This window comes from Klebsiella sp. KTE92 (genome assembly GCF_000398905.1).
Lineage (GTDB): Bacteria > Pseudomonadota > Gammaproteobacteria > Enterobacterales > Enterobacteriaceae > Klebsiella > Klebsiella variicola.
On record NZ_KB976100.1, the window covers coordinates 317,346 to 427,457 of the forward strand.

Annotated in this window: 107 protein-coding genes, 1 tRNA gene and 2 pseudogenes; 67 read left to right on the forward strand and 43 right to left on the reverse strand. The window is 57.9% G+C overall.

Features of this window, described 5'->3' with window-relative positions; genetic code table 11:
• Positions 1 to 6: 6 nt before the first annotated feature.
• Positions 7 to 82, forward strand: a tRNA-Gly gene (locus A1WC_RS23385).
• A 270-nt stretch (positions 83 to 352) separates the two neighbouring features.
• Here A1WC_RS23385 and queG read toward each other — a convergent pair.
• The gene (gene queG / locus A1WC_RS23380; protein WP_016160146.1) at positions 353 to 1,492 is read right to left on the reverse strand and encodes a tRNA epoxyqueuosine(34) reductase QueG; all 1,140 of its coding nucleotides are present in this window, start codon (positions 1,490 to 1,492) and stop codon (positions 353 to 355) included.
• 13 nt (positions 1,493 to 1,505) lie between these two features.
• On the opposite strand from queG, the gene nnr reads away from it, so the two are divergent.
• From nnr to hflC, 9 genes are all read left to right on the forward strand, one after another.
• Complete coding sequence (gene nnr, locus A1WC_RS23375; RefSeq protein ID WP_016160147.1) at positions 1,506 to 3,017, forward strand: bifunctional ADP-dependent NAD(P)H-hydrate dehydratase/NAD(P)H-hydrate epimerase; 1,512 nt, start codon at positions 1,506 to 1,508, stop codon at positions 3,015 to 3,017.
• On the forward strand, positions 3,010 to 3,471 hold the full coding sequence (gene tsaE / locus A1WC_RS23370; RefSeq protein WP_012543113.1) for a tRNA (adenosine(37)-N6)-threonylcarbamoyltransferase complex ATPase subunit type 1 TsaE: 462 nt from the start codon (positions 3,010 to 3,012) through the stop codon (positions 3,469 to 3,471). Before nnr ends, tsaE begins: the two co-directional genes overlap by 8 nt.
• 16 nt (positions 3,472 to 3,487) lie before the next feature.
• Entirely contained in the window at positions 3,488 to 4,849 is a 1,362-nt protein-coding gene (amiB, locus tag A1WC_RS23365) for an N-acetylmuramoyl-L-alanine amidase AmiB (protein WP_016160148.1), read from the forward strand.
• A 10-nt stretch (positions 4,850 to 4,859) separates the two neighbouring features.
• Positions 4,860 to 6,719, forward strand: coding sequence for a DNA mismatch repair endonuclease MutL (gene mutL / locus A1WC_RS23360; protein ID WP_016160149.1), 1,860 nt, complete (start codon positions 4,860 to 4,862; stop codon positions 6,717 to 6,719).
• Positions 6,712 to 7,662, forward strand: a complete 951-nt coding sequence (miaA, locus tag A1WC_RS23355; protein ID WP_002885652.1) for a tRNA (adenosine(37)-N6)-dimethylallyltransferase MiaA — start codon at positions 6,712 to 6,714, stop codon at positions 7,660 to 7,662. The genes mutL and miaA overlap by 8 nt, the downstream gene beginning before the upstream one ends.
• Positions 7,663 to 7,754: 92 nt before the next feature.
• Positions 7,755 to 8,063, forward strand: a complete 309-nt coding sequence (gene hfq, locus A1WC_RS23350) for an RNA chaperone Hfq (RefSeq protein WP_002885659.1) — start codon at positions 7,755 to 7,757, stop codon at positions 8,061 to 8,063.
• A gap of 75 nt (positions 8,064 to 8,138) precedes the next feature.
• The gene (gene hflX, locus A1WC_RS23345) at positions 8,139 to 9,419 is read left to right on the forward strand and encodes a ribosome rescue GTPase HflX (protein WP_016160150.1); all 1,281 of its coding nucleotides are present in this window, start codon (positions 8,139 to 8,141) and stop codon (positions 9,417 to 9,419) included.
• Positions 9,420 to 9,484: 65 nt separating this feature from the next.
• The gene (gene hflK / locus A1WC_RS23340; RefSeq protein ID WP_012543112.1) at positions 9,485 to 10,747 is read left to right on the forward strand and encodes an FtsH protease activity modulator HflK; all 1,263 of its coding nucleotides are present in this window, start codon (positions 9,485 to 9,487) and stop codon (positions 10,745 to 10,747) included.
• Positions 10,748 to 10,749: 2 nt separating this feature from the next.
• The gene (gene hflC, locus A1WC_RS23335; protein WP_002885662.1) at positions 10,750 to 11,754 is read left to right on the forward strand and encodes a protease modulator HflC; all 1,005 of its coding nucleotides are present in this window, start codon (positions 10,750 to 10,752) and stop codon (positions 11,752 to 11,754) included.
• Between the two features lie 82 nt (positions 11,755 to 11,836).
• On the opposite strand, the gene A1WC_RS23330 is transcribed toward hflC, so the two are convergent.
• Positions 11,837 to 12,127, reverse strand: coding sequence for a hypothetical protein (locus tag A1WC_RS23330; RefSeq protein ID WP_008807192.1), 291 nt, complete (start codon positions 12,125 to 12,127; stop codon positions 11,837 to 11,839).
• 223 nt (positions 12,128 to 12,350) lie between these two features.
• Between A1WC_RS23330 and A1WC_RS0124870 the strand changes: the two genes are divergently transcribed.
• From A1WC_RS0124870 to A1WC_RS23305, 6 genes are all read left to right on the forward strand, one after another.
• Positions 12,351 to 12,548, forward strand: coding sequence for a DUF2065 domain-containing protein (locus A1WC_RS0124870; protein ID WP_002885664.1), 198 nt, complete (start codon positions 12,351 to 12,353; stop codon positions 12,546 to 12,548).
• 102 nt (positions 12,549 to 12,650) lie between these two features.
• Positions 12,651 to 13,949 (forward strand): adenylosuccinate synthase, encoded by a 1,299-nt coding sequence (locus A1WC_RS23325; protein WP_008807190.1) that lies wholly within the window; start codon positions 12,651 to 12,653, stop codon positions 13,947 to 13,949.
• Between the two features lie 150 nt (positions 13,950 to 14,099).
• The gene (gene nsrR, locus A1WC_RS23320; RefSeq protein WP_002885667.1) at positions 14,100 to 14,525 is read left to right on the forward strand and encodes a nitric oxide-sensing transcriptional repressor NsrR; all 426 of its coding nucleotides are present in this window, start codon (positions 14,100 to 14,102) and stop codon (positions 14,523 to 14,525) included.
• 36 nt (positions 14,526 to 14,561) lie between these two features.
• On the forward strand, positions 14,562 to 17,000 hold the full coding sequence (rnr, locus tag A1WC_RS23315; protein WP_008807189.1) for a ribonuclease R: 2,439 nt from the start codon (positions 14,562 to 14,564) through the stop codon (positions 16,998 to 17,000).
• 82 nt (positions 17,001 to 17,082) lie between these two features.
• Positions 17,083 to 17,814 (forward strand): 23S rRNA (guanosine(2251)-2'-O)-methyltransferase RlmB, encoded by a 732-nt coding sequence (gene rlmB / locus A1WC_RS23310; RefSeq protein WP_008807188.1) that lies wholly within the window; start codon positions 17,083 to 17,085, stop codon positions 17,812 to 17,814.
• A 125-nt stretch (positions 17,815 to 17,939) separates the two neighbouring features.
• Complete coding sequence (locus A1WC_RS23305) at positions 17,940 to 19,577, forward strand: isovaleryl-CoA dehydrogenase (RefSeq protein WP_016160152.1); 1,638 nt, start codon at positions 17,940 to 17,942, stop codon at positions 19,575 to 19,577.
• Here A1WC_RS23305 and yjfN read toward each other — a convergent pair.
• Positions 19,568 to 19,843: a DUF1471 family protease activator YjfN gene (gene yjfN, locus A1WC_RS23300; protein WP_008807186.1), complete on the reverse strand. Its 276-nt coding sequence runs from the start codon at positions 19,841 to 19,843 to the stop codon at positions 19,568 to 19,570. The genes A1WC_RS23305 and yjfN overlap by 10 nt on opposite strands.
• 137 nt (positions 19,844 to 19,980) lie before the next feature.
• Positions 19,981 to 20,289, reverse strand: a complete 309-nt coding sequence (gene bsmA / locus A1WC_RS23295; RefSeq protein WP_008807185.1) for a biofilm peroxide resistance protein BsmA — start codon at positions 20,287 to 20,289, stop codon at positions 19,981 to 19,983.
• A gap of 209 nt (positions 20,290 to 20,498) precedes the next feature.
• Between bsmA and yjfP the strand changes: the two genes are divergently transcribed.
• A complete protein-coding gene (gene yjfP, locus A1WC_RS23290) occupies positions 20,499 to 21,215 on the forward strand; it encodes an esterase (RefSeq protein WP_016160153.1) in 717 nt (238 codons plus the stop codon).
• On the opposite strand, the gene ulaR is transcribed toward yjfP, so the two are convergent.
• Together ulaR and ulaG are read right to left on the reverse strand one after the other, a co-directional pair.
• On the reverse strand, positions 21,212 to 21,967 hold the full coding sequence (ulaR, locus tag A1WC_RS23285) for an HTH-type transcriptional regulator UlaR (protein WP_008807183.1): 756 nt from the start codon (positions 21,965 to 21,967) through the stop codon (positions 21,212 to 21,214). The two genes, yjfP and ulaR, sit on opposite strands and share 4 nt — an antisense overlap.
• A 107-nt stretch (positions 21,968 to 22,074) precedes the next feature.
• Entirely contained in the window at positions 22,075 to 23,139 is a 1,065-nt protein-coding gene (gene ulaG / locus A1WC_RS23280; RefSeq protein ID WP_008807182.1) for an L-ascorbate 6-phosphate lactonase, read from the reverse strand.
• 366 nt (positions 23,140 to 23,505) lie between these two features.
• On the opposite strand from ulaG, the gene ulaA reads away from it, so the two are divergent.
• From ulaA to A1WC_RS23250, 6 genes are read left to right on the forward strand one after another with little or no spacing between them, the layout of a single operon-like run.
• Positions 23,506 to 24,906: a PTS ascorbate transporter subunit IIC gene (gene ulaA, locus A1WC_RS23275; RefSeq protein ID WP_012543107.1), complete on the forward strand. Its 1,401-nt coding sequence runs from the start codon at positions 23,506 to 23,508 to the stop codon at positions 24,904 to 24,906.
• Between the two features lie 12 nt (positions 24,907 to 24,918).
• Entirely contained in the window at positions 24,919 to 25,224 is a 306-nt protein-coding gene (gene ulaB, locus A1WC_RS23270) for a PTS ascorbate transporter subunit IIB (RefSeq protein WP_002885682.1), read from the forward strand.
• Positions 25,225 to 25,233: 9 nt separating this feature from the next.
• Positions 25,234 to 25,701 carry a PTS ascorbate transporter subunit IIA gene (gene ulaC / locus A1WC_RS23265; protein WP_008807180.1) on the forward strand — a complete coding sequence of 156 codons (468 nt, stop codon included), beginning with the start codon at positions 25,234 to 25,236 and terminating at the stop codon, positions 25,699 to 25,701.
• Positions 25,702 to 25,714: 13 nt separating this feature from the next.
• Positions 25,715 to 26,365, forward strand: a complete 651-nt coding sequence (gene ulaD / locus A1WC_RS23260) for a 3-keto-L-gulonate-6-phosphate decarboxylase UlaD (protein WP_008807179.1) — start codon at positions 25,715 to 25,717, stop codon at positions 26,363 to 26,365.
• Positions 26,366 to 26,374: 9 nt separating this feature from the next.
• Positions 26,375 to 27,229: an L-ribulose-5-phosphate 3-epimerase gene (locus A1WC_RS23255; RefSeq protein WP_008807178.1), complete on the forward strand. Its 855-nt coding sequence runs from the start codon at positions 26,375 to 26,377 to the stop codon at positions 27,227 to 27,229.
• Positions 27,229 to 27,915, forward strand: coding sequence for an L-ribulose-5-phosphate 4-epimerase (locus tag A1WC_RS23250; protein ID WP_012969108.1), 687 nt, complete (start codon positions 27,229 to 27,231; stop codon positions 27,913 to 27,915). Before A1WC_RS23255 ends, A1WC_RS23250 begins: the two co-directional genes overlap by 1 nt.
• A 65-nt stretch (positions 27,916 to 27,980) precedes the next feature.
• Here A1WC_RS23250 and A1WC_RS23245 read toward each other — a convergent pair whose 3' ends face one another.
• Together A1WC_RS23245 and A1WC_RS23240 are read right to left on the reverse strand one after the other, a co-directional pair.
• Entirely contained in the window at positions 27,981 to 29,174 is a 1,194-nt protein-coding gene (locus tag A1WC_RS23245; protein ID WP_008807176.1) for an MFS transporter, read from the reverse strand.
• Positions 29,175 to 29,323: 149 nt separating this feature from the next.
• Positions 29,324 to 29,599, reverse strand: coding sequence for a DUF1471 domain-containing protein (locus A1WC_RS23240; protein WP_002885689.1), 276 nt, complete (start codon positions 29,597 to 29,599; stop codon positions 29,324 to 29,326).
• A 342-nt stretch (positions 29,600 to 29,941) separates the two neighbouring features.
• Between A1WC_RS23240 and rpsF the strand changes: the two genes are divergently transcribed.
• The 4 genes from rpsF to rplI are packed head-to-tail and all read left to right on the forward strand — an operon-like array spanning position 29,942 to position 31,380.
• On the forward strand, positions 29,942 to 30,337 hold the full coding sequence (rpsF, locus tag A1WC_RS23235; RefSeq protein ID WP_008807174.1) for a 30S ribosomal protein S6: 396 nt from the start codon (positions 29,942 to 29,944) through the stop codon (positions 30,335 to 30,337).
• A 5-nt stretch (positions 30,338 to 30,342) separates the two neighbouring features.
• Positions 30,343 to 30,657 carry a primosomal replication protein N gene (gene priB / locus A1WC_RS23230; protein WP_002885722.1) on the forward strand — a complete coding sequence of 105 codons (315 nt, stop codon included), beginning with the start codon at positions 30,343 to 30,345 and terminating at the stop codon, positions 30,655 to 30,657.
• A 4-nt stretch (positions 30,658 to 30,661) separates the two neighbouring features.
• Entirely contained in the window at positions 30,662 to 30,889 is a 228-nt protein-coding gene (gene rpsR / locus A1WC_RS23225; RefSeq protein WP_000135199.1) for a 30S ribosomal protein S18, read from the forward strand.
• Positions 30,890 to 30,930: 41 nt separating this feature from the next.
• On the forward strand, positions 30,931 to 31,380 hold the full coding sequence (gene rplI, locus A1WC_RS23220) for a 50S ribosomal protein L9 (RefSeq protein WP_008807173.1): 450 nt from the start codon (positions 30,931 to 30,933) through the stop codon (positions 31,378 to 31,380).
• A 108-nt stretch (positions 31,381 to 31,488) separates the two neighbouring features.
• Here the strand turns inward: rplI and A1WC_RS23215 are convergent, their stop codons facing one another.
• Complete coding sequence (locus A1WC_RS23215) at positions 31,489 to 32,166, reverse strand: LysM-like peptidoglycan-binding domain-containing protein (protein ID WP_016160154.1); 678 nt, start codon at positions 32,164 to 32,166, stop codon at positions 31,489 to 31,491.
• Between the two features lie 218 nt (positions 32,167 to 32,384).
• Here A1WC_RS23215 and fklB point away from each other — a divergent pair, with 218 nt between their 5' ends.
• Together fklB and cycA are read left to right on the forward strand one after the other, a co-directional pair.
• Positions 32,385 to 33,005: an FKBP-type peptidyl-prolyl cis-trans isomerase gene (fklB, locus tag A1WC_RS23210; RefSeq protein WP_002886687.1), complete on the forward strand. Its 621-nt coding sequence runs from the start codon at positions 32,385 to 32,387 to the stop codon at positions 33,003 to 33,005.
• Positions 33,006 to 33,310: 305 nt separating this feature from the next.
• The gene (cycA, locus tag A1WC_RS23205) at positions 33,311 to 34,714 is read left to right on the forward strand and encodes a D-serine/D-alanine/glycine transporter (RefSeq protein WP_016160155.1); all 1,404 of its coding nucleotides are present in this window, start codon (positions 33,311 to 33,313) and stop codon (positions 34,712 to 34,714) included.
• A 66-nt stretch (positions 34,715 to 34,780) separates the two neighbouring features.
• Here cycA and ytfE read toward each other — a convergent pair whose 3' ends face one another.
• From ytfE to A1WC_RS23185, 4 genes are all read right to left on the reverse strand, one after another.
• A complete protein-coding gene (ytfE, locus tag A1WC_RS23200; protein ID WP_016160156.1) occupies positions 34,781 to 35,443 on the reverse strand; it encodes an iron-sulfur cluster repair protein YtfE in 663 nt (220 codons plus the stop codon).
• Positions 35,444 to 35,525: 82 nt separating this feature from the next.
• Positions 35,526 to 36,497: a DMT family transporter gene (locus A1WC_RS23195; protein ID WP_012969105.1), complete on the reverse strand. Its 972-nt coding sequence runs from the start codon at positions 36,495 to 36,497 to the stop codon at positions 35,526 to 35,528.
• Between the two features lie 75 nt (positions 36,498 to 36,572).
• A complete protein-coding gene (locus A1WC_RS23190) occupies positions 36,573 to 37,397 on the reverse strand; it encodes an AraC family transcriptional regulator (protein WP_016160157.1) in 825 nt (274 codons plus the stop codon).
• A 77-nt stretch (positions 37,398 to 37,474) separates the two neighbouring features.
• The gene (locus tag A1WC_RS23185) at positions 37,475 to 38,323 is read right to left on the reverse strand and encodes an SDR family oxidoreductase (RefSeq protein WP_008807166.1); all 849 of its coding nucleotides are present in this window, start codon (positions 38,321 to 38,323) and stop codon (positions 37,475 to 37,477) included.
• Positions 38,324 to 38,413: 90 nt separating this feature from the next.
• On the opposite strand from A1WC_RS23185, the gene A1WC_RS23180 reads away from it, so the two are divergent.
• Positions 38,414 to 38,785 carry a winged helix-turn-helix transcriptional regulator gene (locus tag A1WC_RS23180; RefSeq protein ID WP_012543100.1) on the forward strand — a complete coding sequence of 124 codons (372 nt, stop codon included), beginning with the start codon at positions 38,414 to 38,416 and terminating at the stop codon, positions 38,783 to 38,785.
• A gap of 128 nt (positions 38,786 to 38,913) precedes the next feature.
• Here the strand turns inward: A1WC_RS23180 and cpdB are convergent, their stop codons facing one another.
• Positions 38,914 to 40,857, reverse strand: a complete 1,944-nt coding sequence (cpdB, locus tag A1WC_RS23175; RefSeq protein ID WP_016160158.1) for a 2',3'-cyclic-nucleotide 2'-phosphodiesterase — start codon at positions 40,855 to 40,857, stop codon at positions 38,914 to 38,916.
• A gap of 192 nt (positions 40,858 to 41,049) precedes the next feature.
• Here cpdB and cysQ point away from each other — a divergent pair, with 192 nt between their 5' ends.
• Positions 41,050 to 41,793, forward strand: a complete 744-nt coding sequence (gene cysQ / locus A1WC_RS23170) for a 3'(2'),5'-bisphosphate nucleotidase CysQ (protein WP_012543098.1) — start codon at positions 41,050 to 41,052, stop codon at positions 41,791 to 41,793.
• On the opposite strand, the gene A1WC_RS23165 is transcribed toward cysQ, so the two are convergent.
• Positions 41,783 to 42,340: a YtfJ family protein gene (locus A1WC_RS23165; protein ID WP_016160159.1), complete on the reverse strand. Its 558-nt coding sequence runs from the start codon at positions 42,338 to 42,340 to the stop codon at positions 41,783 to 41,785. The two genes, cysQ and A1WC_RS23165, sit on opposite strands and share 11 nt — an antisense overlap.
• A gap of 323 nt (positions 42,341 to 42,663) precedes the next feature.
• On the opposite strand from A1WC_RS23165, the gene A1WC_RS23160 reads away from it, so the two are divergent.
• Positions 42,664 to 42,870 carry a DUF1107 domain-containing protein gene (locus A1WC_RS23160; protein ID WP_002886707.1) on the forward strand — a complete coding sequence of 69 codons (207 nt, stop codon included), beginning with the start codon at positions 42,664 to 42,666 and terminating at the stop codon, positions 42,868 to 42,870.
• 61 nt (positions 42,871 to 42,931) lie between these two features.
• Here A1WC_RS23160 and A1WC_RS25610 read toward each other — a convergent pair.
• Positions 42,932 to 43,069 (reverse strand): annotated as a pseudogene (locus A1WC_RS25610) (helix-turn-helix domain-containing protein); the annotation flags it as partial.
• A 62-nt stretch (positions 43,070 to 43,131) separates the two neighbouring features.
• The gene (locus tag A1WC_RS23155) at positions 43,132 to 44,469 is read right to left on the reverse strand and encodes a hemolysin family protein (protein ID WP_008807158.1); all 1,338 of its coding nucleotides are present in this window, start codon (positions 44,467 to 44,469) and stop codon (positions 43,132 to 43,134) included.
• A gap of 522 nt (positions 44,470 to 44,991) precedes the next feature.
• Between A1WC_RS23155 and A1WC_RS23150 the strand changes: the two genes are divergently transcribed.
• Positions 44,992 to 45,744: an oligogalacturonate-specific porin KdgM family protein gene (locus tag A1WC_RS23150; protein WP_016160160.1), complete on the forward strand. Its 753-nt coding sequence runs from the start codon at positions 44,992 to 44,994 to the stop codon at positions 45,742 to 45,744.
• Between the two features lie 104 nt (positions 45,745 to 45,848).
• Here A1WC_RS23150 and A1WC_RS23145 read toward each other — a convergent pair whose 3' ends face one another.
• Complete coding sequence (locus A1WC_RS23145; protein ID WP_012543095.1) at positions 45,849 to 46,871, reverse strand: LacI family DNA-binding transcriptional regulator; 1,023 nt, start codon at positions 46,869 to 46,871, stop codon at positions 45,849 to 45,851.
• Positions 46,872 to 47,162: 291 nt separating this feature from the next.
• Between A1WC_RS23145 and A1WC_RS23140 the strand changes: the two genes are divergently transcribed.
• From A1WC_RS23140 to A1WC_RS23130, 3 genes are all read left to right on the forward strand, one after another.
• Entirely contained in the window at positions 47,163 to 48,095 is a 933-nt protein-coding gene (locus A1WC_RS23140; RefSeq protein ID WP_008807155.1) for a dihydrodipicolinate synthase family protein, read from the forward strand.
• A 129-nt stretch (positions 48,096 to 48,224) separates the two neighbouring features.
• Positions 48,225 to 49,514, forward strand: coding sequence for an Nramp family divalent metal transporter (locus tag A1WC_RS23135; protein ID WP_016160161.1), 1,290 nt, complete (start codon positions 48,225 to 48,227; stop codon positions 49,512 to 49,514).
• Positions 49,515 to 49,613: 99 nt separating this feature from the next.
• On the forward strand, positions 49,614 to 50,285 hold the full coding sequence (locus tag A1WC_RS23130) for a hypothetical protein (protein WP_008807153.1): 672 nt from the start codon (positions 49,614 to 49,616) through the stop codon (positions 50,283 to 50,285).
• Positions 50,286 to 50,315: 30 nt separating this feature from the next.
• Here the strand turns inward: A1WC_RS23130 and msrA are convergent, their stop codons facing one another.
• The gene (msrA, locus tag A1WC_RS23125) at positions 50,316 to 50,951 is read right to left on the reverse strand and encodes a peptide-methionine (S)-S-oxide reductase MsrA (RefSeq protein WP_008807152.1); all 636 of its coding nucleotides are present in this window, start codon (positions 50,949 to 50,951) and stop codon (positions 50,316 to 50,318) included.
• A 208-nt stretch (positions 50,952 to 51,159) separates the two neighbouring features.
• Between msrA and tamA the strand changes: the two genes are divergently transcribed.
• The 3 genes from tamA to A1WC_RS23110 are packed head-to-tail and all read left to right on the forward strand — an operon-like array spanning position 51,160 to position 57,013.
• Complete coding sequence (gene tamA, locus A1WC_RS23120) at positions 51,160 to 52,893, forward strand: autotransporter assembly complex protein TamA (RefSeq protein ID WP_008807151.1); 1,734 nt, start codon at positions 51,160 to 51,162, stop codon at positions 52,891 to 52,893.
• Positions 52,890 to 56,666, forward strand: a complete 3,777-nt coding sequence (gene tamB, locus A1WC_RS23115) for an autotransporter assembly complex protein TamB (protein ID WP_008807150.1) — start codon at positions 52,890 to 52,892, stop codon at positions 56,664 to 56,666. The genes tamA and tamB overlap by 4 nt, the downstream gene beginning before the upstream one ends.
• 2 nt (positions 56,667 to 56,668) lie before the next feature.
• Positions 56,669 to 57,013 carry a gamma-glutamylcyclotransferase family protein gene (locus A1WC_RS23110; RefSeq protein ID WP_008807149.1) on the forward strand — a complete coding sequence of 115 codons (345 nt, stop codon included), beginning with the start codon at positions 56,669 to 56,671 and terminating at the stop codon, positions 57,011 to 57,013.
• A gap of 144 nt (positions 57,014 to 57,157) precedes the next feature.
• Here A1WC_RS23110 and A1WC_RS23105 read toward each other — a convergent pair whose 3' ends face one another.
• Both A1WC_RS23105 and ppa read right to left on the reverse strand, forming a co-directional pair.
• Positions 57,158 to 58,345 carry a hypothetical protein gene (locus A1WC_RS23105; protein WP_016160162.1) on the reverse strand — a complete coding sequence of 396 codons (1,188 nt, stop codon included), beginning with the start codon at positions 58,343 to 58,345 and terminating at the stop codon, positions 57,158 to 57,160.
• 74 nt (positions 58,346 to 58,419) lie between these two features.
• Entirely contained in the window at positions 58,420 to 58,950 is a 531-nt protein-coding gene (gene ppa / locus A1WC_RS23100; protein WP_002886766.1) for an inorganic diphosphatase, read from the reverse strand.
• Between the two features lie 403 nt (positions 58,951 to 59,353).
• On the opposite strand from ppa, the gene ytfQ reads away from it, so the two are divergent.
• From ytfQ to yjfF, 4 genes are all read left to right on the forward strand, one after another.
• Complete coding sequence (gene ytfQ, locus A1WC_RS23095) at positions 59,354 to 60,310, forward strand: galactofuranose ABC transporter, galactofuranose-binding protein YtfQ (protein WP_008807147.1); 957 nt, start codon at positions 59,354 to 59,356, stop codon at positions 60,308 to 60,310.
• A gap of 123 nt (positions 60,311 to 60,433) precedes the next feature.
• Positions 60,434 to 61,936, forward strand: a complete 1,503-nt coding sequence (ytfR, locus tag A1WC_RS23090; protein ID WP_008807146.1) for a galactofuranose ABC transporter, ATP-binding protein YtfR — start codon at positions 60,434 to 60,436, stop codon at positions 61,934 to 61,936.
• Positions 61,937 to 61,946: 10 nt separating this feature from the next.
• A complete protein-coding gene (ytfT, locus tag A1WC_RS23085) occupies positions 61,947 to 62,972 on the forward strand; it encodes a galactofuranose ABC transporter, ATP-binding protein YtfT (protein WP_008807145.1) in 1,026 nt (341 codons plus the stop codon).
• A complete protein-coding gene (gene yjfF / locus A1WC_RS23080) occupies positions 62,959 to 63,957 on the forward strand; it encodes a galactofuranose ABC transporter, permease protein YjfF (protein ID WP_002886825.1) in 999 nt (332 codons plus the stop codon). The genes ytfT and yjfF overlap by 14 nt, the downstream gene beginning before the upstream one ends.
• 42 nt (positions 63,958 to 63,999) lie before the next feature.
• Here the strand turns inward: yjfF and fbp are convergent, their stop codons facing one another.
• The gene (fbp, locus tag A1WC_RS23075; RefSeq protein WP_008807144.1) at positions 64,000 to 64,998 is read right to left on the reverse strand and encodes a class 1 fructose-bisphosphatase; all 999 of its coding nucleotides are present in this window, start codon (positions 64,996 to 64,998) and stop codon (positions 64,000 to 64,002) included.
• A 175-nt stretch (positions 64,999 to 65,173) separates the two neighbouring features.
• Between fbp and mpl the strand changes: the two genes are divergently transcribed.
• Positions 65,174 to 66,547 (forward strand): UDP-N-acetylmuramate:L-alanyl-gamma-D-glutamyl-meso-diaminopimelate ligase, encoded by a 1,374-nt coding sequence (mpl, locus tag A1WC_RS23070; protein WP_016160163.1) that lies wholly within the window; start codon positions 65,174 to 65,176, stop codon positions 66,545 to 66,547.
• 68 nt (positions 66,548 to 66,615) lie between these two features.
• Positions 66,616 to 67,143, forward strand: a complete 528-nt coding sequence (locus A1WC_RS23065; protein WP_008807143.1) for a GNAT family N-acetyltransferase — start codon at positions 66,616 to 66,618, stop codon at positions 67,141 to 67,143.
• Between the two features lie 47 nt (positions 67,144 to 67,190).
• Here A1WC_RS23065 and A1WC_RS23060 read toward each other — a convergent pair whose 3' ends face one another.
• On the reverse strand, positions 67,191 to 68,399 hold the full coding sequence (locus A1WC_RS23060) for an aldose 1-epimerase family protein (protein WP_016160164.1): 1,209 nt from the start codon (positions 68,397 to 68,399) through the stop codon (positions 67,191 to 67,193).
• Between the two features lie 184 nt (positions 68,400 to 68,583).
• Here A1WC_RS23060 and A1WC_RS27755 point away from each other — a divergent pair.
• Positions 68,584 to 68,699, forward strand: a pseudogene (locus tag A1WC_RS27755) (hypothetical protein).
• 333 nt (positions 68,700 to 69,032) lie between these two features.
• On the opposite strand, the gene yjgA reads toward A1WC_RS27755, so the two are convergent.
• Positions 69,033 to 69,584, reverse strand: a complete 552-nt coding sequence (gene yjgA, locus A1WC_RS23055; protein ID WP_004177664.1) for a ribosome biogenesis factor YjgA — start codon at positions 69,582 to 69,584, stop codon at positions 69,033 to 69,035.
• Positions 69,585 to 69,679: 95 nt separating this feature from the next.
• Between yjgA and pmbA the strand changes: the two genes are divergently transcribed.
• The gene (pmbA, locus tag A1WC_RS23050) at positions 69,680 to 71,032 is read left to right on the forward strand and encodes a metalloprotease PmbA (RefSeq protein WP_008807141.1); all 1,353 of its coding nucleotides are present in this window, start codon (positions 69,680 to 69,682) and stop codon (positions 71,030 to 71,032) included.
• A 36-nt stretch (positions 71,033 to 71,068) separates the two neighbouring features.
• Entirely contained in the window at positions 71,069 to 71,455 is a 387-nt protein-coding gene (cybC, locus tag A1WC_RS23045; RefSeq protein WP_002886893.1) for a cytochrome b562, read from the forward strand.
• A 54-nt stretch (positions 71,456 to 71,509) separates the two neighbouring features.
• On the opposite strand, the gene A1WC_RS27760 is transcribed toward cybC, so the two are convergent.
• The gene (locus tag A1WC_RS27760; RefSeq protein ID WP_012543089.1) at positions 71,510 to 71,641 is read right to left on the reverse strand and encodes a hypothetical protein; all 132 of its coding nucleotides are present in this window, start codon (positions 71,639 to 71,641) and stop codon (positions 71,510 to 71,512) included.
• Positions 71,642 to 71,744: 103 nt separating this feature from the next.
• Between A1WC_RS27760 and A1WC_RS23040 the strand changes: the two genes are divergently transcribed.
• The 10 genes from A1WC_RS23040 to A1WC_RS22995 all read left to right on the forward strand — a co-directional run bounded on the left by A1WC_RS23040 (position 71,745) and on the right by A1WC_RS22995 (position 80,513).
• A complete protein-coding gene (locus A1WC_RS23040; RefSeq protein WP_008807140.1) occupies positions 71,745 to 72,083 on the forward strand; it encodes a PRD domain-containing protein in 339 nt (112 codons plus the stop codon).
• 10 nt (positions 72,084 to 72,093) lie between these two features.
• Positions 72,094 to 72,456, forward strand: coding sequence for an SFCGS family glycine-rich protein (locus A1WC_RS23035; protein WP_004206501.1), 363 nt, complete (start codon positions 72,094 to 72,096; stop codon positions 72,454 to 72,456).
• 2 nt (positions 72,457 to 72,458) lie between these two features.
• Positions 72,459 to 72,758, forward strand: a complete 300-nt coding sequence (locus A1WC_RS23030) for a DUF4312 family protein (protein WP_004206503.1) — start codon at positions 72,459 to 72,461, stop codon at positions 72,756 to 72,758.
• Positions 72,759 to 72,779: 21 nt separating this feature from the next.
• Positions 72,780 to 73,556 (forward strand): DUF4311 domain-containing protein, encoded by a 777-nt coding sequence (locus A1WC_RS23025; protein ID WP_002886897.1) that lies wholly within the window; start codon positions 72,780 to 72,782, stop codon positions 73,554 to 73,556.
• Positions 73,557 to 73,569: 13 nt separating this feature from the next.
• Positions 73,570 to 74,214, forward strand: coding sequence for a DUF4310 family protein (locus tag A1WC_RS23020; RefSeq protein ID WP_004152267.1), 645 nt, complete (start codon positions 73,570 to 73,572; stop codon positions 74,212 to 74,214).
• Between the two features lie 113 nt (positions 74,215 to 74,327).
• Positions 74,328 to 75,461 carry an amidohydrolase/deacetylase family metallohydrolase gene (locus A1WC_RS23015; RefSeq protein WP_016160166.1) on the forward strand — a complete coding sequence of 378 codons (1,134 nt, stop codon included), beginning with the start codon at positions 74,328 to 74,330 and terminating at the stop codon, positions 75,459 to 75,461.
• Positions 75,445 to 76,563 (forward strand): DgaE family pyridoxal phosphate-dependent ammonia lyase, encoded by a 1,119-nt coding sequence (locus A1WC_RS23010; RefSeq protein WP_016160167.1) that lies wholly within the window; start codon positions 75,445 to 75,447, stop codon positions 76,561 to 76,563. The genes A1WC_RS23015 and A1WC_RS23010 overlap by 17 nt, the downstream gene beginning before the upstream one ends.
• Positions 76,560 to 77,300 carry a 2-dehydro-3-deoxy-phosphogluconate aldolase gene (gene dagF, locus A1WC_RS23005; protein ID WP_008807137.1) on the forward strand — a complete coding sequence of 247 codons (741 nt, stop codon included), beginning with the start codon at positions 76,560 to 76,562 and terminating at the stop codon, positions 77,298 to 77,300. Before A1WC_RS23010 ends, dagF begins: the two co-directional genes overlap by 4 nt.
• Before the next feature lie 125 nt (positions 77,301 to 77,425).
• Entirely contained in the window at positions 77,426 to 78,580 is a 1,155-nt protein-coding gene (locus A1WC_RS23000) for a lactonase family protein (RefSeq protein ID WP_012969087.1), read from the forward strand.
• Between the two features lie 22 nt (positions 78,581 to 78,602).
• Entirely contained in the window at positions 78,603 to 80,513 is a 1,911-nt protein-coding gene (locus A1WC_RS22995; protein WP_016160168.1) for a BglG family transcription antiterminator, read from the forward strand.
• A 17-nt stretch (positions 80,514 to 80,530) separates the two neighbouring features.
• Here the strand turns inward: A1WC_RS22995 and nrdG are convergent, their stop codons facing one another.
• The 5 genes from nrdG to treR all read right to left on the reverse strand — a co-directional run bounded on the left by nrdG (position 80,531) and on the right by treR (position 87,974).
• A complete protein-coding gene (gene nrdG, locus A1WC_RS22990; protein ID WP_012969085.1) occupies positions 80,531 to 80,995 on the reverse strand; it encodes an anaerobic ribonucleoside-triphosphate reductase-activating protein in 465 nt (154 codons plus the stop codon).
• A gap of 249 nt (positions 80,996 to 81,244) precedes the next feature.
• Positions 81,245 to 83,383, reverse strand: a complete 2,139-nt coding sequence (nrdD, locus tag A1WC_RS22985) for an anaerobic ribonucleoside-triphosphate reductase (protein WP_008807133.1) — start codon at positions 83,381 to 83,383, stop codon at positions 81,245 to 81,247.
• Between the two features lie 385 nt (positions 83,384 to 83,768).
• The gene (treC, locus tag A1WC_RS22980; protein ID WP_016160169.1) at positions 83,769 to 85,424 is read right to left on the reverse strand and encodes an alpha,alpha-phosphotrehalase; all 1,656 of its coding nucleotides are present in this window, start codon (positions 85,422 to 85,424) and stop codon (positions 83,769 to 83,771) included.
• A 51-nt stretch (positions 85,425 to 85,475) separates the two neighbouring features.
• A complete protein-coding gene (treB, locus tag A1WC_RS22975; RefSeq protein WP_008807131.1) occupies positions 85,476 to 86,894 on the reverse strand; it encodes a PTS trehalose transporter subunit IIBC in 1,419 nt (472 codons plus the stop codon).
• A gap of 132 nt (positions 86,895 to 87,026) precedes the next feature.
• The gene (treR, locus tag A1WC_RS22970; RefSeq protein ID WP_008807130.1) at positions 87,027 to 87,974 is read right to left on the reverse strand and encodes a trehalose operon repressor TreR; all 948 of its coding nucleotides are present in this window, start codon (positions 87,972 to 87,974) and stop codon (positions 87,027 to 87,029) included.
• A 179-nt stretch (positions 87,975 to 88,153) separates the two neighbouring features.
• Here treR and mgtL point away from each other — a divergent pair, with 179 nt between their 5' ends.
• Both mgtL and mgtA read left to right on the forward strand, forming a co-directional pair.
• The gene (mgtL, locus tag A1WC_RS28485; RefSeq protein WP_219340445.1) at positions 88,154 to 88,207 is read left to right on the forward strand and encodes a mgtA regulatory leader peptide MgtL; all 54 of its coding nucleotides are present in this window, start codon (positions 88,154 to 88,156) and stop codon (positions 88,205 to 88,207) included.
• A gap of 145 nt (positions 88,208 to 88,352) precedes the next feature.
• Complete coding sequence (gene mgtA / locus A1WC_RS22965) at positions 88,353 to 91,061, forward strand: magnesium-translocating P-type ATPase (protein ID WP_016160170.1); 2,709 nt, start codon at positions 88,353 to 88,355, stop codon at positions 91,059 to 91,061.
• 72 nt (positions 91,062 to 91,133) lie between these two features.
• Here mgtA and ridA read toward each other — a convergent pair whose 3' ends face one another.
• From ridA to A1WC_RS25620, 5 genes are all read right to left on the reverse strand, one after another.
• Complete coding sequence (gene ridA, locus A1WC_RS22960) at positions 91,134 to 91,520, reverse strand: 2-iminobutanoate/2-iminopropanoate deaminase (protein WP_002886926.1); 387 nt, start codon at positions 91,518 to 91,520, stop codon at positions 91,134 to 91,136.
• 152 nt (positions 91,521 to 91,672) lie between these two features.
• Positions 91,673 to 92,134: an aspartate carbamoyltransferase regulatory subunit gene (gene pyrI / locus A1WC_RS22955; protein ID WP_002886927.1), complete on the reverse strand. Its 462-nt coding sequence runs from the start codon at positions 92,132 to 92,134 to the stop codon at positions 91,673 to 91,675.
• Between the two features lie 13 nt (positions 92,135 to 92,147).
• Positions 92,148 to 93,083 (reverse strand): aspartate carbamoyltransferase, encoded by a 936-nt coding sequence (gene pyrB / locus A1WC_RS22950; protein WP_004206522.1) that lies wholly within the window; start codon positions 93,081 to 93,083, stop codon positions 92,148 to 92,150.
• 2 nt (positions 93,084 to 93,085) lie between these two features.
• The gene (locus A1WC_RS28490; protein ID WP_227650304.1) at positions 93,086 to 93,145 is read right to left on the reverse strand and encodes a pyrBI operon leader peptide; all 60 of its coding nucleotides are present in this window, start codon (positions 93,143 to 93,145) and stop codon (positions 93,086 to 93,088) included.
• On the reverse strand, positions 93,120 to 93,224 hold the full coding sequence (locus tag A1WC_RS25620) for a pyrBI operon leader peptide (RefSeq protein WP_012969080.1): 105 nt from the start codon (positions 93,222 to 93,224) through the stop codon (positions 93,120 to 93,122). The genes A1WC_RS28490 and A1WC_RS25620 overlap by 26 nt, the downstream gene beginning before the upstream one ends.
• Positions 93,225 to 93,418: 194 nt before the next feature.
• Between A1WC_RS25620 and A1WC_RS22945 the strand changes: the two genes are divergently transcribed.
• Positions 93,419 to 93,871, forward strand: a complete 453-nt coding sequence (locus tag A1WC_RS22945; RefSeq protein ID WP_008807128.1) for a YhcH/YjgK/YiaL family protein — start codon at positions 93,419 to 93,421, stop codon at positions 93,869 to 93,871.
• A gap of 61 nt (positions 93,872 to 93,932) precedes the next feature.
• On the opposite strand, the gene argF is transcribed toward A1WC_RS22945, so the two are convergent.
• Both argF and argL read right to left on the reverse strand, forming a co-directional pair.
• Positions 93,933 to 94,937, reverse strand: coding sequence for an ornithine carbamoyltransferase (gene argF, locus A1WC_RS22940; RefSeq protein WP_016160171.1), 1,005 nt, complete (start codon positions 94,935 to 94,937; stop codon positions 93,933 to 93,935).
• A complete protein-coding gene (argL, locus tag A1WC_RS28495) occupies positions 94,907 to 95,002 on the reverse strand; it encodes a putative translational regulatory protein ArgL (RefSeq protein ID WP_370736902.1) in 96 nt (31 codons plus the stop codon). Before argL ends, argF begins: the two co-directional genes overlap by 31 nt.
• Before the next feature lie 98 nt (positions 95,003 to 95,100).
• Between argL and rraB the strand changes: the two genes are divergently transcribed.
• Positions 95,101 to 95,523, forward strand: a complete 423-nt coding sequence (gene rraB / locus A1WC_RS22935) for a ribonuclease E inhibitor RraB (RefSeq protein ID WP_008807126.1) — start codon at positions 95,101 to 95,103, stop codon at positions 95,521 to 95,523.
• A gap of 49 nt (positions 95,524 to 95,572) precedes the next feature.
• Positions 95,573 to 96,337: a tRNA isopentenyl-2-thiomethyl-A-37 hydroxylase MiaE gene (gene miaE, locus A1WC_RS22930; protein ID WP_008807125.1), complete on the forward strand. Its 765-nt coding sequence runs from the start codon at positions 95,573 to 95,575 to the stop codon at positions 96,335 to 96,337.
• Between the two features lie 283 nt (positions 96,338 to 96,620).
• Here the strand turns inward: miaE and A1WC_RS22925 are convergent, their stop codons facing one another.
• The 4 genes from A1WC_RS22925 to pepA all read right to left on the reverse strand — a co-directional run bounded on the left by A1WC_RS22925 (position 96,621) and on the right by pepA (position 102,177).
• Entirely contained in the window at positions 96,621 to 97,124 is a 504-nt protein-coding gene (locus A1WC_RS22925) for a GNAT family N-acetyltransferase (protein ID WP_008807124.1), read from the reverse strand.
• Positions 97,125 to 97,245: 121 nt separating this feature from the next.
• Positions 97,246 to 100,101 carry a valine--tRNA ligase gene (locus A1WC_RS22920; RefSeq protein WP_016160172.1) on the reverse strand — a complete coding sequence of 952 codons (2,856 nt, stop codon included), beginning with the start codon at positions 100,099 to 100,101 and terminating at the stop codon, positions 97,246 to 97,248.
• Positions 100,101 to 100,544, reverse strand: a complete 444-nt coding sequence (holC, locus tag A1WC_RS22915) for a DNA polymerase III subunit chi (RefSeq protein WP_008807122.1) — start codon at positions 100,542 to 100,544, stop codon at positions 100,101 to 100,103. The genes A1WC_RS22920 and holC overlap by 1 nt, the downstream gene beginning before the upstream one ends.
• A 121-nt stretch (positions 100,545 to 100,665) precedes the next feature.
• The gene (gene pepA / locus A1WC_RS22910; protein ID WP_008807121.1) at positions 100,666 to 102,177 is read right to left on the reverse strand and encodes a leucyl aminopeptidase; all 1,512 of its coding nucleotides are present in this window, start codon (positions 102,175 to 102,177) and stop codon (positions 100,666 to 100,668) included.
• A 389-nt stretch (positions 102,178 to 102,566) separates the two neighbouring features.
• On the opposite strand from pepA, the gene lptF reads away from it, so the two are divergent.
• Both lptF and lptG read left to right on the forward strand, forming a co-directional pair.
• Complete coding sequence (gene lptF / locus A1WC_RS22905; protein WP_012969078.1) at positions 102,567 to 103,664, forward strand: LPS export ABC transporter permease LptF; 1,098 nt, start codon at positions 102,567 to 102,569, stop codon at positions 103,662 to 103,664.
• Positions 103,664 to 104,746, forward strand: a complete 1,083-nt coding sequence (gene lptG / locus A1WC_RS22900) for an LPS export ABC transporter permease LptG (protein ID WP_008807120.1) — start codon at positions 103,664 to 103,666, stop codon at positions 104,744 to 104,746. Before lptF ends, lptG begins: the two co-directional genes overlap by 1 nt.
• Positions 104,747 to 104,797: 51 nt before the next feature.
• On the opposite strand, the gene A1WC_RS22895 is transcribed toward lptG, so the two are convergent.
• Together A1WC_RS22895 and A1WC_RS22890 are read right to left on the reverse strand one after the other, a co-directional pair.
• Positions 104,798 to 106,300 (reverse strand): helicase HerA-like C-terminal domain-containing protein, encoded by a 1,503-nt coding sequence (locus tag A1WC_RS22895; protein WP_008807119.1) that lies wholly within the window; start codon positions 106,298 to 106,300, stop codon positions 104,798 to 104,800.
• A 98-nt stretch (positions 106,301 to 106,398) separates the two neighbouring features.
• Positions 106,399 to 107,220: a TIM barrel protein gene (locus A1WC_RS22890; RefSeq protein WP_008807118.1), complete on the reverse strand. Its 822-nt coding sequence runs from the start codon at positions 107,218 to 107,220 to the stop codon at positions 106,399 to 106,401.
• 352 nt (positions 107,221 to 107,572) lie between these two features.
• Here A1WC_RS22890 and A1WC_RS22885 point away from each other — a divergent pair, with 352 nt between their 5' ends.
• Together A1WC_RS22885 and iolB are read left to right on the forward strand one after the other, a co-directional pair.
• The gene (locus tag A1WC_RS22885; RefSeq protein WP_016160173.1) at positions 107,573 to 109,078 is read left to right on the forward strand and encodes a CoA-acylating methylmalonate-semialdehyde dehydrogenase; all 1,506 of its coding nucleotides are present in this window, start codon (positions 107,573 to 107,575) and stop codon (positions 109,076 to 109,078) included.
• 18 nt (positions 109,079 to 109,096) lie between these two features.
• Complete coding sequence (iolB, locus tag A1WC_RS22880; protein WP_016160174.1) at positions 109,097 to 109,906, forward strand: 5-deoxy-glucuronate isomerase; 810 nt, start codon at positions 109,097 to 109,099, stop codon at positions 109,904 to 109,906.
• Positions 109,907 to 110,112: the final 206 nt, after the last annotated feature.

The window sequence follows — 110,112 nt, forward strand, 5'->3', positions numbered from 1 at the left end:
GATTAAGCGGGAATAGCTCAGTTGGTAGAGCACGACCTTGCCAAGGTCGGGGTCGCGAGTTCGAGTCTCGTTTCCCGCTCCAAATTTTCTTCCATCTCTTATTTATCCACAGTGCAATCCAGCGCCGGGGATGATTTTCATTTGATATCCAGAAATACTGTGAACAGAGTTATCCACAGGTTGTCGTTCCGTCTTTGACGGCGTAAATGCTTCGCTTTGTAAATAGTATCTTTATATACCATTGAAATTTAACAATTAAATTTCATTTCGAAATGTTAATCCGATCACTTGACCTCGGTCTGCGCCTTGAAACGCAATGTGTTTTAGATTTTATTCACAGCCTGTGAATGAATCAGGCGTCGCGCGGCAAGCCTTTCTCTACTACCCTGACCAGACGTAATTTTTTCGGCAGTTGTACTTCGACGGCGTCGGCGTTCCGCTTGTTTATTTGCTCAGCGATAGCCCATTCGATGTGCTCGTCGAGAAGCGGGTGCTCACCCCGGCGACTCTCCAGCGCGCGAAGATGGGCTTCATCCCAGGGCGCATTGCCCAGCGCGACGGCGATATTGCGCAGCCAGCGCAGGTGGCCAATGCGACGAATCGCCGACCCTTCGGTTACCTTCAGAAACCACGCTTCGCTCCAGGCGAACAGCTCCACCAGCGGTGGCGCATGCAACGCTTTGCGTGGACTGAAATCCTCTTCATCGGTGAGCTGTGAGAAACGGTTCCACGGACAGATCAACTGACAATCATCACAACCGTAAATACGGTTGCCGATAAGCGGACGGAACTCCTCCGGGATAGAGCCTTCCAGTTCAATGGTGAGATAGGAGATGCAGCGCCGGGCGTCGACGGTGTAGGGCTCAACGATGGCGCCGGTGGGGCAGATGGTCATGCAGGCGACGCAGCGTCCGCACTCTTCCGCAACCGGGCTGTCGACCGGTAGAGGCAGATCGATCAGCAGTTCGCCGAGGAAAAAGAATGACCCCGCGTCGCGGCTTAAGATAAGTGAGTGCTTACCTGTCCAGCCAAGGCCCGCTTTTTCTGCGATTGGCCGCTCCAGGATAGGCGCGGAATCGACAAAAGGTCTAGAATTGAGCGAAGCACACTGTTCCTGAATCTTCTCCCCCAGTTTTTTCAGGCGATTACGTAGCAGCTTATGATAATCACGCCCGAGGGCATAACGGCTGACGTAACCCAGTGCGGGATCTTTCAGGGTGCGGGCAAAGGCGGCGTTGGCGGGCAGATAGTTCATCCGCACGCTGATAACGCGTAACGTACCGGGCAGCAGTTCGTGGGGACGGGCGCGCATCATACCGTGACGGGCCATCCACTCCATTTCGCCGTGGTATTGTTTATCCAGCCATGCCTGCAGTTTGGGTTCACTGGCGCTGAGGTCGGTATCGGCGATACCCACCTGCTGGAACCCGAGCTCTGTGCCCCACTGTTTGATTTGTTGCGCTAACTGAACGAGATCGAGGGGCTGTGACATGATGGACCATACAATGACGAAAAACCCTGACAGTATACCATACAACATTTGGCCTGCGGAGGCGCTGCGCCTGGCCGAACGAGAGGCGGCGGACAGCCTGGGGCTGACGCTGTTCGAACTGATGCAGCGCGCGGGCGAGGCGGCCTTTCAACTGGCCAGCCGCGCTTATCCCGCCAGCGCGCACTGGCTGATCCTCTGCGGACATGGTAACAACGGCGGCGACGGATATGTCGTCGCGCGTCTGGCACAGGCCGCGGGGCGGCGGGTGACGCTGCTGGCGGTGGAGAGTGACAGCCCGCTGCCGGAAGAGGCGCAGGCGGCGCGGGAGGCGTGGCTTAACGCCGGCGGTGTGATCCATGCGGCGACCATCCCATGGCCCGACGATATCTCACTGATTATTGACGGCCTGCTTGGCACCGGTCTGCGCAGTGCGCCGCGCGATCCCGTCGCGGCGCTCATCCACCAGGCTAACCACCACCCGGCGCCGGTGGTGGCGCTGGATATCCCTTCCGGCCTGAATGCGCAGACCGGCGCGACGCCAGGTGCAGTGGTTCAGGCTGACCACACCCTGACCTTTATCGCCCTCAAACCCGGGCTGCTGACCGGCAAGGCGCGGGATGTCGTCGGGCATCTCCATCATCATGCCCTTGGGCTCGAGCGCTGGCTCGCCGGGCAAAGTACTCTCCTGACGCGGTTTTGCGCCGCCCACCTCGCCGACTGGCTGCCGCCGCGGCGGGCCACCTCCCATAAGGGCGATCACGGCAAGCTGGTGATTGTCGGCGGCGATCGCGGCACGGCAGGCGCTATCCGTATGTGCGGTGAAGCGGCCCTACGCAGCGGTGCAGGGCTGGTGCGAGTGCTTACTCACCCGGAGAACGTGGCGCCCATTGTCACCGTGCGGCCGGAATTAATGGTGGATGAACTGACGCCCCAGACCCTGAAAGCCGCGCTGGAGTGGGCTGATGTGGTGGCGATTGGCCCGGGTCTGGGGCAGCGCGAATGGGGGCGCAGCGCCCTGCGCACGGTGGAAAGTTTTAACAAACCGATGGTCTGGGACGCCGACGCGCTGAACCTGCTGGCATTCAATCCCGATAAACGTCACAATCGCGTGTTAACGCCGCACCCCGGCGAAGCGGCCCGTCTGCTGAACGTCAGCGTGGCAGAAATTGAAAGCGATCGCTTACTTTCTGCGCAGCGTCTGGTAAAACGGTATGGTGGCGTGGTTGTGCTGAAAGGCGCGGGCACGGTGGTGGCCAGTGAAAGCGGGGCGATGGGCATTATCGATGCCGGCAATGCCGGGATGGCCAGCGGCGGGATGGGCGATGTGCTTACCGGCATTATTGCCGCATTGTTAGGACAGCACCTGACGCCGTATGATGCAGCCTGTGCCGGGTGCGTCGCTCATGGCGACGCCGCCGACCGGGTGGCCGCTCGCGAGGGCACCCGCGGTATGCTGGCGACCGATCTCTTTTCCACGCTCAGGCGTGTTGTTAACCCGGATGTGATTGACGTAGACCATGATTAACCGAGTGATTCCTTTACCCGATGAGCAGGCCACGCTGGCCCTTGGCGACCGCATCGCGCAGGCCTGTACCGGCGCCACCGTGATTTATCTGTATGGTGATTTAGGCGCGGGGAAAACGACCTTCAGCCGCGGATTTTTGCAGGCGCTCGGTCACCGCGGCAATGTCAAAAGCCCAACCTATACCCTGGTGGAGCCGTATACCCTCGAGAATCTGATGGTATATCACTTCGATCTCTACCGACTGGCGGATCCTGAGGAGCTCGAATTTATGGGGATCCGTGATTATTTTGCCGACGATGCCATCTGCCTGGTGGAATGGCCGCAGCAAGGCGCAGGTGTCCTGCCTGACCCGGATGTTGAAATTCACCTTGATTACCAGGCACAAGGGCGTGAGGCGCGTATTACCGCGATCTCCTCACGGGGTGAATCTTTACTGGCGCGTTTAGCCATTTAGCCTGAAGGATGACGGGATGAAGTATCGCATAACCACCTGGCTTGCCGCTGCGCTAATGCTCTCGAGTCTTCACGCCACTGCGGCGAGTTTATCCGATATCCAGGTCTCCAACGGAGACCAGCAGGCCCGTATTACCCTAAGTTTTGTCGGTGAGCCGGAGTACTCCTTTACCCCACAGGGTAAACGTCTGGTCGCGCTGGATATCAAGCAGACCGGCGTATTGCAGGGACTACCGCTGCAGTTTAGCGGCAGCAACCTGGTGAAGAGTATTCGCGCCGGTACGCCGCAGGATACGCAGACGCTGCGTCTGCTGGTGGATTTGACGGAAGATGGTAAAACGCGAGCGGTGAAGCAGCAGAACGGGACGAATTACACGGTGGTCTTTACCATCAACGCCGACGCACCGCCGCCACCGCCACCGCCACCGCCGCCTGTGGTGGTGAAACGGGCTGACCCGCCGCCAGTGATGCCTTCCCGGACGGCGACGTCAGGGCGTAACCCGTTCAGCTCGTCGGGTCATGAACGGCAGACGGCGATGACCTCCTCCCAGCCGGCGATGACCAACAATCAGACCGTGACTCGCCCGGCGGCCCGTACGGTGTCGGCGGATGATAAGGTGATTATCGCCATCGATGCCGGACACGGCGGTCAGGATCCTGGCGCAATTGGTCCGAATGGCACCAAAGAGAAGAACGTCACTATCGCTATCGCGCGCAAGCTGCGGGCGTTACTGAACGCCGATCCGCAGTTTAAGCCGGTGCTGACCCGCGACGGAGATTACTTTATTTCGGTGATGGGCCGCTCTGACGTGGCGCGTAAGCAAAACGCCAACTTCCTCGTCTCTATCCATGCTGATGCCGCGCCAAACCGCGATGCGACCGGCGCCTCGGTGTGGGTGCTCTCGAACCGTCGCGCCAACAGCGAAATGGCCGGTTGGCTCGAGCAGCATGAGAAGCAGTCTGAACTGCTCGGCGGGGCAGGCGACGTGCTGGCGAACAGCCAGGCCGACCCCTACCTGAGCCAGGCGGTGCTGGATCTGCAGTTCGGTCATTCCCAGCGCGTCGGCTACGATGTGGCGACCAACGTGCTGAGCCAGCTGCAGCGCATTGGCAACCTGCACAAACGCCGCCCGGAGCATGCCAGCCTCGGTGTATTGCGCTCGCCGGATATCCCGTCGATCCTTGTGGAAACGGGCTTTATCAGTAACAACGGTGAAGAGCGGCTGCTGGGGAGCGATGATTACCAGGAGCAGATTGCGGAGGCGATTTATAACGGCCTGCGCAACTACTTTATGCAGCATCCGCTGCAGTCGGCGCCTCGCGGCGAGGCGGCGCAGACCGCCAGCGCCGCAGCGCCAGGCGGGATGTTGATTAACTAAGGAGCAGGGGATGCCGATTCAGGTTCTGCCGCCGCAGCTCGCCAACCAGATTGCCGCCGGCGAAGTGGTGGAGCGGCCCGCGTCGGTGGTGAAAGAGCTGGTTGAGAACAGCCTTGATGCTGGCGCTACGCGGATTGACATTGATATCGAACGCGGCGGCGCGAAGCTCATTCGCATCCGCGATAACGGCAGTGGCATCAAAAAAGACGAGCTGGCGTTGGCCCTGGCCCGTCATGCGACCAGCAAGATCGCCTCGCTTGACGATCTGGAGGCGATTATCAGCCTCGGCTTTCGCGGCGAAGCGCTGGCCAGTATCAGTTCGGTGGCGCGCTTAACGCTGACTTCGCGCACGGCGGAGCAGCAGGAAGCCTGGCAGGCTTATGCCGAAGGCCGCGATCAGGCGGTAACGGTGAAGCCGGCGGCGCACCCGGTCGGCACCACCCTGGAAGTCCTCGATCTGTTCTACAACACGCCGGCGCGGCGCAAATTTATGCGCACCGAAAAAACCGAGTTCGGCCACATTGACGAGGTGGTGCGCCGCATTGCGCTGGCGCGCTTCGACGTCACCATTAACCTCAACCATAACGGTAAGGTGATACGACAGTATCGGGCAGTGGCGCAGGATGGCCAGCGGGAGCGGCGGCTGGGAACCATTTGCGGCGCCGCTTTTCTCGAACATGCGCTGGCGATCGAGTGGCAGCATGGCGATCTGACCCTGCGCGGCTGGGTTGCCGATCCGCTCCATACCACCCCGGCGCTGGCGGAAATTCAGTACTGTTACGTCAACGGCCGGATGATGCGCGACCGGCTGATCAATCATGCTATCCGCCAGGCCTGTGAAGACAAGCTGGGCGCCGATCAGCAGCCGGCGTTTGTGCTGTATCTGGAGATCGATCCCCATCAGGTGGATGTGAACGTCCATCCGGCCAAGCATGAGGTGCGTTTCCATCAGTCTCGCCTGGTGCATGACTTTATCTACCAGGGCGTACTGAGCGTGCTGCAGCAACAGCTTGATGCGCCGCTGGCGGAAAAAGACGACCCGCCGACGCCGCGCCAGATGCCGGAGAACCGCATCGCCGCAGGCGGCAACCAGTTTGCTCGGCCGTCGGAAGCGCGTGAACCGGCAACCCGATTCAGCATGACATCGTCGCGTGAGCCGGCTGTCTCCGGCGGCAGTTCTGGCGGCGCGAGCTGGCCGCATGCGCAGCCCGGTTACCAGAAGCAGCAGGGCGCGCTTTATCGTCAGTTGCTCGACACGCCCGCCGCTCCGCGACCCGCGCAGCCGTCCGCCGCCCCGGCGGAACTGGCTGGTCACAGTCAGAGTTTTGGCAGAGTGCTGACGATCGTCGGCGGCGATTGCGCGCTGCTGGAGCGCGAGGGCAGTCTGGCGCTGCTGTCGTTGACCGTTGCCGAGCGCTGGCTGCGCCAGGCGCAGTTGACGCCGGGTACGGAAGCGGTATGTGCCCAGCCGCTGCTGATCCCGTTGCGGTTAAAAGTCACGGAAGGGGAGAAGCGGGCGCTGGCCGCTGCGCAGTCGGCGCTGACGCAGTTGGGGATCGAGCTTCATACCGATGCCCTGCACGTGACGGTGCGCGCGGTCCCTTTACCCTTAAGACAACAAAATTTACAAATCTTGATTCCTGAACTGATAGGCTACCTGGCGCAGCAAAACGCATTCGACGTCGGCAACATCGCCCAATGGATGGCGCGTAATCTGACGAGCGAACAGGCGTCATGGAATATGGCGCAGGCGATTGCGCTGCTGGCGGACGTCGAACGTCTTTGCCCGCAGCTGGTGAAAACGCCGCCGGGTGGCCTGTTACAACCTGTAGATCTCCATTCGGCGATGAATGCCCTGAAAGATGAATGATGTAACCGAGGCGAGCCTGCCCAAGGCAATTTTTTTAATGGGCCCGACGGCCTCAGGTAAAACCGCGCTGGCGATAGCCTTACGTAAAGTTTTGCCAGTAGAGTTGATTAGTGTTGATTCCGCCCTCATTTATCGGGGAATGGATATTGGCACTGCCAAACCGGATGCCGCGGAGCTTAGCGCTGCGCCGCACCGGCTGCTGGATATTTTGGATCCCGCAGAAGCCTATTCCGCGGCTGATTTTCGCCGCGACGCGCTGGCGGCGATGGCCGATATTGTCGCCGCCGGGCGTATTCCGCTGTTAGTCGGCGGAACGATGTTGTATTTCAAAGCGTTGCTGGAAGGATTGTCGCCCTTACCGTCGGCTGACCCAGAGGTCAGAGCGCGGATTGAGCAGCAGGCCGCAGAGCAGGGGTGGAACGCGTTACATCAGCAATTACAGGAAATTGATCCCGTGGCTGCTGCGCGTATTCATCCAAATGATCCGCAAAGGCTTTCCCGGGCACTGGAAGTTTTTTTCATTTCGGGTAAAACTTTAACGGAACTGACGCAAACGTCAGGAGACGCTCTGCCATATCAGGTGCATCAGTTCGCCATCGCCCCGGCGAGCCGTGAACTGCTCCATCAACGCATAGAACAGCGTTTTCATCAGATGTTAGCTTCAGGTTTTGAAGCAGAAGTACGGGCGCTTTTTGCCCGCGGAGATTTGCATACGGATATGCCTTCCATCCGTTGTGTTGGATACCGCCAGATGTGGTCATACCTCAATGGCGAGATCCCTTATGATGAGATGGTTTATCGAGGTGTTTGCGCCACGAGACAGTTAGCCAAACGTCAGGTCACCTGGCTGCGCGGTTGGGAAGGTGTGCACTGGTTAGACAGTGAACAACCTGAACAAGCGCTCAACAAAGTATTACAGGTTGTTGGTGCGAGCCAGAACTGAACGTGTACAATTGAACGGTATCGTGCGTAATTTTTTTTAAGAATCGTAAGGTTCTGAGTACAAAACAAGCATACATATAAGGAAAAGAGAGAATGGCTAAGGGGCAATCTTTACAAGATCCGTTCCTGAACGCTTTGCGTCGGGAACGCGTTCCGGTTTCTATTTATTTGGTGAATGGTATCAAGCTGCAAGGGCAAATTGAGTCTTTCGATCAGTTCGTGATCCTGTTGAAGAACACGGTCAGCCAGATGGTCTATAAGCACGCAATTTCTACTGTTGTCCCGTCTCGCCCGGTGTCTCACCACAGCAATAATGCTGGCGGCGGTTCCAGTAACTATCACCACGGTGGTAGCGCGCAGGGCTCTTCTGCGCCGCAACAAGACAGCGACGACGCCGAATAAGGCCAGTGCTGTTTTTCCACGCCGGGGAGCCAGGTTTTCTGTGTTCCCCGCTGGTATTTTATAAGGGGTTTACGCTTGTTTGACCGTTATGACGCCGGTGAGCAGGCGGTACTGGTACACATCTATTTTTCGCAAGACAAAGATATGGAAGATCTCCAGGAGTTTGAAACTCTGGCCTCTTCCGCCGGTGTCGAAGCAATGCAGGTGATTACCGGTAGCCGTAAAGCACCGCACCCGAAGTATTTTGTTGGTGAAGGTAAGGCAGTCGAAATTGCGGAAGCCGTTAAAGCGACCGGCGCGTCGGTCGTGCTCTTCGATCATGCCCTGAGTCCGGCGCAAGAACGCAACCTGGAACGTCTGTGCGAATGCCGGGTTATCGATCGCACCGGTCTTATTTTAGATATTTTCGCCCAGCGCGCGCGCACCCATGAAGGGAAACTGCAGGTTGAGCTGGCGCAGTTGCGCCATATGGCAACCCGCCTCGTCCGCGGCTGGACCCACCTTGAAAGACAGAAAGGCGGGATTGGTTTGCGTGGCCCGGGTGAAACCCAGCTCGAAACCGACCGTCGTTTATTGCGTAACCGCATCATGCAGATCCTGTCGCGACTGGAAAAAGTTGAGAAACAGCGTGAGCAGGGGCGGCGGTCGCGCGCGAAAGCCGATATTCCAACCGTGTCGCTGGTGGGCTACACCAACGCCGGAAAATCAACGCTCTTTAACCAGATCACCGCTGCCGAGGTCTATGCCGCGAACCAGCTGTTTGCCACCCTGGACCCGACGCTGCGCCGCATTGACGTCCCTGACGTCGGCGAAACGGTACTGGCCGATACCGTCGGCTTTATTCGCCATCTGCCGCACGATCTGGTAGCCGCGTTTAAAGCGACGTTGCAGGAGACGCGTCAGGCGACGCTGCTGCTGCATGTGATTGACGCGGCGGATGTCCGTGTGCAGGAAAACATTGATGCGGTAAATAAGGTTCTCGCTGAGATTGAAGCCGATGAGATCCCCGCGCTGATGGTGATGAACAAAATCGACATGCTTGACGATTTTGAACCGCGCATCGATCGCGACGATGAAAATAAACCGATTCGGGTCTGGCTTTCAGCCCAGACCGGGGTTGGCGTACCACTGCTTTTTCAGGCATTAACGGAACGTCTTTCCGGTGAAGTGGCCCAGCATACGCTGCGCTTACCGCCGAAAGAAGGGCGACTGAGAAGCCGTTTCTATCAGCTTCAGGCGATAGAAAAAGAGTGGATGGAGGATGACGGCAGCGTGAGTCTGCAGGTGCGCATGCCGATCGTTGACTGGCGGCGCCTCTGTAAGCAAGAGCCAACGCTTGTTGACTATGTGGTTTAACCTTGCAGCTTGCCTGAAGATATTGACCCCTGTGGGGATATCAAAAACAAATATGGAGCATATACATGGCGTGGAATCAGCCCGGTAATAACGGACAGGACCGCGACCCGTGGGGGAGCAGCAAACCTGGCGGCAACTCTGAGGGAAATGGCAACAAAGGTGGTCGCGAGCAGGGGCCGCCGGATCTGGATGATATCTTCCGCAAGTTAAGTAAAAAACTTGGCGGGCTCGGCGGCGGCAAGGGCGGACTGGGCGGTGGTAATAACGCGCAGACCCCTCGCGGACCGATGGGCGGGCGTATTGTCGGCATCGTTGCCGCGGCGGCAGTGATTATCTGGGCGGCCAGCGGTTTTTATACCATTAAAGAAGCCGAACGCGGCGTCGTGACCCGTTTTGGTAAGTTCAGCCATCTGGTTGAGCCAGGCCTGAACTGGAAACCGACCTTTATCGATAACGTTCAGGCGGTGAACGTGGAGTCGGTACGTGAACTGGCCGCTTCCGGCGTCATGCTGACCTCTGACGAAAACGTCGTGCGCGTTGAGATGAACGTGCAGTACCGCGTCACCGATCCGGAACGCTATCTGTTTAGCGTTACCAGCGCGGATGACAGTCTGCGTCAGGCGACTGACAGCGCGCTGCGCGGCGTGATCGGCAAATACACTATGGATCGCATTCTGACCGAAGGTCGTACTGTGATCCGTAGCGATACCCAGCGCGAGCTGGAAGAGACTATCCGCCCGTACAACATGGGGATCACCCTGCTGGACGTCAACTTCCAGACGGCACGTCCGCCGGAAGAGGTGAAGGCGGCGTTTGACGATGCCATTGCCGCGCGTGAGAACGAGCAGCAGTATATCCGTGAAGCGGAAGCTTATACCAACGAAGTACAGCCGCGGGCGAATGGCCAGGCGCAGCGTATCCTTGAAGAGGCGCGTGCCTACAAGACCCAGACCGTCCTGGAAGCCCAGGGTGAAGTGGCTCGCTTTGCTAAGCTCCTGCCGGAATACAAAGCCGCGCCGGAAATTACCCGCGAGCGTCTGTATATCGAAACCATGGAAAAAGTGCTGAGCCACACCCGTAAAGTGCTGGTCAATGACAGCAAAAACGGCAATCTGATGGTTCTGCCGCTTGACCAGATGCTGAAAGGCGCCGCCGCGCCGGCAGCAAAGAGCGATAGCAGTGACGCCAGCGATCTGCTGCGTCTGCCACCTGCATCCAGCACAGGCAGCGCCAGCACCTCATCAACCTCGAGCTCAACCGGGGGTAGCATTATGGACCAACGCCGCGCTAACGCGCAGCGTAACGACTACCAGCGTCAGGGGGAATAACGATGCGTAAATCTGTTATCGCGATCATTGTCATCGTGCTGGTAGTGCTCTACATGTCAGTCTTTGTCGTAAAGGAAGGCGAGCGCGGGATTACGCTGCGTTTCGGTAAAGTTCTGCGCGACGACGAAAACAAGCCGCTGGTGTATGCGCCGGGCCTGCACTTCAAGATCCCGTTTATCGAATCGGTGAAGATGCTGGATGCGCGTATCCAGACCATGGACAACCAGGCTGACCGTTTTGTGACCAAAGAGAAAAAAGACCTGATCGTCGACTCCTATATCAAGTGGCGCATCAGTGACTTCAGCCGTTACTACCTGGCAACCGGCGGCGGCGACGTCTCCCAGGCCGAGGTGCTGCTGAAGCGTAAATTCTCTGACCGTCTGCGTTCTGAAATTGGTCGTCTGGATGTGAAAGACATCGTCACCGACTCCCGTGGCCGCCTGACGCTGGAAGTGCGCGATGCGCTGAACTCGGGTTCTGCTGGCACGGAAGACGAGGTCAGCACCCCGGCGGCTGATGACGCTATCGCCAAAGCCGCTGAGCGGGTGGAAGCGGAAACCAACGGCAAAGTGCAGGTGATCAACCCGAACAGTATGGCGGCGCTGGGTATCGAAGTTGTCGACGTGCGTATCAAACAGATCAACCTGCCGGCAGAAGTGTCGGAAGCGATTTATAACCGTATGCGCGCGGAGCGTGAAGCAGTTGCTCGTCGCCACCGTTCACAGGGTCAGGAAGAAGCTGAGAAACTGCGCGCGACCGCAGACTACGAAGTCACCAAGACGCTGGCGGAAGCCGAGCGCCAGGGTCGTATCCTGCGTGGTGAAGGCGATGCGGAATCGGCAAAACTGTTTGCCGACGCGTTCAGCCAGGATCCAGGCTTCTACTCCTTTATCCGTAGCCTGCGCGCCTATGAGAAGAGCTTCCAGAGCAACCAGGATGTGATGGTCCTGAGCCCGGACAGTGATTTCTTCCGCTATATGCGTTCACCGGATTCGGCGCGTAAATAAGCCGCAGAGGGTGTAAGCCTGAAGTGCTAACGCGAAAAGGCGCCTGTTTCAGGCGCCTTTTTTCATACTGCGGGGGCGTGAATTAGTTGCCGAGCAGTTTGTTCAGCAGGCCACCGATCACCGGCAGGCTCGCCAGCGCACTTTCGATGGTGCCACCGATAGTCGACCCAACGCTTTCGCCCAGGGTTTTGCCCAGGTCTGGCGCCAGGTCGGCCAGATTGAGGGTGCCAATCAGCGGCAGGTTGATGCTCAGGGCATCGGTACCCATCGTCCATGCGGCGGCGCCGACCTTGCTGCCTAAGGAAGCCAGGCCATCCTGTAACCAGCCTGCGCCGCTCACATTTTCGATTTCAAACGCAGTTAATTCTCTCATGATAATCTTCCTGATTATGTAGACGTACCGGGTTGTAGTACGCGACGGCATAGTTACAATTTAAAAAATATGCAGCAATACAATTAGTTGTGAATTTTGTTTCACCTTGCCAGTTCATAATGAAGATGAAATACGGGACAATATGAAATGAGTGAATGAATTCACCATGCTGGCCGATGACGCCCGCGAGGGCGACGATAATACTTTTCAATTAGGGTTGATAATGAACTCCACCATTTGGCTGGCGCTGGCGCTGGTTTTAGTACTCGAAGGGCTCGGCCCGCTGCTCTATCCTCGCGCCTGGCGCAAAATGGTCGCCAGCCTGAGCCAGTTACCGGATAATTTATTGCGCCGCTTTGGCGGCGGACTTGTGGTTGCAGGGATTGTGATCTACTACATGTTGAGGAAATCGATTGGCTGATCAAAAAGTGGTCGGATTTGCCTTATTTTGGATGCAAAAAGTGCTGTAACTCTGAAAAAGCGATGGTAGAATCCATTTTTAAGCAAACGGTGATTTTGAAAAATGGGTAACAACGTCGTCGTACTGGGCACCCAATGGGGTGACGAAGGTAAAGGGAAGATCGTCGATCTCCTGACAGAACGGGCTAAATATGTTGTGCGCTACCAGGGTGGCCATAACGCAGGCCATACTCTCGTAATCAACGGTGAAAAAACCGTCCTCCATCTTATTCCATCAGGTATTCTCCGTGAGAATGTAATCAGCATCATCGGTAACGGTGTTGTGCTGTCTCCGGCTGCGCTGATGAAAGAGATGAAAGGTCTGGAAGACCGTGGTATCCCTGTTCGTGAGCGTCTGCTGCTGTCCGAAGCCTGCCCGCTTATCCTCGACTATCACGTGGCGCTGGACGTCGCACGTGAGAAAGCACGCGGTGCGAAAGCTATCGGTACGACCGGTCGCGGTATCGGCCCGGCTTACGAAGATAAAGTTGCTCGTCGCGGTCTGCGCGTTGGCGACCTGTTTGATAAAGCCACCTTCGCTGACAAACTGAAAGAAGTGATGGAATATCACAACTTCCAGTTGGTGAACTTCTACAAAGCAGAAGCGGTTGACTACCAGAAAGTGCTGGACGATGTCATGGCGATTGCCGACATCCTCACCGGCATGGTCGTTGATGTTTCCGATCTGCTGGATCAGGCGCGTAAGCGCGGCGACTTCGTGATGTTCGAAGGCGCGCAGGGCACGCTGCTGGATATCGACCACGGTACCTATCCGTACGTAACTTCCTCTAACACCACCGCGGGTGGCGTGGCGACCGGTTCTGGCCTGGGTCCGCGTTATGTGGATTACGTACTGGGTATCATCAAAGCTTACTCGACTCGCGTAGGCGCGGGTCCGTTCCCGACCGAGCTGTTTGATGAAACTGGCGAGTTCCTCTGCAAGCAGGGTAACGAATTCGGCGCCACCACCGGTCGTCGTCGTCGTACCGGCTGGCTGGACGCGGTTGCAGTACGCCGCGCGGTGCAGATTAACTCCCTGTCCGGCTTCTGCCTGACTAAACTGGACGTCCTCGACGGCCTGAAAGAAGTGAAAATCTGCGTCGGCTACCGTATGCCGGACGGCCGTGAAGTGACCACCACTCCGCTGGCTGCCGACAACTGGGAAGGTATCGAGCCTATCTACGAAACCATGCCGGGCTGGTCCGAAACCACCTTTGGCGTGAAAGAGCGCAGCGGTCTGCCGCAGGCAGCGCTGAACTACATCGCTCGTATTGAAGAGCTGACCGGCGTGCCGGTGGATATCATCTCTACTGGTCCAGACCGTACCGAGACCATGATTCTGCGCGACCCGTTCGACGCGTAATCACTCTCAAGGGGCGCCGTTCGGGCGCCCTTGTTTTTGCTGTTCGCCCGCCCCATTTCAAATAAATTAGCGGCCTGAGCGCTGGCTGGTTTATCATCAATAATAATGATGTCGCTCGACATACCCTGTTTTCTTTTCCCTGAGGTTTATGTGCAGTTAACGAGTTTCACCGATTACGGATTACGCGCGCTGATTTATATGGCGTCGCTGCCGGAAGGACGCATGACCAGCATTTCGGAAGTGACCGAGGTCTATGGCGTCTCCCGTAATCATATGGTTAAAATAATCAATCAGTTAAGCCGCATGGGCTACGTGACTGCCGTGCGGGGGAAGAATGGGGGCATTCGCCTCGGTAAACCAGCAGGGCAGATCCGCGTGGGCGACGTGGTGCGCGACCTTGAACCCTTATCGCTGGTCAACTGCAGCAGCGAATTTTGCCACATTACACCAGCCTGTCGTCTGAAACAGGCGCTAGCTGAAGCCGCGCAGAGTTTTCTCAAGGAGCTGGATAACTATACGCTGGCTGATTTGGTTGAGAAGAATCAACCGCTTTATAAATTATTACTGGTGGAGTGACGCCACTCTGCCGGAGATGACAACGGAGGAACCGATATGTCACAAGATCCATTCCAGGAACGCGAAGCTGAGAAGTACGCGAATCCCATCCCGAGCCGGGAATTTATCCTCGAACATTTAACCAAACGGGAAAAGCCTGCCAGCCGCGATGAGCTGGCCATCGAGTTGAATATTGAGGGCGAAGAACAAATAGAAGCGCTGCGCCGCCGCCTGCGCGCGATGGAGCGCGACGGTCAGCTGGTCTTCACACGCCGCCAGTGCTATGCGCTGCCGGAGCGTCTTGATCTCCTCAAAGGTACCGTTATTGGCCACCGTGATGGCTATGGATTCCTGCGCGTTGAAGGGCGCAAGGACGATCTGTATCTGTCGTCAGAGCAGATGAAAACCTGTATTCACGGTGACCAGGTGCTGGCCCAGCCGCTGGGTGCGGACCGTAAGGGCCGCCGCGAGGCGCGCATCGTTCGTGTGCTGGTACCGAAAACCAGCCAGATTGTTGGCCGCTACTTCACCGACGCTGGTGTCGGCTTCGTCGTCCCGGACGACAGTCGCCTGAGCTTCGATATCCTGATCCCGCCTGAAGATATTATGGGCGCGCGGATGGGCTACGTGGTGGTGGTCGAACTGACCCAGCGCCCAACCCGCCGCACCAAAGCGGTCGGGAAAATCGTCGAAGTGCTGGGCGACAACATGGGCACCGGCATGGCCGTCGATATGGCGCTGCGTACCCATGAAATTCCTTACGTCTGGCCGCCGGCGGTGGAAAAACAAGTTTCCGGCCTCAAAGAGCAGGTGCCGGAAGAGGCGAAAGCCGGACGCGTCGATCTGCGCTCTCTGCCGCTGGTCACTATTGATGGCGAAGATGCCCGCGACTTCGATGACGCGGTGTACTGCGAGAAGAAACGCGGCGGCGGCTGGCGTCTGTGGGTGGCTATCGCCGACGTGAGCTACTATGTGCGCCCTGGTACGCCGCTGGACGGCGAAGCGCGTAGCCGCGGGACGTCGGTCTACTTCCCGTCGCAGGTGGTACCGATGCTGCCGGAAGTGCTGTCGAACGGCCTGTGCTCGCTGAACCCGCAGGTCGATCGCCTGTGTATGGTGTGCGAGATGACGATTTCGTCAAAAGGCCGCCTGACCGGCTTTAAGTTCTATGAAGCGGTGATGAGTTCACATGCTCGCCTGACCTACACCAAAGTGTGGCATATGCTGCAGGGCGATCAGGAGCTGCGCGAACACTACGCGCCGCTGGTGAAGCATATTGAAGAGCTGCATAACCTCTACAAAGTGCTGGAGAGCGCCCGCGAAGAGCGCGGCGGTATCTCATTTGAAAGTGAAGAAGCTAAATTCATCTTCAATGCCGAACGCCGTATTGAGCGTATCGAACAGACTCAGCGTAACGATGCGCATAAGCTGATTGAAGAGTGTATGATCCTGGCGAACATCTCCGCCGCGCGTTTCGTTGAGAAAGCGCAGGAGCCGGCACTGTTCCGTATCCACGATAAGCCAAGCACCGAAGCGATTACCTCGTTCCGTACCGTGCTGGCTGAGCTGGGACTGGAGCTGCCGGGCGGCAACAAGCCGGAGCCGCGCGATTACGCCGAACTGTTGACCTCCATTGCCGATCGTCCGGATGCCGAAATGCTGCAAACGATGCTCCTGCGCTCCATGAAGCAGGCGGTCTACGATCCGGAAAACCGTGGCCACTTTGGCCTGGCGCTGCAGTCATACGCCCACTTCACCTCGCCGATTCGCCGCTACCCGGATCTGTCGCTCCACCGCGCCATCAAGTATCTGCTGGCAAAAGAGCAGGGACATAAAGGGAATAGCACCGAGACCGGCGGCTGGCACTACAGCATGGAAGAGATGCTCCAGCTGGGCCAGCACTGTTCGATGACCGAGCGCCGCGCCGACGAAGCGACGCGTGAAGTGTCCGACTGGCTGAAGTGCGACTTCATGCAGGATCAGGTGGGCAACACCTTCTCCGGTGTCATCGCCAGCGTGACCGGCTTTGGCTTCTTTGTCCGCCTGAACGATCTGTTTATCGATGGTCTGGTGCATGTCTCCTCCCTGGATAACGACTATTACCGTTTTGACCAGGTTGGCCAGCGGCTGATCGGCGAGTCCGGCGGCCAGACTTATCGTCTGGGCGACCGCGTGGAAGTCCGCGTGGAAGCCGTCAACATGGATGAGCGTAAGATTGATTTCAGCCTGATTTCCAGCGAGCGTGCGCCGCGTAATGTTGGCAAAACCGCCCGTGAGAAAGCGAAAAAGAGTACCTCTGGCAAACCGGGTGGCCGTCGCCGCCAGGTGGGTAAACAGGTGAACTTCGAGCCGGATAGCGCGTTCCGCAAAGAAAAAGACCAGGCTAAAGCGAAGCCCAAAGGCGAGAAGAAAGCGAAAAAACCGTCGGCGAAAACACAGAAAATCGCCGCCGCGACCAAAGCCAAGCGCGCGGCAAAGAAGAAAATCGCCGAGTGATTGACGTCCCTTCACCCCAGCAGTCTGCTGGCGCAGAACGGGGTGAAGGGGACGGATAACAGAACCTAAAACGAGTACATCAATGAGTGAAATGATTTACGGCATCCATGCGGTGCAGGCACTGCTGGAACGCGCACCTGAGCGTTTTCAGGAAGTTTATATTCTGAAAGGCCGTGAGGATAAGCGCCTGCTGCCGCTGATCCATGCCCTGGAAGCGCAGGGCGTGGTGATTCAGGTGGCCAACCGCCAGTTCCTCGATGAGAAGAGCGAAGGCGCGGTGCATCAGGGGATCATTGCCCGCGTGAAGCCAGGACGTCAGTATCAGGAGAACGATCTGCCGGATCTGCTGGCGCAGCACGATCAGCCGTTCCTGCTGATCCTCGACGGCGTAACCGATCCGCACAACCTCGGCGCCTGCCTGCGTAGCGCTGATGCCGCTGGTGTGCATGCGGTGATCGTGCCAAAAGATCGTTCCGCTCAGCTGAATGCGACGGCGAAGAAAGTGGCCTGCGGCGCGGCGGAGAACGTCCCGCTGATCCGCGTGACCAACCTGGCGCGTACCATGCGTCTGCTGCAGGAAGCGAACGTCTGGATCGTCGGGACCGCTGGCGAAGCCGACCATACGCTGTTCCAGAGCAAAATGACCGGCCCGATGGCGCTGGTGATGGGCGCTGAAGGTGAAGGTATGCGTCGTCTGACCCGCGAGCACTGCGATGAGCTGATCAGCATCCCGATGGCGGGTAGCGTCTCCTCGCTGAACGTCTCGGTGGCCACCGGCATCTGCCTGTTTGAAGCGGTGCGCCAGCGCAGCTAAGCTGAACCGTCGACGAATCCAAAAAAGCCATCCTCCGGGATGGCTTTTTTGTGACCGCTTTCGCGGGCGAGAATCCCCCTGGAAAACCATACTTATGGCTATCGCCATTGATGGAGGGAGACACGATGCACTGGCAAACGCACACCGTTTTTAATCAACCGACTCCGCTGAATAACAGCAATCTTTTCCTGTCCGATACCGCCTTGCGTGAAGCGGTGGTCCGCGAAGGCGCCGGCTGGGATGGCGATCTGCTCGCCAGCATTGGCCAGCAGCTGGGGACCGCCGAATCGCTGGAGCTGGGACGCCTGGCCAACAGTAACCCTCCGGAGCTGCTGCGCTATGACGCCACTGGCGCCCGGCTGGACGACGTACGCTTCCATCCCGCCTGGCACCTGCTGATGCAGGGGCTGTGCGCGAACCGGGTGCATAACCTCGCCTGGCAGGAGGATGCCCGCGAAAGCGCGTTTGTGGCGCGTGCCGCCCGCTTTCTGCTTCATGCCCAGGTGGAGGCCGGGACGTTGTGCCCGATTACCATGACCTTCGCCGCGACGCCCCTGCTGCAGCACGCCCTGCCCGCGCCCTTTCGCGACTGGCTGTCGCCGCTGCTGAGCGACCGTTACGATCCCCACCTCGCGCCTGGCGGCCAGAAGCGCGGCCTGCTGATCGGCATGGGGATGACCGAGAAGCAAGGGGGCTCCGATGTGCTGAGCAATACCACCCGCGCGGAGAAAACGGCGGAAGGGTTTTACCGGCTGGTGGGACACAAGTGGTTCTTCTCAGTGCCGCAGAGCGATGCCCACCTGGTGCTGGCCCAGGCCCCCGCGGGACTGTCGTGCTTCTTTGTGCCGCGTCTGCTGCCCGACGGGCAGCGCAACGGCGTGCGTCTTGAACGCTTAAAAGAGAAGCTCGGCAACCGCTCCAACGCCAGCAGTGAAGTGGAGTTTTATGATGCCTGCGGCTGGCTGGTGGGCGAAGAGGGCGACGGCGTGCGGCAGATCCTCAGGATGGGCGGCCTGACCCGCTTTGACTGCGCGCTGGGCAGCCATGCCCTGATGCGTCGCGCCTTCTCGGTGGCACTGTATCACGCGCTACAGCGTCAGGCGTTTGGCAAAAACCTGGTCGATCAGCCGATGATGCGCCAGCTGCTGGGGCAAATGGCGCTGCGTCTGGAGGGGCAAACCGCGTTTCTGTTTCGCCTGGCTCGCGCCTGGGACCGTCGGGAGGATGCCCGGGAAAGCGCATGGGCGCGCCTGTTTACGCCGGCGGCCAAGTTTGCCATCTGTAAGGCCGGCATCCCGTTTGTCGCCGAGGCGATGGAAGTACTCGGCGGCATCGGCTATTGCGAGGAGAGCGAACTCCCGCGCCTCTACCGTGAGATGCCGGTCAACAGCATCTGGGAAGGTTCCGGCAACATTATGTGTCTCGATGTCATGCGGGTGCTCAGCAAGCAGCCGGCGGCGATGGAGCTGCTGGCGGCAGAGTGCGCGGAGGTGAAAGGACAGAATCGCCATCTCGACCGCGCGTGGCGTCAACTGCAGCAGCTGCTGAGACGGCCCGCCGAAGAGCAGGGGAGAGAGATTGCCCGGCTGGTCTATCGTCTTGGCGCGGGGGCGCAGATGCTGCGCCACGCTTCGCCGCCGCTGGCTGAAGCCTGGTGTCGGATGATGCTCGACACCCGCGGCGGCATGCGTCTTGATGCGCCGACCCTCGACGACCTGCTGCTGCGGGCCATGGGGCGCGGGCGCCAGGCGCCTCAGGCGTAGAGAATGGCCTGAACGCGCCAGCTGTCCGGCTGTTGTTCTTCGTACATCTGAATAATGCGATACCAGGAGGCGCCTTGCTCGTCCGCTTTGCGGGCAATGGCGTGCTCCACATCCTGTTGGCTGCCGGAAAGATTAGTGACGGAGATCAGACCGATTTCATTCAGGCCAGTGACGCAATCCGCGCTGGCGAATTCGGCTGACTGCGCGGACGTATTGGCCGTCGCAGCGGTAAACAGCAGGCTGGGTAGGGTAAAAGATCGTTTCATCGTCAGCTCCATTTCACGTAGTCCCAAGGGCAGTCCGTTGCTAACGTCCTGCCAGGTGGCTGGCCGAACGTTATTATGCACAGGAGAACGTGAATGGACGCAAAGCTGTGTAAAGCAGATTTAAAGACGCCGCCTCGTCATCGACGATAGAGGATCGCCTGCGAATACCACTGGCCGGGTACCATGGTGTCATCGATCATGATGATGACGTAGTAATCGGCTTTGGCCGCTTCTGCTTTGGCCTTCAGCGCCGCTTCGACATCCATCGGCGAACCGTACATCAGCACACTCACCGTGGCCATTTTCTGCAGGCCAGCCGTCTGGTTACGCTGGATCTCCTGCGGATGGTCGGTGGCGGGCGGCGGGGCTTCCGGCGTTCCCTGCAGGGCACTACACCCGCTGAGGACGATAGCCAGTAACCACGGTGAAAACCTGCGCATAACCATATCTCGTTTCCTGATAGTGATAGTGTAGTGGTAGCCTTAACAGGATTGCCGGGGAATGTTCCCGAACTGTTATCTCTGACGCGATTTTCGAATGAAAATGTTGTGAAAGCGTAACCGGGTTCTCAACATTATGAATCGTAGCAAACTGGGTTGCCCGGTGAATGAATTTTCCCATGACGCCTTACCACGATAGAGAAGGGAGACGATAAATGATTGCACTAGAAATGCGCAACCTCGGCGGCGGTGAAATTTTGCATGCCTGCCCGCAGGAGAGTCTGGATAAACCCTTGCCCTGTATCGTCTTTTATCATGGCTTTACCTCCTCGAAGCTGGTCTACAGCTACTTTGCGGTGGCGTTGGCCGAGGCGGGCTTCCGGGTGATCATGCCGGATGCGCCGGAGCATGGGGCGCGTTATCAGGGCGACGAGGCCGGGCGGATGCAGCGCTTCTGGCCGATCCTGCAGCAGAATTTCAGGGAGTTTCCCGCGCTGCGCGAGGCGATTATCGCCGAGGGATGGCTGGAGGGAGAGCGGCTGGCGGTGGCTGGCGCCTCGATGGGAGGGATGACGGCGCTGGGCATCATGACGCACCATCCCGAACTGAACAGCGTCGCTTGTCTGATGGGGTCGGGCTATTTTCGTTCGCTGTCGCAAACCCTGTTTCCCTCGCCTGGCTTTGATGCTGACAGTCTCCGCGAATGGGATGTCAGCCATCAGCTGGCGTCCCTTGCCCGGCGGCCGCTGTTGCTCTGGCATGGGGATGCTGACGATGTGGTGCCGCCGGAAGAGACCTTCCGTCTTGAGCAGGCGCTGCGGCAAGGCGATCTTACCGCCAGGCTGACCTGCGTCTGGCAAAAGGGCGTCCGCCATCGCATTACGCCAGAGGCGCTGGCCGCGACGGTCGCCTTTTTCCGCCAGCATCTTTAAACGCGGATCACGCTGACGCCCTGATCCTCAAGCTGTTTGAGGATTGCGGCATCAGCCTGTTTCCCGGTGATCACCACGTCAATTTGCCCGGCCTGGCTGAATAACATCCCGGCGCGCTCGCCGACCTTGCTGCTGTCGACCAGCACCGCCAGTTTGCCGACCACGTTGAGCATTTTCTGCTCGGCCATGGCGGTCAACATATCGGTTTTGTAGAGCCCTTCGGCGGTGAGTCCTTTGCCGCTGGTGAACATCCAGTGCCCGGCATACAGGCTGTTTTCGCTACCGTGGGGGCTGAGCGTGATGGCGTGGCTGCGGTTGTACTGTCCACCCATGATAATCACGCTGTCGTGCTCCTGGTCGATCAGGTAATTAGCCAGCGGCAGATAGTTGGTGATGATCTGCACCGGTTTACCGCACAATTCCCGCCCCAGCAGAAAGGCGGTGGAGCCGCAGTTAATGACGATACTTTCCCCCGGCGCGATCAGCTGCGAAGCGGCGCGTGCGATACGCACTTTTTCATCCAGGTTTTGCGCCTGATGGATATTCATCGGCGTCCAGCGGGGGCGCTGCTCACTAATGGCTTCCGCGCCATTGCGAACCTTTTTCAGTTTGCCGCTTTCATCCAGCTTGTTGATATCACGTCGGGCGGTTGCGGGTGAGATCCCGAGCCGCGACATCACCTGCTCTACGGTAACAAACCCCGTTTGGGCGAGCAGATCCAGCAGAATTTGGTGCCTTTGCGCTTCCGTCATGAGCGAATCCGATTAAAAGTGAACGGCAAAGATGATATTTGAAATCATGTGAAAATACTAACCCTGAGACGGGGTATTTCCGGCAGGCAGTGCCTGCCGGAGGCGGCTTACAGGAAGGATTTGAACGGCAGGTCCGGCTCAATGGTGAAGCAGTCATCGAAGCCGCGCGGGTAGTGATATTCGAAATTGTCTTTATCCAGCGGCCAGGTAAATTTGCCGCCGACCTGCCAGATAAACGGCTTGAAGCCGTACTTCAGACGATCCTTTTTCATCTCCCACAGGACGCGGATCTCCTGCGGATCGGCCTGAAAGTTTGACCAGATATCATGGTGGAACGGGATCACCACTTTGGCGTTGAGCGACTCCGCCATACGCAGGATATCGGCGCTGGTCATTTTGTCGGTGATGCCGCGCGGGTTCTCGCCATACGAGCCGAGGGCGACGTCAATTTGATGCTCGTTGCCGTGCTTCGCGTAGTAGTTGGAGTAGTGGGAATCGCCGCTGTGGTAGAGATTGCCGCCCGGCGTTTTAAACAGATAGTTGACTGCGCGCTGGTCCATGCCGTCCGGCAGCACGCCGGCGGCTTTTTGATCCGCCGGGAGGGTGATCAGCGCTGTGCGATCGAACGCGTCGAGCGCGTGGATCTCAATGTCTTTGATCTTCACCACATCACCGGGCTTCATGACGATACAGCGCGCTTTCGGTACGCCCCAGCCGATCCACAGGTCGACACAGGTTTTCGGCCCAATAAAGGGCACATCGGCCGGGCAGTTCTGCATCACGGCGGCGGCGACGTTGACGTCAATATGATCGTTATGATCATGGGTCGCCAGTACGGCGTCAATCTGGCGAATGGCGAACGGATCGAGCACGAACGGCGTGGTGCGCAGGTTCGGCTGCAGTTTCTTCACCCCCGCCATCCGCTGCATTTGATGGCCGGTTTTCATCAGCGGATTGCCGTGGCTCTGTTTACCGGTGCCGCACCAGAAATCGACGCAGACGTTAGCCCCTCCCTCGGATTTTAACCAGATGCCGGTACAGCCCAGCCACCACATGGCGAAGGTGCCTGGCGCAACCTGCTCTTGTTCAATCTCTTCATTCAGCCAGCTACCCCATTCCGGAAAGGTGTTCAGGATCCATGATTCTCGGGTGATGGTTTGGACTTTACTCATCGCGGTCTTCCTCATGCATTTTCAAAAGTAATTAGTATTTGATTGGTTTTGATTTATGTTGTCACTGTGTTTTCAAGATTGCAATCTTGTTTTCCTGCATTTTTGCGAGGCATCGCGCATAATTTCCGGGCTCTATCCGCTCAAATTGACGTTAGGTGTTGTTTTATCTATATGATTTAAAGATGTTTATTTGTGTGTCTACGTACATAATTGGTAATGACCAGAGTGAAAGTGAGGATTATTGCGGTGTGCGTCACATTTAATCAAATTCAATCTTGTTGTGATTATTTTTGATTATTAGAGTGAGGGCGACGACAACTGCTGAGCGACATGCGCGTTCAAAGCCTTCCTCTTCTGGAGTGTGTTATGGAGATCCTCTACAACATCTTTACCGTCTTCTTTAATCAGGTCATGACCAATGCCCCGCTGCTGCTGGGTATCGTGACCTGTCTTGGCTATATTCTATTGCGTAAAAGCGTCAGCGTGATTATCAAAGGTACGATCAAAACCATCATTGGTTTCATGCTGTTACAAGCTGGTTCCGGCATCCTCACCAGCACCTTTAAGCCGGTGGTGGCGAAAATGTCAGAGGTCTATGGCATCAATGGCGCGATCTCCGATACTTACGCCTCGATGATGGCGACCATCGACCGGATGGGCGAGGCCTACAGCTGGGTAGGGTATGCGGTGCTCCTGGCACTGGCGCTGAACATCTGTTACGTCCTGCTGCGCCGCATTACCGGTATCCGCACCATCATGCTGACTGGCCATATCATGTTTCAGCAGGCGGGGCTGATTGCGGTCTCGTTCTTCATCTTTGGTTACGGGATGTGGACGACCATTATCTGCACCGCGGTACTGGTCTCTCTGTACTGGGGGATCACCTCCAACATGATGTTCAAGCCGACTCAGCTGGTCACCGACGGCTGCGGCTTCTCCATCGGTCACCAGCAGCAGTTTGCCTCGTGGATTGCCTACAAAGTGGCGCCGTATCTGGGGAAAAAAGAGGAGAGCGTCGAAGATCTCAAGCTGCCTGGCTGGCTGAATATCTTCCACGACAACATCGTCTCTACCGCGATTGTGATGACCATTTTCTTTGGCGCGATCCTGCTTTCCTTCGGTATTGACGTGGTGCAGGCGATGGCGGGCAAAACCCACTGGACGGTCTATATCCTGCAGACCGGTTTCTCCTTCGCGGTGGCTATTTTCATCATTACCCAGGGCGTGCGGATGTTCGTCGCCGAACTGTCCGAAGCCTTCAACGGCATCTCGCAACGCCTGATCCCCGGCGCGGTGCTGGCGATTGACTGCGCCGCGATCTACAGCTTTGCGCCGAATGCGGTGGTGTGGGGCTTTATGTGGGGCACCATCGGCCAGCTGATTGCCGTGGGCATTCTGGTCGGCATCGGCTCTTCAATTCTGATTATTCCAGGCTTTATCCCGATGTTCTTCTCCAACGCGACGATTGGCGTTTTTGCCAACCATTTCGGCGGCTGGCGTGCGGCGCTCAAGATCTGCCTTGTGATGGGCATGGTTGAAATTTTCGGCTGCGTATGGGCGGTGAAGCTCACCGGTATGAGCGCCTGGATGGGGATGGCGGACTGGTCGATTCTGGCGCCGCCGATGATGCAGGGCTTCGCCTCCATCGGGCTGGCGTTTATGGCCGTCATCATCCTGATTGCACTGGCTTATATGTTCTTCGCCGGCCGCGCGCTGCGTGCCGAGGAAGACGCGGAAAAACAACTGGCAGAGGCCTCTGCCCAATAAGGAGTTCTGATTATGACCGTACGTATTCTGGCTGTGTGTGGCAACGGGCAAGGCAGTTCCATGATCATGAAAATGAAGGTGGATCAGTTCCTGACGCAATCCAACATCGACCACACGGTAAACAGCTGCGCGGTAGGTGAATACAAAAGCGAACTGAACGGCGCGGATATCATCATCGCTTCAACCCATATCGCGGGTGAGATTACCGTCTCCGGCAATAAACACGTGGTGGGCGTACGCAATATGCTGTCGCCGGCGGATTTCGGCCCAAAACTGCTGGAGGTGATCAAAGCTCACTTCCCGCAGGACGTGAAATAAGGAGCGGCCATGAAACTCCATGACTCACTGGCGCAGAACCACTCCATTCGCCTGCAGGCGGAAGCGGAAACCTGGCAGGAGGCGGTGAAAATCGGCGTCGATCTGCTGGTGGCCGCCGACGTCGTGGAACCGCGTTACTACCAGGCGATCCTCGACGGCGTCGCGCAACATGGCCCCTATTTTGTTATCGCGCCGGGGCTGGCGATGCCGCACGGGCGGCCGGAAGAGGGCGTTAAGAAAACCGGCTTTGCGCTGGTGACGCTAAAAAAACCGTTGATTTTCAATCACGAAGATAACGACCCGGTCGACATCCTGATCACCATGGCGGCGGTTGACGCCACCACCCACCAGGAAGTGGGCATCATGCAGATCGTTAACCTGTTTGACGATGAAGCCAATTTCGACCGTTTACGCGCCTGCCGTAGCGAGCAGGAAGTGCTGGATTTAATCAAAAACGCCACCGCGGCGGCTGTTTAAAAGGAACACCATCATGTCATTACCTATGTTACAGGTCGCTCTGGACAACCAAACGCTGGCCAGTGCCTATGAAACGACCCGCCTGATCGCCGAAGAGGTGGATATCATTGAAGTCGGTACTATTCTTTGCGTCGGCGAAGGGGTGCGTGCGGTGCGCGATCTGAAGGCGCTGTACCCGCATAAAATCGTGCTGGCGGACGCCAAAATTGCCGACGCCGGCAAGATCCTGTCGCGGATGTGCTTTGAAGCCAACGCCGACTGGGTCACGGTGATCTGCTGTGCCGATATCAATACCGCCAAAGGGGCGCTGGACGTCGCCAAAGAATTTAACGGCGATGTGCAAATTGAGCTGACCGGCTTCTGGACCTGGGAACAGGCGCAGGCATGGCGCGAGGCGGGTATTCAGCAGGTGGTCTATCACCGCAGCCGCGACGCACAGGCGGCAGGCGTGGCGTGGAGCGAGGCGGATATCAGCGCGATTAAACGTTTGTCCGATATGGGCTTCAAAGTGACTGTCACCGGCGGTCTGGCGCTGGAAGACCTGCCGCTGTTCGCGGGTATCCCTATTCACGTCTTTATTGCCGGGCGCAGCATCCGCGATGCCGCCTCGCCGGTGGAAGCGGCGCGCCAGTTTAAACGCTCTATCGCCCAGCTGTGGGGTTAAGGAGCGGTTATGTTGGCGAAATCCATTCCGCTCGGCATCTATGAAAAAGCGCTCCCCGCCGGGGAGTGCTGGCTGGAGCGGCTGCAGCTGGCGAAGGCGCTGGGCTTTGATTTTGTGGAAATGTCTCTCGATGAAACGGACGTGCGCCTTGCGCGACTGGACTGGAGCCCCGAGCAGCGTCTGGCGCTGGTCAAGGCGGTGGCTGACACCGGCGTCCGGGTACCATCGATGTGCCTTAGCGCCCATCGCCGTTTTCCGCTGGGTAGTGAAGACGACGCGGTGCGTCATCAGGGGCTGGAAATTATGCGTAAAGCCATCCAGCTGGCGCAGGATGTGGGGATCCGGGTGATCCAGCTGGCAGGCTACGACGTCTATTACCAGCAGGCGAACGATGAGACGCGCCGCCGCTTTCGCGACGGCCTGAAACAGAGCGTCGAAATGGCCAGCCGTGCCCAGGTCACGCTGGCGATGGAGATCATGGATTACCCGCTGATGAACTCGATCAGTAAGGCCTTAGGCTACGCCCATTACCTGAATAATCCGTGGTTCCAGCTTTACCCTGATATCGGCAATCTGTCAGCGTGGGATAACGACGTCCAGATGGAACTGAAGGCGGGGAGCGGGCATATCGTGGCGGTACACGTCAAAGACACGAAACCTGGCGTCTTTAAAAACGTGCCGTTTGGCGAAGGGGTGGTCGATTTTGAACGCTGCTTCGAAACGCTCAAGCAGACCGGCTACTGCGGACCGTATCTGATTGAGATGTGGAGCGAAACCAGCGCTGATCCGCTGGCGGAGGTGGCGAAGGCACGTGACTGGGTGAAGGCGCGGATGGCCCGCGCGGGCCTGATGGAGGCGGCGTAATGCAACAACTGAAACAGCAGGTGTTCGAGGCCAATATGGATCTGCCGCGCTACGGTCTGGTGACCTTCACCTGGGGCAATGTCAGCGCCATTGACCGGCAGCGCGGGCTGGTGGCGATCAAGCCCAGCGGCGTCGCCTATGAGACCATGAAGGCGGACGATATGGTTGTCGTGGATCTTGAGGGCAACGTGGTGGAAGGGCTGTATCGCCCCTCCTCTGATACCGCCACCCATCTGGCGCTCTATCGTCGTTATCCCGACCTTGGCGGAGTGGTGCATACCCACTCGACGCATGCCACCGCCTGGGCGCAGGCGGGGCTGGCGATCCCGGCGCTTGGCACCACCCATGCGGACTACTTCTTCGGTGATATCCCCTGTACCCGGGCGCTTAGCGCACAGGAGGTGGACGAGGCTTACGAGCTGAACACCGGGCAGGTGATTATCGAAACGCTGGGCGCGTCGAATCCGCTGCATACGCCTGGGATCGTCGTCTATCAGCACGGGCCGTTTGCCTGGGGCAAAGACGCCCACGAGGCGGTACACAACGCGGTGGTGATGGAAGAAGTGGCGCGCATGGCGTGGATTGCCCGCGGGATTAATCCGCAGTTGCAGCCCATCGATAGCTGGCTGATGAATAAGCATTTTCAGCGTAAGCATGGGCCAAACGCCTACTATGGGCAAAAGTAGATAGCGCGCTCCGGGGCTTTCATCCCTCACGGTGAAGCAACTGGTCTGGCCCCGGAGCCGTTTTTTTAGCCCTGACGATAGGCCGACGGCATCACGCGCATGCCGATGAGCGTGACCATACAAATTATCGCGCCGGCGTAAAACGTCGAGGCGGCGCCGAAGGTTTCCCACAGTACCCCTGCGCCGGTACTGGCCAGCAGCAGCGCCAGGCCGCTCATCAGGTTGAACATACCGAATGCCGTACCGCGTAGTTCCGGCGGCGCGGTATGCGCAACCATCGCTGCCAGCAGGCCCTGGGTCATTCCCATATGAATCCCCCACAGCGCGACGCCGAGCAGCAGCGTACTCCAGTGGCCGCTGAGCGCCAGCACGATATCGGCGAGGATCAGCACCAGCAGTCCCCACTGCAGCAGTTTGCTGTGGCTCATGCTGTCTGAGAGTTTACCGAACGGGTAAGCCGTGAGGCTGTAGACCAGGTTCATCGCCACCATCACCAGCGGGATGGTAAACAGCGGGATCTCCATCTGCTGGGCGCGCAGCACCAGAAAGGCTTCGCTGAAGCGGGCGAGGGTGAAGATGCTGCCGATGGCGACTACCCACCAGTAGGCGGCGGAGAGCTTTTTCAGGTTTTCGCGCTTCAGCGGATTGCTGCGTTTGTGTGCGATGGCGGATTTTGGCTCCTGCAGGCCAAACCCGAGCAGGAGAATGGAGAGCACGGCGGGAATGACCGCCACCCAGAAAATAGCGTGAAAATCGTTGGCCCAGATAAACATCAGCAGCACCGCCAGCAGCGGGCCGAGAAAGGCGCCAACGGTATCCAGCGCCTGGCGGAGCCCGTAGGCGGCGCCGCGGATCTCCGGCGGGGTGACGTCGGCAACCAGCGCATCGCGCGGCGCGCCGCGAATACCTTTCCCTACGCGGTCAATCATGCGGGCGCTAAACACCACTCCGGCGGTGGGGGCGATGGCAAACAGCGGCTTACTGAGCGCGCCCAGGCCGTATCCCAGCAGCGCCAGTCCTTTGCGCTTGCCGACATAGTCGCTGATCACGCCGGAGAAGACTTTCAGGATCAGGGCGGTGGCTTCCGCCAGTCCCTCGATAAGACCGATAATTATCACGCTGGCGCCGAGGGTGGTGGCCATAAACAACGGTAAGAGGCTGTGGATCATCTCGGAGGAGACATCCATCAGCAGGCTGACGCCGCCGAGTACCCAAACGCCTTTGGGGATACGGCCTAAGGTGGCGAAACGCGGAACCATCAATCACTCCTGATTATCAAATGGCGAGTGGCTGATTAAATCAGGTTGCGATGGCGCTGATAAGTCGGTTTGTAAAATAATTCTCAATTGCGTTTAGGTGAAAACCTCGCTTCGCCCCTCGCGAAGAGAGGCGAAGAGTCGGCCTGGCGCTAACGGTATATCACCGCGCTGGCGCGAAGCGGGCCGTTGGTTTCGGGTTCGTGCATCAGGATAGGCTGAAAGTATTTCGCCCCCTGCGCATCGCTCATCTGGCTAAGGGCCTGCTCGGCCTCGTGCTCAGTGGCCATGTTATGATTGATATAGATAACGCCGAGGCTCTGCACATCGTCCATGTTGCGGGCCTGACGTTCGGTGATTTGGATAGCTGCCAGCGCGTTGGCGCTGAAGAAAAGCGCAGCCATCATGGCGATGATTTTCAGTTTCATATACTACGCTCCTGACTGACAGTCCTGACGCTGACTCGGGGGCTCTCCTGTGGTCGTTTGGCTCTGATATAAGTGTAATCGCTGCGCGTTCGTCGCATGGCGACCTTTTCTGATGCAGTTGTTCAAAAAAATGCCGCTTCCTTTATTGGTTAATTTTAAATCACCCACTTAGCGCCACTTGGCGCTTAGTGCGAATTATTTGTGCAAATCCGCTTGTGTTCCTGGGGGGGGCGCCATTAGAATGACGCGTCAATTTTTCAGCCGCCCTTTAACACGTTCCTTGCCTCCATGGGCCGCGGCTGACCCAGACAGGAGGCTGAATAATCCGTAAGGAGCAATTCGATGCGTCATTACGAAATCGTTTTTATGGTCCATCCTGACCAGAGCGAACAGGTTCCGGGCATGATCGAACGTTACACTGGTGCAATCACTGCAGCAGCAGGTACGATCCACCGTCTGGAAGACTGGGGCCGCCGTCAGCTGGCTTATCCGATCAACAAACTGCACAAAGCTCACTACGTTCTGCTGAACGTTGAAGCGCCGCAGGAAGCGATCGATGAGCTGGAAACTAACTTCCGCTTCAACGACGCCGTTATCCGCAGCATGGTAATGCGTACTAAGCACGCTGTTACCGAAGCATCTCCGATGGTTAAAGCGAAAGACGAGCGCCGTGAGCGTCGCGAAGATTTCGCCAACGAAACCGCAGATGATTCTGAAGCTGGGGATTCTGAAGAGTAATCCTGATGACCAACCGTCTGGAGCTGTCCGGCATTATTTGCAGGACTCCACTTCGTAAGGTCAGCCCGTCAGGAATTCCTCACTGCCAGTTCGTGCTTGAGCATCGTTCAGTGCAGGAGGAAGCCGGTTTTCACCGGCAGGCATGGTGTCAAATGCCCGTTATTATTAGCGGTCACGAAAACCAGGCCATTACTCACAGTATAACGGTCGGTAGCGCAGTAACCGTTCGAGGGTTCATCTCTTGCCATAAGGCAAAGAACGGCTTGAGCAAAATGGTTCTGCATGCCGAGCAGATTGAATTGATAGATTCTGGAGACTAGCCATATGGCACGTTATTTCCGTCGTCGCAAGTTCTGCCGTTTCACCGCGGAAGGCGTTCAAGAGATCGACTATAAAGATATCGCTACGCTGAAAAACTACATCACCGAAAGCGGTAAGATTGTCCCGAGCCGTATCACCGGTACCCGTGCAAAATACCAGCGTCAGCTGGCTCGCGCTATCAAACGCGCTCGCTACCTGTCCCTGCTGCCGTACACTGATCGTCATCAGTAATCGGTCACGGTCCATTAATACGACTTTGAGAGGATAAGGTAATGCAAGTTATTCTGCTTGATAAAGTAGCAAACCTGGGTAGCCTGGGTGATCAGGTTAACGTTAAAGCGGGCTATGCTCGTAACTTCCTGGTCCCGCAGGGTAAAGCTGTTCCTGCTACCAAGAAAAACGTTGAATTCTTCGAAGCACGTCGCGCTGAACTGGAAGCCAAACTGGCTGACGTTCTGTCAGCTGCTGAAGCTCGTGCTGCGCAGATCAACGCCCTGGAATCCGTAACCATCGCGTCCAAAGCTGGCGACGAAGGTAAACTGTTCGGTTCCATCGGTACTCGCGACATCGCTGACGCTGTTACTGCAGCAGGCGTTAAAGTTGCTAAGAGCGAAGTTCGCCTGCCGAACGGCGTTCTGCGTAACGTTGGCGAGCACGAAGTGGACTTCCAGGTTCACAGCGAAGTATTCGCTAAAGTTATCATCAACGTGGTTGCTGAGTAATCGGCCTCTGACGTTCTGGTAACAACAAATCGCCGGCCTTGTGCCGGCGTTTTGCTTTTTAGCGCCTTTCATTTTGCGGCGGCGTAACGCTTGCTGTCGTCTTCTCCGCTATCGCGCACGCACAAAGCTGCCGTTCGACTGGCGGGTAAACAGCACCTGCTGGCCGTTGCCGGTATCGATAGTGAGGCCGGTGACTACACCGTTGGCGTTCTGCCGAATTTGCACCGTCTGTCCACTCTGCAACGTGCTTAATGGTTTGCCTGCGCCTTCAACCTGCGCCATCGCGTAAACGTCGGTGGCAGGCAGCCCATGATCGCGGAACAGCTGGGCCAGGGTTTTACCTGACTCGATGCGATAGGTCCGCCACTGCTGCTCAATGCCCGGTGCGGACTGCTGCTGCGAGGATTGATACGGTTGGGAAGCTGGCTGTTGCGTCTGCGTCTGCGCCTGATCTGGCTGCTCGTCCTGTATCGGCTCCGGGGCGACGGGCGCCATCTGATCGGCATCGCTCACGGTCGGCGTATTGGTGATCGGCGGGAGCGGAACGGCCTGATTGCCGCCAGCTTGCGGCTGGGACTGCGACTGAAGATTCAGGTTCGCTTCGCGGCTGTTTGTCGCCGGGCTTTGGCTATCGTCGGAAGGAAGAAGGATACCGATAATGACCAACAGGAAGCCTGCGATGATACCCCGGCGGTGCATCGGGGGCAGCGGGTCCAGGAGGCGAAAATGATCCGGGGCGTGCCAGATCTTCGCCAGGGTAGATGTCAGTTCAAAGCGCCCGGGCATGGCTTTCCTCCTGCTCCGCATATTTTTATCCTGCATATGAGTATAGATGGCTAACGTCCTGATGACCGGAACAAAGTAAAGTTAACCTGCTGCCGCCTATTGTTTCTGTTTCGCTGAGATTTGTCATCATCCGCCGACAAAGTTTTACCCATTTCGCTATGGCTGTTATGCTTTCGCACGCTTTTCTCTTGATGTTTATCACCCAAAAAGGAACAAAGATGGCAACCCCAACTTTTGACACTATCGAAGCGCAGGCAAGTTACGGTATCGGCTTGCAGGTTGGACAACAGCTGAGCGAATCCGGCCTGCAGGGGCTGCTGCCGGAAGCGCTGGTGGCGGGTATCGCTGATGCGCTGGAAGGTAACCAGCCGCAGGTGCCGGTAGAAGCCGTTCACCGTGCGCTGCGTGAAATCCACGAGCGTGCTGACGCCGTACGCCGCGAACGTTTCCAGGCTATGGCCGCCGACGGCCAGAAATACCTCGATGAAAACCGCGAGAAAGAGGGTGTGAATAGCACCGAATCTGGTCTGCAGTTCCGCGTACTGACCCAGGGCGAAGGCCCGATCCCGGCACGTACCGACCGCGTACGCGTGCACTACACCGGCAAACTGATCGACGGCACCGTCTTCGACAGCTCCGTCGCCCGTGGTGAGCCAGCTGAATTCCCGGTGACCGGCGTGATCGGCGGCTGGATTGAAGCGCTGACCCTGATGCCGGTCGGTTCTAAATGGGAACTGACGATCCCGCACAACCTGGCCTACGGCGAACGCGGCGCTGGCGCGTCGATTCCTCCGTTCAGCACCCTGATCTTCGAAGTTGAACTGCTGGATATTATCTAAACAGCAGAGGCTTCCTCTTCCCCTGAGGTGGGGGAAGCCGCAAAAATAGCGTAAAATCCTTAAGTTAAAAATTAATTAGAATTATGTTTTGCATTCATCGCGTATGGGTGTATTTTTGTGAGCTATTTCGCGGTGGATGAGTGATATAACACTCACTTTAAACATAAAATTAACATTATATCTAAATCATAGTATTCATCCCTCCGATTCTTACCTAATATCGACTAGCCCTTGCTGGGGTTAATGACAGACGACGGGCCATCAGAGCCTGAACAACACAGACAGGTACAACAGGAAGAAATCACATGGTAGATCAGGTTAAAGTCGCTGCTATTGAGCAGGAGCCGACTGAACAATCGCTACGGCGAAATCTCACAAACCGACATATTCAGCTGATTGCGATTGGCGGGGCGATCGGCACTGGGTTATTTATGGGTTCTGGCAAAACTATCAGCCTTGCCGGGCCATCTATTATTTTTGTTTATATGATTATCGGTTTTATGCTGTTTTTCGTTATGCGAGCCATGGGCGAATTACTGCTGTCGAACCTCGAATATAAATCCTTCAGCGATTTTGCGGCCGATCTGCTGGGGCCGTGGGCGGGTTACTTTACCGGCTGGACCTATTGGTTCTGTTGGGTCGTCACCGGAATGGCGGACGTAGTGGCGATCACCGCCTACGCGCAGTTCTGGTTTCCCGGACTCTCCGACTGGGTCGCCTCGCTGGCGGTGATCCTGCTGCTGCTGGGCCTGAACCTGGCCACCGTCAAAATGTTTGGCGAAATGGAGTTCTGGTTCGCGATGATCAAAATCGTCGCCATTGTGGCGCTAATCGTCGTCGGCCTGGTGATGGTCATGATGCATTTCAAATCGCCGACCGGCGTCGAAGCCTCTTTCGCCCATCTGTGGAATGACGGCGGCTGGTTCCCGAAAGGGCTGAGCGGCTTCTTTGCCGGCTTCCAGATTGCGGTGTTCGCCTTCGTGGGGATTGAGCTGGTGGGGACCACCGCCGCCGAAACCAAAGACCCGGAGAAATCCCTGCCACGGGCGATTAACTCCATCCCGCTGCGTATCATTATGTTCTACGTCTTCGCGCTGATTGTGATTATGTCGGTGACGCCGTGGAGCTCCGTGGTGCCGAGCAAGAGCCCGTTCGTCGAGCTGTTCGTGCTGGTCGGCCTGCCGGCGGCAGCGAGCCTGATCAACTTTGTGGTGCTGACTTCCGCAGCCTCCTCGGCCAACAGCGGCGTGTTCTCTACCAGCCGTATGTTGTTCGGTCTGGCGCAGGATGGCCAGGCGCCGAAGATGTTCGCCAAGCTGTCGAAGCGTGCGGTGCCGGCGAAGGGTTTAACCTTCTCCTGCATGTGCCTGCTGGGCGGTGTGGTCATGCTGATGGTCAACCCGAGCGTGATTGCCGCGTTCACCATGATCACCACGGTGTCGGCGATCCTGTTTATGTTCGTCTGGACGATTATCCTCTGCTCTTATCTGGTCTACCGTAAAAAGCGCCCGCAGCTGCATGAAAAGTCCAAATACAAGATGCCGCTGGGCAAATTCATGTGCTGGGTGTGCATGGCCTTCTTCGTCTTCGTACTGGTGCTGTTGACCCTGGAAGATGATACCCGTGAAGCGCTGATGGTCACCCCGCTGTGGTTTGTTCTGCTGGGCGCGGGCTGGCTGTTTGCCGGCAAAAAACGTCTGTCGAAATAAAAAAGGCCACCCGGAGTGGCCAAATAAGACGGACAATGTCGAGGGCGCCTGCGGGCGCCTTTTTCTTTATTTTCCGGCAAGGGCGCGCGGGAACAGTACGTTATTTTCCAGACTGATGTGCTCCATCAGATCGTCAATCATCTCGTTGATACCGTTATACATCGTCTTCCAGGTGGTGCAGGCTTCCGGCGGCGGCGTCACGTTATGGGTGATGTGCTTAATGACCTCCAGCAGTTCACCCGCTTCATCGTGCTCGCTTTCCATTACGCTGATCGGCCCCCCGGCCTGGGTGCCCATCCCCTGTTTGATCATCGGGAACAGGATCTGCTCCTCTTTCATCATGTGGCTGGAGAGTTCCTGATGCAGCATGGTCAGGTATTTGGTCAGCCCTTTCGGCACGTTCGGTTTATCGGCGTGGACACGTTCAACCTTTGTGGCCTGCAGGATCAGCTCCGGCAGCTGTTCGCGGTGCCGGTCGTGATAGCGGACGATGATATGGTCGATAATCTCCGGGAGGGGCGCCGCGCGCCAGTCGCGGGAGAGGGGCTGCTCGGCCAGTTTCGCCAGCTCGGCTTCAATCACCGCGACATCCAGCGCTTTCCGCGATGCGGCGCGCGCCAGGGTCTGTTTGCCGCCGCAGCAGTAATCCATATCGTATTGACGGAACAGGGCGGAGGCGCGCGGGATGGTCAGCGCCAGCTCGCCTAAAGGTTGGTCACGGAAAGCCATAGCAGTTACCTCGTCATCAGGAATATAAGATGTATTTTAAATGCATCTTTTTGGCGAGGGAATACCCCTTAAGGAGGCCTGGCTACTTTTTTTCGTCCGTCAGCGGCTGCAGCATCGGTTTTTCCGGTCTGGCGCGTACGGCGGAGACCACGCCGAGCACCAGCAACAGGATCCCGCTCAGGGTCAGCAGCGGCGGTAAACTTTGCCGCAGCAGGAAGGTATACAGCAGCCCGGCCAGAGTTTCGAAGACGATCAGCGGCCCGAGGATCACCGTCGGCAGCCGCTGGCTGGCGATATTCCAGCACAGCGCGCCGACCCATGAGCAGAGCACCGCGATGGCCAGCATCAGCGTAATGAACACCGCCGGGCGCGGGCCGAAGGGCAGGGGAAACCCGGCCTGCTGGCCGTGCAGCCAGGCGCAGGCGGCGAGATAGCCGGCCAGCGAAACCGGAAGCGTGACCAGTGCCTGAGCGGTAGCCCACATCATCGGCGGCTGATGCGGATTTTCCCGCAACCAGCGGGCGTTGCGCAGGGCATACCAGGCCCAGCAGGCCACCGATCCCAGCGCCAGCGCGATGCCGGAGCCGTAGCGCCACGGGCTAAAATCAGGCAGCCCCTGGCGCAGTTCTGCGACGTTAACGCAGATCAGGCCCACGGCGATGCAGACCAGCGCCGGAAACAGACGCCGCCACGGCAGCTTTCCGTCGCGCTGGCTGTAGAGCAGATTGGCGAACACCGGCAAGACCACCGGCAGCGTGCCGATAATCATGGTGGAGACCGGCGCCCCGGTGCGCTGAATGGCGCTGGCCAGGCAGGCGTAATAGATAAGATTTCCCATCATCGTCAGGCCCAGCGCAGTCCACCAGTCGTTGCGGCTCAGCTGGCGCAAACGCGCGCGCCCGAGCCACGCCAGCGGCAGGGCGATCAGGCCCAGCGCCAGATAGCGCCCCATCGACTGCAGCATCGCCGGGTACTCTGGCACCAGCAAAGGCCCGACAAAAATTAATCCCCACATCAGCCCCGCCAGCAGGGCGTACAGCACACCACTAATCATCATTGCATCCGTTGTCATCACAGTTGTCTGCAGTGTAGAAGGGGGCCGGGCAGGAATATTGTATGAGATTGCGCATTAGCGCCTGGCGACCTGCTTCTGATAGCGCACCGGCGTAATGCCGTAACGCAGGGTGAAGGCGCGGGTCAGGTGGGACTGGTCGGTGAGGCCGACGGCTATCGCCACTTCGGCGGCGGGCATACCGTGGGTGAGAAACGCTTTGGCGCGCCACAGACGGATGGCCATCAGCATCTGATGGGGCGTCACGTGATAGTGGGCTTTAAACTGGCGCTGAAAGTGGTATGGGCTAAGCGCCGCCACCTGCGCCAGCTCGTCGAGGGTGATGGGGCGCATATAGTTATCGTGCAGGTAGTCGCGCACCCGGTCGAAGCGATGCCCGGCCTCACCCTGCGCAGAGGCATGGTGGGCCAGAGGGCGGAAGGCGTCGATGAGGTCGAGCAGCAGTCCCTGCTGGGCCAGCGGATCGTCGCTATGCCACAGGCCATAAATCAGCTGGCCAATCTGTCGCGAACGTAGAGGATCCTCGCGAACCACCTCGCTGAACCACCAGTCGCGCACCCCGGTGATGGCTTCCAGACGGTCCGGCTCCAGATAAATCATCCGGTAGCGCCAGCCGTCGGCGGTTTCCGCTTCGCCAGTATGCAGCTCGTCGGGATTCATGGTGACAATGGCGTTCGCGGCGGCGATATGCTGGCTGCCGCGGTAGCGAAAGCGTTCAGTGCCTTGCTCAATCACGCCGATACCGAAGGCTTCGTGGGTATGGGGTTCAAAGGCGTAGCGAGAGATATGGGCGTGGTAAAGCTCCACCCCGGGCAGCTGTTCGAGATGGCGAAAGCGCGCGCGGTCTTTTTCATCACTAAATTGGGGTGGTACGCCCTGCATGCCTGCCTCCCGACGGTTATCCCTTCAATATGAGAGAGGAACCGCCGGGACGCAACCGCAAAAGCTGACAGGGGTGGTTACAGAATGCCTTTCACGCTTTCAGCAAGGGAGGTGGTCGGACGGCCGATCAGCGTACTCAGGGTGCGGCTGTCGTCAAACAGCCCGCCTTTCGACGCGCCGACATCGGAATCCGCCAGCATATCCGCCAGACCCGCCGGCAGACCGACGCTTTTCAGCGCGGCGGCGAAATCGGCTTCGCTGAGGTTCTGGTAGACCACGTTTTTTCCGCTTTGCGTGCTCAGCTCAGCAGCCAGGTCGCTCAGCGTCCAGGCGTTATCACCCGCCAGTTCGTAAATCTTCCCTTCATGGCCTTCACCGGCGATAACGCGGGCGGCAGCGGCGGCATAATCCGCGCGGGTGGCGGAGGCAATTTTACCCTCGCCGGCGGCGCCGATAAACACGCCATGCTCCAGCGCCGGCGGTGCGCTGGCCAGATAGTTTTCGGTATACCAGCCATTGCGCAGCAGGGCGTAAGCGATACCAGAGTCGGCCAGCATCTGCTCGGTTTCAATATGCTCTGCGGCCAGGCCCAGCGGCGAGGTGTCGGCGTGCAGCAGGCTGGTGTAGGCGATGAATGTCACCCCAGCGGCTTTGGCGGCGTTGATGACGTTGCGGTGCTGAACGGCGCGCTGACCGACTTCGCTGGAGGAGATTAACAGCAGTTTATCCACGCCCTGCAGCGCGGCGGTCAGTGCCGCTTCGTCGCTATAGTCGGCCTGACGGACAACGACGCCCTGCTGGCTGAGGGACTGGGCTTTGGCCGGGTTGCGGACAATCGCCACAATCTGGCTGGCAGGGACGGTTTTTAACAGGTCTTGCAGAACGTAGTGGCCAAGCTGGCCGGTGGCACCGGTAAGGGCGATCATGGGTCTTCTCCTTCGTGTTTAGTGGCAGTTGTGGTAAGCTAACACCTTAACTAACTTTTAGTAAGTACGTACAAAAAGGTAAGTGTGAAAATGGCCGAACCGACGCTGAGCGAGAAACTGCGCAACGGCAACCTGTTTGCGGAACAGTGCCCGTCGCGCGATGTGCTTAAACATGTCACCAGTCGCTGGGGCGTGTTGATTCTGGTGGCGCTGCGCGAGGGGACCCATCGCTTCAGCGATCTGCGCCGCAAAATGGGCGGGGTCAGCGAAAAGATGCTGGCGCAGTCGCTGCAGGCCCTGGAGCAGGATGGTTTTATCGACCGCGTCTCTTATCCGGTGGTACCGCCACACGTTGAATATAGCCTGACGCCGCTCGGCCTGCAGGTGAGCGAGAAAGTGGCGGCGCTGGCGGACTGGATCGAGAGCAATCTGCCTGCGGTGTTGGCTAACCACGGGGAGTGAAAATGTATCACTCCCTGTAGCCCCGCCACCGGGGAGATATTCCCGGATAGCGGCTGGCGTCTTATCCGGGCTACCAGCCAGCCCCGGTTTGTAGCCCCGGTAAGCGCAGCGCCGCCGGGGAACAGGCATTACTTGCTCAAATCCAGCTGATAAATGGCGAAGCCGATATCATCGGTGGCCACCTGGCGCATTGGATACTGTGCTTTCTCTTTGATAAACGCCGCGGCTTTGTCGCCTGGCGAGGTCTCAAAACGAATATCCAACGGCGTGTTGCTGTGGATCGGCGCCAGACGCCAGTTGTTATCCGCCGCCGGATGGATCGCGCCATCCTTCTTCGATTGCGCGCCTATCCACGCCGCCAGCACTGAACGGTTTTCATCCGGTGAGGCAAAGGCGATATGGCTCTCACCGGTGCCGGCGAATTTGCCGCCGTAAGCGCGATAGTTATTGGTCGCGACCAGGAAAGTGGCCTGCGGATCGACAGGTTTACCGTTAAAGGTCAGGTGCTTAATACGCTCTGCCTGCGGATGGATCATCTGACATTCGCCGTCGTAGCGGGCCGGCTGGGTGACGTCAATCTGGTAGTTCACCCCGTCAATGACGTCGAAGTTATAGGTGCGGAAGCCGTCCCAGTTGATCAGCGACTGCGGCTTGCTGCTGGCGGGATCGATCTGGTTAAACTGTCCGGCGGAGCACTCCAGCCACTCCTTGACCTCTTTCCCGCTGACCTTCATCACCACCAGGGTGTTGGGGTAGAGATAGAGGTCGGCGGCATTGCGGAAGGTGAGCTGACCTTTCTCCACTTCGACAAAGCTCGCCGGATCGTTTTTACGTCCGCCGACTTTAAACGGCGCGGCGGCGGAGAGCACCGGCAGCTTCGCCAGGTCCGGATCGCCCTGAATATAGTGTTCTACATAGGCTTTCTGCGCCATGTTGACCACCTGCACCGTCGGATCGTCCTGCACCAGCGCCAAATAGCTGTACATGTTGTCGGCCGACTTGCCGATCGGCTTACCGACGAATTCGCGGGTGGCGTCGTGGTCGGCTTTCAGCACCGCCACCAGCTTGCCGTCTTCGGCCGCCAGCGATTTCTTCGCCACCGCGTCATAGATTGGCCGCGCTTCCGCTCTACTCTGAGTGACCTGCCATTTGCCGCTGTCGTTGTTCAGCACCAGATCAACCACCCCGAGATGATCGCCCCACATTCCCGGCATCACCGCCGGTACGCCGTTCAGCGTCCCTTTGGCGATATCCGCGCCTTTGATGTTGGCGAAGTCTTTACCCGGGAACACCGCGTGGGCATGGCCGAACATAATGGCGTCCACGCCGGGCACCTGGCTTAAGTAGTAGACCGAGTTTTCGGCCATCGCCTGATACGGGTCGGCGGAGAGGCCGGAGTGCGCGACCACGACCACCACATCAGCGCCTTTCGACCGCATCTCCGGAATATATTTGCGCGCGGTTTCGGTAATGTCGTTGACCGTCACTTTACCGCTGAGATTGGCTTTATCCCAGGTCATGATCTGCGGCGGCACAAAGCCGATATAGCCGATGCGCAGAGTATGGGGTTGACCATCGCTATCCTGAACCTGGGTATCCTGAATCAGATAGGGCGTAAACATCGGTTTGCCAGTTTTGGCATCGATGATATTGGCGTTCACGTAGGGGAATTTCGCCCCGGCCAGCGCCTTATGCAGGAAGTCGAGGCCATAATTGAATTCATGGTTACCCAGGTTGCCGACGGCGTAATTCAGGGTATTCATCGCCTTATACACCGGATGCACATCGCCTTCTTTCAACCCTTTCGCGGCCATGTAGTCGCCTAACGGGCTACCCTGGATAACATCCCCGTTATCCACCAGCACGCTGTTTTTCGCTTCTGCCCGCGCCTGTTCGATCAGGCTGGCGGTACGCACCAGGCCGAATTTCTCCGTGGCGGCATCTTTGTAATAGTCAAAGTCCATCATATTGCTGTGCAGATCGGTGGTTTCCATGATCCGCAGGTCGACCGTTGCGGCGTTGACGCTGGCGGCGATCAGCGTGGCCAGGAGCGTTGCGCTAAACTTAATCATCAGAGGCGTCCTTTTTTTATGAGCGATAGCACAGTAGAAAATGTATTTATATTCTGTTGCTTACAGAAATGTGAATCTTGCCAGAAAAGCGGGCAGAGAAACCGCCATCGTTATCACAGATAGCGGAACTCGCGGTGATGCGATATAAATAAAACAACGAGTTAACGCCACTGTAACCAGACGAGGTGGAGAATGTTAGAACAAGTATGTCAGCTTGCACGGAACGCGGGCGATGCCATCATGGAAGTCTACGATGGAAACCAGCCGATCAACGTCGCCAGCAAGAAAGATGATTCTCCGGTCACGGCGGCGGATATCGCAGCGCACAACGTCATCATCAGCGGTCTGAAAGCGCTGGATCCTGACACCCCGGTTCTTTCCGAGGAGGACCCGCCGGCCTGGGAGGTACGTCAGCACTGGCAGCGCTACTGGCTGGTCGACCCGCTGGACGGCACCAAAGAGTTTATTAAGCGTAACGGCGAATTCACCGTCAATATCGCGCTGATCGAAAACGGCAAGCCGACGCTGGGCGTGGTCTATGCGCCGGTGATGAAGGTGATGTACAGCGCGGAAAAAGGCAAAGCGTGGAAAGAAGAGTGCGGGGTGCGCAAGCAGATCCAGGTCCGCGATGCCCGTCCGCCGCTGGTGGTGATCAGTCGCTCTCACGGTAACGATCCGGAGCTGCAGGAGTATCTTGAGCAACTGGGCGAGCATCAAACCACTTCTATCGGATCTTCGCTGAAGTTCTGCCTGGTGGCGGAGGGTCAGGCCCAGCTCTATCCGCGCTTCGGGCCGACCAGCACCTGGGACACTGCCGCCGGCCACGCGGTCGCGGTGGCCGCCGGGGCGCATGTTCACGACTGGCAGGGCAAAACCCTCGACTACACGCCGCGTGAATCCTTCCTCAACCCCGGCTTCCGGGTCTCTATTTATTAAGCAATTTATGCAGCAGGTCGATGACCTGCTGCACCTCCTGCTGGGTCAGCGCACCGTCTTTGGCCCACTTTACGCGCCCGTCCTTATCCAGCACCGCGATCGCCGAGCTCTTCTCGTCCAGTTGCCAGGCTTTACGCACCAGCCCGTTGCTGTCGACAATAAACTGCGACCATGGAAAAAGCTTTTTATTACTCTCAATGCTGCTGCGCACGAACATGCCGGTGCCCGGAATGGCATCGTCGGTGTTAACGATGGTGGTAGTCTGGTAACGATCGTGCGGGAAACCTGCCGCTTTAATCGCCTCGATCAGGTTGGCATTTTTCTCTTTGGCTGACGAGCGACCGGCAATGTGCTGGATAACTCGCACTTTTCCCACCAGCTGCGAGCTGTTCCAGTTTTTATAGCTAAACTTATCCTTATCCAGAATGAGTTCTCCCCGATCCGCGACGCCGACCGGCGCCACACGCTGGCCGTCGACGAAGTTATGCGCTGTGGCCAGCAGCGGGAGAAGCAGTAACGAGGCGGCCAGTATGCTACGTAGGGTCATGCGTAATCCTTAATCATTTTTATGCAGGTGATCCGACCACTTGGTCTCGTTTAATCATAAGTGCGATTGGCGGCGATTACCCGCAATGAGGATGCCAGTTTGCGTGTTGACGCACAAATTAGTAGAAAAACGGCGACTTATACTTACTTCATCGTATGTCCGAAACGAAAATTCTGAATTATTGTCATCAAACGGTAAATAAACTTATACACACTGGGTCCCTCTGAGATTCTGGACTATAGTTTTAGGGCATTAAAATTTGCGCTCCCGATACGTGGGCTAACTGTGGCACCACAGGAGCGTAACCCTGGCAGGAGAGAAGAATGAAAATTTTCCAACGCTACAATCCGCTGCAAGTGGCGAAGTACGTGAAGATCCTGTTTCGTGGACGGTTGTACATCAAGGACGTTGGCGCATTTGAATTTGATAAGGGCAAAATCCTTATCCCGAAGGTCAAGGACAAGCTGCATCTGTCAGTGATGTCCGAAGTCAATCGTCAGGTGTTGCGTCTGCAAACTGAGATGGCATAACCTGAAACGTAGCAGTACGTAGTAGGTAAAAGACGGCTCCCGATGGGAGCCGTTGATGTTTTTAGCCCTTCATTTCCGCATAGCGTTTGCGATATTCGCCCGGTGGGATGCCGTTATGTTTACGAAAAAGGCGGGTGAAATAGACCGGATCGCTGTAATCCACCGATAAAGCAATTTTGTTAAGTGGGAGCGAGGACGTTATATTCGGGCAATAAAAAGGGCGGATGGTTATCCGCCCTGAAAATAGAGGAAGGGTTACGCTCAGGCGTTCTGGCTTTCCGCCGCTTCGGCCTGCTTGGGCACCAGCACCGTTGGCTTGTTATCGATACGGGTCACCAGCAGCTGGTCGATCCGGTAGTTATCGATATCCACGACCTCAAACTTATACCCGGAGAACTTCACCGCGTCGGTGCGTTTGGGGATTTTACGCAGCATAAACATCATAAAGCCGCCGATGGTTTCGTAATTCCCGGACTGCGGGAACTCGTCGATATCCAGCACACGCATCACGTCATCAATCGGCGTACCGCCATCGATCAGCCACGAGTTTTCATCGCGGGCGACAATCTGCTCTTCCAGCCCCTGGCCGACGAGGTCGCCCATCAGGGTGGTCATGACGTCGTTGAGGGTGATGATCCCGACCACCAGCGCGTATTCATTCATGATCACCGCGAAATCTTCGCCGGCGGTTTTGAAGCTTTCCAGCGCTTCTGACAGGGTCAGGGTATCCGGCACGATCAGCGTGTTGCGGATCTGCACGCCGCCGGTCAGCACCAGGCTCTGGTTGGCCAGTACGCGGTTCAGCAGATCTTTTGAATCGACGTAACCGATAATGTGGTCGATATCTTCATTACAGACGAGGAATTTCGAGTGCGGATGTTCGGCCACTTTATTTTTCAGGCTCTGCTCGTCTTCGTGTAAATCAAACCAAATGACGTTTTCGCGCGAGGTCATGGAGGAAGGAACGGTACGGGACTCCAGCTCGAACACGTTCTCAATCAGCTCGTGCTCCTGCTTGCGCAGCACCCCGGCCAGCGCGCCGGCTTCAACGACGGCATAGATATCGTCGGAAGTAATATCGTCTTTACGCACCATCGGCAGTTTGAAGATGCGGAAGATCATGTTGGCCATGCCGTTAAACAACCACACCAGCGGGCGGAAGACTAACAGGCAGAAGCGCATCGGGTTGATGATGCGCAGAGCCACGGTTTCGGGCGCAATCATACCGATGCGTTTCGGAGTCAGGTCAGCAAACAGGATGAACAAGCTGGTGACCAGGGTAAAAGAGATGATGAAGCTCAGCTGCTCGGACAGCTCCGGCGACATATACCCGCTGAGCAGGCTATGAAACGCCGGGGAGAAGGCCGCGTCGCCCACGATACCGCCAAGAATGGCGACGGCATTGAGGCCGATTTGCACGACGGTAAAGAAGGTGCCCGGGTTCTCCTGCATCTTCAGCACGCGCTGTGCGTTGACGTTGCCTTCATCGGCCAGCAGTTTCAGTTTGATTTTACGTGAGGCGGCCAGTGAGATTTCCGATATCGAAAAAAAGGCACTGACGGCTATCAGACAGAGTATTACTAAAATACTGTTTAACATATCTTTTCTGACCGTTGAGGTCAGATCCTCGGAAGGGAAGTTGATCGAACTATAAGGAAGCTACTTGAACACCCGCCCACAGGCGTGGGCTGGCAATTTCAGAAGGTAGTATAGCGTAACAGTCAGCAAAATCGCCAGAGCATTGATTAATCATTGTTAATTACGCGGTTATCTCTCCGCCACGCGTCAGCGTAAACGCGTACTTATGATGACAGGTGCGTCGCAGGATAATTCCCGCAACAAGAGCGACTCATCTGCAGGTGAAAGGGAAGTCGATGATCCGCTAATAAAGGGAGCGGAGTCGATCACAGAAATTCATCTGCCATGATAATAGCGGATGAAAATTTGTGATGAGAATAGCATCGGTATTTTTACCGTCTTGACCATTCGTATTTAGTAATAGAAATATATCTGTAATTGAAAACGATACCGCAAACGATTTCACATTGGTTTATATAATATATAGATACCGTCATATTCTTTTCCGTTTCATTTCAAGATGATTAATTTTAGGGATAAAATATGCATACAAAAACCGCTTTTATTATGTGTTGCGTTCTTGGCATTCCTGCAGCCGGCCACGCGCTGACCTTTGATGTCAGGGGAGGATATCGGGCGGGAAGCCACTCTTACGAGTCCCGCTATAAGGTCAGCCAGGGATGGGAAACAGGCTGGTGGGCGAGTATGGAGATGGATAACAAAAACAACAAAAATAACCATCAGGGCAACCAGGGTACTGACAGAGCTGATGGTTCCCACTCCTTTGGCGACAGCACGGTCGATTATAATGAAATAGAGGTTAACTATAGCTGGCCATTCGCTGAAAAATGGGCCTTGCAGCCTGGCGGCATCTATCACTGGAGCAGCAAAGGCACTCAGCTACGGCCTTATCTGCGCGTTAATTATAAAGCCACGCCCGACCTTACCTTTGGGCTGCGTTATCGCTATGACTACAACACTTATGAAACGGTCAATAGTGCCGGTGAGTCGCATCGGGATAGCGTCAATCGTCTGGATTTATATGTTGCCTATAAATTTAATGCACAATGGAGCGCCTTATATCAAGGCACGGTCTATCGCCACGTCAATGACGACTATAAGTATAAAAATGATAAGTCTTCGGCGACAGAAAATGCGCTAACGCTACGCTATAAATGGAATGACTGGTTTAGTCCCTATATCGAATATGATTATCTCGGGAAACAGGGCTACCATGACGGCCAAAATAAAATCTCAGAATCACGGTATCGTATTGGCATGACGTTTACGCTATAACCTCCCCCTGAAGAGCAAGAATCAATATCTGATAACATTAGCTGGCATAATATTAAATACTGCCCCGGCCCTGTCACACCCTTTGGGCCGGGAACCTTCGCCGCTTAGCGATAAGGCCGCGTGGAAGCGCGCGGGATCAGCGTCGGCAGAGAATAGCGCTGGGGATTTTCCGCATGGTTGCTTAACAGTAATTCGACAGCATGGCTGGCAAGCTGATCAAGCGGCGTTTTTACCGAGGTTAAGGGGATCGGCAGGCGGCTGACCAAAGGAATATCGTTATAGCCCACCAGCGAAACGTCGCGGCCTATCTCCAGCCCGAGTCGATGTGCCGCCGCCATCACGCCGATCGCCAGGTCATCATTGACGGCGAAAATGGCGCTGGGGCGCGCAGGACTATTCAGTATTTCATAACCGGCGTTTTCACCGGCCACAATGGTAAAATCGGAATCTCGCCACCACTGGGGATTCACCTCGGCCTGCGCTTCCTGCATGGCACGCAGGAAACCCTTTTGCCGGTTTAAGGTGCTTGATGAAAAATTCGGCCCGGCAATGATGCCGATTTCCCGGTGCCCTAAATCCAGTAAATGGCGGGTCGCCAGATAACCCCCCAGTTCGTCATCACCAATGGCCGATGGACTAATGCCGTCGGTGCGTAGCGCCAGAACATGGTTGATCTGTTTTTCCCGTAGCTGCTGGGGCAGGCGATCGCCCAGGCGGCAGGTGGAAAGGATCAGGCCGTCCACCCGGCGGTCTAACAGAGATTGCGTGGCGCGCTCTTCCGTTTCTGGATCGTTGCCACAGGTGGCCACTACCGTGAAATACCCATGGCGCGCAGCGGCCTGAGAGACGGCTTCATAGAACATCGCCGTCACCGTGTCAGTCAATCTGGGGACCAGGACGCCTATCGTGCCGGTATCGCCCCGGCGCAGACTTGACGCCACATAGTCACGTCGATAACCCAGCTGCTTCGCCGCTTCGCGTATTTTTTCAGCGGAAGGGCTGCGGGACGGGGGGAGACGTTCATCCAGCACGCGTGAAACAGTTGAAACACTCACGCCTGCAGCGCGTGCCACATCCTGCATCGTGATCGTTCTTCCATTTTGCTCTGAAGATGACTGATTTCCCATGACCGATTCCCTGTTTAAATTCAGCTGAGATTGTATTCGTAGTTATTTCGCCCACGCAACTGAATTGGCGTGAGCGGTAACAGGCAATAATGTGGGAAATAGATCACGTAATGCAGATTGATAAACATTTAAGCCGCTCTTTTTTGTGATTCGAATTGCATTTATTCGCAGAGTACCCTTGATCTTGCGGAGTAAAGGGAAGACATTTCAACTCACTTGCAATCGTTCCTGCAATCGATTTCAAGAAGGGGATTTTATCATCTTTATTGTTGAAATGTGTAAGGAGTTAACATGAAAGCACTTGATTTGCGTGGTATTGTTCCAGCCCCCGTTACCCCTTTTACCCGCGATGGACGCATCGATCATCAAGCGATCAAACGCTTAGGTTCCTGGCTTGGCAGCGTGAAAGGCGTGAAAGGTCTGGTGGTGCTGGGACATGCCGGGGAAGGTACCTTCCTGACTCAGCAGGAGCAGGCCGATGTTATCCGTAGTTTTGTGGACTCGACCGAAGGCCGCGTGCCGGTTATCGCCGGTATTACCGGCGAAGGGACGGAAGTGGCGGCGCTGGAAGCACAGCGTGCCGTCGACGCTGGCGCCTCTGCTGGCCTGCTGTATCCCTCCCATGGCTGGCTGCGTTTTGGCTACCAAAAAGGGGCGCCGCAGGATCGTTATCGCGTGGTATACGAAGAGAGCGGCCTGCCGCTTATTCTGTTTCAGTATCCGGATGTCACGAAAGCCACCTATAACCTCGAAACGATGCTGGATATCTCCGCGCAACCGGGAGTCTTTGCGATGAAAAATGGCGTGCGGAATATGCGCCGCTGGGATACGGAAATTCCGGTGATTCGCCGCGAACGCCCTGATTTACAAATCCTCAGCTGTCATGATGAATATTTGCTGCATACCGCTTTTGATATTGATGGTTTCCTGGTGGGGTATGGCAATATTGCGCCGGAACTCCTGTTAGAGCTGCTGGAGGCCGGAAAAGCGCAGGATTATGTGAAGGCCAAAGCGGTTCACGATCGTCTGCTGCCGGTTACCAAGGCCGTTTATCACCGTGGCTCGCATATGGAAGGCACGGTCGCGCTGAAACATGCTCTGGTTGAACGTGGCATCCTGGAACACGCGACCGTTCGTTCACCGTTGTTACCGCTGGAACCCGGCGCGGAAGAAGAGATCAAAGCGGCTATCCGTGAAGCAGGTATTAAAAAAGCGGTTATTTAATTCATTATTTGTATGTTAAACCCGTATTCTTCATGAATACGGGTTGGTTTTACCAGGGACTATCCGGTTTTATTCAATATATAAGGTTGGCCATATAATATTCTGTAAAGATAATATAATGAGGCTGTCATGAATAATTTAGAAAAAACATCTTCCACTGTACCCGCACAAATAGAAAAACTTCCCTTCTCTCAATTAATTCGCCGTATTGGTCCGGGTATTGTTCTTACCGGGGTCGTTGTCGGTCCCGGCGCTATCACCACCGCGTCGATGTTAGGGGCGGACTATGGCTACTCTTTGTTATGGCTGCTGATCCCCATTGCCTTTATGGGGATCACGTTTATGTTGACGACCTATCGTATCTCGATGCTCACCGGAATGCCGTCAATCGAGGCGATACGTCACTATTACGGTAAAGTCGCCTCGGGGTTTGTGGGGGTGGCTACTTTTTTAGCCTGTCTTTTTTTTACCATGGGGAATATCTCGGGTACCGGGGCCGGCATGAACCTGGTTTTCGGCATTGACTGGAAACTCGGTGCGTTAATTATGATTGCGGTGATGATCTATTGCTATTTCTCTAAAGGCGTTTATTCCAAAGTCGAAAAAGGGATCACTATTTGTATTGTGGCAATGATTATCGCTTTTTATATTACCCTGGTAGGGACGGGGGGACCAGACTGGAAAGCCAGTGGCGAAGGGTTAACGCATTGGATGTTTCCTGCGGGGAGTTTAGTCACCGCCCTGGGCTTTATCAGTACCAATGCCTCCCTGACGACCGGGATCTACGGCACTTACCTTGGCAAAGAGAAAAAATGGAAAAAAGATGACCTCTTTAATGGCGTGATGGTGGCGGATACCGTCGCCCATATTATCGGTGTGCTGCTGATCAGCGGGGCGATTATTCTGGTGGGGGCCATCATCCTTTTTCCGCAAGGGATATCAATCAATACGCCGACGCAGCTGGCCGATTTGTTAACGCCCAGTATGGGACGGGCGGCAAAATACATTATGGGTGTCGCCCTATTGGGGGCGGGTTTCTCATCTCTACTGGGGAATACTCAGCGTGGGGTTGTGCTGCTCAATTCCGGCTTCAATAAATCTACCGCGCTGGAGAGTAAAGCGGTCCAGTGGGGATCCATGGTGGTGCTGGTGGTGGCGGGGTTAATCTGCTTTAGCTTTGGCGGTTCGCCGGTGCAGTTAATTTACTTAGCGAATGTGGCAACGGCGGTATCCACGCCGGTCGCCGGCTTGTTTATTTGCCTGCTGCTGTGGCGAAAGGATATTAATAAAGGATACAAGGCGCCACGGTTATTACAAATATGCATGGCGATCAGCTATCTCTTTTGTTTGTTGCTCACTCTCGTTGCGCTGATAAATACCTTACCTAAGTTTATGTCCTCTCTTTCACCCCTGTTTTGAGGTGGGGTATGACTGATGCTGCGCGATTAAGCGAAGGCTGGAATCAGATGCGTCCCGGCATGGGCGTTGTGCAAGTACGTATAACAGAGGGAAAATAAAATGGAAGAGACTGTTTTACTGGATGTGCAGAGAATACAGACCTCCGAACAGAGCAGCATTATTCTTCACTCTGTCCGGGCGGTGGATTTAGTGAATCACCTGGTACCTGAGTTACACCTCCTCGATAGCCACAGCGAGCCATACAACGTCCAAAAAACAGTGGTTAACTGCCTTTATGCCGGACAGCAGCTTGCCAGAGAACGGCGGGTTGTTTTGCCATTATTGCCAGAGTCGCTCTATTTGCTGGGTGGGATGGTGATTGCTGCCGGGAAGACCATCGAGAAAAAAGAGGTTATTACCCATAATCGTCTGTGCGAAGAGGCCGGGAGGCTGCTGAAAGACGAGGCGGTATGGGAGAGTATCGACATTATAAGAAGTGTTGCTCTGCCTGTTTACCGCCGGCTGGTGAAAGAGCAGCGCACCCACGTCGCCTCTTTATTACAGGCTCTGCTGCATATCCTTGCCTGGCGTAGCGAGAGTGGCTGGGCGCGGGACCAGGCGCAAAGAATACTATGGGCCGGGGGCGTGTTCGGAACGGCAGGCATCGATTCGCTAATCGCTTTCGATCGGGCATTGGCAGAGAAAGAGATGACGTTTCCGTCATTGCGTGAATGGTTAACCGTGACGGCATTTCTGGCCCACTTCCCTGCGGGCCCGGTCTTTTCTGATTAACCACCACTCCCCGATAGCGCAATCGGGTTGTTACTGAGGCGGCAGGCACACGCCGATGCCGCCGATGCCGCAATAGCCGTGCGGGTTTTTATACAGATACTGCTGATGATCGTCTTCGGCATAGTAGAAGGGTTTGGCGGTAGCGATCTCGGTAGTGATGTGACGAGTATCGTGCGCGTCGTTCATCGCCGCCTGGAAGCGGGCGAGGCTGGCCTTTGCCGCTGCCGTTTGTTCCGGCGTCAGCGGGTAAATCGCCGAACGGTACTGGGTACCGTGGTCGTTGCCCTGTCGCATGCCCTGCGCCGGATCGTGATTTTCCCAGAACACCTGTAATAACTGCTCATAGCTAATCACCTGCGGATCGTAAACCACGCGCACTGCTTCCGCGTGACCGGTCTGGCCGCTGCACACTTCGCGATAGGTCGGATTTGGCGTATAGCCGCCGGTATAGCCTGCGGCGGTGCTGTAAACCCCCGGCAATTGCCAGAACAGGCGCTCCACTCCCCAGAAGCAGCCCATGGCGAACAGCGCCACTTCCATCCCCGCCGGGACGTTGGTCATCGAGTGGCCGTTAACTGCGTGGAGCGTCGCCACTGGCATGGGGGTATTGCGTCCAGGCAGCGCATCCGCCTGGGCGACAAGATGCGTTTTATCAAATAGACTCACGGTTGGCCTCTCAATACAGAAATCGTCGTTAAGGTTGTAACGAAGCGTGTCTTTTAACACAATAAACACGCGTAATACGTCTAGATTAATACATAAGAATTATTTGGGTTATTGCCACTTTTTCAACCCTGGTTGTTAGGGTTTTGTTAAGCCGTGGAGCGGCGCCAGTGTTTCCTGTAGGGGGAAACAGGGAGATTCAGGAGAAAATGTGCTAAAAATCCGCCAGTTATGTATCACCAGCCTTTTGCTGGTCAGCGGGGTCGCCAGCGCAGCGAATGTGCGTTTGCAGGTTGAGGGATTATCCGGGGAGCTGGAGAGAAACGTTCGCGCCCAGCTTTCCACCATCCAGAGTGATGAGGTCACGCCGGATCGTCGCTTTCGCGCGCGCGTCGATGACGCCATTCGCGAAGGTCTGAAAGCGCTGGGTTATTACGAGCCGACGATTGAATTTGATTTACGTCCGCCGCCGAAAAGGGGGCGTCAGGTGCTGATCGCCAAAGTGACCCCGGGTGAACCGGTGCGCATTGGTGGAACCGAGGTCATTCTGCGCGGCGGCGCCCGTACCGATAGCGACTATCTGGCGCTGCTAAAAACGCGTCCGGCCATCGGGACGGTGCTGAACCATGGCGATTATGACGGTTTCAAGAGCTCGTTGACCCGCGTCGCCCTGCGCAAAGGCTACTTTGACAGCGAGTTCAACAAAAGCCAGCTCGGGGTCTCCCTTGACCGCCACCAGGCGTTCTGGGATATCGATTACGACAGCGGCGAGCGCTATCGCTTTGGTCACGTCACCTTCTCCGGATCGCAAATTCGCGATGAATACCTGCAAAACCTCGTGCCGTTTAAAGAGGGCGACTACTACACCTCGCAGGATCTGGCCGAGCTAAACCGCCGCCTGGCGGCGACCGGCTGGTTCAGTTCAGTCGTGGTGGCGCCTGATTTCGCTAAGTCACGGAAAACCAAGGTGCTGCCTCTGCAGGGCGTTGTTTCGCCACGCAAAGAGAACACCGTGGAAACCGGGGTTGGTTTTTCAACCGATGTCGGGCCGCGCGTGAAAGCCACGTGGAAAAAACCGTGGATGAACTCGTATGGCCACAGCCTGACCTCCAGCGTCAGCCTCTCCGCTCCGGAGCAGCAGTTCGACTTTACCTATAAAGTCCCGCTGTTGAAGAGCCCGCTCGAGCAGTACTATCTGATGCAGGGCGGCTTTAAGCGCACCGATCTTAATGACACCCAGGCCGACTCCACCACGCTTGGGGTATCGCGTTTCTGGGAGATGTCGAGCGGCTGGCAGCGGGCGATCAACCTGCGCTGGAGCCTGGACCACTTTACCCAGGCGAACGTCACCAACACCACCATGCTGATTTACCCTGGGGTCTCGGTGAACCGCACTCGCTCTCGCGGCGGTCTGATGCCCACCTGGGGCGATTCACAGCGCTACTCCGTGGACTACTCCAACACCATGTGGGGCTCGGACATCAACTTCATCGTGATGCAGGCCCAGGACGTCTGGATCCGTACCCTCTATGACCGCCACCGCTTTGTGGTGCGCGGCAACCTTGGCTGGATCGAAGCGGATAACTTTGACAAGGTGCCGCCGGATCTGCGCTTTTTCGCCGGGGGCGACCGCAGTATTCGCGGCTATAAATACAAATCTATCTCGCCGAAGGACGATGACGGCAAGCTGATCGGGGCCTCGAAGCTGGCGACCGGCTCGCTGGAGTATCAGTACAACGTCAGTGGTAAATGGTGGGGCGCCGTGTTTGTCGATAGCGGCGAAGCGGTCAGCGATATTCGCGAGAGCGATTTCAAAACCGGCGCCGGGGTGGGCGTGCGCTGGCAGTCGCCGGTGGGGCCGATCAAGCTGGATATCGCCCGGCCGATCGGCGACAAAGAAGAGCATGGTTTACAGTTTTACATCGGTCTGGGGCCTGAATTATGAGTTTATGGAAGAAAATAAGCCTCGGCGTCTTAATCGTGTTGGTGCTCCTGCTGGGCACCGTCGGGTTCCTGGTGGGGACGACCACCGGCTTGCATCTGGTGTTCAAAGCGGCGGATCGCTGGGTACCGGGGCTGGATATCGGCAAAGTCACCGGTGGCTGGCGTGATTTAACCCTCGATAATGTCCGCTACGAGCAGCCCGGCGTGGCGGTCACCGCCGGCCAGTTTCACCTCAGCGTCAGGTTGCGCTGCCTGTGGGACAGCAGCCTGTGCGTGAACGACATCGCGCTGCGCGATATTTACGTCGCTGTCGATACGAAGAAGATGCCGCCCGCCGCGCCGGTCGAGGAAGAAGACAGCGGGCCGCTGAATCTCTCCACCCCTTATCCGATCACCCTCAGCCGCGTCGCACTGCATAACGTCAACGTCAAAATCGACGATACCGCAGTGTCCGTGCGCGATTTTTCCACCGGCCTGAACTGGCAGGAGAAAAACCTGACCCTGACGCCGACCTCGCTGCAGGGGCTGCTGATCGCCCTGCCGAAAGTGGCGAAAGTGGCGCAGGAGCAGGTGGTCGAGCCGAAAATCGACAACCCGAAGCCGCAGGAAAAACCGCTCGGCGAGACGATGACCGACCTCTTCTCGCAGCCGGTGCTGCCGGCAATGACCGATGTCCATCTGCCGCTGAACCTCAATATTCAGGCGTTCCGCGGGGAACAACTACGCCTGACCGGCGATACCGACATCACCGTGTATAACCTGCTGCTGAAAGTCAGCAGTATCGACGGTCAGATGAAGCTCGACGCCCTCGATATCGACTCCGATCAGGGCAAGGTCAGCGCCTCGGGCCACGCGCAATTGCAGGATAACTGGCCGGTGGACATTACCCTCGCCGGAACGCTGAACGTTGACCCGATGAAAGGGGAGAAGGTGCAGCTGAAGGTGGGCGGCGAAGTGCGTAAAACGCTTAAGGTCGGGGTGGACTTAAGCGGGCCGGTCGCGGCCACGCTGCGCGCGGATGCGCAGCTGGCGGAGGCCGGGCTGCCGCTCAATATGGAGCTGAAGAGTAAGCAGCTCGCCTGGCCATTCAGCGGCGAGAAGCAGTTCCAGGCCGACGACGTCCAGCTGAAGTTTAGCGGCAAAATGACCGACTACGCGCTGGCCTTCTCCACGGCGGTGAAAGGTCAGTCGCTGCCGCCGGCGAAAATCACCCTCAACGCCAAAGGCAATGAGCGGCAGATTAATCTCGACAAGCTGACGGTCAACGCCCTGGAAGGGAAAACCGAGCTGAAGGCGCTGCTCGACTGGCAGCAGGCGATCAGCTGGCGCGGCGAGCTGACCCTCGATGGGATCAACACCGCCAAAGAGGTGCCGGACTGGCCGTCGAAGCTCAACGGCATGATCAAGACCCAGGGCAGCCTGTACGGCGGCAGCTGGCAGATGTCGGTGCCGGAGCTGAAAATTACCGGCAACGTGAAGCAGAACAAAGTGGATGTTTCGGGCTCGCTGCAGGGTAACAGCTATCTGCAGTGGAAAATCCCGGGCCTGCACCTGGCGTTAGGCCCGAACAGCGCCGATATCAAAGGTGAGCTTGGGGTGAAGGATCTTAACCTCGACGCCACTATCGATGCCCCGCATCTGGATAATGCATTGCCGGGGCTTGGCGGAACGGCGAAGGGGCTGGTGAAAGTGCGCGGCACTGTCGATGCGCCGCAGCTTCTGGCCGACATCACCGCCCGGGCGCTGCGCTGGCAGGAACTGACGATCGCCCAGGTCAACGTCAAAGGGGACGTGAAATCCACCGATCAGATTGGCGGTAATCTGGATGTGCGGGTCGATCGCATTAGCCAGCCGGGGGTCAATATCAGTTTGGTGCAGCTCAATGCCAAAGGTACTGAGAAGCAGCATGAGCTGCGGCTGCGCGTGCAGGGCGATCCGGTTTCCGGCCAGCTGACGCTGGCAGGCAGCTTCGATCGTCAGGCCGAACGCTGGAGAGGCTCGCTGAGCGATACCCGCTTCCAGACGCCGGTAGGGCCGGTAGCGCTGACGCGCAGCATTGCGCTGGACTACCGCAACCAGGAGCAGAAAATCAGCATTGGGCCACACTGCTGGACCAACCCGAACGCCGAGCTTTGCGTCCCGCAGACCATCGACGCGGGCGCCAGCGGGCGGGCGCGAGTGAACCTCAACCGCTTCGATCTGGCGATGCTTAAGCCGTTTATGCCGGAGGCGACCCAGGCCAGCGGCGTGTTTACCGGTAATGCCGATGTGAGCTGGGACACCACCAAAGAGGGGCTGCCGCAGGGCAAAGTGACCCTCAGCGGGCGCAACGTCAAGGTGACCCAGGTGGTCAACGACGCGCCGCTGCCGGTGGCATTCGATACGCTGAACCTCAGCGCCGACCTGCATAACAATCGCGCCGAGCTGGGCTGGCTTATCCGCCTGACCAACAATGGTCAACTGGATGGGCAGGTGCAGGTCACCGACCCGCAGGGGCGGCGTAATCTCGGTGGCAACGTCAATATCAGCAACTTCTCGCTGGCGATGATCAACCCGATTTTCGCTCGCGGCGAAAAAGCCGAGGGGAGGCTCAACGCCCGTCTGCGTCTGGGCGGCAACGTGAAAAGCCCGCAGCTGTTCGGCCAGATGCAGCTCAGCGGGGTGGATATCGATGGCAACTTCATGCCGTTTGATATGCAGCCGAGCCAGCTGGCGATGAACTTCAACGGCACGCGCTCGACCCTGCAGGGGACGGTGAACACCCGCCAGGGGCAAATTGCTCTCAGCGGCAACGCCGACTGGACGCAGATCGATAACTGGCGGGCGCAGATTGCAGCGAAGGGCAGCCGGGTGCGGATCACGGTGCCGCCGATGGTGCGTCTCGATGTGTCGCCGGACGTGGTATTTACCGCCACGCCGAGCCTGTTCAGCCTTGATGGCAAGGTGGATGTGCCCTGGGCGCGGATCGTGGTCAACGAGGTGCCAGAGAGCGCGGTTGGCGTCTCCTCTGATGAAGTGATGCTGGATAAAAACCTCAAGCCGATTAATCAGCAGAGCGCCGGTATCCCGATCAACAGCAACCTGACGATTCACGTCGGCAACAACGTGCGTCTGGAAGCCTTTGGTCTGAAAGCGCGTCTGACCGGTGATTTGAAAGTGGCGCAGGACAAGCAAGGCTTGGGCCTCAACGGGCAGATCAATATTCCGGACGGCCGCTTCCACGCCTATGGTCAGGATCTGATTGTTCGCAAAGGGGAGCTGCTGTTCTCCGGTCCGCCGGACCAGCCGCTGCTGAATATCGAAGCGATTCGTAACCCGGATGCTACCGAAGACGATGTGATCGCCGGCGTTCGCGTCACCGGCTCCGCCGATCAGCCGAAAGCGGAGATCTTCTCTGACCCGGTGATGTCCCAGCAGGAAGCGCTATCTTATCTGCTGCGCGGCCAGGGTTTGAGCAGCGGACAGAGCGATAGCGCCGCGATGACCTCAATGCTTATTGGAATGGGGGTTGCACAAAGTGGTCAGGTTGTGGGTAAAATCGGCGAGACGTTTGGCGTAAGCAATTTGGCGTTGGACACCGAAGGGGTAGGCGACTCTTCCCAGGTGGTGGTCAGCGGCTATGTACTGCCGGGTCTGCAGGTAAAATATGGGGTCGGTATTTTCGACTCCCTGGCGACGCTGACTTTACGTTATCGCCTGATGCCTAGGCTATATGTGGAAGCGGTGTCTGGCATTGACCAGGCGCTCGATTTGCTCTATCAGTTTGAGTTTTAGCAATGCGAATATTTGTTTACGGCAGTTTACGACGCAAACAAGGCAACAGCCACTGGATGACCAACGCCCAGTGGCTGGGCGCTCATAGTGTCAACGATTATCAGCTGTACAGCCTGGGCCACTATCCAGGCGCGGTGCCCGGCGAAGGCACAGTACATGGTGAAGTTTATCGTATTGATGCATCGACGCTGGCCGAACTGGATGCGCTACGCACGAAGGGGGGCGAGTATGCGCGCCACCTCATTCAGACGCCTTACGGCAGCGCATGGATGTATGTGTATCAACGTTCCGTTGAGGGATGTACGTTGATAGCGAACGGCAACTGGTTGGATCGCGACCAGTATTAACCACGACAGCGCCACCTTCGGGTGGCGTTGTTTTTTCTGCCCCGGCGCCTTACCAGAGTGGCAAACGATCCTTTGCCAGCCACATCGCGGAAGCCAGCGTCGTCAGCGCGAGAAAGAATAATCGTCGTGTTGGAGTACTGAACATTACATGATCTCCTCAAGCGTGGTATGGCGGGCCACTCCCTGCAGGTAGCGCCGCATCGCCGAGCGCATCTTCAGCCAGTCAGCTACCCGGTGTGATAATAACCAGGCCGTTGGGCCAATCAGCTCCAGTACCGCCAGGATCCCGCCGAAACTGAGTAATAATAGGGACAGCATGTCCAGTGAATCCTGAACCTGCCACCAGACGCTCCGGCCTGACTGAAGGGCACTGATGAGTTCAACAGCGAGAAATAGCAGATACATCACCAGCGCGAGGCCGTAAAACAGGTAATAGAGCAGCGCCAGTTGTCGGCGACCTGGATAGAGTGGATGGTTTTTTATATAAGCCGCGCCGTCGCTGGCATTGTATAGCGCGTGGATCGCACGGCTGTCGCGCTCGTACACGGCGACGAGGCGATCGCCAATGGCGATAAACGGTGGCTGACGACGATAGAGAACGGGATGCAGCGCGAAATTGGCGCAGCCTGCCTGCCACCAGAAGGCCAGCGGCGCCGTGTCGCATTGTATCCCAACGCCATGGTATTCCCGCGTTGGGTTCCCCGCGAACCACTTCTTAAAAATGATATTGCTAATTTTTCCCGTCCGGACGGCATAGCGTTCCGGCAGGGCTTGCGTAAAAGGCATTGCCGACTGGCGGACGGCCCGCGCCGTTGCAGGTAGCCGCTGGCAAAAGGAAAAGTCGCGGCGGCGGGCCTGCGCCATCTTCGTCAGCAGATCGCGCATGGCGGGGTGCCGTTTTAGCACCGGGTGGAACAGTCGCTCATAGAGCCCTGTTAACAGTCCGATGAAGGCCAGTATCGCGATAATGCCGCAGCCGAACCTTCCCCATTCTGAGGTGCTCATCACGAGCGGGATAAGAGCGACGATGAGCGTCAGCAGGCTGATAATCAGCAGCGGACGGGCCCAGCGCGTTACCCGTTGACTGGGTTCAAGGAGCGTTTCGCCATCGCTGAGCCAGTGGATCCAGTAACAGCCGTTGTCCAGACGGCGGACGCCAAGGTGCAGAGGCTGATTGATCGTCAGGCGGTCAAAAAGCGCGGGGTCTTTAAAATAGCGTTTATCGGTATAAAAGACATGCTCGCCGGCGATAAGGCGCAGATATCCCTGTTTTTCACAGGCGGCGGTGGTGAAACCGGTATAGTTCAGAGTGAAATAGCGAACGCTTTTCACGGGACACCCTCCATGGTGTTATCGCGGCTATCCGTGCCGCAATCAGGCAGGGGATGACCCTGCCTGAGACAGAATTACTTCTGCTTTGCGCGCTCGAAAGAGGCAACGATTTCAGCTTTCGCTGCTTCCGCGTTGTCCCAACCGTCGACTTTAACCCACTTGCCTTTTTCCAGATCTTTGTAGTGCTCAAAGAAATGAGTGATCTGGGCTTTCAGCAGTTCCGGCAGGTCGTTCACATCGTTGATGTGATCGTATTCTTTGCTCAGCTTGGTGTGCGGTACGGCAACCAGTTTCGCATCTTCACCGGATTCGTCGGTCATCTTCAGAACGCCAACCGGACGGCAGCGGATCACGGAGCCCGGCTGCAACGGGTACGGCGTCGGGACCAGCACGTCAACCGGGTCACCGTCCAGGGACAGGGTGTGGTTGATGTAACCGTAGTTGCACGGATAGAACATTGCTGTGGACATGAAACGGTCAACGAACAGTGCACCGCTCTCTTTGTCGACTTCATATTTGATAGGATCTGCGTTCGCCGGGATTTCGATCACGACGTAGATGTCTTCCGGCAGATCTTTGCCCGCAGGTACGTTGAGTAAGCTCATGTCTGTTTCCTTTAAAATGTATGGCAAACAAGTGCTCGGTATTATAGCCAACTCACATCGAAAGTCTTCGCTTCTTTTTCCCGATATCGCCGCGGAGTGCTCCGAATTTTTCGCGTAATAATGACATGAAAATCCATAAACATAGCCACATCATGAATAAATTTATGTAACCGTTTTCATTGCATGTGATTGATTTACCAAACTGCTTAAAAAAACGTCATAAACCGCAACAGCCGCGCTCCCTGCGAAGCCTTATCGGCTCTCCGCTGGGCAGCGGGGCCATCATTAACATCTCATTTACTTTTTTGAAGTGTGATGTAACGCATTCAGTTACATCACCGATTGTCTATAGTTTGTCCGCAGGTGAGACTTTAACCAACAATAACCCTACGAGGATACCCTTATGTGGAAGCGCTTACTTCTTGTCACAGCAGTTTCCGCAGCTATGTCGTCTATGGCGATAGCTGCCCCGCTAACCGTAGGTTTTTCGCAGGTCGGTTCTGAATCCGGCTGGCGTGCGGCGGAAACCAGCGTCGCGAAAGAGGAGGCCGCCAAGCGCGGTATCACCCTGAAGATCGCTGATGGTCAGCAAAAACAGGAAAACCAGATCAAAGCAGTGCGTTCCTTTATCGCTCAAGGGGTCGACGCGATCTTCATTGCACCGGTGGTGGCCACCGGCTGGGAACCGGTGCTGAAAGAGGCGAAAGAGGCCAAGATCCCGGTCTTCCTCCTCGACCGTTCCATTGATGTTAAAGATAAAGATCTCTACATGACCACCGTGACCGCCAACAACGTGCTGGAAGGCCAGCTGATTGGCGACTGGCTGGTGAAAACCGTCGACGGTAAGCCGTGTAACGTCGTTGAACTGCAGGGCACCGTTGGGGCCAGCGTGGCCATCGATCGTAAGAAAGGGTTCGCCGACGCGATTGCCAAAGCGTCGAATATCAAAATTATCCGCTCTCAGTCCGGCGACTTCACCCGCAGCAAAGGGAAAGAGGTGATGGAGAGCTTTATCAAAGCTGAGAATAACGGCAAAAACATCTGCATGGTCTTCGCCCATAACGATGACATGGTAATCGGGGCCATCCAGGCCATTAAAGAGGCGGGTCTGAAGCCGGGCAAAGATATCCTCACGGGCTCCATCGACGGCGTGCCGGATATCTATAAAGCCATGATCGCTGGTGAAGCCAACGCCAGCGTCGAACTGACGCCAAATATGGCCGGCCCGGCGTTTGATGCGCTGGAGAAATACAAAAAAGACGGCACCCTGCCTGAGAAGCTGACCATTACCAAATCGACGCTGTATCTGCCGGATACGGCGAAAGAAGAGTTAGAGAAGAAGAAAAATATGGGCTACTGAGTGGGGAGCCCCTCATTCCATCCCTCTCCCCAGTGGGAGAGGGTGAAAAGCAGCGTTCCAGTAACCCCGGGAAGCCCAGTGCGACCCGGGGTAACCTGACATCATTTGAAGGTGACATCGATTATGAGCGCCGAGGCACACCAGGAGATCCTTCGTACCGAAGGACTCAGTAAATTCTTCCCCGGCGTTAAGGCGCTGGATAACGTCAACTTTAGCCTGCGGCGCGGCGAAATCATGGCCCTGTTGGGCGAAAACGGCGCCGGAAAATCGACGCTGATCAAAGCGCTTACCGGCGTTTACCATGCCGATCGCGGCACCATCTGGCTGGAAGGCCAGGCTATTTCGCCCAAAAATACCGCCCATGCCCAGCAGTTGGGGATTGGCACCGTCTACCAGGAAGTGAACCTGCTACCCAATATGTCGGTGGCGGATAACCTGTTCATCGGCCGTGAGCCGCGGCGGTTTGGCCTGCTGCGACGCAAAGAGATGGAGGCGCGGGCGACGGCGCTGATGGCCTCCTACGGCTTTTCTCTCGACGTGCGCGAACCGCTGAACCGCTTTTCGGTGGCGATGCAGCAGATCGTCGCTATCTGTCGGGCCATCGACCTGTCGGCCAAAGTGCTGATCCTCGACGAGCCCACCGCCAGCCTCGATACCCAGGAGGTGGAGATGCTGTTCACCCTGATGCGCCAGCTCAGGGATAACGGCGTCAGCCTAATCTTCGTCACCCATTTTCTCGATCAGGTCTATGCGGTCAGCGATCGCATCACCGTGCTGCGCAACGGCAGTTTCGTCGGCTGCCGCGAGACTCGCGAGCTACCGCAGATTGAGCTGGTGAAAATGATGCTGGGTCGCGAACTGGACCACAATGCCCTGCAGCGGGCGGGCCGTACCCTGCTGAGCGATAAGCCGGTGGCGGCGTTTGAAGGCTACGGTAAAAAAGGCACCATCGCCCCGTTCGACCTGCAGGTCCGTCCGGGCGAAATTGTGGGCCTCGCCGGCCTGCTGGGTTCCGGACGCACGGAAACCGCCGAGGTGATCTTCGGTATTAAAACGGCGGACAGCGGGAAGGCGTGGATCAAAGGCAAACCGCAGACCCTGCGCTCTCCGCATCAGGCTTCCTGCCTCGGGATCGGCTTCTGTCCTGAAGATCGCAAAACCGACGGCATTATCGCCGCCGCTTCGGTGCGGGAAAATATCGTCCTCGCCCTGCAGGCGCAGCGCGGCTGGCTGCGGCCGATCCCCCGGCGTGAACAGAACGAGATCGCCGAGCGCTTTATTCGCCAGCTGGGGATCCGTACCCCGAGCGCGGAGCAGCCGATCGAGTTTCTCTCTGGCGGCAACCAGCAGAAGGTACTGCTCTCCCGCTGGTTGCTGACCAAACCGCAGTTCCTGATCCTCGATGAGCCGACCCGCGGCATCGACGTCGGCGCCCATGCGGAAATTATTCGCCTGATTGAAACCCTCTGCGCCGATGGTCTGGCGCTGCTGGTTATCTCCTCTGAACTGGAGGAGCTGGTGGGTTACGCCGATCGGGTCATTATCATGCGCGATCGCCGACAGGTGGCGGAGATCCCGCTCGCCGAGCTCTCTGTACCGGCGATCATGAACGCTATTGCGGCATAAGGAGTAACTCATGATGCCTCGATCTCTTTCGCAAACCGGCCCGGAGAAGCGACGCTTCAGCTGGCCGAAGGGTACCCCGCAGATTATTGCCCTGCTGCTGGTGTTGCTGGTCGACAGCCTGGTGGCGCCCCATTTTTATCAGGTGGTGCTCCAGGATGGCCGCCTGTTTGGCAGCCCGATCGATATTCTTAACCGCGCCGCGCCGGTGGCGCTGCTGGCCATCGGCATGACGCTGGTGATCGCCACCGGCGGCATCGACCTGTCAGTGGGGGCGGTGATGGCGATTGCCGGCGCGACGGCCGCCTCGATGACCGTCGCCGGGCACAGCCTGGCGGTGGTGGTGCTAGCCTCGCTGGGGGCCGGTGCGCTGGCCGGGCTGTGGAACGGCATCCTCGTGGCGATCCTTAAGATCCAACCTTTCGTGGCGACGTTGATCCTGATGGTGGCCGGGCGCGGGGTCGCGCAGTTGATCACCGCCGGGCAGATCGTCACTTTTGATTCCCCGGCCCTGGCGTGGCTCGGCAGCGGATCGTTTCTGCTGTTCCCGACGCCGGTGATCATCGCCGCCGCCACCCTGCTGCTGTTCTGGCTGTTTACCCGTAAAACGGCGCTGGGCATGTTTATCGAAGCGGTGGGGATTAACATCCGCGCGGCGAAAAACGCCGGCGTGAATACTCGTATCGTGGTGATGCTGGCCTATGTCCTGAGCGGCGTCTGCGCAGCGATTGCCGGGATTATCGTGGCGGCGGACATACGCGGCGCGGATGCGAATAACGCCGGGTTGTGGCTCGAACTGGACGCCATTCTGGCGGTGGTCATCGGCGGCGCCTCCCTGATGGGCGGGCGCTTCAACCTGCTGCTGTCGGTGGTGGGGGCGCTGATTATCCAGGGAATGAATACTGGCATTTTGCTCTCTGGCTTTCCGCCGGAGCTCAACCAGGTGGTGAAAGCGGTGGTGGTGCTGTGCGTACTGATTGTCCAGTCGCCGCGCTTTATCGGTTTACTGAAAGGGGTACGCGGCCATGATAAAACGTAATTTACCGTTGATGATCACCCTGGCGGTGTTTGTGCTGGGCTATCTCTACTGCCTGACGCAGTTCCCCGGCTTTGCCTCAACGCGGGTGATCTGCAATATCCTGACGGATAATGCCTTCCTCGGGATCATCGCCGTGGGCATGACCTTTGTGATCCTCTCCGGTGGGATCGATCTGTCGGTGGGGTCGGTGATCGCTTTTACCGGCGTCTTCCTCGCCAAAGCGATTGGCTTTTGGGGAATATCGCCGCTGGTGGCGTTTCCACTGGTGCTGGTGATGGGCTGCGCCTTCGGTGCGTTTATGGGGCTGCTTATCGACGCGCTGAAGATCCCGGCTTTTATCATCACGCTTGCCGGCATGTTCTTCCTGCGCGGCGTCAGCTATCTGGTGTCGGAGGAGTCGATTCCGATTAACCATCCGGTCTACGACACCTTGTCCGGACTGGCATGGACCATCCCCGGCGGCGGTCGTCTCAGCGCCATGGGGCTATTGATGCTGCTGGTGGTGGTGGCCGGTATTTTTGTCGCCCATCGCACCCGCTTTGGCAACCAGGTGTATGCCATCGGCGGCAACGCGACGTCGGCGAATTTAATGGGGATTTCGACTCGCAGCGCCACGATCCGTATCTATATGCTTTCCACCGGGCTGGCGACGCTGGCCGGGATCGTCTTTTCCATTTATACCCAGGCGGGCTATGCGCTGGCGGGCGTTGGCGTGGAGCTGGACGCGATTGCCTCGGTGGTGATCGGCGGTACGCTGCTCAGCGGCGGTGTTGGCACCGTGCTGGGAACGCTGTTCGGGGTGGCGATCCAGGGGCTGATTCAGACTTACATCAACTTCGATGGCACCCTCAGCTCATGGTGGACGAAAATTGCGATCGGTATTTTGCTGTTTATCTTTATCGCGCTGCAGCGTGGGCTGACGGTGCTGTGGGAAAATCGGCAGAATGCGGCGGTGACGCGGGTGAGCGGAGCGGGGAGTCGCTGACAGGGAACTCCCTTCCCGCAAGGCGGGAAGGGAGGGCAGGGATCAGGCGTCCGGGAACGCTTTAATGAAGTTCTCGACGTCTTCAACCATGTGGTTGTTACCGACAAAGAAGGAGCGGCGCTGGTGCAGGCTTTCCGGGATAATATCCAGAATACGCTCTTTACCGTCGCTGGCCTTACCGCCCGCCTGTTCGGCGAGGAAGGCCATCGGGTTGCATTCATACAGCAGGCGCAGCTTGCCGTCCGGGTGGCTGGCGGTGCTCGGATACAGGTAGATGCCGCCCTTCAGCAGGTTACGGTGGAAGTCCGCCACCAGCGAGCCGATATAGCGTGAGGTATAAGGACGCTGAGTCTCTTTGTCCTCTTCCTGGCAGTACTTAATGTACTTCTTCACGCCCTGCGGGAATTTGATGTAGTTGCCTTCGTTGATGGAGTAGGTATTGCCCTTCTCCGGGAAGCGCATGCGCTCCTGACACAGACAGAAGACGCCGAGGGACGGGTCGTAGGTGAAGGCGTGGACGCCGCAACCGGTGGTATATACCAGCATCGTCGAAGAGCCGTAGACCACATAGCCCGCGGCCACCTGCCTGTTACCCGGCTGCAGGAAGTCTTCTTCTGTCACCGGCGTGCCGACAGGCGTGACGCGGCGGTAGATAGAGAAGATCGTTCCGACAGAGACGTTAACGTCGATGTTAGAGGAGCCATCCAGAGGGTCCATCAGCACCACGTATTTGGCGTGTTCACACCCTTCGAAGACGACAATTTCATCTTCTTCTTCGGAGGCGATCCCGGCAACAATATCGCGTGCTCGCAGTGCGGCTTTTAATTTTTCATTAGCGAACAGATCGAGTTTTTGCTGAACCTCGCCCTGAACGTTTTCAGCACCGCTGGCACCCAGGATATCGACCAGACCGGCCTTGTTGATATCGCGGTGGATGATCTTGGCGCCCAACTTTATTGCTGACAACAAAGCAGTCAGCTCACCGGTGGCGTGGGAGAACTCGTGCTGCTTTTCAACAATAAACTCACCTAACGTTTTCATAACTCGTTCCCTGCATTTTTATGTTGAGTAAAACGAACGCAACAATCTTAACAAAGAATCAAAAAAGTGCGCACTGGTGAATCGCGCCAGCAAAATACAGATTCGCCTGAAATGCATTTCGCCAGGGCCCGGGATATGGGTAAAATGTGCCCCGGATAAGAGAAGGAAATGACGAATGCGCATTCATATTTTAGGAATCTGTGGCACGTTTATGGGGGGCCTGGCCATGCTGGCGCGCTCCCTCGGTCATGAGGTAACAGGGTCGGATGCTAACGTCTATCCGCCGATGAGCACCCTGCTGGAAAACCAGGGGATTGATTTAATTCAGGGTTATGACCCCAGTCAGCTGGAGCCCCGGCCGGATCTGGTGATCATCGGTAATGCCATGACTCGCGGCAACCCGTGCGTTGAAGCGGTGCTGGAAAATAATATTCCGTATATGTCCGGCCCGCAGTGGCTGCACGACTTCGTGCTGCGCGATCGCTGGGTGCTGGCCGTCGCCGGGACCCACGGCAAAACTACCACCGCCGGGATGGCGACCTGGATCCTCGAAGCCTGCGGCTATAAACCGGGCTTCGTGATCGGTGGCGTACCGGGGAACTTTGATGTTTCCGCGCGCCTGGGCGACAGCCCGTTCTTTGTGATTGAAGCCGACGAATATGACTGCGCCTTCTTCGACAAGCGCTCCAAGTTTGTTCACTACTGCCCGCGGACGCTGATCCTCAACAACCTTGAGTTCGACCACGCGGACATCTTTGACGACCTGAAGGCGATTCAGAAACAGTTCCACCATCTGGTGCGTATCGTGCCGGGCAAAGGCAAAATCATCCTGCCGGAGAACGACATCAATCTGAAGCAGGTGATGGCGATGGGCTGCTGGAGCGAGCAGGAGCTGGTGGGCGAGCAGGGCCACTGGCAGGCGAAGAAGCTGAACGCCGACGCCTCGCAGTGGGAAGTGCTGCTCGATGGCGAAAAGGTTGGTGAAGTGAAGTGGGCGCTGGTCGGCGAGCATAATATGCATAACGGCCTGATGGCGATTGCCGCGGCGCGTCACGTCGGCGTGCTGCCGGCGGATGCCGCGAACGCGCTGGGCAGCTTTATCAACGCCCGCCGTCGCCTGGAGCTGCGCGGCGAAGCCAACGGCGTCACCGTGTATGACGATTTCGCCCATCATCCGACGGCAATCCTCGCCACGCTGCAGGCGCTGCGCGGCAAAGTGGGCGGCACCGCGCGCATTCTCGCCGTGCTGGAGCCGCGCTCTAACACCATGAAAATGGGCATCTGCAAAGACGATCTGGCGCCGTCTCTCGGTCGCGCTGATGAAGTGTTCCTCCTGCAGCCGCAGCATATTCCGTGGCAGGTGGCGGAAGTGGCGGAAGCCTGCGTCCAGCCGGCCCACTGGAGCGCCGACGTCGATACCCTGGCGGAGATGGTGGTCAAAACCGCCCACCCGGGCGACCATATCCTGGTGATGAGCAACGGCGGCTTCGGTGGCATTCATCAGAAGCTGCTGGATAAGCTGGCGCAAAAAGCGGCCGCGGCAGAATAAGCTCGAACGCCTCCGATCACTGCCCTCCGTGTGAGGGCAGTTTTGTTTTCGCCACCAGGGATTGTGCCATGCTGACCTGCGAAAGATTACGTTCTACCGACTCGCCCCATTTCGCCACGCTGGACGCGCTCTACGCGCGCGCCTTTCCGTGGCACGAGCAGCGCGAAAGCGACGCCAAACTTCAGGCGCTGAGCCACCCGCGCTACGCGCTGGAAGCGTGGTTCGATGAGGGCGTATTTATCGGCCTCAGCGGCTGCTGGCAGTTTGCCGGCTACGGTTATATCGAACATCTGGCGATCGACGATACGCTGCGCTCCCGCGGCTATGGTAAACAGCTGCTGGCGCAGATCCTGACGCGCGCGCCGCTGACCATTCTGGAAATCGATCCGCTAACCACGGCAATCGCTCATAAACGGCTGCGCTTTTATCAGTCGATGGGATTTCATGCCAATGCGTGGGCGCATCATCACCCGAGCTATCATCAGGGCATCGCGGATCATGAGTTGCTGGTGCTGAGCTACCCGCAGCCGATCGATGAGCGACAGTACCAGCAGTTTGCCCGGGATCTCGGGCGCGAGGTGATGGGGCGGGAGTAGTCCGGAACGGGGCGTCGCCCCGCTCCGGGAATTCACTGGTTACAACCTTACTCTTTGGCGATCGGCGTCTCGTTCTCCGCGACTTTATTGTCGCCCTGAATCTGCGCGATTTTCTGCTCAACGGCGGCCACCTGAGCGCTGTCGTGCAGCAGGGTGTAGGTCAGATCAAACTGCGCGCTGGCGCCCGGCTGCAGCTGCTTCACGCGTTTTTGTTCGCGTTCAATGGTGACCGGATAGGCGTAGCTGGTGCCCGGTTCGATACCGGTGACGTAGCCCTGTTTGATGGTGTCGGTGTTTTTCCATAGCGTCAGGACCGGCAGCTGACGGGTATCAAACTGAATGGAGGCCCCTTTATCGCCCGCTTTGTTGACCACCGCGGCCAGGGTCTGGTGATTTTCATCGGCCAGCGGCTGAATATTAAATACCATCTCGTCAAAATCTTTGGTCGGTCCCTGATAGGTCTGCCAGGTTTTTAACCCGCTCTTCGCGTAATCATTGAACGGGCTGATGCTGGACATCGGGGCGAGGAAGCGCGCGCCTTCTTCCAGAATCGGGGTGCCGAAGTTGCTGTGGTAGATAATCTGATAATCATGCGGATAGTCAGCATGGTTGGTTAAGACATCATGCAGGCTGAAGCTGTTGCTGCCCGGCACGTAGCGCAGTTCGGTCAGGGTCTGCAGATCGGCTTTTTTGAAGGTGCTCTCTTTCACCAGGCCGCGGATGCGGATTTCATACGGCGCGCTGTCAGCCACCTCGACTTCTACCCGCGAGACCGGCGTGTTGCCCGCCTTGCCGTGCAGGGTATAAATCTGCCCGTCCGCGGTCACCGGATGGCCGGTCCATTCATAGCCGCAGCGGACCATCATCTCGTTGAATCCTTCCAGCCAGCCGAGTCCATTGCGGCTTTCCAGGTTGATAAACGCCGGGTTGACGACCTCTTTAACCGGCGAATCCCAGCCCATCCGGCTGCCGAAACCCTCAATACGCAGTAAGTTCATGCCGCGGGTTGGGCTGAGAGTGATGGTCAGGCCGTCTTTACTGTGAATGGTGAGGATTTTGCTGCCTTCCTGCTTACCGCCGTGCAGGACTTTTTGCTCAATGCTGAACACATGGTCTTTCACCTTCAGCTGATCGCTGCTGATCTGCCAGTTTCCTTTATCCATGCCCTCTTCAGCGTTCGTCAGCACCCATGTTTTTGCCGCGGCTGAGCCAGAAACCAGCAGGGCGATCGTCGTCAGAACCAATGTCTTTTTCATTTTTATTCCCTTTTTGCTGAATCGATTGTGTCATTGACGTGTGAAATCTACCGGCATGGGGGTGATTAAAATGTGAAGCGCCTCACCTGGTGAGAAAGTGGCCGTTTTTATGATGTTAAATGAGATGAAAGTCGTATTATTTTGCTAAGTAATGCGTATTTATCACCAGGATATGTGATCTACATTGTTTTTAGCTTTAACGATTCAGCTTGGCGACAAGGCAAAAAACAAACGTATCGTCGTGCGGATGAGGGGCCCCAGGCGATACGGAGGGTACATCCCTGCTGGCGCAAACCTTAGAACTGGGGTGAAGGTAGGCCGGATAAGGCGTTAGCCGCCATCCGGCACAATGACGGGAACGGAGCATGGTACAGCTTGCCCGGCGGCGCTGCGCTTGCGCGGGCCTACGAAACAGAGTAACCGGTTGATATACAGGGCTCCGTAGGCCGGATAAGGCGTTAGCCGTCATCCGGCACAACGACGGGAACGGAGTCTGGTACAGGTTGCCCGGCGGCGCTGTGCTTGCGCGGGCCTACGAAACAGAGTAACCGGTTGATATACAGGGCTCCGTAGCCCGGATAAGGCGCAACGCGCCGCCATCCGGGAGAATATTGCGGGCAAAAACAGCGGGACTTAGCCTTCGTTTTCCGCCAGTTCACGCAGATACTGGAAGATCAGGCGCGCCGATTTCGGCGGCTTGTTGCCTTCTTTCTCTTTCTTCGCATTGCGGATCAGCGAACGCAGCTGCTGACGGTCAGCATCTGGCCACAGGTTCAGCACTTCAGCGACAGCGTCATCCCCATCGTCAATCAGTCGGTCGCGGATCTGCTCCAGCTTGTGGAACAGCGCAACCTGCTGGTTGTGACGGTTTTTCAGCTTGTCCAGCGCCTGACGAATCGGATCGACATCGCGGTTGCGCAGCATCTTACCGATAAGCTGCAGCTGGCGGCGGCGACCCTCTTTTTTGATTCGCTGGGCGAGTTCGATGGCGTCGCGCAGGTCAGTATCCAGCGGAATTTTATCCAGCGCGTTTTTCCCCAGGTCAACGAGTTCCGCGCCAAGACGCTTCAGTTCTTCCGCGTCGCGCTTAATTTCACTCTTACTGACCCAGATGATTTCATCATCTTCATCTTCAACGTCATCACCGGGCACGTCGTCGAGCCAGTCTTCGGGCTGCTTTGTCATCTCAGGCTCCTTAAAAAAAGAGGCTAATGTTACCAGTTAAGGCGCGCACTGAAAAACGGTTCTCTGTTAGACTTCAGTTAACTCCTTCTTACATTATGGCATTAGCAATGAAAGTCATCTCTCAAGTTGCACAGCAGCGTAAGACGCTGGAAGAAGCCGTTACCACGGCACTGGAACTGGCGGCAGGTAAATCTGACGGTGCGGAAGTCTCCGTCAGCAAAACGACGGGCATCGGCGTCAGCACCCGCTATGGCGAAGTGGAGAATGTAGAATTCAATAGCGATGGGGCGTTAGGCATTACGGTTTACCATCAGAACCGCAAGGGCAGCGCCTCTTCCACCGATCTTAGCCCGGACGCCATCGCCCGCACCGTACAGGCGGCGCTGGATATTGCGCGCTACACCTCCCCGGATCCGTTTGCCGGTGTGGCCGATAAAGAGCTGCTGGCCTTTGACGCCCCGGATCTGGACCTGTTCCACCCGGCGGAGGTCTCCCCGGACGAAGCCATCGAACTGGCCGCCCGCGCGGAGCAAGCGGCGCTGAAGGCCGATAAACGCATCACCAACACCGAAGGCGGCAGCTTTAACAGCCACTACGGCATCAAAGTGTTCGGTAACAGTCACGGCATGCTGCAAAGTTACTGCTCGACTCGCCATTCGCTCTCCAGCTGCGTCATCGCGGAAGATGATGGCGATATGGAGCGCGACTACGCCTACACCATTGGCCGGGCGATCGAGGATCTGCAGTCCCCGGAATGGGTCGGGGAAGAGTGCGCTCGCCGCACCCTGTCGCGTCTGGCGCCGCGTAAGCTATCGACCATGAAGGCGCCGGTTATTTTCGCCAACGAAGTGGCGACCGGGCTGTTTGGCCACCTGGTCGGAGCGATTGCCGGTGGTTCGGTATACCGCAAATCCACCTTCCTGCTCGATTCGCTGGGCAAACAAATTTTGCCAGAGTGGCTGACCATCGAAGAGCATCCTCACCTGCTGAAAGGGCTGGCCTCCACGCCGTTCGACAGCGAAGGCGTGCGCACCGAGCGTCGTGACATCATCAAAGACGGCGTGCTGACCCAGTGGCTGCTGACCAACTACTCGGCGCGTAAGCTGGGGATGAAAAGCACCGGCCACGCCGGGGGCATCCACAACTGGCGCATTAACGGCCGCGGCCTGAGTTTTGCAAAGATGCTTAAAGAGATGGGCACCGGTCTTGTGGTTACCGAACTGATGGGGCAGGGTGTCAGTGGCGTCACCGGCGACTACTCACGCGGCGCATCCGGCTTCTGGGTAGAAAACGGCGAAATTCAATATCCTGTCAGTGAGATCACCATTGCAGGAAATCTGAAAGAAATGTGGCGTAATATCGTGACCATTGGCGATGATATTGAAACGCGCAGCAACATTCAGTGCGGTTCTGTGCTGCTGCCGGAGATGAAAATCGCCGGGCAATAACACCTGTTTGCTTAAATAATAAAAAGGAAGTGAGCAATGCGTAAAAAACTGTTAGCGATGCTGGCTGTCTCTGCTTTTGCGCTCGGTTCAGCGTCGGCCTTCGCCGACCTGGGCGAAGACATGGACACTCTGGCAGAAAACCTGCAAGTGGTACAGAAGACCTCCGACGCCGGCGAGCTGAAAGCGGCGCTGAATAAGATGCGTACCGCCGCGGTCGATGCCCAGAAAGAGACCCCGCCGAAGCTGGAAGGCAAAGCGGCCGACAGCGCTGAGATGAAAGATTACCGTCATGGTCTGGATATTCTGATCGGCCAGATCGACGGTGCGCTGAAGCTGGCGAACGAAGGCAAGGTGAAAGAGGCGCAGGCCGCCGCGGAGGAGTTTAAAACCACCCGCAACACCTACCATAAGAAGTACCGCTAACCGTTCTTTTCGGGAGGCATCAGCCGATGCCTCCCGCCTGAAAGCCTACCGATATCACATTTTTCCACTCTCTTTTTCCGGCCTTTCCGCTGCCGCGGGCGCCTTGTCCACGCTCATTGTTGTGATACATCTCACGTCATAGCCGTCGTTTTTGCCTTTTCCCTGTGAATATGTGGGGTCGATCACGCCTGCCGTCTCCCTTTCCACTTCGAAGTGGAAAACAACTCGCTACAAACTCCCATCCCCCGGCGCTACCTTGATTTCCAGAGACATCAGCGGGGTATCAGAAGTGAATAACGGAGCGGTAATACACGACGAAGGGGAGCAGGCAGCGCAGACCGAACGGCTGGCTGACAAGATGCTGCAGCAGGTTTACGCCTTGTTAAACCGTCACGGCATCGTCCCTAACGACGTTCAGGAGCAAATGCTGACTTCCCACGTGCGGGCCATGGCCCACCGGTCAATCAGTGGTGAACCGCTGCCGGAAGTGGATGCCAGCCTGTTCGAAGAGATTTCACCAGATTCAATGACGCTGGCCCGCGAAGTGGTCGCGCAGTTCGGCAACCTGCCCGATGAAGAGGCCTGGCTGCTGTCCGTCCATTTCGAAGTCGCAAAAGAAAACCTGTAAGGAGCAAAACATGGAACAAATCACCGTAGTCATTGGCGACCGTCTGGGTAAAGGCCAAAAAGTCGCTGCAGGCGCTGAGAAAGCGGGCGCACGTGCTGTGGTCGTCCCTGGCGTTGCTGCCGATATGAAGCTTGGCGACATGATGAAAGCGGAAAACGCTACCTTCGGCATCTCCTTCTGCGGCAGCGGCGGCGCCGGGGCCATCACCGCCCAGACCAAATACGGCTACAAAGCGAAATATGGCATGCGTTCGGTGGAAGAGGGCGTCACTGCCATCAACGAAGGGTGCAACGTGCTGGGCTTCGGCTTTATGGATAAAGAAGAGCTGGGCGAGCGCCTGGTAGAAGCCTGGAAAAAGAAATACGGCGCATAAGTATGAAAGAGCAATTCACCACCACGGTGAGGGTTGCCGGCAAAGGCGAAAGCAAATCACGGGCCTTCGCCGATGCCCTGAACCATGTGCAGGCTGCGGTGATGAAAACCTCATCGCACATTCTGCTGCGTATTGAGCCACAGGACGTGACGGTTGTTCATGCGCGCGAAGCGGTACGAAAAGAGGCCTTCCTGTTCTTCTTTTTGCGCCGTGAACGACGGACCTACAGCGTGGAGCTGGACGTCACCGTCAACGTGACCGCCATCGATCTCGATAAAGTGGATTTCGTCACGCAAACCTGATTGTTAGCAAAGGGTCTGACTATGTTCCTGATAATTTTAATAAAATCGCTCATCATCGGCGGCCTGGTCGGCGTCGGCGTGGGCGCCGGAGCGGCACGCATGTTTCACGCCCCTACCACCCAGGGGATGGGGGCGTTTCGAACCCTGGGCGAGCTGAATTCCTGCGAAGGCGATCCGGCTTCCCACTTCTCCTTTGGCCTCGGTTTCTTCTTTAACGCCTGGGCCTCTTCCGTGGCAGCAGGCTCCTTCACCCAGGATGTTGACCACCGCATTATCCCCAACTGGGGCGCGGCGGCGCTAATGCTGAAAAATCGTAACGTCGGCGAAACGCTGCACGATCCGAAAAAAATGGCCATCTCCTGCGGCATCATCGGCATGATTGTCGTCGCCTTCCTCAACCTCACCGCCTCGTCCGTACCGGAAGCGCTGCAGGTGACCGCGGTTAAGGTCCTGGTGCCGGCGGCAAACCTGCTGGTGAACACCGTGATGCCGGTGATCTTCTGGCTGGCGGCTATCGATGCCGGTAAGAAATCAGGCTTCTGGGCGACGATTTTCGGCGGCGCCGCGCAGCTGATTATGGGTAACGCCGTACCGGGTCTGGTGCTGGGGATCCTGATCGGTAAAGGCGTCGAAGAGAGCGGCTGGAACCGGGTGACTAAAGTGATGATGGTGGCCATCGTCGCGCTGTTTGTCCTCAGCGGCTTCTTCCGCGGCTTCGACATGAAGATGATCGAATCCTTCCATCTGACCGTGCCGAACTGGCTGGACATGATCCACAACTCACTCAGCGGCAAGTAACGGGAGCCTGATAATGGAACAGAATAAAGGTTTTTGGTATGCCGACTGGTCGTTCCCGATCTTTGTTGGCCTGCTCTCCTCCGGCGTCTTCGCCGGGACGCACATGTACTACCTGTACGGCATCGGCGCCTTTAACGAAGTGGCCTTCGTGGCCATGCTGAAGTCGGGGATTGATACCGGCGTTTACGGCGCGGTGGCGGCGTTTGGCGCCAGCTTCCTGTTCGCCCGCATCATCGAAGGGTCGCTGGTGGGGATCCTCGATATCGGCGGAGCGATACAGACCGGTATCGGTCTTGGCGTACCGGCGCTGCTGCTCGGCGCGGGCTTTGTCTTCCCGGTGGCGAACTTCGCCGCCTCGCTGGTCACCGGCCTGGTCCTTGGTCTGGCAGTGGGTTACATCATCATTCTGGCGCGTAAGTTCACCATTAACCAGAGCGATTCCACTTACGGCGCCGACGTGATGATGGGGGCCGGTAATGCCTCCGGCCGCTTCCTCGGTCCTTTGATTATCCTCAGCGCGATGACCGCCTCGATTCCTATCGGGATTGGCTCGCTGGTTGGCGCACTGCTGTTCTACATCTGGCAGAAACCGATCACCGGCGGCGCCATCCTCGGCGCGATGATCCTCGGCTCCATCTTCCCGGTGGCGATTAGCTAATCGCCCGATGGCGCTGCGCTTATCGGGCCTACACGTCAGCGCGATTGGTAGGCCGGATAAGGCGGTACGCCGCCATCCGGCAACAGATTCACCCTTTTCATCAGGAGATAGCTATGTTTGATTTACTCCTGCGCCGTGCGCGCCTCGTCGACGATACCCTGACTGATATCGCCATCCAGGACGGGAAAATCGCGGCGCTGGGCGAGATTAGCGCGCCCTCCCGCAACACCCTCGATCTGCACGGCAACAGCTACGTCAGCGCCGGCTGGATTGACTCCCACGTTCACTGCTACCCGAATTCGCCGATTTATCACGATGAGCCGGACAGCGTCGGCATCGCCACCGGCGTCACCACCGTGATTGATGCCGGCAGCACCGGCGCCGACGACGTCGATGACTTCTATCAACTGACCCGTAACGCGGCGACGGAAGTTTATGCGTTGCTCAATATCTCCCGCGTCGGGCTGATTGCGCAGAATGAACTGGCGAATATGGCCAATATCGACGCCGCTGCGGTGAAGCAGGCGGTGCAGCGTCATCCTGATTTTATCGTCGGCCTGAAGGCGCGGATGAGCAGCAGCGTCGTCGGCGAAAACGGCATTACGCCGCTGGCGCGCGCCAAGGCCATTCAGCAGGAAAACGGCGATCTGCCGCTGATGGTGCACATCGGCAATAACCCGCCGAACCTCGATGAAATCGCCGATCTGCTGAGCCGCGGCGACATCATTACCCACTGCTATAACGGCAAGCCGAACCGCATTCTGAATCCCGTCGGCGAACTGCGTAGCTCGATTACTCGCGCTCTGCAGCGCGGCGTGCGCCTCGACGTTGGGCACGGCACCGCCAGCTTCAGCTTTGAAGTGGCGCGGCGGGCGATTGCGCTGGGCATTCTGCCGCACACCATCAGCTCCGACATTTACTGCCGCAACCGTATCGACGGCCCGGTGCGCTCGCTGGCGCTGGTGATGTCGAAATTCCTCGCCATCGGCATGACCCTGCCGCAGGTCATTGCCTGCGTGACCGTCAGCGCCGCCGAGGGGCTGCGCCTGTCGCGTAAAGGGCGGCTGGAAGTGGGCTTCGACGCCGATTTAACGCTATTTCGCCTGGAGCACCGGCCCACGCTGCTGGTGGATGCCGAAAAAGAGAGCCTCCAGGCTGACAACATTCTGGTGCCGCTGGCCGCGATCCGCGCGGGCAAAGGCTATCTGACCGAACAAGGGAGCGCGGAACATGCCTTCGATTTTTGAGAAATACCATTTAAAACAGGTGATTAATACTTCGGGCCGCATGACGGCGCTGGGCGTTTCCACGCCGCGCCCGGAAGTGGTGGAAGCCGCGATGGCCGGTATGAACCAGTACTTTGAAATGAAAGACCTGGTGAATAAAACCGGCGAGTACATCGCCAGGTTGCTGGATGTGGAAGGGGCGACCGTTGTCTCCTGCGCGTCGGCGGGGATTGCCCAGTCGGTGGCGGCGGTGCTGGTGAAAGACAGCGACTGGCTGCTGGAGAACCTGCACGTTACGCCGATTGAGAATAACGAAATCGTGTTGCCGAAGGGCCACAACGTCAACTTCGGCGCGCCGGTTGGCACCATGGTGGCGCTGGGCGGCGGTAAGCTGGTGGAAGCGGGCTACGCCAACGAATGTTCCGCCCAACAGCTGGCGGCGGCAATCACCCCGCGCACCGCGGCGATCCTGTACATCAAATCCCACCACTGCGTACAGAAAAGCATGCTCAACGTCGCGCAGGCTGCGGAAGTGGCGCGCCAGCATGGCTTGCCGCTGATTGTCGATGCGGCGGCGGAAGAAGATCTGCAGTGCTACTACCGCATGGGCGCCGACCTGGTGATCTACAGCGGCGCAAAAGCCATTGAAGGGCCGACCAGCGGGCTGGTGATCGGCAAAACGCAGTACGTCGAGTGGGTTAAACGCCAGTCGATGGGGATTGGCCGGGCGATGAAAGTGGGTAAAGAGGGCATTCTCGGCCTGACCTGCGCCATTGAACACTACCTGACGGCGAGCAAAGAGAGCGGCGAGCAGATGGTGGCGAAGATGACGCCGTTTATCGAACAGCTCAACACGCTTAACGGCGTGACCGCCCGGGTGGTGTGGGATAGCGCGGGTCGCGATATCGCCCGCGCCGAAATCAAATTCAACGAAGCGGTGACCGGCGTGAAGACCGGCGATCTGGTTAACGCGCTGAAGCAGGGCGAATACGCCATCTACTTCCGCGGCTATAAAGCGAATGAAGGCATTATTGAAGCCGATGTCCGCAGCGTGAACGCGCAGCAGCTGGCGGTGGTTGCTCGCCGCATCGCGGAAGTGCTGAACAAGGAGAAACAAGCATGAAACTGACCCCAAACTTTTACCGTGATCGCGTGTGCCTGAACGTCCTGGCGGGCAGCAAAGACAACGCCCGCGAAATTTACGACGCGGCGGAAGGTCACGTCCTGGTCGGCGTGCTCTCCAAAAACTATCCGGATGTCGCCAGCGCGGTGGCTGATATGCGTGACTACGCGAAGCTTATTGATAACGCGCTCTCCGTCGGGCTGGGCGCAGGCGATCCAAACCAGTCGGCGATGGTGAGCGAGATTTCTCGCCAGGTGCAGCCGCAGCATGTCAACCAGGTCTTCACCGGCGTGGCTACCAGCCGCGCGCTGCTCGGGCAGAATGAGACCGTGGTGAATGGCCTGGTCTCGCCGACCGGTACGCCGGGAATGGTGAAGATCTCCACCGGCCCGCTGAGCAGCGGCGCGGCGGATGGCATTGTGCCGCTGGAAACCGCCATCGCGCTGCTGAAAGACATGGGCGGCAGCTCCATCAAATACTTCCCGATGGGCGGCCTGAAGCACCGCGCCGAATTCGAAGCCGTCGCCAAAGCCTGCGCTGCGCACGATTTCTGGCTGGAACCGACCGGCGGTATCGATCTGGACAACTACAGCGAGATCCTGAAAATCGCTCTCGATGCCGGGGTGAGCAAAATCATCCCGCATATCTACAGCTCGATTATCGATAAAGCCAGCGGCAACACCCGCCCGGCCGATGTGCGCCAGCTGCTGGAGATGACTAAACAGTTAGTGAAGTAGTGCTATTGCCGCTCATCCTAACTTTCTCCCGGAGGGAGAGGGAACCATCTGGTTTTCTCCCTCTCCCTTTGGGAGAGGGCCGGGGTGAGAGGCAACTTATCCCACCGAACCATCAAGGAGTTGCTATGCCTGTCGCTCGTCATCTGCTTGTCGCTTCACTGTCCCTGTTTGCCGCCGCCGCGGGCGCCGCGCAAACCCACTATGCCTGGGTAGGTACCTATAATCCCAATGGCGAAGGTCTGTACCGCTTTACCGTCGATGCCAACACCGGCGCGCTGCGTGACAGGGCGCTGGTGAGCGCGTTGCCAAACGTCGCGCAGCTGACCGTGTCGCGCGATGGCAAAACGCTGTATGCCGCCAGTGAAGTCGAAAAAGGCGTCGTGCAGGCGTGGCGCATTGAGAAGAATGGCGAGCTGACCGCGCTCAGCCAGGTTGCCTCCGGCGGCGCCGGGCCGGTGTATCTCTCCCTGACGCCGGATGGTAAACATCTGCTGGTGGCCAACTACGTCAGCGGCAGTATCGCCGTGCTACCGGTGAAAGAAGATGGTAGCCTGGGCGAGGCAGTGGACAAGCATCAGGATGAAGGCCCGGCAGGCGCCGAACGCCCGGCGGCGGCCGTCGAGGGCAGCTTCGCCATCAGCGATCACAATGGCCCGCACGCCCATATGATCGCCGCCGATCCCAGCGGAAAATTTGTTTATTCCACCGATCTGGGGCTGGATCGGATCTATCAGTACCGGCTGGATAGCGACAGCGGCAAGCTGACGCCGAACGATCCGCCGTTCATCGCCGCTTCGTCGCCGGGCGCCGGCCCACGCCACTTCGTCTTTACGCCAAAGGGCGACGGCCTGTGGCTGATCAACGAAGAAGCGTCGACGCTGACTTTCTATCATCTGGATAAGCAAAGCGGCTTGCTGCGCGAAGGCAAAACCGTCTCCGCGCTGCCGAAAGAGTATAAGGGCACCAGCTTTGCCGCCGGTCTGGCGCTGAGCAACGATGGTAAGCAGCTGTATGTCGCCAACCGCCTGCATAACAGCATCGCCCACTTTACGGTGCAGGCCGACGGCCGCCTGAGCCACCAGGAGGATATCTGGACGCGTGGGGATTACCCCCGTACGCTGACCCTGGATAATCAGGGGCAGTGGCTGTACGTCATGAACCAGCGTAGCGATAATATTACCCGCTTCAGCGTGGCGCCGAAGGATGGCAAATTAACCTTTGCCTCCGACTACACGCCGGTTGGTAGCCCATCGCAGATGGTGATATCCGCCCAACCCTGAGCCGTAACCACAAGGAACTGACATGCGATTTCCCAACCAACGCTTAGCGCAACTCTTCACCCTGCTGCGGAATGAAACGCTGCCGCAGGATGAGCTGGCGCAGCGGCTGTCGGTTTCCACCCGTACTGTGCGCGCCGATATTACCGCCCTGAATGCGCTACTGGCGCAGTATGGCGCGCAGTTTATCCTCAACCGCGGCAGCGGTTATCAACTGAAAATTGATAACCCGGCGAGCTTTCAGGCGCTGGAGGAGACGGCGCCGAAGACGCAGCACGTGCCGCGAACCGCCCAGGATCGCATCACGTTTCTGCTGGTGCGCTTCCTGACGTCGGCGTTCTCCATCAAGCTGGAAGATCTGGCGGATGAGTGGTTCGTCAGCCGCGCGACGCTGCAAAATGATATGGTCGAGGTGCGTGAGCGCTTCCAGCGCTATCAGCTTACCCTTGAAACCCGCCCTCGCCACGGCATGAAGCTGTTTGGTAGCGAGGTGTCGATTCGCGCCTGCCTGACCGATCTGCTGTGGGAGCAGGCCCAACAGGGCGGTATCAATCCGTTGATCGGCGCCGAGGCGCTGGAGGCGGAAGTGCCTGCGCTGCTGGAGCCGATGCTGCAGGAGACGCTCACCCGGCACCATATTCGCCTCACTGATGTCGGTGAGCGCTTTATCTGCCTGTACGGCGCAGTGGTGGTGCGCCGCGTCAGCGAAGGCTATCCGCTGGCCGATTTCAGCGCCGAAGATGTGGCGCAAAACGTCCGCGACGCCGCGCGCGATTTGGCGGGAGAGCTACAGCGGCTGGCCGGAAAGCCCTTCTCGCCCGCTGAAGAAGAGTGGCTGTGCGTGCATCTCGCCGCCCGTCAGGTGCAGGACGTCGACCCGGAAACCATCAGCGCCGACGATGACGAAGCGCTGGTCAATTACATTCTGCGCTACATCAACAGCCAGTATAACTACAACCTGCTGGACGACGCCCAGCTGCACGCCGATCTGCTGACCCACATTAAGACCATGATCACCCGCGTGCGCTACCAGATCATGATCCCCAATCCGCTGCTGGATAACATCAAACAGCACTACCCGATGGCCTGGGATATGACCCTCGCCGCGGTCTCCAGCTGGGGGAAATATACTCCGTACACCATCAGCGAAAACGAAATCGGCTTTCTGGTGCTGCATATCGGCGTCGGGCTGGAGCGTCACTACAACATTGGCTACCAGCGTCAACCACAGGTGCTACTGGTCTGCGATACCAGCAATGCGATGGTACGGATGATCGAAGCGATCCTGCAGCGCAAATATCCGCAGCTGGAGATCGCCGCCACGATTTCCCAGCGCGAGTATGAACAGCGGGATGCGATCGAGGCGGATTTTGTTATCTCCACGGTGCGCATCAGCGAAAAAGACAAACCGGTGGTGACCATCGCGCCGTTTCCCACCGACTATCAGCTGGATCAGATTGGCAAGCTGGTGCTGGTGGATCGCACCCGTCCGTGGATGTTGAATAAGTACTTCGATGCCGCCCACTTCCGGGTGGTCGATAAGCCGATGGATCAGCAAACGCTGTTCGCTGAGCTGTGCCAGCAGCTGCTGGAGGAAGGCTTTGTTGACGCCGAGTTTCATGCTTCGGTGGTGGAGCGTGAGGCGATTGTCAGCACCATGCTCGGCGATGGCATTGCGCTGCCGCACTCCCTGGGACTGCTGGCCAAAAAGACGGTGGTTTATACGGTTATCGCCCCGCAGGGCATCGCCTGGGGCGACGAAACCGCCCATATCATTTTCCTGCTCGCCATCAGTAAGCGCGAGTACGAAGAGGCGATGGCGATCTACGATATTTTCGTGACTTTCCTGCGCGAGCGCGCCATGAGCCGCCTTGCCACGACCCGCAGCTTCAATGAGTTTAAAACGGTGGCGATGGAGTGCGTCAGCCGGTTTTGAGAGGCTGACGGAGGGGATTAACGCAAATGATGTACCACCTGGTTGCTGCTGCCGCGCCAGATCAGCGCCGGGTCTTTTAAATCCTGCACAAACTTACCGTCGACCAGCACGTTGATCAGGTTCACTACCTGCATCTGCGCCTCATTCAGCTCATCCAGTTTATAGCCGGTCCAGACCCAGATATCTTTGCCGGGGCATTCGGCGCGCACGCGCTGAACCAGCTTGAGGATCTCCGCGACGTTCTGCGGATGCAGCGGATCGCCGCCGGAGAGTGAAATCCCCTGGCGCTTGATGCGGGTATCGTTGAGGTCGGCAATGATGCGGTCGGCCATCTCAGCGGTAAACGGCATACCGGAGTTCACCCGCCAGGTGCTCTTGTTGTAGCAGCCTGGGCACTCGTGGACGCAGCCGGAAACAAACAGGGTGCAGCGGGTGCCGGGGCCGTTGACGATATCTACCGGGTAGTACTGATGGTAATTCATTTTTCGCTTCTCAATTAACGCCATAGCCGCGTTGGCTGCGCTCGCTCACCCCAGTCACGTACTGAATGTACGCTCCCGGGGATTCCCTCGTTTGCCGCCTTGCTCTGACGCTAATTGCTTTGCGAAAACGGAGGAATGCGGCCATTTCCCGGGTCGCGGCGTTCCGCCTTACCCGGGCTACCGGACGGTGCAAAACAGTAGCCCGGATAAGGCGCTGCGCGCCGCTATCCGGGAAAAGCGCATTGGTCTTTAACCGATTTGCCCATTGCCCAGGTGCTTAACGCGGCGCTTCACCTCTTCCTGCTTGCCGGCGTTGAACGGGCGCGCGTCCGGACTGCCGAGATAACCGCATACCCGACGAGTAACCGACACGCGAGCGGCATCGTGGTTACCGCATTTCGGGCAGGTAAAGCCCTTGCTGGTGCACTCGAACTCGCCGGTAAAACCGCACTCGTAGCATTCATCGATCGGCGTGTTGGTGCCGTAGTACGGCACGTGCTCATAGCTGTAATCCCACACGTCTTCCAGCGCCTTCAGGTTGTGCTGGATATTCGGGTACTCGCCGTAGCAAATGAAGCCGCCGTTGGCCAGCGGCGGGTACGGCGCTTCGAAATCGATCTTGTCGTACGGGTTGACCTTCTTCTCGACGTCAAGGTGGAAGCTGTTGGTGTAGTAGCCTTTATCGGTCACGCCCTCCACTATGCCAAACTCGGCGGTGTCGAGACGGCAGAAGCGGTCGCACAGGTTTTCGCTCGGCGTGCTGTACAGACTAAAGCCGTAGCCGGTTTCTTCCTTCCACACATCGACGGCGTCGCGCAGGCGCTGGACGATGGCCACACCTTTCTCACGCAGCGCCTCGCTGTCGTACATATGCTGATTACCGTACAGCGCATTGATGGTCTCATGGATACCGATGTAACCCAGTGAAATGGACGCGCGGCCGTTTTTGAAAATCTCGGAGACGTCATCGTCGGCTTTCAGCCGCACGCCGCAGGCCCCTTCCATATACAGGATCGGCGCCACGCGGGCCTTCACCCCTTCCAGACGGGCAATACGGGTCATCAGCGCTTTGCGCGCCAGCTGCAGGCGCTCGTCCAGCAGCGCCCAGAAGGCGGTTTCGTCGCCTTTCGCTTCCAGGGCGATACGCGGCAGGTTGAGGCTAATCACGCCGAGGTTATTGCGCCCGTCATGCACCTGTTCGCCGTTCTCGTTTTCCCACACCCCGAGGAAGCTGCGGCAGCCCATCGGCGTTTTAAACGACCCGGTGACTTTCACCACCTGATCGTAGTTGAGGATATCCGGGTACATGCGCTTGCTGGCGCACTCCAGCGCCAGCTGCTTGATGTCGTAGTTCGGATCGCCGAACTTATGGTTCAGACCGTCGCGAATGGCGAAGACCAGTTTCGGGAATACCGCGGTTTTGCGATTTTTACCGAGGCCAGCGATGCGGTTGCGCAGAATCGACTGCTGGATCAGGCGCGACTCCCAGCTAGTGCCGAGGCCAAAACCAAAGGTGACAAACGGCGTCTGACCGTTGGCGGTATGCAGCGTGTTGACTTCATACTCCAGCGACTGGAAGGCGTCGTAGCACTCTTTTTCGGTACGGGCGCGGGCATAGCCTTCGGCGTCCGGGATCTGCCACTCTTCGGCGATTTTACGATGCTTTTTGAAGCTTTCGGTGACGAACGGCGCCAGCACTTCATCGATACGGTTGATGGTGGTGCCGCCATAAATATGGCTGGCGACCTGGGCGATGATCTGCGCCGTCACCGCGGTGGCGGTAGAGATAGACTTCGGCGGCTCGATCTCCGCGTTGCCCATCTTAAAGCCCTGGGTCAGCATCCCTTTCAGATCGATCAGCATGCAGTTGAACATCGGGAAGAAGGGCGAGTAATCGAGGTCGTGATAGTGGATCATGCCGCGCTCATGGGCCATCACCACATCGTGGGGCAGCAGGTGCTGCCGCGCATAGTGCTTGGCGACGATACCAGCCAGCAGGTCGCGCTGGGTCGGGATGACTTTACTGTCCTTGTTGGCATTTTCGTTGAGCAGCGCGGAGTTGGTCTGCTCGACGAGGCCGCGGATCTCCTGATTGAGGCGGCCGCGCTTCTCGCGCTGGCTATCGCGGTCATGGCGATACTCAATGTAGGCGCGCGCCAGCTGCTTATAGGGGCCGGACATCAGCTGGTTTTCTACCGCAGTCTGGATCTCGTTGATGTCGACCTGGGCGCGGCCCTGCATTTGTTGGCTAACGACTTCTGCGACGGTGGCGCAATAGTCTGCGTCATCGACTCCCGCTGCTTTAGCTGCACGTAGAATTGCTTCCTGAATGCGCTCTGATTTGAACGGCACTTTACAGCCATCACGTTTCATCACATGCGGTGTCATGATCACTCCATATATAGAACAGGTTATCCACAGAGGCGGAGGTTATCCCGAAGGCGCTGCACGCTACGGCTCGTGCTGTTTGCCTTCAGATCCGGCCCGTTTTATCCACATCTCATCACCGCCAGACATCGACAAGATATGGTGACATAATAGACGATTAATACAACATGTAGGGCCGGGACGCATTTTAAGTTCTATATGTAGTGATTTGCATCAAAGATGTTTGCGATTTTATTGACCCAGAACAAGGTAAAAAGGTGAGAGTACGGATGATGGGCGCTGGCGATAAATGTAAATTTATCTGGCTGGAAAATAAGCAAAAATGCCTGGCATCCACCTCCGATGCCAGGCATTACGCTCCGGTTTCTGTCGGGCAAGAAGTACCTTACGCCTGCAGCCACCATACGGCTTCGAACGGCCGCAGCGTCAGACCGGTCGGGCGGGGCGTGGTTTCGGCATAGTTGCTGATGATCATCTTCCAGTCGCCCTGGGCTTCCTCTGGCTGCCAGGTCTGCAGGTCGCGGCTCAGGTTGGCGGCCACCACCAGCGTTTGCCCCTGCCACTGACGGCGATAACACCACAGCGACGGATGGTCCGGCAGGAGATCCTGGTAATCGCCCCAGGTCAGCAGTGGCAGGGTTTTGCGCAGCGTAATCAGTTGCTGATAGGCATAAAACACCGAATCGGGGTCCGCCAGCGCCGCCTCGACGTTGATCTCCCGGTAATTATCGCCAAGGCCGATCCACGGCTCACCGTCGCTGAAGCCGCCGTTCTCCCCGGCGTGCCATGGCATCGGCGTGCGGCTGTTGTCGCGCGACTTACTGGCGAGGATTGCCAGCAGTTCGTCCGGGCTTTGCCCCTGCGCTGCGCGTTCGATAAACATATTGTGGCTTTCGACGTCGCGATAGTCGCTGATGTTGCTGAAGTGCGGGTTGGTCATGCCGATCTCTTCGCCCTGGTAGATATAGGGCGTGCCCTGCATGCCGTGCAGCACCATCGCCAGCATCTTCGCCGCCGGCACCCGATACTCACCTTCGTCGCCAAAGCGCGACACGATGCGCGGCTGATCGTGGTTACACCAGAACAGCGCGTTCCACGCCCGATTGTGCATCCCCTGCTGCCAGTGGCGGAACAGCGCTTTCAGCGCCACATAGTCCGGGCGGGCGAGGGTCCATTTTTCACCGCCGGGATAATCGACCTTTAAATGGTGGAAGTTAAAGGTCATCGACAGCTCGCGGCCGTCCAGCGCGGCGTACTGCTGGCAGTGCTCCAGCGAGGTGGAGGACATCTCGCCGACGGTCATCAGGTTACGGGGAGTAAAGACATCGCGGCTCATCTCCTGCAGGAATTCATGCACCCGCGGGCCGTCAGTGTAGAAGCGGCGGCCATCACCCTCCGCATCGCAGGGGAAGGTCTGGTCTTTCGAGATCAGGTTGACGACGTCGAGGCGCAGACCGTCGACGCCGCGGTCGGCCCAGAATTCGCAGACCTTTTTCAGCTCAGCGCGTACCGCCGGGTTCTCCCAGTTGAGATCCGCCTGTTCAATGGCGAACAGGTGCAGATAATACTGCCCGCTGTCGGCGTGCCACTGCCAGGCGTTGCCGCCAAACTTGGAGCGCCAGTTGTTCGGCAGCGCGTCCGGTTCGCCGTCGCGCCAGATATAGAACTGCCGGTAGGGACTCTCCTTATTCAGCGACTGACGGAACCATTCATGCTCGGTCGAGGTATGGTTCAGTACCATATCCAGCACGATGCGGATACCACGGGCCTTCGCCTCCGCCACCAGGGCGTCAAAGTCGGCCATCGTGCCGTAGGAGGGATCGATAGCGGTGTAGTTCGCCACATCGTAGCCGTTATCCACCTGCGGTGAGACATAGAACGGCGTCAGCCAGATGGCGTCGACCCCAAGCTTCTGCAGATAGTCGAGGCGGGAAGTGACGCCGCGCAGATCGCCGGTACCGCTGCCGGTGGTATCCTGAAAACTCTTCGGATAGATTTGATAAATAACGCCGTTTTGCCACCAGTGGGGAAGATGATTCATAGTGCTTTCCTGCTGCAACGAGGGGCGCCAAAGGCGCCCCGAAAGAAGAAGTTAGACAATCTGCAAGGTGCCCTGACGGTACTTGCGCTGATACACCACGGTGGTCAGGATAATCGGCACCACCACCGCGATAGCCATCGCCATGGCGTACACCTGCCAGTAGGTTGGCTGGATGGAGAGGATGCCCGGCAGGCCGCCGACGCCGATGCCGTTCGCCAGCACGCCGTTCAGGCCGCACAGCAGGCCGGCGAGGCCGGAGCCGATCATCGCGCACAGCATCGGGAAGCGGTACTTCAGGTTGATACCGTACATCGCCGGTTCGGTAACCCCGAGGTAAGCAGAAATTGCCGCCGGCACCGAGATTTCACGTTCATTCTGTTTACGGCTGGCGATGATGATGCCGACCACCGCCGACGCCTGGGCAATGTTCGACAGCGCAATCAGCGGCCACACCGGGGTGCCGCCCATGCTCTGGATCATCTGCATATCGATAGCGAGGGTGGTCTGGTGGACACCGGTAATCACCAGCGGCGCGTAGAGGAAGCCGAACAGCGCGGCGCCGATTGGCGCGAAGCTGCCAGTTAACAGATGGCGTACCGCGAAGGCCACGCCGTCGCCGATCAGGCGGCCGAACGGACCGATAATGGCGTGCGCGAGGAACACCGCGAGGATCAGCGAGCAGACCGGGACAATGACCAGGTAGAGGTAGTCAGGCACGATGCGCTTGAGGCGCGTCTCGATAAAGCCGAGCGTCAGGCCCGCCAGCAAGGCCGGGATCACCTGCGCCTGGTAGCCGACTTTGGCAATCGTAAACAGGCCGAAGTTCCACACCTCCGGCACCTGCTGGCCGAGGAGATAGGCGTTCATCAGCTGCGGGGAAACCAGGGTGACGCCAAGAACGATCCCGAGGATCGGCGTGCCGCCCATCTTCTTCACCGCTGACCAGCAGATCCCCACCGGCAGATAGAAGAAGATCGCCTCGCCAATCAGCCACAGGAAGTCATAGATGGTTTTCAGCGACGGGTGCATCTGAGCCAGCGTCTGGCCGTTGCTCATGGGTAAGTCGCCGATGACGTTACGGAAACCGAGGATCAGACCGCCGCTGATCAGCGCCGGCAGCAGCGGGAAGAAGATCTCGGCAAAGTGCGAGATCAACTGCTCATGCCACTTCATATTTTGCCGCGCGGCCTGCTTGACCTGCTCTTTATCGGCGGAGGTCTGGCCGGTGGTGGCCAGCAGGGCCTTGTAGTAATCGCCCACCTCGGTGCCGATGACCACCTGGAACTGACCGGCGTTAGTGAAGCATCCCTTCACCATGCGCAGCTGTTCAATCTCTTTTGGTTTGGCGATGGCCGGGTCGTTCAGCACAAAGCGCAAACGGGTAATACAGTGGCTGACGGTGGCGATGTTGCCGCGTCCGCCCACCAGTTCGATCAGTTTATCGATGTCCTGCTGGTTTACTTTGCTCATGATGAAGCCTCAAAAACAGAGGGGGAGAGATGCCGTTTTTTACCTTGAGGGCATCCTAACCGTTCCGCTTGATTTGCAAAATGGGAACGTTCCCGAAACCCGGCGACGATCACATAAATCGTCCGAATGAGATTAATTCAGGGCGGCAGGAATCACGATCTGGCGGGGTTCGACGCTGCCGGCGATCTGCTCGATCAACTGCCGGGCGGCCCGGCGTCCGGACTCGGCATAGCCGGGATCGACGGTCAAGATTTCCGGGTGGAGAAACTTCATTAGCGGCGTGCTACCGACGCTGGCGAGCTGCAGCGCAGCGCGGCCCTGCTGCTGGAGGTACTTGCTGGCGCCGAGGGCGAGGGTATCCGTCGCGCAGACCAGGGCACTGGTTTCGGCCGTCAGCACGCTGGCGACGGTGTCATACCCCTGCTTCATGCCCAAGCCCGGCAGAGCGGCGGTGGGCGTCAGGCGATGCTTTTTACAGAAAGCGAGGTAGGCGAGATGGCGGCGTTCGCCGGTGGTGACGTCGCTGTGCGGGACGCCAAGAAAACTGATGTGGCGATGTCCGCGATCGTAGAGCCGCTGCATCAGCAGCGTGATGGCGCCTTCGTCGTCATAGCACACCGAGGCGAAACCGGGGGCGTCGCGGGCCATCAGCACCAGCGTATCGCGCCAGGGGGCGAGCATCGCCTCATCAATGCCGGTAAATCCGAACAGCACCACGCCGTCAATATTACGCCGGGCGAGCATGCCGAGATGCTCTTCAACCAGTCCCGGGGAGAACTGGCTCTCCATCATAATCGGATCGTAACCCTGTTCATAAAAGGCGGGCAGCATGGTCTGTACGGCAAGGTTTTCCGACAGGGAATCCAGACGGGTGACGATAATCGCCACCACTTTATCGCTCTGGCCGCGCATGGCGCGGGCGGAGCGGGAGGGGGAGAAACCGTGCTGCTGCATCACCGCTTCGACGCGCTCGCGGGTCCGTTCGCTGACCCCGCTCTCGTTGTTAAGGACGCGGGATACCGTCGATTTTCCTACGCCGCTTAAACGCGCGATATCTTTGATGGTCAGCCGGTTCTGCATGCGGAATTCTCGTCAGGGATGGTAGAAGTGAGCCTAATGCTACTCAACCAAACCGCAATGAGCAAAGTCTGGTTTACGTTCGGTTTAGTTGCGCGGGCTTATCATCGCCATAAATGCCACACATGTCTCAACGAGCGCGCTATAATCCGCGCCGTTTATATTCACTTACCGGAGAATTTATGGACCCCGATCCCACTCCTCATCCTCGATGGAGCAACCTTTCTTTCCGGTAAGCCTGTTTAACACTGCTTTACCGGAAAGCGTAAAGCAGTGACGTCCTTGATGTCCCTGCCATAAAAATTACATGCCTGACAGGTAGGCTTTGCTACGCCTGTTGGCAACGCTGCGTTCGCTCGCGCGAGCGCGGAGGGACTGTTTATGTTGAAAAATTATACCCGGCAGCTGTTCGCGCAGCTTAGCCGCCATCTGCCACGCCGTTTGGTCCAGCGCGATCCGCTGCCTGATGCCCGTAACCTGACCAGCGTGCCGATCCCGGACTCGCTCGGCAAGCGCTGCCTGGACGTTGCGGCGATGGATGACCAGGAGATCTGGCGTGCCTTTGACAGCCACCCTGAAGGGCTCAATGAAGGCGAAGTGGCGGCAAAGATCCTCAAACATGGTGACAATCAGATCCCGGCGCAGAAGCCCTCGCCGTGGTGGGTGCATCTGTGGACCTGCTATCGCAACCCGTTCAACCTGCTGCTGACGGTGCTCGGCATCGTCTCCTATTCCACCGAAGATCTGTTCGCCGCGGGCGTTATCGCGCTGATGGTCGGCATCTCGACGCTGCTTAACTTCATCCAGGAAGCGCGCTCGACCAAAGCGGCGGATGCGCTAAAGGCGATGGTCAGCAATACCGCCACGGTGCTGCGGGTGGTGAACGAGCAGGGGGAGAGCCGCTGGCTTGAACTGCCTATCGACCAACTGGTGCCAGGAGATATCGTCAAGCTGTCGGCGGGAGATATGATCCCGGCGGACCTGCGCATTATTCAGGCGCGCGATCTGTTTGTCGCTCAGGCCTCGCTGACCGGCGAATCGCTGCCGGTAGAGAAAGTCGCGCGCAGCCGCGACCCGCTGCAGCAGAACCCGCTGGAATGCGACACCCTGTGCTTTATGGGGACCAACGTGGTGAGCGGCTCGGCGCAGGCTATCGTCTACGCCACCGGCGGCAACACCTGGTTTGGCCAGCTGGCCGGGCGCGTCAGCGAGCAGGAAAGCGAGCCGAACGCCTTCCAGAAAGGCATCAGCCGGGTCAGCATGCTGCTGATCCGCTTTATGCTGGTGATGGCCCCGGTGGTGCTATTGATTAATGGCTACACCAAAGGCGACTGGTGGGAAGCGGCGCTGTTTGCACTGTCGGTGGCGGTCGGCTTGACGCCGGAGATGCTGCCGATGATCGTCACCTCGACGCTGGCGCGCGGGGCGGTGAAGCTGTCGAAACAAAAAGTGATCGTCAAACACCTCGACGCCATTCAGAACTTTGGCGCGATGGATATTCTCTGCACCGATAAAACCGGCACCCTGACTCAGGACAAGATCGTGCTGGAGAACCACACCGATGTCTCCGGTAAGTCCAGCGAGAGAGTGCTGCATACCGCCTGGCTCAACAGCCATTACCAGACCGGGCTGAAAAACCTGCTCGATACCGCGGTGCTGGAAGGCGTGGAACTGGATGCCGCCCGCGGCCTCGCGGAGCGCTGGCAGAAGGTGGATGAGATCCCGTTCGACTTCGAACGCCGCCGCATGTCGGTGGTGGTAAAAGAGCAGGGCGACGCGCATCAGCTGATCTGTAAAGGGGCGCTGCAGGAGATCCTTAACGTCTCGACCCAGGTGCGCTACAACGGCGAAATCGTACCGCTGGACGACACCATGCTGCGCCGCATCCGTCGGGTCACCGATACTCTGAACCGTCAGGGACTGCGGGTGGTGGCGGTAGCAACCAAATACCTGCCGGCGCGCGAGGGCGATTACCAGCGCGCCGATGAATCCGATCTGATCCTCGAAGGCTACATCGCCTTCCTCGATCCGCCTAAAGAGACCACCGCCCCGGCGCTGAAGGCGCTGAAGGCCAGCGGTATCACGGTGAAAATCCTCACCGGCGATAGCGAACTGGTGGCGGCGAAGGTGTGCCATGAAGTGGGGCTGGATGCGGGCGAAGTGGTGATTGGCAGCCAGATTGAAGCCATGAGCGACGACGAGCTGGCGGCGCTGGCGAAGCGCACTACTTTGTTTGCGCGTCTGGCGCCGCTGCATAAAGAGCGTATCGTGACGCTGCTGAAACGCGAAGGTCACGTGGTGGGCTTTATGGGCGATGGCATCAACGACGCCCCGGCGTTACGCGCGGCGGATATTGGCATCTCGGTTGATGGCGCGGTGGATATCGCCCGCGAGGCGGCGGATATCATTCTGCTGGAAAAAAGCCTGATGGTGCTGGAGGAGGGGGTGATCGAAGGCCGCCGCACCTTCGCCAACATGCTCAAGTACATCAAAATGACCGCCAGCTCCAACTTCGGTAACGTCTTTAGCGTGCTGGTGGCCAGCGCCTTCCTGCCCTTTCTGCCGATGCTGCCGCTGCACCTGTTGATTCAGAACCTGCTGTACGATGTCTCCCAGGTGGCGATCCCGTTCGATAACGTCGATGATGAGCAGATCCGTAAACCGCAGCGCTGGAACCCGGCCGATCTCGGGCGCTTTATGGTCTTCTTTGGACCGATCAGCTCGATTTTCGATATCCTCACCTTCGGCCTGATGTGGTGGGTGTTCCACGCCAATACCGTGGAGATGCAGACTCTGTTCCAGTCCGGCTGGTTTATTGAAGGGCTGCTGTCGCAGACGCTGATTGTGCACATGATCCGCACCCGGCGCATTCCGTTCGTTCAGAGCCGCGCCGCGTGGCCGCTGTTCGCCATGACTCTGGTGGTGATGGCCGTGGGCATTGCCCTGCCGTTCTCGCCGCTGGCGGGCTACCTGCAGCTGCAGGCGCTGCCGCTCAGCTACTTCCCGTGGCTGGTGGTGATCCTGGCGGGCTATATGGTGCTGACCCAGACCGTTAAAGGTTTCTACAGCCGTCGCTACGGCTGGCAGTGAAGGGCGCATTTTCGGATGAGCCACGTAAAAAAGGCAGCCACTGGCTGCCTTTTTTCCTGCCAACCAAAGCGATCAGCGACGTACGGCGATGGCTTCGATCTCGATCTTCACGTCTTTCGGCAGACGAGCGACTTCCACGCAGGAGCGCGCCGGGAAGGTGGCATTGTGCTCGGTGAAAAACGCTTCGTAGGTGGCGTTAACGGTAGCGAAATCGTTGAGGTCTTTGACGAATACGGTGGTCTTGACGATGTCGCCAACGGTGAGGCCAGCGGCTTCAACGATCGCTTTCACGTTGTTCAGCGACTGGCGCGCCTGCGCGGACACGTCTTCCGGGACGCTGCCGGTTTTCGGGTCGACCGGGATCTGGCCAGAGGTGATGATCATGCTGCCCAGATCAACGCCCTGAACGTATGGGCCAATCGCTGCTGGTGCATTTTCCGTCGCAATAGTTTTGCTCATGTTATCTCCAGATGAACTGAGTAATGTTACGCAAAATCATTCAGGTTGCCGCCAGAGGGTAAGCGCTGTGCCGCCGGCGCAGACGCCGCCTGAAGGACGAAGCGTAGGGTGGTAGCCATTATAGGGAGGCCTACCACCAATACCAACCGCATTTAGTTGGCCAGCACCACATAATGAGAAAACTCTTTTTCACAGTATTTGCATTTGAGTGCGATGTCATCGGCGCGTTTTTTCACTGCAAAACTGGAAGAAACCGGTTCGGCGTGGCTAATACAGTTGCTGTTCGGGCAGACCAGCACGCTGTCAATGCGATCCGGCAGGCTCGGGCGGGATTTGCCCACCACTTCGTAATCATCAATGCGGTTTACCGTCGCCTGCGGGGCGTACAGCGACAGCTGGTTAACCTGCTCGTCGGTCAGGAAGGTGTTCTCGATTTTAATCAAATCCTTGCGGCCCATCTCGCCGGAGGGCAGGTTCAGGCCGATGGTGATACGCTGGTCGGTTTCGGTCAGTTTGAACAGGGTGAGCAGCTTAAAGCCGACCTGCGCCGGGATATGGTCAATCACGGTGCCGCGTTTAATGGCTTCTACTTGCAGTTTATTGTCGTGTGTCATCTCTCATTCCCCCTTACAGTGCCAGCTCGCTATTCAGTACCAGTGCCAGTAACGCCTGGCGGGCGAAGATGCCGTTACCGGCCTGCTGGAAGTACCAGGCGTGCGGTGTTTTATCGACATCGGTGGTGATTTCGTCAATGCGCGGCAGCGGGTGCAGCACCTTCATGTTGGCGCGCGCCCCTTCGAGGTCGGCGGCGCGCAGGACGAACTGCGCTTTCACGTTGGCGTATTCCGACGGATCCAGACGCTCTTTCTGCACGCGGGTCATGTACAGAATATCCACTTCCGCCATCACGTCGTCGATGGCGCTATGCAGGCTCCAGGCGATACCTTTTTCATCCAGCATATCGAGGATGTACTGCGGCATGGCCAGCGCGTCCGGGGCGATAAAGTAGAAGCGGTTGCCGCTGAATTTGGCCAGCGCCTGGGTCAGGGAGTGGACGGTACGGCCATACTTCAGATCGCCGACCATCGCCACGTTGAGGTTTTCGAGGCGGCCCTGGGTCTCCTGGATGGTGAACAGGTCGAGCAGGGTTTGGGTCGGGTGCTGGTTAGCGCCGTCGCCAGCGTTCAGTACCGGCACGCCGCCGGAGAATTCGGTCGCCAGGCGCGCGGCGCCCTCCTGCGGATGACGCATCACGATGGCGTCAACGTAGGTGCTGATGACGGAGATGGTATCCGCCAGGGTTTCCCCTTTTTTGCCCAGCGAGGTATTGGCGCTGTCAGAAAAGCCGACCACGCTGGCGCCCAGGCGGTGCATCGAGGTTTCAAAAGAGAGACGGGTACGGGTGGAGGCTTCAAAGAAACAGCTGGCGATAACCTTATGCTTCAGCAGCTCGGGTTGCGGATTGGCTTTCAGCTTTGCCGCCGTCGCCAGCACCAGTTCGAGGTCTTCGCGGCTGAGATCGTTTATGGAAATGATATGTTTTTGATATAGCGGGTTAGCCATGCTTATCTCCTGACGCCTGGGCAAAAAAAAAGCCCCTTAAATAAGGGGCTTCGGGAATCCAATGAGCAACGGAAAGAAAAACGCCAGGCCAGCGTCTGCGTTCAGACGCGCTAAGACAGAATGTCGTACGCAATTGGCCATGCTTCCTCCCGGCAAAACGACTGGCATTATACGCAGACCGTTATGACGATCAAGCGATTCATTCACAAACAGGTAATCGTTTGCCTGCAGAAAAGTGCGCCAGCGCAAAGAACGGTGAAACTGTACTGGTATGGCAGTGGCGATGGGGGTATAAAGTCATAAAATGAAATGCTGTTTTATATTCGAGGTAAGTGATGATTATTGGCAATATCCACCATCTGCAGCCATGGCTGCCTGCCGCGCTGCGCGAGGCCATTGAGCACGTCATCGCCCATGTCAGCGAGGCGACGCCGCTGGGTAAACACGATATCGACGGCAATAACCTGTTTTATCTGATTTCCGAAGACACCACCGAGCCGCAGGCCGCGCGCCGCGCGGAATACCATGCCCGCTATCTCGATATTCAGATTGTGCTCCGCGGCATCGAGGGGATGACCTTCAGTACCTTGCCGGCTGGAGAGCCGCAGACCGACTGGCTGGCGGAGAAAGACATCGCTTTTCTGGCCGAAGGCCAGCAGGAGAAAACGGTGATCCTCAACGAAGGGGATTTTGTGGTGTTTTATCCCGGCGAAGTGCATAAACCGCTGTGCGCCGTAGGCGCCCCGGCGAAGGTGCGCAAAGCGGTAGTGAAGATGCTGATGGCGTAAAATGGCGAGCCATATCCCGGATAAGCGCCGTGCTATCCGGGATTTGACCGCCAGCGAGGGGCTACTTGCCCAGCGTCGCCACCATCACCGCTTTGATGGTGTGCATCCGGTTTTCCGCCTGATCGAAAACCACGCTCGCCGCCGACTCAAACACTTCGTCAGTCACTTCCATGCCGCCGTGCAGGCCGTAATCGGCGGCCATCTGTTTGCCCAGCGTGGTCTGGTCGTCATGGAATGCCGGCAGGCAGTGGAGGAACTTGACCTGCGGATTGCCGGTCAGCGCCAGCATCGCGCTGTTAACCTGATAGTCGCGGAGCAGGGCGATACGTTCGGCCCATTTTTCCTTCGCCTCGCCCATCGATACCCAGACGTCGGTATAGATAAAATCGGCGCCTTTCACCCCCGCGGCGATATCTTCCGTCAGGGTGATGTTGCCGCCCTGCTGTTTGGCCAGCGCGGTACAGGTCTCCACCAGCTGAGACTCCGGCCAGCAGGCCGATGGCGCTACCAGGCGCAGATCCAGACCGGTCAGCGCTGCGGCTTCCAGCATCGAATTGCCCATGTTGTTGCGCGCGTCGCCGGCGTAGACCAGCGTCATCTGGTTAAAGGCTTTGCCCGGCAGGTGCTCTTTCATGGTCAGCAGGTCCGCCAGCAACTGGGTGGGGTGGAACTCGTTGGTGAGGCCGTTCCACACCGGCACGCCGGCGTATTGCGCCAGGGTCTCCACCACCTCCTGGCCGTGGCCGCGATACTGAATGCCATCGTACATCCGCCCGAGCACGCGGGCGGTGTCTTTGATCGACTCTTTATGGCCAATCTGGCTGCCGCTTGGCCCCAGATAGGTCACGCGGGCGCCCTGATCGTATGCGGCAACTTCGAAAGAGCATCGTGTACGGGTTGAGTCTTTTTCGAAGATGAGCGCGATGTTTTTCCCTGCCAGTTTCTGGACTTCGATACCGTTTTTCTTATCGGCTTTGAGCTTTGCCGCCAGCTCGAGCAGGGCGGTGATTTCTGCAGGCGTAAAATCGAGTAACTTTAAAAAATGCTTCTGGTAAAACGCAGACATGGTTCCCTCACCTGGCATAGGCCACTAATTGAATTAAAATTCAATTTATATGTATGAATATTCATTTGCAAGTCTGTGATCGAAATCTTTCACTGAGAAGTGGAGGCAATGACGGCGGTATGTGACAATAGGGACAACTGCCGCACATTATGAGGAACGAGCCATGGCAAACCCGGAACACCTGGAAGAACAGCGTGAAGAGACGCGTCTGATTATCGAAGAGCTGCTGGAGGATGGCAGCGATCCGGACGCACTGTACACGATTGAGCATCACCTCTCTGCAGACGATTTCGAAACGCTGGAGAAAGTGGCGGTGGAAGCGTTCAAGCTGGGCTATGAAGTGACCGAGCCCGAAGAACTGGAAGTGGAAGAGGGTGACATGGTCATCTGCTGCGATATTCTCAGCGAATGCGCGCTGAACGCAGACCTGATCGATGCCCAGGTGGAACAGCTGATGACGCTGGCAGAAAAATATGACGTCGAGTATGACGGTTGGGGTACCTATTATGAGGACCCGAACGGTGAAGAAGACGGCGACGATGACGAAGATTTTGTCGATGAAGACGACGATGGTGTTCGCCACTAAGTTGCAGATGGATACGGCGGCGCCTGCCGCCGTATAGCAAGGAACTTCCATGGATTACCCGCAGATACTCTCCCCGATTATCAACTTCCTGCACTGCCCGACACCGCAGGCGTGGATTGATGAAGCCCGCAAGCCGGAAAACCTGCCGCTGCTGCTGACCGACCATATGGTGTGCGAACTGAAAGCGGCGCAGAACGCCATGCTGCTGGTGCGTCGCTACGTCGCGGATAAAGCCGACGCCGACGAGCTGCTGGCCTGCCTGAAGCCGTATGAAGACTTCACCTACCGCTGGGGACCGGAGCCGGATTTCGTCGCCCTGCATAAGCGGATCAACAAAAGCGCCATGCCGCAGACCGACGACCCGTGGGGCCGCCAGTTGCTGGACAGCATGATTTTGCTGATTAAAGAGGAGCTACATCACTTCTGGCAGGTGCGGGAGATGATGCTGGCGCGTGATATTCCCTACGTCAAAATCACCGCCAGCAACTATGCCCGCGGCATGCGGCGGGAGGTGCGTTCGCACGAGCCGGTGATGCTGATCGATAAGTTGATCTGCGGCGCCTATATCGAGGCCCGCTCCTGCGAACGCTTTGCGGCGCTGGCGCCGTGGCTGGATGACGATCTGCAGAAGTTTTATCTGTCGCTGCTGCGCTCCGAGGCGCGTCACTATCAGGACTATCTGGATCTGGCGCAGAAGATTGCCGGAGACGATATTAGCGAGCGGGTGCGCCAGCTCGGCGAGGCGGAAGCGGCGCTGATCCTCAGGCCGGAGGCCGAGTTCCGCTTTCACAGTGGTGTGCCGGTAGCGGCGTAACCCTCGGTATTCGGGCCCTGTAGCCCCGGTAGCCACTAACACCGGCAGTTTCAGTAGCCCTGGGGAGAGAGATAGCGTTGAGAGCTTCAGCTCGCAATGGTATGGGCCGTAGGTCGGGTAAGGCGTTAGCCGCCACCCAACAAAAAAACGGCACCGCGAGCACGGGTAAGGTGCAAGGGGTTCCATCCGGGACATACCCCGGCTTGCGCTACGCTTAGCCGGGCTACCAAACTGTAGCCACGGTAAGCGTAGCGCTACCGGGGACGCCTGCGATATCGAGGCGCTACAGCGTTTTCAGCATCCGCACTTCACAGTCAACGTGGCCGGTGCAACCCAGCGGCCCGTCAATGTGCTCAAAGCCGAGATGTTCATATAAGCCGATCGCCTCCGTCAGGAAGGCGGTAGTTTCCAGATAGCAGCGTTTAAAGCCCTGCTCGCGGGCGTAGTCCAGCGCCAGCAGCGCCAGCTTCTTCGCCAGCCCCTGACCGCGCGCGCTGGTCATAAAATACATTTTCTGTAACTCGCAGATATCCGGCTCGCTGCAGGCGAGCGGCGCGACGCCACCGCCGCCAACCACTTCGCCCTCTTTCTCCACCACCCAATAGGCAGAGCCTGGCTGGCTGTACAGCTCATACAGTTCATCGAGATTCGGGTCGGCGACCGTATAGCCTTTATCGGCGGTCAGGCCATATTCAGCCGAGACCTGGCGGATGACCCTGGCGATGGCGGCATTGTCTGCCGCCGTAATGCGACGCAGCAACGTCGCCGCGGGGACGCTCGTATTCATACAATGACTCATTACCCAAAAAAGACGAATGATGATGTTAATAACATCGCGACAGGGGAAAGCGCAAGCGAGGATGTTTCATAAAAAAACGCCCCTTGCCGGGTGGCAAGGGGCGGGAGGATCACAGCGCGGCGATCACCGCCTGCTGCTCAATCAGCTTCGCTTTCGCTTCCGCGTAGCCTTCCAGCTTCTCGCGCTCTTTAGCGATCACCGCTTCTGGCGCGCGGGCGACAAAACCTTCGTTGGACAGCTTGCTTTCGATGCGGCCAATTTCACCTTCGATTTTGGCCACTTCTTTCGCCAGACGCGCCAGCTCATCTTCTTTATTGATGAGGCCCGCCATCGGGATCAGCAGCTCGGCGCCGTCGATAATCTTGGTCACGGAGACCGGACCTTTATCATCGGCAGGCAGCACGGTAATGCTTTCCAGACGCGCCAGGTTCAGCAGGAAGCTGCGGTTGTCGTTCACACGACGCTCGGCCTCTTTGCTGCAGCCGCGCAGCAGCAGTTCCAGCGGTTTACCCGGGGCGATGTTCATTTCCGCACGGATGTTACGCACGGCGACGATCGCCTGTTTCAGCCATTCGGTATCGGCCAGCGCCGCTTCATCGACCTGAGAAGCATCGTACTGCGGGAACGGCTGCAGCATGATGGTGTCGGCGGTGATACCGCAGATCGCTTTCACGCGCTGCCAGATGGTCTCGGTGATGAACGGAATGATCGGATGCGCCAGGCGCAGCAGACCTTCCAGCACGGTCACCAGCGTATGGCGAGTCCCGCGCAGCTCCGCTTCGCTGCCACCGTTCATCACCGGCTTGGTCAGTTCCAGGTACCAGTCGCAGAACTGGTTCCAGGTGAACTCGTACAGGATGCCGGCGGCGATATCGAAGCGGAAGTTATCCAGCGCTTCGCGATACGCTTTCACGGTGTGGTTGAATTCCGCGAGGATCCAGCGGTCGGCCAGGGAGAGCACCATTTCGCCGCCGTTGAAGCCACAATCCTGATCTTCGGTATTCATCAGTACGAAGCGGCTGGCGTTCCACAGCTTGTTACAGAAGTTACGGTAACCTTCCAGACGCTTCATATCCCAGTTGATGTCGCGGCCGGTAGAGGCCAGCGCTGCCAGGGTGAAACGCAGGGCGTCGGTGCCGTGCGGCTCAATGCCGTTCGGGAACTGTTTCTCGGTGCGCTTACGGATTTTCTCCGCCAGCTGCGGCTGCATCATGTTGCCGGTACGTTTCTCCAGCAGCTCCGGCAGGGTAATGCCGTCAACCATATCCAGCGGGTCGATAACGTTACCCTTGGATTTGGACATCTTCTGGCCTTCGTCATCGCGGATCAGACCGGTCATGTAGACGGTCTTAAACGGTACCTGCGGCTTGCCGTTTTCATCTTTGATGAAGTGCATGGTCATCATGATCATGCGGGCGATCCAGAAGAAGATGATGTCGAAGCCGGACACCATCACGCTGGTCGGGTGGAACTGACGCAAGGCGTCGGTGTTTTCCGGCCAGCCGAGGGTGGAGAAGGTCCACAGCGCGGAGGAGAACCAGGTATCGAGAACGTCTTCATCCTGACGCAGGGCAACGTCCGTACCGAGTTTGTTTTCCTGACGCACTTCGTCTTCGCTACGGCCCACGTAGACGTTGCCGTCGTTGTCATACCATGCCGGGATGCGGTGACCCCACCACAGCTGACGGGAGATACACCAGTCCTGAATATCGCGCATCCAGGAGAAGTACATGTTTTCGTACTGCTTCGGCACGAACTGAATGTCGCCATTCTCAACGGCTTCCACCGCCGGCTTGGCCAGCACGTCCGCACGCACGTACCACTGGTCGGTGAGCATCGGTTCGATAACCACGCCGCCGCGATCGCCGTAAGGGACGGTCAGGTCGTGCGGTTTGATCTCTTCCAGCAGGCCGAGGGCGTCAACCGCCGCAACGACGGCTTTACGCGCCGCGAAGCGTTCCAGTTTCTGGAACTCCGCCGGGATCTCGCTGGAGTAGACGTCGGATTCATTGCCTTTGGTGTCGTAGACTTCCGCGCTTTCGCGGATGTCGCCGTCAAAGGTCAGGATGTTGATCATCGGCAGCTGATGACGACGACCCACTTCGTAGTCGTTAAAGTCGTGCGCCGGGGTGATCTTCACGCAGCCGGTGCCTTTTTCCATATCGGCGTGTTCGTCGCCCACGATCGGGATGCGACGGTTAACCAGCGGCAGCACCACGAATTTGCCAATCAAATCTTTGTAACGCGGATCTTCCGGGTTAACGGCCACGCCGGTATCGCCAAGCAGGGTTTCCGGACGGGTGGTGGCGACCACCAGGTAATCTTTACCGTCAGCGGTTTTCGCGCCATCGGCCAGCGGGTAGCGGATGTGCCACATGGAACCTTTCGATTCGCGGTTTTCCACTTCGAGGTCGGAAATGGCGGTGCGCAGTTTCGGGTCCCAGTTAACCAGGCGTTTACCGCGGTAGATCAGATCTTCTTTGTACAGGCGAACAAAGACTTCTTTCACGGCATTGGAAAGCCCCTCGTCCATGGTGAAGCGCTCGCGCTCCCAGTCCACGGAGTTGCCGAGGCGGCGCATCTGGCGGGTAATGGTGCCGCCGGATTCCGCTTTCCACTGCCAGATTTTGTCGATGAAGGCATCGCGGCCGTAGTCGTGACGGGTTTTCCCTTCTTCCGCGGCAATCTTACGCTCAACCACCATCTGGGTGGCGATACCCGCGTGGTCGGTACCGGCCTGCCACAGGGTGTTTTTGCCCTGCATGCGCTGGTAGCGAATCATGGTATCCATGATGGTTTGCTGGAAGGCATGACCCATATGCAAACTGCCGGTGACGTTCGGCGGCGGGATCATGATGCAGAAGCTCTCCTGGCTTTCATCACCATTCGGTTTGAAATAGCCCTGCTTTTCCCAGTGCTCGTAAAGCGGCTGTTCGATATCTTGTGGGTTGTATGTCTTTTCCATTATTTCCAGGTTGCCGTGTTCAGGTTGAAACCAGCCATGCGGTACGCTTTATAGCGTTCGCGCGCCAGTTGTTTCAGATTTTCTTCGTAAGGGACAAAGTCTATCACTTCTGTGAAAGCGGTGGCAAAATCTGCAAAGTTAAGCCGCAGACTGATCAGAATGTCCCGCGGGCTGCTGTTGCGTTTCTGCGGCCAGGCAATCTCCACCGGCGCGCCGCCTCTCGGGCCTTCGCCCGCCAGATTATGCGGCACAAAGCTCTCCGGCGGCCGCGACCACAGCGCCTCGTCGAGACGAATCGCCTGCTGCTCATCTTCACAGGCGATCAGGACGCGCTTGCCGTTGCGCCAACGTTCTGCGGCAATGTCACACACCAGCTGCTCGACGGCGCTCAGGCCTTCGACGGTGTTTTCGTTGTCCAGAAGGTAGAACGTTGCATTCTTCATATATGGGGCTTCTTGTCGTGGATTTAAATGCAAAGCCGGGTGGCGCTACGCTTACCCGGCCTACAAACGGCATCTTTCCGTAGGCCCGGTAAGCGTAGCGCCACCGGGCATCAGACGGCAATCACTCTTCGCCGTTAAAACCCGCACGATTGAGCAGGAACTGCGACAGCAGGGCGACCGGACGACCGGTGGCGCCTTTGGCCTTACCGGAACGCCAGGCGGTACCGGCGATGTCGAGGTGCGCCCAGTTGTACTTACGGGTAAAGCGCGACAGGAAGCAGCCGGCGGTAATTGCGCCGCCAGGACGGCCGCCGATGTTCGCCATATCGGCAAAGTTGGACTCCAGCTGATCCTGGAACTCGTCGGCCAGCGGCAGACGCCAGGCGCGGTCGCCCGCCAGTTCGGAGGCGCCGATCAGCTCATGAGCCAGCGGGTTATGGTTCGACATCAGGCCGGTGATGTGATGGCCGAGGGCAATCACGCAGGCGCCGGTCAGCGTCGCGACGTCGATAACCGCTTCCGGTTCGAAACGCTCAACGTAGGTCAGGACGTCGCACAGCACCAGGCGGCCTTCGGCGTCGGTGTTCAGGACTTCCACCGTCTGACCGGACATGGTGGTCAGGACGTCACCCGGACGATAGGCGCGACCGCCAGGCATGTTTTCGCAGCCCGCCAGCACGCCGATGACGTTCAGCGGCAGCTGCAGCTCGGCAACCATCCGCATCACGCCGTACACCGCCGCGGCGCCGCACATGTCGTACTTCATCTCGTCCATGCCTTCGGCAGGCTTGATGGAGATGCCGCCGGAGTCGAAGGTCAGGCCTTTACCGACCAGCACGATAGGGCGCGCGTCCTCAGACGGGTTGCCTTTATACTCGATGACCGACATCAGCGACTCGTTCTGCGAGCCGTTGCCGACGGCGAGATAGGAGTTCATCCCCAGCTCGCGCATCTGCTGTTCGCCGATCACGCGGGTAATGACGTTCTTGCTGTAGGTATCGGCCAGCTGACGCGCCTGGGAAGCCAGATAGGCGGCGTTACAGATGTTCGGCGGCATGTTGCCAAGATCTTTCGCCGCTTTGATGCCGGCGGCGATCGCCAGGCCATGCTGAATGGCGCGTTCGCCACTGGTCAGCTCGCGACGGGTCGGCACGTTAAAGACCATTTTACGCAGCGGGCGACGCGGCTCGCTTTTGTTGGTCTTCAACTGATCGAAGCTGTACAGCGTCTCTTTGGCGGTTTCAACGGCCTGGCGAACTTTCCAGTAGTTGTTGCGGCCCTTGACGTGCAGCTCGGTCAGGAAGCAGACGGCTTCCATTGAACCGGTATCATTCAGGGTATTGATGGTTTTCTGGATGACCTGCTTATACTGACGTTCATCCAGCTCGCGCTCTTTGCCGCAGCCAATCAGCAGAATGCGCTCAGACAGAATGTTTGGCACATGGTGCAGCAATAACGTCTGGCCAGGTTTGCCTTCCAGCTCGCCGCGACGCAGCAGGGCGCTGATGTAGCCGTCGCTGATTTTATCGAGTTGTTCGGCGATGGGGGAGAGGCGACGTGGTTCAAAGACGCCGACCACGATACAGGCGCTCCGTTGCTTCTCCGGGCTACCGCTTTTTACACTGAACTCCATGCACTATGCTCCTGAATCTTAAAGACAACAGTGGTGGCTACGGCTATACTCGTCGCCTTTCAAGTTGCAGATGCGCCGGCTGCGCCTGCTTACCTGATGCGGGCCTAACGCGCGCGCCAGGGGTCACAGCCCTGCTGCCTTCTTACAACTCGAAATCCATTGAGTATATAATTGCAAGCTTTCGTAACTCATGTCCGCTGTTGCGGTGACTTCGTGTTAATCTTAACGTTATTAAGGCCTGGGTTCGTCAGAAAAGATCCTGACATGCAGAACCGATGAGTCATTTAATCTTAGCGATGTTTTCAACGACCAAAGAGAATAAATGACGTTTAAGCCATGAAACAAGCAATTTTCCTGCAATAAAACGGGTTTTTACGGGCGTATTTATAGTGATAATCATAAGATATCTGGTTCGTGAGACGCTGAAAAGCCAGTTGGCGATCCTATTCATCCTGTTACTGATTTTCTTTTGTCAGAAATTAGTCAGGATCCTCGGCGCCGCGGTGGATGGCGATATCCCAACCAATCTGGTGCTCTCGCTGTTGGGGCTCGGCATCCCGGAGATGGCGCAGCTTATCCTGCCGTTAAGTTTGTTCCTTGGCCTGCTAATGACCCTGGGCAAACTCTACACCGAAAGTGAAATTACGGTGATGCACGCTTGCGGTCTGAGCAAAGCCGTGCTGATCAAGGCGGCGATGATCCTCGCGCTGTTCACCGGCGCGGTGGCGGCGGTCAACGTCATGTGGGCGGGGCCGTGGTCGTCGCGCCATCAGGACGAAGTGCTGGCCGAAGCCAAAGCCAACCCCGGCATGGCGGCGCTGGCCCAGGGCCAGTTCCAGCAGGCCAGCGATGGTAACGCGGTGATGTTTATCGAGAGCGTCAACGGCAACCGCTTCCATGACGTCTTCCTTGCCCAGCTGCGTCCGAAAGGCAATGCGCGCCCCTCGGTGGTGGTGGCGGATTCCGGCGAGCTGTCGCAGCAGAAAGACGGCTCGCAGGTCGTGACCCTCAACAAGGGCACCCGCTTTGAAGGCACCGCGATGCTGCGCGATTTCCGCATTACCGACTTCAATAACTATCAGGCCATTATCGGCCACCAGGCAGTGACCTCCGATCCGGACGACACCGAACAGATGGATATGCGCACTCTGTGGCAGACCCATACCGACCGCGCCCGTGCCGAACTGCACTGGCGCTTCACGCTGGTGGCGACCGTCTTCATTATGGCGCTGATGGTGGTGCCGCTCAGCGTGGTGAACCCGCGTCAGGGGCGCGTGCTGTCGATGCTGCCGGCGATGCTGCTTTACCTGGTGTTCTTCCTGCTGCAAACGTCGATTAAGTCGAACGGCGGCAAAGGCAAAATGGACCCGGCTATCTGGATGTGGGCGATTAACCTGCTCTATTTTGCGCTGGCGGTGCTGTTAAACCTGTGGGACACGGTGCCGATGCGCCGCTTCCGCGCCCGTTTTAATAAAGGAGCGGCCTGATGCAGGCGTTTGGCGTACTTGACCGTTATATCGGTAAGACGATTTTCAACACCATCATGATGACCCTGTTCATGCTGGTGTCGCTCTCCGGCATTATCAAGTTTGTCGATCAGCTGAAAAAGTCCGGGCAGGGTAGTTACGATGCGCTGGGCGCTGGTCTCTACACCATCCTCAGCGTGCCGAAGGACATCCAGATCTTCTTCCCGATGGCGGCGCTGCTTGGCGCGTTGCTGGGGCTGGGGATGCTGGCCCAACGCAGCGAGCTGGTGGTGATGCAGGCATCCGGTTTCACCCGGCTGCAGGTGGCGCTGGCGGTAATGAAAACTGCGATCCCGCTGGTGCTGCTGACCATGGCGATCGGCGAGTGGGTGGCGCCCCAGGGCGAGCAAATGGCGCGCAACTACCGCGCCCAGCAGATGTACGGCGGTTCGCTGCTGTCGACTCAGCAAGGGCTGTGGGCGAAAGATGGCCACAACTTTGTCTATATCGAACGCGTGAAAGGCAACGATGAGCTGGGGGGCGTCAGCATCTATGCCTTCAACCCGGAGCGTCGTTTAGAGTCGGTACGCTATGCCGCCTCGGCAAAGTTCGATAGTGAAAATAAAGTGTGGCGCCTGTCGCAGGTGGATGAATCCAACCTGACCGATCCAAAGCAGGTGACCGGGTCGCAGATGGTGAGCGGCACCTGGAAAACCAACCTCACGCCGGATAAGCTCGGCGTGGTTGCCCTGGATCCGGATGCGCTGTCGATCAGCGGTCTGCACAACTATGTGAAATACCTGAAGTCCAGCGGCCAGGATCCGGGACGCTACCAGCTCAATATGTGGAGCAAAATCTTCCAGCCGCTGTCGGTGGCGGTGATGATGCTGATGGCGCTGTCGTTTATCTTTGGTCCGCTGCGTAGCGTGCCGATGGGCGTGCGGGTGGTGACGGGGATTAGCTTCGGCTTTATCTTCTACGTACTGGATCAGATTTTCGGCCCGCTGACCCTGGTCTACGGCATCCCGCCGATCATCGGCGCGCTGTTGCCGAGCGCCAGCTTCTTCCTGATAAGCCTCTGGCTGATGATGCGCAAGGCCTAGCGGGTGAAGCCCGGAACGTATAAGCCCCCTCAACGATGAGGGGGCTTTTTTTTAGCGCTTGCGTCCGCCCAGCAGGCTGCCCAGCATGCCGCGGACGATCTGATTGGTGACCTGGCGAACCGCGCTTTTCGCCGCGGTCTGCACGATACCGTCGCGTTTGCCGCCGCGCGGGCCGGTGCTGCCGAACAGAATATCTTTCAGGCCGCCGAGTAGCCCATCGTCATCGCCGCTCTGCTGGCCCTTCGCCGGCGGAGCCGACTGCTGCCCGGTGGCGACCTGCACCCCTTGCTGCAGCATCTCAAAGGCCGACTCGCGGTCCACCTCCTCCTCATACTTGCCGTACAGCGGCGAGTGATTCAGCAGGCCATTGCGCTCGTCATCGCTGACCGGACCCATTCGCGAGCAGGGGGCGATAACCATCGCCCGCTCGACCACCGACGGACTGCCTTTCTCATCGAGGAAGGAGATCAGCGCCTCGCCGGTGCCCAGCTCCTGGATCGCCTGCTCGGTACTGAAGGCCGGATTGGCGCGCATGGTCTGGGCGGCGGTTTTCACCGCCTTCTGGTCCTTCGGCGTAAAGGCGCGCAGGGCATGCTGCACGCGGTTGCCCAGCTGGCCGAGCACGGCGTCGGGAATATCCGCCGGGTTCTGCGAGACAAAGTAGACGCCGACGCCCTTGGAGCGGATGAGGCGGATCACCTGTTCGATTTTATCCAGCAGTACCTGCGGCGCGTCGTTGAACAGCAGATGCGCCTCATCGAAGAAGAACACCAGCTTCGGTTTTTCGAGGTCGCCAGCTTCCGGCAGGCGCTCGTAGAGTTCGGAGAGCATCCACAGCAGGCTGGCGGCATAGAGCTTCGGCATCTGGTAGAGTTTTTCGGCGCTGAGGATATTGATCACCCCTTTACCACTGGCATCGACGCGCATCCAGTCGGCAATATCCAGCATCGGCTCGCCGAAGAAGTGCTCGGCGCCCTGCTGCTCCAGGGTTAACAGCCCGCGCTGGATGGCGCCGATCGAGGCGCTGCTGATATTGCCGTACTGATTCTGGAACGCTTTGGCGTTGTCGCCGATAAACTGGGTGATGGCGCGGAGATCTTTGAAGTCGAGCAGCAGCAGGCCGCGGTCGTCCGCGATGCGAAAAATAATGTTCAGCACGCCGCTCTGCACCTCGTTGAGATTGAGCAGGCGCGCCAGCAGCAGGGGGCCAAGATCGGAGACCGTCGCCCGAACCGGGTGACCCTTCTCGCCAAAGATATCCCAGAGCACCACCGGGTTGGCGTGCGGCTCCCAGTCGCTGACGCCGATCTTCTCCAGCCGCGCCTGCAGTTTCTCTGAGCTCTGCCCCGCGGCGGCAATGCCGGTCAGGTCGCCCTTGACGTCCGCCATAAATACCGGGACGCCAATCTCCGAGAACGACTCAGCCAGCTTTTGCAGGGTGACGGTTTTACCGGTGCCGGTTGCACCGGTGATCAGCCCATGGCGGTTGGCCATCGCGGGCAGCAAATACAGCGCGTTATCCAGCGTGCGCGCAATCAACAAGGGTGAGCTCATGATCGATTCCTCCATTTATCCTGCGACGATTATAGGCAACCTCGTCGTCCGGCGTTGGGAAAATCGTCACGCGCCGCGCACGCTGTCCAGAGCAGGCTTCAGGCGCAGTGGCGCTGGATAAGCGCGATGCTCTGCTCAATTTCGCGCTCGATATCCGCTTCGCTCCACTGCGCCAGCTCAGGTGCGAAGGGTTCAAAAGCGTATACCCCTTGATAGCCGCGGGCTTCCAGCGCTTTAACCTGCTCGCAGGTGCCGAGACGATCCTGCGGGGTCAGCATGATGCGCTCGGCATCGGTGAGCTGCTCGCTCGGACGGGTATCGTCCACCCCGGAGAGGTGCACCAGACCGATGTCCGCCACCTCCACCTGGCTGAACTCGTCCGCCGCCTGCGGGTAGAGATGGTGATGGAAGGTGTCGATCAGCAGCTTAAACGGCACGCGGGCGTCGTGGATCAGCGTTTGCGCCTGGAGTGCCGAACGCAGCGAGCTTTGCGGGAAGCCCAGCGGCTCCACCAGGCCGTGGATGCCGTAGAAGGCGAACAGTGGCGCCAGGTCGCGCAGGGCGCTCAGGGTTTCGCTGGCCGGCACTTCGCTGCCGTCGTTGAGCGGACAGAGCACCAGCGATTTGGCGCCGATGGCCTGGGCCTCTTTCAGCAGCGATTCGGTCAGCTGCCGCACCTCTTCGCTACGACGGTTAAAGGGGTAGACCGCGTTAATCGTCAGGATCTCGATGTGGTAGCGCGCCGCCAGCTCGCGCACCTGCTGATGGCTCAGATCGTCGGTCACTTTTCCGCTGGGTAAATCGTTGCGCAGCTCGACCTTATTCAGGCCCAGACGGTTCACCAGACGGAAAAACGCTTCAATGCTGAGCGCTGGCGCGATTTTGCGGTTAATACAAAAACGTTGCATTGCGATGGCCATAGGACACTCCTGACGGAAGAGGGGGTAGGTTCGTTCAATTGGCTAACAGTCAAAACGTTTATTCCAAAATTAGCAAGAATGGAAATGATGAATGTTTGAGCTGTCTCGCAAAATATCACTGGCCCCGACTACGGAGGCGACAGCGGCGGGAAGCCTGGCGTCGAGAGACAACGAGGCGCGATGCGGGCAACGCACAGGCAATCCGTCAGCGCAAAATGCGACTGTTATCACCAAAATGAAATTTCATTTCACGACAATGTTGAAATATAAATTTCATTTTACTACGGTTATAGCACAGCAGAATCAGCGACGGGCCGGTGTGCGCTGGCCCCCTTCACTATGAGGCGAGAACATGACGATCACAGGAAACTTTATTGGCGGGAAAACCGTTATTAGCAGCAGCAACGAAACGATGCCGGTGTACGACCCGGCGACGGGCAAAGCGGTGCGCGAAGTCACGGTGTCAACCGCGCAGGAAGTCTCCGAGGCGATTCAGGTTGCTCGCGATGCGTTTGACAGCTGGTCCCGTACCACGCCGCTGCGCCGCGCCCGCGTGCTGTTCAACTTCAAAATGTTGCTGGAGCAGCACGTGGAAGAGCTGGCGGGGATCATCGTCAGCGAGCACGGCAAAGTGTGGTCGGATGCGCTGGGCGAGCTGACCCGCGGCATGGAAGTGGTCGAATTCGCCTGCGGGATCCCGCACCTGATTAAAGGCGAATACTCCTCTGACGTCGGCACCGGCGTCGACAGCTATTCGCTGATGCAGCCCCTGGGCGTAGTGGCCGGGATCACCCCGTTCAACTTCCCGGCGATGGTGCCGATGTGGATGTTCCCGCTGGCGCTGGCCTGCGGCAACAGTTTCGTCCTCAAGCCGCCGGCGCTGGCGCCGACGGCCGCCGTGCGTCTGGCAGAGCTGCTGAAAGAGGCCGGTCTGCCGGACGGCGTGTTTAACGTCGTGCACTGCAGCAATGAAGATGCTGAGCAGCTGTACACTGACCCGCGTATTGCGGCGGTGAGCTTCGTCGGCTCCTCCGGCGTGGCGGAGTATATCTACAAGACCGCCAGCGCCCACGGCAAGCGCGTACAGGCCTTCGGCGCCGCCAAGAACCACGCGATTGTGATGCCGGATGCCGATCTCGACGCCACCGTTAACGCCATTATGGGCGGCGCTTTTGGCTCCGCAGGCGAGCGCTGCATGGCGCTGCCGGTGGTGGTGGCGGTGGGAGATGAAACCGCCGACAAACTGATCGCCCGCCTGAAGCCGCTGGTGGAAGCGCTGAAAGTAGGCCCGGGCTGCATGCGCGGCCAGGAAGAGAACGAGATGGGACCGGTGGTGTCTGATACCCACCAGAAAAAAGTGCTCGGCTATATTGATAGAGGCGAAAGCGAAGGGGCAAAACTGGTGGTCGATGGCCGCAAACTGCGCGTGCCGGGTTACGACGCGGGCTATTATGTCGGCGGCACCCTGTTCGATCACGTCACCCCGGAGATGACCATCTGGCGCGAAGAGATCTTTGGCCCGGTGCTGGGAATTGTGCGCGCGGCGGACTATGACAGCGCCCTGGAGCTGGTCAACAGCCACGAGTTTGGCAACGGCAGCGCCGTTTTCACCAGCAACGGCCACACCGCGCGTGAATTTGTCCACGACGTGCAGGCGGGGATGGTTGGGGTGAACGTGCCGGTCCCGGTGCCGATGGCGTTCCACAGCTTCGGCGGCTGGAAGCGCTCGGTGTTTGGCGCGTTGAACGTCCACGGGCCGGACGGCGTGCGCTTCTACACGCGCATGAAGACCGCCACCGTACGCTGGCCGGCAGGGCAGCAGACCGTATCTGAATTCAGCATGCCGACATTAGGTTAATCGGCGAAGGAGAGCGCCATGTCGTTACTGGCTAAATCGCGAAAAGAGGGACAGATCCAGCATATTACGCCGCAAAGCGCCGGTTGGCGCTATATCGGCTTTGATGTCTGGATGTTGAAAAAAGGGCAGACCGTGACGCTGGAGAGCGGCGATCGCGAGCTGTGCCTGGTGCTGGTCGCCGGGCTGGCGTCGGTGAAAACGCAGCATGCCGATTTCCCGAATCTCGGTAAACGGATGTCGCCGTTTGAACGCACCCCGCCGTGGTCGGTCTACGTGCCGCCACAGGATAAAGTCGAGGTAACCGCCGATTCCGATCTGGAGCTGGCGGTATGCAGCGCGCCGGGCAAAGGCCGCTTCCCGGCACGCCTCATTCGGCCGGAAGATGTCGGCGTAGAGCACCGAGGGAAAGGGCGCAACCAGCGCCGGGTGCATAATATTCTGCCGGACAGCGCCGAGGCGGACTGCCTGCTGGTGGTGGAGGTGTACACCGACGAGGGTGCCACCAGTTCGTGGCCGTCGCATAAGCATGATACCGCCCTACCGGGCAAAGAGACGCAGCTGGAAGAGACCTACTACCACCGCTTCGATCCGCCGCAGGGCTTTGCCTTCCAGCGGGTCTACACCGACGACCGTAGCCTGGACGCCTGTATGGCGCCCTACAACCACGATGTGGTGATTGTGCCGCGCGGTTACCACCCGGTGGCGGCGATTGCCGGTTACGACAGCTACTATCTGAACGTGATGGCCGGGCCGGATCGGAAATGGTTGTTCACTTGGGAAGATGACCACGCCTGGATCAACACGCCGGAGTACCCGCGCCACGACTGACGCGCCGTGCAGAAGCGGATACAAAAGGCCGGTTAGCGATGCTAACCGGCCTTCTTGTTTGAGGGCGGCAGGTGTTTTTTAGCGAAACGCTCCGCGGAATCCCACTCCCCGACCCGGCAAGCGCAGCGCCGCCGGGCAGGAACCTCCGGCACCGTACCCGTCTCGTGCCGGATGGCGCTACGCTTATCCGGCCTACGGGATCCTCC

Excerpts from the sequence above, each read along its gene's own strand:
- yjfF (WP_002886825.1), top strand. The coding sequence starts at position 62,959 with ATGATAAAACGTAATTTACCGTTGATGATCACCCTGGCGGTGTTTGTG.
- A1WC_RS23240 (WP_002885689.1), bottom strand. The coding sequence starts at position 29,599 with ATGAAACTGAAAATCATCGCCATGATGGCTGCGCTTTTCTTCAGCGCC.
- ridA (WP_002886926.1), bottom strand. The coding sequence starts at position 91,520 with ATGAGCAAAACTATTGCGACGGAAAATGCACCAGCAGCGATTGGCCCA.
- A1WC_RS23130 (WP_008807153.1), top strand. The coding sequence starts at position 49,614 with ATGGAAGAGACTGTTTTACTGGATGTGCAGAGAATACAGACCTCCGAA.
- rraB (WP_008807126.1), top strand. The coding sequence starts at position 95,101 with ATGGCAAACCCGGAACACCTGGAAGAACAGCGTGAAGAGACGCGTCTG.
- mgtA (WP_016160170.1), top strand. The coding sequence starts at position 88,353 with ATGTTGAAAAATTATACCCGGCAGCTGTTCGCGCAGCTTAGCCGCCAT.
- ytfR (WP_008807146.1), top strand. The coding sequence starts at position 60,434 with ATGAGCGCCGAGGCACACCAGGAGATCCTTCGTACCGAAGGACTCAGT.
- A1WC_RS22885 (WP_016160173.1), top strand. The coding sequence starts at position 107,573 with ATGACGATCACAGGAAACTTTATTGGCGGGAAAACCGTTATTAGCAGC.
- treB (WP_008807131.1), bottom strand. The coding sequence starts at position 86,894 with ATGAGCAAAGTAAACCAGCAGGACATCGATAAACTGATCGAACTGGTG.
- A1WC_RS23195 (WP_012969105.1), bottom strand. The coding sequence starts at position 36,497 with ATGATTAGTGGTGTGCTGTACGCCCTGCTGGCGGGGCTGATGTGGGGA.
- A1WC_RS23150 (WP_016160160.1), top strand. The coding sequence starts at position 44,992 with ATGCATACAAAAACCGCTTTTATTATGTGTTGCGTTCTTGGCATTCCT.
- A1WC_RS22995 (WP_016160168.1), top strand. The coding sequence starts at position 78,603 with ATGCGATTTCCCAACCAACGCTTAGCGCAACTCTTCACCCTGCTGCGG.
- ppa (WP_002886766.1), bottom strand. The coding sequence starts at position 58,950 with ATGAGCTTACTCAACGTACCTGCGGGCAAAGATCTGCCGGAAGACATC.
- treC (WP_016160169.1), bottom strand. The coding sequence starts at position 85,424 with ATGAATCATCTTCCCCACTGGTGGCAAAACGGCGTTATTTATCAAATC.
- miaE (WP_008807125.1), top strand. The coding sequence starts at position 95,573 with ATGGATTACCCGCAGATACTCTCCCCGATTATCAACTTCCTGCACTGC.
- A1WC_RS23330 (WP_008807192.1), bottom strand. The coding sequence starts at position 12,127 with ATGAGAGAATTAACTGCGTTTGAAATCGAAAATGTGAGCGGCGCAGGC.
- nrdD (WP_008807133.1), bottom strand. The coding sequence starts at position 83,383 with ATGACACCGCATGTGATGAAACGTGATGGCTGTAAAGTGCCGTTCAAA.
- cybC (WP_002886893.1), top strand. The coding sequence starts at position 71,069 with ATGCGTAAAAAACTGTTAGCGATGCTGGCTGTCTCTGCTTTTGCGCTC.
- A1WC_RS23140 (WP_008807155.1), top strand. The coding sequence starts at position 47,163 with ATGAAAGCACTTGATTTGCGTGGTATTGTTCCAGCCCCCGTTACCCCT.
- A1WC_RS23110 (WP_008807149.1), top strand. The coding sequence starts at position 56,669 with ATGCGAATATTTGTTTACGGCAGTTTACGACGCAAACAAGGCAACAGC.
- A1WC_RS22890 (WP_008807118.1), bottom strand. The coding sequence starts at position 107,220 with ATGGCCATCGCAATGCAACGTTTTTGTATTAACCGCAAAATCGCGCCA.
- A1WC_RS23010 (WP_016160167.1), top strand. The coding sequence starts at position 75,445 with ATGCCTTCGATTTTTGAGAAATACCATTTAAAACAGGTGATTAATACT.
- treR (WP_008807130.1), bottom strand. The coding sequence starts at position 87,974 with ATGCAGAACCGGCTGACCATCAAAGATATCGCGCGTTTAAGCGGCGTA.
- A1WC_RS23325 (WP_008807190.1), top strand. The coding sequence starts at position 12,651 with ATGGGTAACAACGTCGTCGTACTGGGCACCCAATGGGGTGACGAAGGT.
- hflC (WP_002885662.1), top strand. The coding sequence starts at position 10,750 with ATGCGTAAATCTGTTATCGCGATCATTGTCATCGTGCTGGTAGTGCTC.
- iolB (WP_016160174.1), top strand. The coding sequence starts at position 109,097 with ATGTCGTTACTGGCTAAATCGCGAAAAGAGGGACAGATCCAGCATATT.
- A1WC_RS22895 (WP_008807119.1), bottom strand. The coding sequence starts at position 106,300 with ATGAGCTCACCCTTGTTGATTGCGCGCACGCTGGATAACGCGCTGTAT.
- rpsF (WP_008807174.1), top strand. The coding sequence starts at position 29,942 with ATGCGTCATTACGAAATCGTTTTTATGGTCCATCCTGACCAGAGCGAA.
- hfq (WP_002885659.1), top strand. The coding sequence starts at position 7,755 with ATGGCTAAGGGGCAATCTTTACAAGATCCGTTCCTGAACGCTTTGCGT.
- A1WC_RS23305 (WP_016160152.1), top strand. The coding sequence starts at position 17,940 with ATGCACTGGCAAACGCACACCGTTTTTAATCAACCGACTCCGCTGAAT.
- A1WC_RS23135 (WP_016160161.1), top strand. The coding sequence starts at position 48,225 with ATGAATAATTTAGAAAAAACATCTTCCACTGTACCCGCACAAATAGAA.
- mutL (WP_016160149.1), top strand. The coding sequence starts at position 4,860 with ATGCCGATTCAGGTTCTGCCGCCGCAGCTCGCCAACCAGATTGCCGCC.
- ytfQ (WP_008807147.1), top strand. The coding sequence starts at position 59,354 with ATGTGGAAGCGCTTACTTCTTGTCACAGCAGTTTCCGCAGCTATGTCG.
- rnr (WP_008807189.1), top strand. The coding sequence starts at position 14,562 with ATGTCACAAGATCCATTCCAGGAACGCGAAGCTGAGAAGTACGCGAAT.
- pyrB (WP_004206522.1), bottom strand. The coding sequence starts at position 93,083 with ATGGCTAACCCGCTATATCAAAAACATATCATTTCCATAAACGATCTC.
- holC (WP_008807122.1), bottom strand. The coding sequence starts at position 100,544 with ATGAAGAATGCAACGTTCTACCTTCTGGACAACGAAAACACCGTCGAA.
- A1WC_RS23030 (WP_004206503.1), top strand. The coding sequence starts at position 72,459 with ATGAAAGAGCAATTCACCACCACGGTGAGGGTTGCCGGCAAAGGCGAA.
- nrdG (WP_012969085.1), bottom strand. The coding sequence starts at position 80,995 with ATGAATTACCATCAGTACTACCCGGTAGATATCGTCAACGGCCCCGGC.
- A1WC_RS23165 (WP_016160159.1), bottom strand. The coding sequence starts at position 42,340 with ATGACCCTACGTAGCATACTGGCCGCCTCGTTACTGCTTCTCCCGCTG.
- A1WC_RS23250 (WP_012969108.1), top strand. The coding sequence starts at position 27,229 with ATGCAACAACTGAAACAGCAGGTGTTCGAGGCCAATATGGATCTGCCG.
- priB (WP_002885722.1), top strand. The coding sequence starts at position 30,343 with ATGACCAACCGTCTGGAGCTGTCCGGCATTATTTGCAGGACTCCACTT.
- yjfN (WP_008807186.1), bottom strand. The coding sequence starts at position 19,843 with ATGAAACGATCTTTTACCCTACCCAGCCTGCTGTTTACCGCTGCGACG.
- A1WC_RS23145 (WP_012543095.1), bottom strand. The coding sequence starts at position 46,871 with ATGGGAAATCAGTCATCTTCAGAGCAAAATGGAAGAACGATCACGATG.
- mpl (WP_016160163.1), top strand. The coding sequence starts at position 65,174 with ATGCGCATTCATATTTTAGGAATCTGTGGCACGTTTATGGGGGGCCTG.
- A1WC_RS23180 (WP_012543100.1), top strand. The coding sequence starts at position 38,414 with ATGGCCGAACCGACGCTGAGCGAGAAACTGCGCAACGGCAACCTGTTT.
- A1WC_RS23015 (WP_016160166.1), top strand. The coding sequence starts at position 74,328 with ATGTTTGATTTACTCCTGCGCCGTGCGCGCCTCGTCGACGATACCCTG.
- pepA (WP_008807121.1), bottom strand. The coding sequence starts at position 102,177 with ATGGAGTTCAGTGTAAAAAGCGGTAGCCCGGAGAAGCAACGGAGCGCC.
- tsaE (WP_012543113.1), top strand. The coding sequence starts at position 3,010 with ATGATTAACCGAGTGATTCCTTTACCCGATGAGCAGGCCACGCTGGCC.
- fklB (WP_002886687.1), top strand. The coding sequence starts at position 32,385 with ATGGCAACCCCAACTTTTGACACTATCGAAGCGCAGGCAAGTTACGGT.
- pmbA (WP_008807141.1), top strand. The coding sequence starts at position 69,680 with ATGGCATTAGCAATGAAAGTCATCTCTCAAGTTGCACAGCAGCGTAAG.
- cpdB (WP_016160158.1), bottom strand. The coding sequence starts at position 40,857 with ATGATTAAGTTTAGCGCAACGCTCCTGGCCACGCTGATCGCCGCCAGC.
- miaA (WP_002885652.1), top strand. The coding sequence starts at position 6,712 with ATGAATGATGTAACCGAGGCGAGCCTGCCCAAGGCAATTTTTTTAATG.
- queG (WP_016160146.1), bottom strand. The coding sequence starts at position 1,492 with ATGTCACAGCCCCTCGATCTCGTTCAGTTAGCGCAACAAATCAAACAG.
- cycA (WP_016160155.1), top strand. The coding sequence starts at position 33,311 with ATGGTAGATCAGGTTAAAGTCGCTGCTATTGAGCAGGAGCCGACTGAA.
- A1WC_RS23060 (WP_016160164.1), bottom strand. The coding sequence starts at position 68,399 with ATGAAAAAGACATTGGTTCTGACGACGATCGCCCTGCTGGTTTCTGGC.
- A1WC_RS22925 (WP_008807124.1), bottom strand. The coding sequence starts at position 97,124 with ATGAATACGAGCGTCCCCGCGGCGACGTTGCTGCGTCGCATTACGGCG.
- yjgA (WP_004177664.1), bottom strand. The coding sequence starts at position 69,584 with ATGACAAAGCAGCCCGAAGACTGGCTCGACGACGTGCCCGGTGATGAC.
- A1WC_RS23000 (WP_012969087.1), top strand. The coding sequence starts at position 77,426 with ATGCCTGTCGCTCGTCATCTGCTTGTCGCTTCACTGTCCCTGTTTGCC.
- A1WC_RS23160 (WP_002886707.1), top strand. The coding sequence starts at position 42,664 with ATGAAAATTTTCCAACGCTACAATCCGCTGCAAGTGGCGAAGTACGTG.
- yjfP (WP_016160153.1), top strand. The coding sequence starts at position 20,499 with ATGATTGCACTAGAAATGCGCAACCTCGGCGGCGGTGAAATTTTGCAT.
- rpsR (WP_000135199.1), top strand. The coding sequence starts at position 30,662 with ATGGCACGTTATTTCCGTCGTCGCAAGTTCTGCCGTTTCACCGCGGAA.
- ulaR (WP_008807183.1), bottom strand. The coding sequence starts at position 21,967 with ATGACGGAAGCGCAAAGGCACCAAATTCTGCTGGATCTGCTCGCCCAA.
- A1WC_RS22945 (WP_008807128.1), top strand. The coding sequence starts at position 93,419 with ATGATTATTGGCAATATCCACCATCTGCAGCCATGGCTGCCTGCCGCG.
- A1WC_RS22920 (WP_016160172.1), bottom strand. The coding sequence starts at position 100,101 with ATGGAAAAGACATACAACCCACAAGATATCGAACAGCCGCTTTACGAG.
- A1WC_RS23025 (WP_002886897.1), top strand. The coding sequence starts at position 72,780 with ATGTTCCTGATAATTTTAATAAAATCGCTCATCATCGGCGGCCTGGTC.
- ulaC (WP_008807180.1), top strand. The coding sequence starts at position 25,234 with ATGAAACTCCATGACTCACTGGCGCAGAACCACTCCATTCGCCTGCAG.
- A1WC_RS23035 (WP_004206501.1), top strand. The coding sequence starts at position 72,094 with ATGGAACAAATCACCGTAGTCATTGGCGACCGTCTGGGTAAAGGCCAA.
- nnr (WP_016160147.1), top strand. The coding sequence starts at position 1,506 with ATGACGAAAAACCCTGACAGTATACCATACAACATTTGGCCTGCGGAG.
- amiB (WP_016160148.1), top strand. The coding sequence starts at position 3,488 with ATGAAGTATCGCATAACCACCTGGCTTGCCGCTGCGCTAATGCTCTCG.
- rplI (WP_008807173.1), top strand. The coding sequence starts at position 30,931 with ATGCAAGTTATTCTGCTTGATAAAGTAGCAAACCTGGGTAGCCTGGGT.
- argF (WP_016160171.1), bottom strand. The coding sequence starts at position 94,937 with ATGTCTGCGTTTTACCAGAAGCATTTTTTAAAGTTACTCGATTTTACG.
- A1WC_RS23155 (WP_008807158.1), bottom strand. The coding sequence starts at position 44,469 with ATGTTAAACAGTATTTTAGTAATACTCTGTCTGATAGCCGTCAGTGCC.
- bsmA (WP_008807185.1), bottom strand. The coding sequence starts at position 20,289 with ATGGTTATGCGCAGGTTTTCACCGTGGTTACTGGCTATCGTCCTCAGC.
- A1WC_RS23215 (WP_016160154.1), bottom strand. The coding sequence starts at position 32,166 with ATGCCCGGGCGCTTTGAACTGACATCTACCCTGGCGAAGATCTGGCAC.
- ytfT (WP_008807145.1), top strand. The coding sequence starts at position 61,947 with ATGATGCCTCGATCTCTTTCGCAAACCGGCCCGGAGAAGCGACGCTTC.
- A1WC_RS23255 (WP_008807178.1), top strand. The coding sequence starts at position 26,375 with ATGTTGGCGAAATCCATTCCGCTCGGCATCTATGAAAAAGCGCTCCCC.
- ulaA (WP_012543107.1), top strand. The coding sequence starts at position 23,506 with ATGGAGATCCTCTACAACATCTTTACCGTCTTCTTTAATCAGGTCATG.
- A1WC_RS23245 (WP_008807176.1), bottom strand. The coding sequence starts at position 29,174 with ATGGTTCCGCGTTTCGCCACCTTAGGCCGTATCCCCAAAGGCGTTTGG.
- lptG (WP_008807120.1), top strand. The coding sequence starts at position 103,664 with ATGCAGGCGTTTGGCGTACTTGACCGTTATATCGGTAAGACGATTTTC.
- argL (WP_370736902.1), bottom strand. The coding sequence starts at position 95,002 with ATGAATATTCATACATATAAATTGAATTTTAATTCAATTAGTGGCCTA.
- ytfE (WP_016160156.1), bottom strand. The coding sequence starts at position 35,443 with ATGGCTTTCCGTGACCAACCTTTAGGCGAGCTGGCGCTGACCATCCCG.
- cysQ (WP_012543098.1), top strand. The coding sequence starts at position 41,050 with ATGTTAGAACAAGTATGTCAGCTTGCACGGAACGCGGGCGATGCCATC.
- fbp (WP_008807144.1), bottom strand. The coding sequence starts at position 64,998 with ATGAAAACGTTAGGTGAGTTTATTGTTGAAAAGCAGCACGAGTTCTCC.
- A1WC_RS23190 (WP_016160157.1), bottom strand. The coding sequence starts at position 37,397 with ATGCAGGGCGTACCACCCCAATTTAGTGATGAAAAAGACCGCGCGCGC.
- A1WC_RS23020 (WP_004152267.1), top strand. The coding sequence starts at position 73,570 with ATGGAACAGAATAAAGGTTTTTGGTATGCCGACTGGTCGTTCCCGATC.
- rlmB (WP_008807188.1), top strand. The coding sequence starts at position 17,083 with ATGAGTGAAATGATTTACGGCATCCATGCGGTGCAGGCACTGCTGGAA.
- ulaD (WP_008807179.1), top strand. The coding sequence starts at position 25,715 with ATGTCATTACCTATGTTACAGGTCGCTCTGGACAACCAAACGCTGGCC.
- A1WC_RS0124870 (WP_002885664.1), top strand. The coding sequence starts at position 12,351 with ATGAACTCCACCATTTGGCTGGCGCTGGCGCTGGTTTTAGTACTCGAA.
- dagF (WP_008807137.1), top strand. The coding sequence starts at position 76,560 with ATGAAACTGACCCCAAACTTTTACCGTGATCGCGTGTGCCTGAACGTC.
- ulaB (WP_002885682.1), top strand. The coding sequence starts at position 24,919 with ATGACCGTACGTATTCTGGCTGTGTGTGGCAACGGGCAAGGCAGTTCC.
- tamB (WP_008807150.1), top strand. The coding sequence starts at position 52,890 with ATGAGTTTATGGAAGAAAATAAGCCTCGGCGTCTTAATCGTGTTGGTG.
- hflK (WP_012543112.1), top strand. The coding sequence starts at position 9,485 with ATGGCGTGGAATCAGCCCGGTAATAACGGACAGGACCGCGACCCGTGG.
- A1WC_RS23065 (WP_008807143.1), top strand. The coding sequence starts at position 66,616 with ATGCTGACCTGCGAAAGATTACGTTCTACCGACTCGCCCCATTTCGCC.
- A1WC_RS23185 (WP_008807166.1), bottom strand. The coding sequence starts at position 38,323 with ATGATCGCCCTTACCGGTGCCACCGGCCAGCTTGGCCACTACGTTCTG.
- pyrI (WP_002886927.1), bottom strand. The coding sequence starts at position 92,134 with ATGACACACGACAATAAACTGCAAGTAGAAGCCATTAAACGCGGCACC.
- A1WC_RS25620 (WP_012969080.1), bottom strand. The coding sequence starts at position 93,224 with ATGGCCAATTGCGTACGACATTCTGTCTTAGCGCGTCTGAACGCAGAC.
- ulaG (WP_008807182.1), bottom strand. The coding sequence starts at position 23,139 with ATGAGTAAAGTCCAAACCATCACCCGAGAATCATGGATCCTGAACACC.